Source organism: Paenibacillus nitricinens, from assembly GCF_052056485.1.
Classification (GTDB): Bacteria; Bacillota; Bacilli; order Paenibacillales; family Paenibacillaceae; genus Paenibacillus_AQ; species Paenibacillus_AQ nitricinens.
Window position 1 is genome coordinate 57,672 of sequence record NZ_CP183948.1, and the last position, 115,343, is coordinate 173,014.

Consider the following 115,343-nt stretch of genomic DNA (forward strand, 5'->3'; position numbering starts at 1 on the left):
GCGCAATATTTAGAGATTGAGGCGTTTAAGGAGTCTATTTTGAAGCAGGAAGTGGGCTTTGAATATTTGGCTTCTAAAGCAACGGATGAAGCGAAGAAGCAGGCGAAGAAAGAGGCAGATAGCCAAATTGCTGACTTGAAGAAAGCCCTGGGCGACAATTATAAGAAAACACTTAAAGACGCTGACGTTACAGAAGGCGATATCCATAGTTATATGGAGCGTGTGCTGACGGTTTATCAGGATATGCTGCTTAAAGTGACAGACGATCAGGTTATCAAGGAATTTGAAGCTACAAAAGGTGACTTTACCGTAGCGACTTTGCGTCATGTGCTAATCGGTCTGACAGATGCTAACAGCAAGGAGCGCACTAGCGAAGAAGCACTGAAAATCGCGAAGGAAGTTAAGGCAAAGCTGGACGGCGGAGCTGATTTTGCAGCCATCGCTAAGGAATACTCTGATGATACAGCCTCTAAGGAAACGGGCGGAGAATATAAAGATAAAGCTGTAGGAACATATGTAGATGAGTTTAAGAAGGCTGCTCAAACCCTGCCTTTGAATACCATTAGTGATCCTATAGAGACTTCTTATGGTTACCACATTATCAAGGTGGAGTCCCGCACGGACAAAACCTTTGACCAGTTAACGGATGAACAAAAAGAAGACATTAAGAGCTCCATTGTGTCCAAGAACCTGGAAGCGTTCATGGAGAAAGATCTGGAAGGCATTATTGAGAACATCAATCTGCCGAAGAGCTCTGCTGCTGCAGATGAATCCGGAACAAAAAATAGCGGAACAGAAGCCACTACAGCGCCAAGCGCATCCCCAAGTGCTACAAAAGCTGCTGAATAAACATCGGTAAAAATGGACAAGCTTACCTTAGAAAAGCCATCCTCACTTAATGTGAAGATGGCTTTTTATAAATATAAGGAGTATAAGTTTCACGCTATACTTTTTCCTTATATTTCTCGCTTAAGCGCATACCGCCCTTATTGAGGACGCCGAAGGCGCTTATGCTTGTTCGAAGAAACATCTTCAGAACGGCCTTTATCTTGATGCAGATATTAATACATGTCAGCTTATGTATAAGGATCTGGGAAGAGATGAATACTATGGTCAGATATTACGATAAATCACTGGGATTATCCTTTCCCATAATGGACAGTAGTAAGACCATACTTCTTAAGAAAGCGGGGCACATGTGAAATGAAAGCTACTGGAATTGTTCGGCGTATTGATGATCTCGGACGAGTGGTTATTCCCAAAGAAATTAGACGTACTCTACGGATTAGAGAAGGCGACCCACTGGAAATTTTCGTCGATCGGGACGGTGAAGTCATACTCAAGAAATATTCCCCGATTGGCGAGCTTGGTGACTTTGCAAAAGAGTACGCGGAGTCCTTGTTCGAAGGTACTGGACATATTACGATGATTGCTGATCGTGATACCTTTATTGCACTGGCTGGAGGCTCCAAGAAGGACTATTTGGAAAAACAAGTAGGAATTCTTTTGGAGAAGGTCATGGATAGTCGTAAGACTGTACTGGAAACCAACGAAGGCAGTTATGAAATCGCTAAAGATCATCCGGATTTGGTGTCCTCATATGTAGCCTCACCGATCATTTCCGGTGGAGATCCTATTGGTTGTGTAGTGATGGTAAGTAAGGATGATTCAGTGAAAATGTCGTCAATGGAAGTGAAAATGTCCGAAACCGCCGCCGCATTCCTTGGCAAGCAAATGGAGCAATAACCGTAATGTAGACCCCGCTTTCCTTTTGGTAAGATATACAAAGGGTAAACGGGGTTTTGTCGTTCTTACAAAACCGTTTCTACTTGTGGGTATACATACGTTATAATATAGAAATTCATCCCATTAAAGTTGTAGAAGCAGGTATTTTATGAAATCTAACACACAAACATCACGGCTCTTGCAAGGGGCATTTATTCTAAGTGCCGCGGCAATTATTTCAAAGCTTATAGGTACACTCCAAAAAATCCCGCTGCAAAATCTAGGCGGAGATGCAGTATTTGGTATATACAACACAGTTTATCCTTTATACACGATGTTGTTGACGGTAGCAATGCTAGGTCTGCCAGCGGCCATATCCAAATTTGTCGCTGAAGCCTCTGCAGGAAAGCAGGATGACGAGGGTCGAAGGATTCTGCGGTTAACTGCAATTATAACAGCCATAAGCGGTTTGGTTATCGGAGTAATCACCTATGCAGGTGCGCCCATTATAGCTGGGTGGGTCGGTAACTCGCATGTGATGCCCGCTTTGCGGACAAGTGCTTGGGGACTTGCGGTTGTTCCAATCATGTCAGCTCTTCGCGGTTATTTTCAGGGTCTTCACAATATGGTTCCGACGGCTGTGTCACAAATTGTAGAGCAGTCCGTACGTGTTACGGTAATGATTGTACTGCTCTTATACCTGACCTCACTGGGTGCAGGCGCTGAGAGCATCGCTGCTGGCGCATTGCTCGGATCAGCCGGGGGAGGGGCAGCAGGTCTTGTGGTTATGCTGCTGTTCCTGCGACGTCATCGGCGGAGGTTAAGACAGGGTGCCTCTGTAGATGCTGCCGCTTCTGTCGAAAGCCAGGATTTAAAGCCGCCTAACACGGAAATTAAGGGGCGAGCCAATCAACGGTTTATGGGCGTTAAAGCAGGTGCCTTGCTGGCTTATGGCATTCCTGTGATGCTTGGCGCGTTGGCAATGCCCCTTATCGGGATTGTAGATGTATTCACAGTACCTCGTTTGCTATCCTCTGTAGGAAGCGAAGTGGAGGCGATGATACAGTTTGGAGTGTACAATCGTGGTTTACCGCTAGTGCAAATTGTAACGATGATTGCCACTTCATTGTCCGTCGTGTTCATTCCAGCCTTGGCAGAGGCGAAGTACAAGGGAGATACGAAGCTGATTGAGAACCATTGCAGCTTATCGCTGCGTTGGTTCTGGCTGCTAGGGCTAGCGGCCTCGGCGGGCCTAGCAGTGCTTGCTGAGCCGATTAATATGGCTCTTTACGGCGATACGGCCGGCAGCAGCACTATGACTTGGCTGGCCTTAACCGCTGTTGGCGGTACGGTCAGCATCATCTCGGCTGCGCTTTTGCAGGGCCTCGGCTACGTGCGCGCCCCGGCCCTGCACCTTTTGGCCGCCGCGCTGCTCAAGGCGGCCCTGAACCTGCTGCTGGTTCCGCAGCAGGGCATTACCGGCGCAGCCATCGCTGGCGTGGCCGCGCATTCGTTCGCAGCAGCGCTTAACGTGCTGCTGCTGTACCGCCAGGGCCATCTGCGGCTTCGCCTCGCAGATGCCCTGGCACGGCCCGCGCTGCTCACAGCGGGCCTGGCTCTTGCCGCCGCAGCCGCCAGCTGGGGCGTGGGCGCTGTGGCTACGGCCGCTGGCATCGGCGGCGGGCGCACTGCCAGCTTGGCGCAGAGCCTGCTCGGAGTGCTCGCAGGCTGCGCTGTTTTTGCCGTAGGGGCTATAGTCCTGCGGCTCCTTAGCGAGAGCGAGCTGCGCCAGCTTCCGGGCTTCGGCCCGTCCCTGGCGGACAAGCTGAAGAAGCTGCGCTTATTCCCTTAATCAACTTCTACATCACAATATAAAAATGCGGTCTGCTGAGACAGCCGCTTAAGAGGAGGAACAGACATGAGTGCAACATTAACGGTCGTCGGTCTGGGTTCAGGTAACCCTGATCGATTGACGCTAGGAATTATAAAGAAGCTGAAGGCAGCATCCGTTGTCTATGTCCGCACAAAAGAGCATCCAGTCATGGCTGCCCTCTCCGAGCTTGAAATAACTTCACAGTCCTTTGATGGATTGTATGAATCATTATCCTCGTTTCCAGAGGTGTATGCAGCGATTACTTCAAAACTGATTGAAGAGGCTCAGGCAGCAGCAGACGGTACAGATATTGTTTACGCGGTTCCGGGTCATCCTATGGTTGCGGAATCAGCGGTTTCCCAGCTGCGCGAGCGGTGTCCTGAGGAAGGCATTGAACTGCAAATATTGGGTGGAGAGAGCTTTCTGGACGAGGCGTTTGTTCGACTGGGGTTTGACCCCATTGAAGGGTTTCAGTTACTAGATGCTTCAGGCATTCGCAGTGCTCAGCTTCAGCCTGAACTTCACACCCTGATTGGTCAGGTGTACGATAGCTTTACAGCCTCGGAAACAAAATTATGTCTGATGGAGCTGTACCCGCCTGAATATGAAGTTGTTGTGGGGCATGCACTCGGTGTCGAGAACGAAGAAAGTATTGTAAGAGTGCCACTGTACGAACTGGATCGACTCGACGGTTATGGTAACCTGTCATTAGTTTATGTACCTGCGAATCGTGATGAGAAGCTAAGAAATCGTACCTTTGCCCGTCTGCATGAAATTGTTGATATTCTTCGAAGCCCGGAAGGTTGTCCATGGGACCGGGAGCAGACACATGAATCCCTGCGCAAAAATTTAATCGAAGAAACCTATGAAGTCCTTGAAACGATAGATGAGGATGACCCCGATCATATGAAAGAGGAGCTGGGCGACCTTTTGCTGCAAATTATGCTTCACTCTCAAATGGAGGAGGAGCTAGGCACATTTAACGTGTATGACGTCATTGAAGGGCTGAATGATAAGCTTATCTTCCGTCACCCCCACGTATTTGGGGACACCAATGCGAATGATGCCGAAGAAGCGCTGAAGAACTGGGAAGGCATGAAGGCAGAAGAGAAGCGGCGTAAAGGTGTGAAGCCAGAGGAATTATCCGTTCTTAGTGGTGTTCCGCGTGACCTGCCTGCCCTTATGAAGGCATATAAGCTTCAGAAAAAAGCATCCAAGGTGGGCTTTGACTGGGACAATGCTACGGATTGCATAGCCAAGATTCGTGAGGAGATCGATGAGCTGCAGGAGGCGATTGACACAGATGCGGCGACAGATGAGCAAATTCTGGAACTTGGGGATTTGTTGTTTGCAGTTACGAATGTCGCTCGTTTTATCGGTGCAGATCCGGAAGAGGCATTAACCCGGACTAACCGCAAATTTGTGCGCCGGTTTCAATATATTGAGCAAAGCTTGCAGCGCAAGGGAACGAGCGTAAAGGATAGTAGTTTGGAAGAGATGGAAGAACTGTGGCAAGAGGCTAAGGCTGAGGAGCGTAAAGTCTAGTATTTCACAACCCCTTTGCGGTATATGGACTCCACAATGAGGCAATGCTGTGGATGTAGCTTTTATTTTCTGATTTAGAATGTGGCCAGTAGTTTAATAGTGCTATAGAATAGATTCTGCGACGATTTCTGAGAAATAACTGCTTCTTTTTTAAAAAAACGACGAATCGTGGCAGGATTTTAAGGTGACATCAAGAATAACATAAAGACGAAATGCGATTCGCCCCATATTATGGCGGTGATTCTCGTTTCATTTATTTTTTCGTATCCTAGGAGGAACTTTAAATTATGAACAAGACAGATTTGGTAAACAACATTTCCGAGAAAAACGGATTGGCAAAAAAAGATGTAGAAGCAGTATTGAACGGATTCTTGGGTGAGATTACAGAAGCTTTGGCAAAAGGTGATAAAGTCCAACTGATCGGTTTCGGAACTTTTGAAACTCGCAAACGTGCAGGACGTACTGGTCGCAACCCGCAAACGGGCACAACGATTGAAATTCCAGAATCGACTGTACCGGCTTTCAAAGCTGGTAACAAGCTTAAAGAAGCCGTTAACTAATGCGTCTTGACAAATTCCTGAAAGTGTCCCGTTTAATTAAGCGCCGTACAGTGGCCAAGGATGTGTCCGAACAAGGCCGGGTACTGATTAACGGGCGGGAATCTAAACCTAGTAGTGCAGTTAAGATCGGTGACGAGATTACTGTACAATTTGGACAAAAGCTTGTAACGGTCAAAGTAGAAAAGCTGGTCGAAACGACTCGCAAGGACGAGGCCGCTGGTATGTATACTCTAGTTCGGGAAGAGCCTGTTGCCAAAAGCAGCGGACTGGACTGGTAAGAGTAATAGAAGAAGGCATAACTTTACATTTTGTAGAGTTCTGCCTTCTTTTTTTCTCTCTTATTTTAGAGGGACGGGATGTTCTATAACTTCTACTTCTGCCATAGATTAGAGGTAAGAAGGAGGGGTACATGCTATGATCGAGCCAGGAAAGGTAAACAAACAGCATGATCTGCACATGCGCAGTCGGAAGCAGTTAGAGTTGACGGGCGTGCAAAATGTGGAGAGCTTCGACAGCGAGGAATTTTTGCTTCGTACAGAACTCGGCCATCTCACCATTCGCGGGAATCATTTACATATCAAAAATTTAAGTCTGGAGAACGGAATGTTGTCCTTAGAGGGCAATGTACATTCCCTGATTTATCTCGATCCCGGATCGCAGGGCAAAAACAAAGGTCTGCTCGGTAAGCTATTTAAATGAATCCTGCAGTCCAGTGGGTGACGCTGTTCTACATGATCATGGCCGGGTTGGCAATGGGACTGGCCTATGACAGCTACCGGGTGCTGTCGCTGAAGTTCAATTTTCCCAAATGGCTGAATGCCATGCTAGATCTACTGTATTGGCTTTGGGCTGCCTTGCTCGTTTTTCGTATGCTTTATGCCGGAAATCAAGGACAATTGCGGTTTTATGTCTTTCTAGGTTTGTTTCTAGGAGTATGGATCTATTTTTTAATCTTCAGTGTTACGGTGCGGCGTTTTGTGTTAAGGTTAATTCAATCGGTTCAGTATATGTGCAGGCTGCTTTGGAGACTTGTGGAGATCCTGATAGGCACACCTCTTCGCTGGCTTTGGCGATTTGTTTTAGGACTGCTAAAGCTACTAGGTCGTATTCTACGGTTCATCTTTAAGCTTCTGCTGCGTCTGACCAAACCAATTTGGGTATTACCTGTTAGGTGGATCTCTCCACAGTTATCTCGGCTGACACATAGCGCCTGGATTGTGAAGCTCACTGGATGGATTACCAAATGGCGGAAACGCTGACCTTGAATTAGGGGGTACGTTACATGAACAGATTTACTGCGGAAGAGAAGAGTAATCATAGCAAAAATTCGGCCGCAGGCGCGAAGAGAAGAAGATTTATGTGGATTGTCTTTGTGGCAATATTTTTTGGTTGGGCGGGTTATACTTACTTCGATCAAAGCGCGGTCATTGCGGACAAGGGCAAGGAGCTTGCAAAGAAACAGGAGACTAGTGAGGATGTCATGGCATCTTTATCTCAATTAAAATATGAATTATCCAGACTTAATGATGACGAGTATATTGGCCAATTAGCACGTAAATGGTACAATATCTATCCTCAAGGGGAAACTCCTATTCGAACAGAGCAATCAGAGCAATAATAGCGGCTAAAAGAGGCTTTTACTCTGTTGCCTTGCTTTGCTCTTTACTGTATAATCAAATCACCGCAGACAGGATGACCTTAATATTCGTCTGTATATTTTTAAGGGAGGATCATTTTATTCTATGGCAATTGAAGTGGGCACCAAGTTAGAAGGCAAAGTGACAGGCATCACGCATTTCGGAGCATTTGTGGATCTGTCAGGAGGTGTCACAGGTCTCGTTCACATCTCGGAAATCGCCGATAATTATGTCAAGGATGTTAACGATCATCTGAAGATTAGTGATGTAGTAACAGTCAAGGTGATCAACGTCGATAAGGACGGCAAGATCGGACTTTCCATTAAGCAGGCTGTTGACAAGCCAGCATCGGAAGTACGTCCGCCTAGAGCTCCAAGACCAGAACGTCCTAGCGGCGGAGACCGTTTCGGCGGTGGAGGCGGCAGTGGCAGTGGTGGAGGCGGCGGTGGATTCAATCGTGAACGGGGTGGGCGTCCATTTAAGCCTGCAGCCGGTAAACCTTCATTCGAGGATAAAATGTCGCGATTCCTGAAAGACAGCGAAGAACGGATATCTTCGATTAAGAAGAACACAGAAGGAAAGCGCGGAGGCCGTGGAGCTAAACGCGTATAATCCAATACCTGTACATCATAAATAACCGCAGGGGCATTTCGCCCTTGCGGTTTTTTTGTCATGTCATATAAAATTGCCGACAGCATCCATGTCATTCTCACATAACTCTAGGGCAATCGCTGACGAATGACCGCCGCGTTAGCGCGTGAAATTACGTTGCAAACAATCTTGAAACCAATCAACCTACCGTCCCGCAAGGGATAGAACCACTTTTTTACAGATCATGAATGAAGGCTTTTTTGTCGGAAATTTCTTATGTGTGTCCCTCCATTTTTGACAAACTTTCTCAAATCTCCGGTTATATAATGAGTAGCATAAATTCTTAAACGGGTGGTGTAGGGGAATGAGTAAAAGCAATGTGGTAAATTTGCCAGAGTGGACAAGAGTGGGAAGTGAAGATAAGAAACAAAGACAAGCCTTACGTACGCGCATTACAGCTTGGGTTCAGAAACAGCGGTATATGCAGCTTATAGCCGCGAAGAAATGGATGGTTTTGCTCAGTTTCATGGGATTTTTGCTGGGTAGAGCCATGATCTTGGACGAGCTATCCCCTTTTGCTGTCGCATATTTCGCCGTCATTGTGTTTATGCGTCGTGACTCCATTTTACCTGTGGCTGCAGCGATTATAGCTGGAAGTCTCTTCACTCCATTCCCCGGAGCTTTAGTTACTACTGCTGAACTGATTATTTTCTATCTAGTCTACAAAGGGCTGGAAAGTTATGAACGAATAGATTTGTCCTATGCACCACTGATGGTGTTCGTGTCTTCGTTTATGGTTGGTCTGTTCCAGATCGTTATTGGACCGTCTCTTTCCTGGTATCCGCTTATGATGATAACACTAGATGCTTTATTAGGCTTTGTACTTACACTGGTCTTCATTCAAGCGCTTCCTCTACTAACCTATAAGCAAAAGAGTAGAGCGCTCAGGAACGAAGAGGTTCTATGCCTTATTATCTTGCTTGCCTCTGTAATGACTGGTCTTGTGGGTTGGACCCTTAATGGTTTGTCTTTAGAACATATATTGTCACGATATTTGATTCTACTGTTCGCTATGGCAGGGGGGGCTCCACTTGGTGCGGCTGTCGGGGTTGTGACTGGGTTGATTCTCAGTTTGGCGGATATCAGTGCTATTTATCAGATGAGCCTGCTTGCTTTTTCTGGAATGCTAGCGGGAATGATGCAGGGGGGTAGAAAAGGTGCAGTATCCATCGGGATGTTGCTAGGATCCACGATCCTTTCCGTCTATTTTACGGGTCCGGGTGATATGATGGCCTCGACATGGGAAACCTGCGTAGCTGTAGTGCTATTTCTTATAACGCCTAAGGCGATGATATCTGCCATTGCTAAATATGTTCCGGGCACGTCAGATCATAGCCGAACTCAACACGAATATGCGCGAAGGGTCAGAGATTTAACAGCAGAACGGGTGACGCAATTCTCACAGGTATTCCAGCAGCTGTCGAGCAGCTTTGGGCAGATTCCACGTGCCGGAGAAGTAGGGAAGTCAGACCGTGAGATGGAGGATTTCATGAGTACGGTGACAGAGGGCGCCTGTGCAGGATGCATTCGGCGTTCCCACTGCTGGGATGCAAAATTCTATCAGACGTATAGATACATGACAGATATGATGACTACTGTTGAGGAATGCCCTGATATTACGGCAGCTCAGCTGCCTCCGGAATGGAGCCGGATTTGCGGTAAAACTGGCGAAGTGCTTGAAGTCATGAAAGGACAATATGATCTTTACCAACATGATATGCGATGGAAAAGACAAATATACGATAGTCGTCAATTTGTTGCCGAGCAGTTATCGGGCGTGTCACAGGTTATGGAGGACCTAGCGCGTGAAATAAAACGCGAGGGACAGGCTATGTATCGTCAGGAAGCTCAAATCCGTGAGACATTGGAGAAGTTAGGGTTGTCTATTCATAGCATCGAAATCCTAAGTTTAGATCCTGGGCGTGTAGAAATAGAGGTGGTACATGCCTATACTCGTGGTTTTGATGAATGCCGTAAAATGATCGCTCCGCTCCTTTCTGACATACTAGATGAGAATATTGCTGTCATGAGCGAGACGGCAGTCCATCCCCGGGAAGGATTGTCGATGGTTACCTTCGGTTCAGCCAAAGCCTTTGAGATAAACACAGGGGTGGCCGTTGTTTCTAAAGGCGGAGATATGCTATCTGGCGATAGCTTCAGTACCGTAGAGCTTGGAAACGGCACCTTTGCAGTATCCATTAGTGATGGAATGGGAAATGGTGAGCGGGCGAGAATGGAGAGTAGTGCCGCCCTCGGCATGTTAGAAAAGCTACTGCAATCCGGTATGGATGAGAAGCTGGCTGTAAAGTCGGTAAACTCTATTCTCTTATTACGTTCTCCTGACGAGTTCTATGCTACCGTTGACATGGCTTTAATCGATCAGTATTCCGCGCAGACAACTTTTATGAAGATTGCTTCCGCACCGAGCTTTATCCGCAGGGGTAGTGAGGTTATTCCAATAACCTCTAGCAATCTGCCTATAGGAATCATTAAAGATATCGATGTGGATCTGATCAGCATGCAGCTTCGGGCGGGTGATATTTTGATTATGATGACGGATGGTATTTATGATGCGCCTGGATATGCCGTTAATAAGGAGATATGGATGAAACGGTTGATCCAAGAGCTTGAGGGGGATGATCCTCAAGATTTGGCGGATAATCTGTTAGATAAGGTAATCCGTTATCAGGGCAATGAGATCCATGATGACATGACCATTGTCGTAAGTCGTGTAGATCATTTCCACCCAGAGTGGTCCAGCCTGCATATGCCTGGTGTCGGGCGAATGGAGCGTCCGCGTACGGTGAGCTAGTTATTTTAGGTTTAGGTTTAGTAGGTTTTAATGTTGGGTACGCGCGAAGCGCCGTATTGCTTGTATGTTTAAGCACGCACGAAGTGTCGTGTTGCCTATATATTTGCAGTGAGCGCAATGCGCCGTGCTGCTATAGGAGGTTTAAGTACGCGCGAAGCGTCGTGCGTGCTTGGAAGTCGAGGCGAGTCTGTGATGTGTAAATCGCCGGCCTCTACTATTTACGTTTCAAAGGTTCGCTGACTTTGGAGCGTAATTTTTTAGATCTAAACTGTTTACTAGTGAAGGTACGGAACGGAGAGAAAGTTTGGAGCTGTAGAAGCGGAGCGTTCGCCTTTATTATTTGATTTCAACCGCAGAGGGCGGTTTTAATAGAGAAATCAAATAATAACAGCGATCGAAAGCCCAAACATTTCTCGCAGTTCCCCTATTCACTAACCCCTCTATTTTGATCTAAATTTCCCCACTTAATATCGACCGTTTGAAATCTCTCATTTCTGGATATGCTAGAAACAGAGGTTTAAACAAAGGGGGAGTTGAGGGTTATGAAGCAAATTATGCTCATTACTGACGGTTGTTCGAATGTAGGAGAAAGTCCGGTGTTGGCAGCGGCGCATGCCCTGCAGGAGGGAATCACCGTAAATGTGGTTGGTGTAGTTGATTATGGTACGATCGGCGAACTCGGAAGCCGGGAGATTGCCGACATTGCCAAGGCCGGGGGAGGCCTTAGCCGGATAGTCGGAACGCCACAACTGGCGCAGACGATTCAAATGATGACACGCAAGACCGTGGTTCAGACGATCCAGCAGGCGGTTAATAAAGAGGTAAAAAAGATACTAGGCGATGGCTCACTGGATCAGTTACCTCCTGTTCAACGTTCACAGGTTGTTACAGTTGTAGATGAACTGACAGAAACAACACCGCTGCGCATTGCACTTCTTATCGATGCCAGTGCTAGTATGAAACCTAAATTGGGTGCCGTGGAAGATGCTATCCGCGATTTGGCGCTAAGTTTGGAAGCACGGGAAGGTAAAAGTGAGATCGCTGTGTTCCATTATCCTGGAAATAACAGCAGTGAAGATGCCAAGCTTGATCTAGATTGGACCCATGACATGTCAGGTATTCGTACGTTATTCTCTAAATTACACATGAGAGGCGCGACACCGACGGGTCCAGCTATTTTCAAGGTGCTTGAACATTATCGTTATGATACACTGGATGAACATCGTGGACGCCGACTAAGTGATGACCACGACGAAAGAGAAGGGATGATTGGTGGGTATGTCGTCTAATCCGTCCTATCCTACTGGTACCTTAATTAACGGCAAATGGCGGGGTAACCGTTATGTCGTTGAACGGATGCTGGGAAGGGGCGCGAACGGAACCGTATATCTTGTGCAAAGAGAAGGCAGACGGGAAAGGTACGCGCTAAAAATCGGATACGATACACTTGAACTTCAATCGGAGATCAATGTATTAACCTCGCTGCAATCACGGCGAAAGCGGAATGAACATCGTGCTCGTCGTGAGAATCCATTGTCTTCTTATTTTTTGGAAGCGGATGATTTTGCGAACGGGGATAATGTCCCCTTCTATGTAATGAGGTATGTTGAAGGCAAACCTCTGCATCATTTTTTATCGAAAAACGGTCCCGACTGGTTAGGCCTGGTTGGGCTTGGTCTGCTTGATAAGCTGCGCACACTGCATGAATGCGGTTTTGTGTTCGGGGATTTGAAGCCGGAGAACGTCATGGTATCAAAGTATGGCGAAGTGGAGCTGATCGACTTTGGGGGTACAAGTCCTATGGGTCGCAGTGTGAAGCAGTTTACTGAATGGCATGACCGTGGCTTTTGGAACGCAGGCAGCCGTACGAGTGATGAGGGTTATGATCTATTCGCTTTTGCAGTACTGTGCCTCCGTCTTTTGAATGAAGAGGGGCTCAAGAAAGCTGCGCTACAGCTGCCGCAGACAAGAAGTGTAGATGAGCTGTTTAAGCTGGCTAGAAATCTACCCGACAAGAAACTATCCTCTTGGATTTGTTTGGCGTTAAAAGGAGGTTTCTCCGGTTCCGCAGATGCTACAGAGCTCTGGCGAAACCATATTTACAATTCGCGTAGAAAGCGTCCTGATAGTATGGACACACCTCGCTGGCTCAAAAATGCTTTTGGGTTATCCTTGTTCGTACTTGCCTTTACAATTTATTGGGTATTTCGGTTTTGAACTTATACATATAGTAGAGAGAAGGGGGGCCGCATATGGAGCAAATGAATGGACTGGTGGAGTCAGTATTGGAGTCAGCAGCCGAGCACGAGCTGTGGGCGCCCCATGACACCATTGTAGTCGCAGTTTCCGGCGGCCCGGATTCTGTGGCTCTTTTGCATGTTTTGCATGAAATAGCTTTAAACGTTATGCCGCTTACCCTAATATGCGCTCATGTGAATCACGGATTTAGACCGGAGTCTAAGGAAGAGGCAGAGCTAGTACGTGGTATGGCTCAACAATTGGGACTGCCCTTTGAGTTGGCCGAATTTGATATTCCTTCTTTGGTCAAAGAGAGTGGACTCGGTCCTGAGGGGACAGCACGCGAGAAGCGATACGAATTTCTGATTGATACCGCACACCGTTATGGGGCACGCTCCGTTGCTCTGGCTCATCATGCGGATGATCAGGCAGAAACAGTGATTATGCGTCTATTGCGAGGAAGCGGTTTATCGGGGCTGTCGGGTATCAAGTGGAAAAGAACAGAAAAAAAGGTGGAACTCATTCGTCCATTCCTACGTATTAACAAAACGGCTCTTCTTGGGTTATGTCAGAATGAAGGTTTCACCTATGCCGAGGATGCGACTAATCTGCTGACCAAATACAAGCGGAATGCTGTTCGATTGGAGGTTCTTCCTTTTCTGGAAAGGTATAGCAGCAGAGTGAGGCAGTCACTTGTGCAGCTTGCGGAAATTGCAGGAGCTGAGGATGAATATATGGAGGCATCTGCGGTAAAATGCTTTGAGGAGCTGGTTTCGGAAGGGGAAGGGAAATATACCTTTAACAGAGCTTCATTTGCGGCCACACCCTCCGCTTTACAACGGCGTTTGATTAAACTAATATTAAATTATCTGTCGGCGGATCTATCTGCCCTTGATTTCTCCAAGATTGAATCTGTACGTCGGGGAACGCTGCAGAGCTATCCCACCACCTGGAGTTTGGATTTAGGTGGAGGCCTGACTTGTGTGCGGCAATACGATATCATCTTGTTCTCGTCCAAGCCTGCGCAGCAACAGGCAAGCTATACATATCGTCTGTTTTTACCGGACTCCGAGCTTAAGCTGGAGGAAATAGGTAAGGTGATGTCGATGGCGGTGCTGGAGAGAGAAAACTTTTTTGTACAGGGGGAGGATTATGGGAAGATGTCGGCTTGGTTTGACCGTGATGAACTGGTCTTTCCACTAACGATTCGTTCCCGATTGCCTGGAGATACCATAAGAGTCATGGGATTAAACGGAAGCAAAAAGGTAAAAGATATTTATATTGATGATAAAATACCTGCTGCTGAACGCTCAATGATCCCACTCGTTTGTGATGGTTTGGGCAATATCGTCTGGATTCCGGGCGTAAGACGCTCGATGCATGCCGCAGTAGGGCGGCAAACGACCTCGGTACTTCTATTGTCTCTAGCAGAGCTGGATGACCGTGAAGAAACGTAATGGTCGATGTAAGTCTTTCATAGTATAACTTAGGAGGTTTCGCAAGTTGCAAAATGATATTCAAGAAGTCTTGATCACCGAAGAGGAACTTCAGCAGAAAATTAAGGAGCTCGGCCAAAAACTGAGCGAAGAATACGCAGGACGTACCCCTTTAGTCATTTGTGTACTAAAAGGCGCGTTTATATTTATGGCAGATCTGGTTAAAGCCATTACAGTACCTGTTGAGATGGATTTCATGGCAGTTTCTAGCTATGGAGCTTCCACCAAGTCCTCTGGTGTTGTCAAAATTATTAAGGATTTAGATGTATCGGTAGAAGGCCGTGATATCTTGATCGTTGAAGATATTATTGACAGTGGCCTTACGCTCAGCTATTTGATTGAGCTGCTCCGCAACCGCAATGCTGCTTCTATCAATGTGGTTACCTTGTTTGATAAGCCCTCAGGTCGTACGGTTAATCTGGAAGCCAGCTATACAGGCTTCGTGTTGCCGGACGAATTTGTAGTAGGCTACGGATTGGATTATGCCGAGCGGTATCGGAACCTCCCATATGTTGGAGTACTGAAGCCTGAGATTTATTCCAATTGAACTATTGATTGCCTTGATCTACGGATCGGGCACCCTTGGCTTCCTTTATTTGAGGTGTCCCAAGAGGCTATGGTACAATAACTTGAGTGTTGCGAGAGGAGGTAGGGGATGAATCGGTTCATCCGGAATTCTGGTTTTTATTTGATTTTATTTTTAGTCGTGGTGGGTATTGTCCAGTTTGTGAGCAATGGAAATGAAGCCGCCGATTTCCCTAGATACGACGAGTTACGGCAGGAGATCAAGAACAACAATGTGAAGGATTTGACGGTTCAGTTTGAGGGTAATGCCTTTTTAGTTACAGGCGAATATAGAGAGTTGCCTGCCGATACTAAATCGAAGAGCTTCTCCACATATATTCCTCCTACAGATGCTGCTATTGATGAACTGATTCAAGCCAGTGATGTTAATGGGATTGAATTAACTCAGAAGAAAATGGAAGGTACCAGCATTTGGCTGACATTCCTTTCTTCTATTATCCCGCTAGTCATTATGTTCATCTTGTTCTTCTTCCTGTTTAACCAGGCGCAAGGTGGCGGCGGTAAAGTCATGAATTTCGGCAAGAGCAAGGCTCGGTTATATAATGAAGAGAAGAAGAAAATTAGCTTTGAGGATGTTGCAGGGGCGGACGAAGAGAAGCAAGAGCTTGTCGAAGTTGTTGAGTTCCTGAAAGATCCACGCAAATTTGCAGCTGTCGGTGCACGTATTCCTAAGGGTGTATTGCTTGTGGGTCCTCCGGGAACCGGTAAAACATTGCTTGCACGTGCAGTAGCAGGTGAAGCTGGCGTTCCTTTCTTCAGTATTTCCGGTTCTGACTTCGTGGAAATGTTCGTGGGTGTCGGTGCTTCTCGGGTACGTGATTTGTTCGAGAATGCCAAGAAGAATGCTCCATGTATTATCTTCATTGATGAAATTGATGCTGTGGGTCGTCAACGTGGCGCCGGACTTGGTGGCGGACATGACGAACGCGAACAGACACTTAACCAATTGCTGGTTGAGATGGATGGATTCGGTGGTAACGAAGGCATTATTATTGTTGCGGCAACTAACCGCGCTGATATACTTGATCCTGCATTGCTACGTCCAGGACGTTTTGACCGTCAAATTACGGTTGACCGCCCTGACGTAAAAGGCCGTGAAGCTGTACTTAAGGTTCACGCTCGTAACAAGCCTCTTACGAAAGATGTAAGACTGGATGTTGTTGCAAAACGTACAACTGGATTCACTGGTGCGGATCTGGAGAACCTGCTAAATGAGGCGGCGTTGCTAGCTGCGCGTCGTAACCGTAAGGATATTTCCATGATTGAAGTCGATGAAGCCATCGACCGTGTTATCGTAGGTACTGAGAAACGCAGTCGTGTTATCAGTGACCGCGAGAAACGTATTGTGGCTTATCATGAAGCAGGTCATACTATAGCTGGTTACTTCCTAGAGCATGCCGATATGGTGCATAAAGTTACTATTATCCCACGCGGACGTGCAGGCGGATATGTTATCATGCTTCCGAAGGAAGATCGGATGATCGTTACGAAGCAGGAGCTTTTGGATAAGGTTACTGGATTACTTGGTGGACGTGTTGCCGAAGAATTGTTTATTGGCGAGATCGGTACGGGTGCATACAGTGACTTCCAACAGGCTACGCGCATCGTGCGTGCTATGATTATGGAGTACGGTATGAGCGATAAGCTTGGACCTATGCAGTTCGGATCTTCTCAAGGTCAAGTATTCTTGGGTCGTGATATTGGGCATGAGCAGAATTATAGTGATTCCATTGCTTATGAGATTGATCAAGAAATGCAGAACTTTATTACTTCGAGCTACGAGCGTTGTAAAGAGCTGTTGCTCAAACACTCTAAAGAAATGCACTTGATTGCCAATACCTTACTTGAGAAGGAAACACTTGAGCTTGATCAGATCAAAGAACTGATTGAACAAGGCTTCCTTTCCGAAGATGGTAAAGCTAAGGATGGTGAAGGTGTTGCACTTGAAGTTGGTGAACCAGTCATTGATAATATCGGTGATGTGAAAGTTCGCATTCAAGGCAAACCTGAGGATGCACAGTCCACAATCCCTGATCTATCGAAGGATATCCCGAATAACCCTGATTCTGAGGGTAATGATGATTCCGACGATAACAACAAAGGTGGCGGCACTAGCCTTACCTAAATGGTCTCACGATTCATATGATGTAAATTTATCCGGAGAACGTAACTGTTCTCCGGATTTTTTATTTTAATTTTTAAGGGATTTTGAGCCTTAAAGCCTGTCCAGTTACATTGACAGAGACTGGAACGTTGTGTACATTAGTGATTAATATTACTTACTATTCATATCAGTATGTTCATTTTTTCACCATGATGGCTCATGCCATTTGATAACATCGCGCCGGCTTAAAGCCGCGAAGATTTAAGGGGGAGAACAATCGGTGGAAGCTCTGGCACTTGAGCGCAAGCAGGAACAGAATCGAGAACTTCGGATACGTCTTGAACAGCTTAAAAAGGAAAGAAACGCAATTATTTTAGCTCATTATTATCAACGTGATGAAATTCAGGAGGTTGCCGATTTCCGGGGCGACTCTTTCTTACTCGCTCAGAAGGCTGCGGAGACAGATGCAGAGGTTATTGTATTCTGCGGTGTTCATTTCATGGGGGAGAGTGCTAAAATTCTGGCCCCAAATAAAACCGTCCTTATTCCTGATGAACGTGCAGGTTGCCCAATGGCTGATATGGTCAATGTAGACGGTTTGCGTAAGCTGAAAGCACAGCATCCAAATGCTAAAGTGGTTACTTATATCAACTCGTCTGCAGAGATTAAAGCGGAGACTGATATCTGTTGTACCTCTGCAAATGCCGTGAAAGTAATCGAATCCCTCGATGCTGAAGAAATTATCTGGGTACCTGATAAGAATCTTGGCCAATATGTACAAGATCAGACCGGTAAAAAATTGATTATCTGGGAAGGCTACTGCAACACTCACGACATGTTGACCGTTAAAGATGTAGTGGAAATGAGAGCGAAATACCCAGAAGCAGAATTTGTAGTTCATCCAGAATGTCGTCCGGAAGTAGTAGCCATGGGTGATTATGTGGGTAGTACTACATCCATTCTCGAATATTGCCGGAAATCAGACCGCAAGCAGTTTATTGTTGGGACTGAAGACGGTACAGGATATCAGCTTCGTAAAGATAGTCCGGATAAAGAATTCCATTTTGCTACAAAATTTCTTGTTTGTCCTAATATGAAAGTTAACAATCTAAAAAAACTGGTGAAATGCCTGGAGACGATGAAGCCACAAATCTATGTACCGCCTGCTGTCGCCGACAAAGCCAGAACTTCCCTAGAGCGCATGCTACAAGTCCGGTAGTATGCGCTACTCTTTCGTTGAAACAGGTGAAACGCGGTCATGATTCCACAATATTTGGTTGATTTTGATCTTCGGGATATTCCTAAAGTAAAAACAGATTGTATTGTTATCGGTTCAGGGATTGCCGGATTGTTCACGGCTATTAAAGCTAGTGAAGATCGGCGTGTCATTATGATCACAAAGAAATCAGTAATGGAGAGTAATACTCGCTATGCACAGGGGGGGATCGCAGCTGTAATAGCTGAGGACGATTCCCCTGCTTATCACCGGCAGGATACATTAATGGCTGGAGCAGGTCTTTGCTCATCCACAGCTGTCGATGCACTTGTTAATGAAGGACCAGATAGAGTTCATGAGCTAATTCGTTTAGGTACTCTTTTTGATAAGGAAGATGGGGTACTGGCTTTGACGCAGGAAGGAGCGCATAGCCACCGTCGTATTTTGCATGCTAATGGAGATGCTACAGGTTACGAGATTGTTCGTGCTTTGGCTGAACAGGTAGCTGAACATGAGAACATTGAGGTGTGGGATGATCACTATGTCATTGATCTCATCACTGAAGGTGGAGAATGTGTAGGCGCATTGTTGCAGCGTCCCGGCGGCGGACGGTTATTCCTGCAAGGGGATGCGACTATTTTGTGCTCTGGTGGTGCAGGACAATTATTTAGATACACTACTAACCCTGAAGTAGCTACAGGCGACGGGGTAGCCATTGCTTACCGTGCCGGCGCTCATATACGAGATATGGAATTTATTCAATTTCATCCTACAGCATTAAGTTATCCTGGAGCTCCTAGATTCTTAATCTCCGAAGCAGTTCGAGGGGAAGGAGCAGTGTTGCGCAATATTAATGGAGAGCGGTTCATGGAGCGTTATCATGAGCTGCTTGAGCTAGCTCCACGAGATATTGTAGCTCGGGCTATTGTAAGTGAAATGGAGCTTACAAAATCAACGTTTGTCTATTTGGATATTACGCATGAATCCCCGGAAATGGTGAAGCATCGTTTCCCTACAATACATGAGACATGTATGGGCTATGGACTGGATATTACAAGTGATTGGATTCCAGTAGCTCCAGCTGCGCATTATATGATGGGGGGCATTAAGACCGATCTGAATGGGGAAAGTACGATACCTCGCTTGTTTGCTTGCGGGGAGGTTTCTTCCACAGGCGTACATGGTGCTAATCGGTTAGCAAGCAATTCATTATCGGAAGCAGTTGTTTTTGGGCATCGTATTATTGAGCGGATTCGCAAATTATCCCCGCTTGGACGTGATGTTTTATCAGTTAGTAGTAACGAAGGGCGTGTTGATTTGCCAACGCAAGCTATTGTGGAACGCCGTTTGAAGCTACAAAAGGTAATGGTTCGATATGCTGGATTACGACGTAATGAAGAGACCTTGTCTAAGGGAATAGAAGAATTGAAACGGCAGCTACCCATCTTTGGATCGGTATTGACTAAACGCGAGGAATACGAGTTCGCTAATATGCTGACCTGCTGTTTGCTCGTGACAGAGTCTGCTCTAGCACGGGAAGAGAGTCGCGGGGCACATTACCGTGAGGATTACCCGCAGCGAAGTGATGATCAGTGGCGCAAGCACCTGCTTCAAATTCGCGATCTGGGAATAGTGGAGGAATTAAGCGATGATGTTTAATGGTTACAATGAAGAACTAGTACAATCCATCAAGGCTTGGCTGCGGGAAGATGTTGGCTCCGGGGATGTAACAACACAGATGACGATACCTGTTGGCCATGAATCTAAAGGGATTATTCATGCTAAAGAAGATGGCGTCATTTGTGGTATCCCGATTGCAGAGCTGGTTTTTGAAATTGTTGATCCTACGCTTAGCTTTACAGCCCTTGTAGAAGAAGGTCAAGCAGTGACAAAAGGGACTGTAATTATCGAGGTGGAGGGTAGCACACACGCAATTCTTACAGGTGAACGGCTTGCACTGAACTTGATGCAGCGCCTTTCGGGTGTTGCATCACGTACCGCATCTTTCGTACAGGTGCTCGCTGGATTACCGACTCGTCTAGTCGATACACGTAAGACTACACCAGGACATCGTATGCTGGAAAAATATGCAGTTCGTGTTGGTGGAGGCTTTAACCATCGCTTTGGTCTATATGATGCGGTTATGATCAAGGACAATCATATCAAAGGTGCAGGTGGGATTAGGCAGGCGGTAGGCCGTGCTCGGAAGAACATTCCACATACGATGAGTATTGAAGTGGAGACTGAGAATTTAGAGCAAGTAGAAGAGGCACTGGCAGCAGGTGCTGATATTATTATGCTTGATAATATGTCTAACGAGATGATGAAGCAAGCGGTGGCCAGGATTAAAGCTAAAGCTCCACATGTCAAGACAGAGGCCTCCGGCAATGTATCGTTAGAAACGGTTCGCGGGATCGCAGAAACAGGTGTGGATGTGATTTCTGTAGGACGCCTTACGTACTCCTTCTCCAGTCTGGATATTAGTCTAGACCTTAATGCCAAGAAGGAAGGGTCCTCATCATGATGCTTGCTGTAGATATCGGTAATACCAATATTGTTCTCGGTGTATACAGAAAGCGCGAATTGTTGCATCATTTTCGGCTAAGTACTGCGCGCCAATCCACCGTGGATGAATATGGAGTGCTGATACACAATCTTTTTCAGATGTCAGGGATCTCTGTCAAAGATGTGGAAGGCGTAATTATATCCTCGGTAGTTCCACCTCTGGTTAAGACTATCGTAGATATGTGTATAAAATATATAGGTAAAGAACCGTTACTCGTGGGGCCAGGGATAAAAACGGGACTTAATCTTCGTTATGAGAATCCGCGTGAGATTGGCGCAGACCGGATTGTTAATGCAGTTGCTGCGATTGAGCAATATAAATGTCCGCTTGTTGTTGTTGATTTTGGTACGGCTACGACCTTCGACTGTATCGATGCAGGAGCTAATTATCTCGGAGGAGCGATTGTTCCGGGTCTTGTTATTTCTACAGAGGCCTTATATCAGCGAGCATCGAAGCTGCCGCGAATTGAGTTAGAGAAGCCTAAAAAGGTTATCGGACGTAATACAGTTCACGCTATGCAGGCTGGTATTATTTTTGGGTATGCAGGCCAAGTGGAGGGGATTGTAAAGCGTATCAAAATCGAGATGAATGCTCCGGAACTGAAGGTTATTTCTACTGGAGGGCTTGCTTCGCTAATTGCGGGGGAGACGGATTGTATCGACGAAGTAAACCCTATGTTAACACTAGAAGGATTACGAATTATTTATGACCGTAACCAATAAAGATAAAGAAGCCTAAAGGGCGATGAGATAGGAGGGCTATGCACCCAATGGAAAAAAAGAAGGATCGACTTATCCGTGGAACGGCTATGAATGGTAAAGTGAGAGCGTTTGCTGTCCGCACAACAGAATTGGTCGAGGAATTGCGGCGCAGACATGATACGTATCCAACGGCTACAGCCGCACTTGGACGTACAGTTACCGCTGCAGCCATGATGGGCGCTATGCTCAAAGGAAGAGAGAAGCTATGCATTATGGTTAAAGGGGATGGACCGATCGGGCAAATCGTTGCGGAGTCCAATGCGTTGGGAGAAGTGTGCGGTTATGTACATCATCCTCACATTCACTTACCTAGCAATAGTATGGGGAAATTGGATGTTGCTGGAGCCGTAGGCACTGAAGGGTTCATTGATATTATAAAGGATTTAGGCTTGAAAGAACCTTATCGAGGTAGTATTCCTATCATCTCCGGAGAACTTGCGGAAGATTTTACTTATTATTTCGCTGTTTCTGAACAAACCCCAGCTGCAGTTGGCTTAGGTGTATTAGTGGATACCGATGAGTCAGTGATTGTAGCCGGAGGGTTTATCGTGCAGCTTCTTCCAGGACTGACGGATGCGGAGATTACGGAGATCGAAAAAGCTCTAGGGGCTATGCCTTCCGTGACAACACTTCTTGATCAGGGTCTAGAGCCAGAAGAAATGCTGCGTATTCTTTTGCCGGATGCGATAGTTATGGATGAACTGGATATTAACTTTGCTTGTCAATGTTCGCGTGAGCGGGTAGAGCAGACATTGGTTAGCTTAGGGCAAGATGAACTGGAGAGATTAATTGCAGAAGATGAGCAGGCTGAAGTTGTATGTCATTTTTGCAACGAGGCTTATGTTTTTAATAAGGACGAATTACAGGTCATTTTAGAACAAGCGAAATCGTAGGGCATGGGATGATGACGAGACAGGAACGTGCACTTCGCAATACGGTTGTTATTCTGGCTGTTGCAACTTTAATGCTCGGGGGTCTATTGTTCTGGAGCTTACGTGCAATGGCTCTTCTAAAAGGAGATACAACAGAAAACGAAACACCGGATGCAGCGACTGCAGGCGGACAACCGATAACAGATAAGCAGTGGATGGATGAGCTCAAAAAAAAGCATGGGCACGAAGTGCTGGTTGGAATGATTAATCATATTGTTGTGGAGATGGAAGCAAAGGCTCTGGGGATTACCGTGACCGACGATGAGGTTGAACAAGAACTTGCACGAACTATGATTGGATACGGATCGGAAGAACAGTATTATGCTCAAATGCAGTCTCAGCTGGGGTTATCTCGTCAGGAAGTGTTCGCGGAAACGGCTTATCGTCTAACCTTACAAGCAATAGCTACTGATGGTATTACGATTAAGGAAGCTGATATCGATACTTATTTAGACCAAAATACGGAGCGTTTCACGCCCAAAAGGGAATTGGAACTCTCCATGATTAAGGTTGCATCTTATGATGAAGGCGAGCAAGTAATGGATCGCTTGGAGCAGGGCGAGAATTTTGCTGATTTAGCCAGGGAAGTTTCCATTGATGCAGAGAGTCGGCAGCAAGGAGGACGTTTGGGCAAAGTAGAGGAAGATGACCCTTTTTGGCCGGAGGGACTGCTTAAGACCGCTGCTAGTTTGGATGAAGGTGATATAGCGGGGCCGATTCAGGCAGAGGACGACTTCGCTATCATTCGACTAGAGAGTATTCATACACAAAATGTACCGGACCAAAAGGAAATTCGGGCGCTGGTACGTCAAGAACTGGCTTTGGAGCAAGCCCCCTCTTTACAACAAGTGGAGAGTGATTTGCGCACGAAATATGATGTGGCAATAAATATTGACAACAGCCTGCAAGATTGATAATATGATATTAATGTAAAACCTACCGTTTTAGTCGGAAATAACTAACGGTAGTCTAATATCTACACCCCTTTATAGCAGTTATTATTGCATAATAGGGACACACATACAGAAGAGTAAAGTCACAATTTACGTTCTTATATCGCATTTATCATTCTAAGGAGGTTTTTGCTCATGGCTAAAGTCGTTAACAACGTAACAGAATTGATCGGAGGTACTCCGCTCGTTCGTTTGAATCGTCTGGCACAGGAAGGCTCCGCAGATATTTATTTGAAATTAGAATATCAGAATCCAGGATCAAGCGTAAAAGACCGTATCGCAATCAGCATCGTTGAAGAAGCTGAACGTGAAGGTCTGCTGAAACCTGGAGGTACAATTGTAGAAGCAACTAGTGGTAACACTGGTATTGGCTTGGCACTTGTGGCTGCGGCTAAAGGTTATAAGGCAGTTATCGTAATGCCGGAAACCATGAGCTTGGAACGCCGTAATCTACTTCGTGCATACGGAGCAGAATTGGTTCTGACTCCAGGATCGGAAGGCATGAATGGTGCGGTTAAGAAAGCGGAAGAAATTCTGAAAGAAAACCCAAGCTATTTCCCATCGGAGCAGTTCAAGAATAAAGCGAATGTGAAGATCCACCGTGAGACTACTGGACCTGAGATCGTTGAAGCTATTGAGTCCATCGGTGGCCCACTGGATGCTTTTATTGCAGGTATCGGAACAGGTGGAACGATCACGGGTGCAGGTGAAGTGCTGAAGAGTAAATATCCTGACGTGAAGATCTATGCTGTGGAACCTGCTGCTTCTCCAATCTTGGCAGGAGGCAAACCAGGCCCTCACAAAATTCAGGGTATCGGAGCAAACTTCATTCCTGAAATCCTGAACCAGGACATTTATGATGAGATCATTCATGTTGAGAACGATGAAGCATTTGAAACTGCACGCCGTGTAGCTAAAGAAGAAGGCGTCTTGTCTGGGATTTCTTCCGGTGCAGCAGTATTTGCGGCACTCAAGGTTGCTAAAGACCTCGGTCCTGGCAAGAAGGTAGTTGTCATCATCCCAAGTAATGGTGAACGTTACCTGAGCACACCACTTTATAATTTCGAAGCGTAATTGTTTGCAATAACGTAATTTATAAGAGTCTTCATACCACTTTTCTGGTGGTGATGGAGACTCTTTTCGTTGATTAAATGGGCAAAAGGTTCTGTGGATATATGACGATCTAGACGTGGTATTACTGAAGAGTTAAAGCCATAATAATTTCCTATAGCTGGGGGCTTTTCAATAATGCCTTAAGTACAGTATACTGACAGGCAATATACTACTGATGATTAATAATAAGTAGTTGCTAGACAAAACTAAGCGAATGCTTACGAAGTGAGTTTTAATGCGTAGTGATGTCTATGATGTAATTGCTCCATAAAACTTTTAGGAGGATGGCTTTGGAAATCATAACGACATGGCATGAGTGGGAACAATGGGCAGCTGAAGACTGGAGCATGTTCCCCTTGATTATAAAATCACCCAAGTGCTCGGGGGAATTGCCCGCATCCTGGAAGAAGGCCTGGGAACTAGCTTCTGAATACTCCGTAGTGTTGGAGAGTGGCAAGGGTGGCCGCTATACGTACTTAGGGTTAAATCCTGTATCAATATTAGAGGGCAAGGGAGAAGGTGCTGAGGTGTTTAGCCTTTTTCCCGAATCATTGGGTCATACAGCCGATGAGGGTTCACATGAGACTACAACGCTGCTAGGTCAGCCGCTAGAACTGCTACAGCAATGGATGTCAGGCTTCACCTCGCCAAGTCTAAACGTTCAGGGTATTCCCCCTTTTACCGGTGGATGTATTGGATTTCTAGGGTACGATGTGGTTCGTTCATTGGAGCGGTTACCGTCTCTTGCACAAGATGATCCCGGTTTTCCTGATTATCTCTTTATGAGGATGGATGAGGTATGGATTTATGATCACGAAGAGCATGTGCTTTATTGTGCTGTTCACGTCCCGGTTCCAGCAGAATGTGGGATGGAGGATTTGCAGAACCTTTATCTCGGTGCTATAGAACAGGCTGGGCGAATGGTAGAGCAGTGGCAGTTGATATCCACTGCTTCGGGATTGAACGAAGAGATCAAAAGTAGCATGGAGGCCCTCACAGATTCCTCAGGAGAGTGGCCCGGTATGACCTCGGCCTTCTCGCCTGAGAAGTTCCAGCAGGCCGTGCTGGACGTTCAGGAATACATCCGTCAAGGCGATGTATTTCAGGTGAATCTCTCGCTGCGCCAGGAGGCGCAGCTGAAGTCCTCGCCGGAGGATGTTTACGAATGGCTGCGAGGGCTCAATCCGTCCCCGTACATGGGGCTCTTACGGTCGCCCGGCTTCGCGCTGTCCAGCGCTTCACCGGAGCTGCTCGTCAAGCTGCACGGGGACAAAGTGAGCGCCCGGCCAATCGCCGGCACCCGGCGCCGGGGCCTGACTCCCGCGGAGGATGCCGCCATGGAGGCGGAGCTTCGCGGGAGCGAAAAGGAGATCGCCGAGCATATCATGCTTGTCGATCTGGAGCGCAACGACATCGGGCGTGTCGCTGCATATGGATCCGTCAGCGTGCCTGAGTTGATGACGGTGGAACGCTACTCTCATGTGATGCATCTCGTTTCACAGGTAGAGGGCCAGGTCGCACCGGATAAGGATGCTTATGCTGTAATCTCAGCATTGTTCCCAGGGGGAACGATTACAGGTGCGCCGAAAGTAAGAACAATGGAAATCATTGAAGAGCTGGAGCCGGTTCGGCGTGGGCCGTATACAGGATCTATGGGCTTTATTGACTATAACGGAAATATGGAATTAAATATTATTATTAGAACACTGGCTGTAAAGGATGGAGTCGGATATATTCAGACAGGTGCGGGCATCGTGATCGACTCTGATCCATACCGTGAATACCGTGAATGCCATAATAAAGCCAAAGCGGTAGTGAAGGCAGTACGCTGTAGTGAACTACAGCAGGAATCGCTAACTGCCATTGGCGCCGAAGGGGGAGAAACACTGTGATCTTGGTCATCGATAATTATGATTCCTTTACGTATAACCTCGTACAGTATTTAGGTGAACTTGGGGAAGAGGTTAAAGTACACCGCAACGATGAAATTACCATTGAAGAAATTGAAAAAATGGCTCCCGATCATATTTTAATTTCACCAGGACCATGTACACCTAATGAAGCGGGGATCAGTTTGGAATTGTTACATCATTTCAAAGGTATTATTCCGATCTTCGGTGTATGCCTAGGGCATCAGGCGATAGGGCAAGCATTTGGTGGGAATGTTATTCGTGCAGAGCGTTTGATGCATGGAAAGACATCCCCGATTCATCATAAGGGCACGTCGGTATTTGAAGGTCTGGAGTCTCCTTTTACAGCAACAAGATATCATTCTTTGATTGTAGAGCGCGAGAGTCTGCCGGATTGTCTGGAGATTACAGCGGAGACCGAAGAAGGGGAGATTATGGCACTGCGCCATAAAGAATACCCTATCGAAGGTGTGCAATTCCATCCGGAATCGATTATTACGGATCATGGTCATACGATGCTGCGTAATTTCTTGAAACGGAGAGCCGGAGAAACGGCATGAAATATATAGGATTTAACAATGGTGTCATTGATGCAAGACAAGCCGTGGTTTCCGCACTGGATCACGGTTTTTTATACGGCATAGGATTGTTCGAGACCTTTCGTACGTATAGGGGAGTGTCTTTTCTGCTGGAGCGTCATTTGAAGCGTATGGCAGAGGGGTGCAAAGAGCTTGGCATTCCATTTGCGCAGGATGTCGATCAGCTGCAGGAGTGGATTCAGCGTGTAATGGATAAAAATGAATTAAAAGAAGCTTATATACGCTATACAGTGACCGCTGGTGAAGATATTCTCGGATTACCCGCAGGCGATTATTGCGAACCTAATCATTTGCTGTACATCAAAGCGCTGCCGAATGTATCCGAAAAGATATATATCGAAGGCAAAGATCTGCAACTGTTGTCTTTACGGCGTAACACTCCGGAGGGAGCGGTTCGATTCAAGTCTCTGCATTATATGAATAATATTTTGGCCAAGCGTGAGCTTAGAGGTTATGTCTCTGCGGCCAATGGTGCTGAAGGACTGATGTTGACTGCACAAGAGGTCATAGCAGAGGGCATTGTCAGCAACATCTTTTTTATAAAAAATAATATTCTCCACACTCCAGATATCTCAACTGGGATTCTTCCGGGAATTACCCGGGAAATGGTAATGGAGCTCGCTCGTAGTGCTGGAATCAGGGTAGAAGAAGGCGCATATCATTGGGAACAGTTGAAAACAGCCGATGAAGTATTTCTTACCAATTCCGTACAAGAAATTGTCCCGGTCGCAACGCTTTGGGAAAAAGATAAAAAATTCACCGTAGGCAATGGCCTTTGCGGCAGAATGACTTCGGATTTGATTTTATTCTATAGAGAAAGGACGGGAATTTCGAAATGAGACCAGCCATATTCAAGCGGACATACCGCTGTGGAAATACTGATTTGGAATTGGGAAATCGAACGCTGATTATGGGTATCCTGAATGTAACCCCGGATTCTTTTTCAGATGGAGGACTTTGGGATGATCCGGACAAAGCAGTAGAACATGCGCTACAAATGGCCGCAGACGGTGCTGATATTATAGATATTGGTGGAGAATCTACCCGTCCTGGTCATAAACCAGTGGGGCTTGAAGAGGAATTAGCTCGTGTATTGCCTGTCATCGAGAGTATTCATCGAGCGGCACCGCATATTCCGTTATCTATAGATACCTACAAAGCTGAAGTGGCACGCCAAGCTATTGCTGCTGGTGCGCATATCATTAATGATATATGGGGCTGTAAGGCTGATCCGGAAATGGCGGCAGTGGCAGCTGCTGCAGACTGTCCCATTATTTTGATGCATAACCGGCAGGACCGTGATTATACGAATCTAAGTGCGGATATGTCGGCAGACCTTAAGGAAAGTATTGATCTTGCTTTAGCCGCAGGAGTGAAGCCAGCCAATATCATCTTGGATCCAGGGATCGGCTTTGCGAAGGATTGTAATGAAAATTTGCAGGCGATGATGCTTTTGGATGGATTGACTGAGTTTGGCTATCCACTGTTACTGGCGACTTCACGCAAAAAATTCATCCGTACCGTACTTGATTTACCCGCTGATGATGTTGTGGAAGGTACCGCAGCTACAGTAGCCTTTGGTATTGCTCAGGGCTGCCAAATTGTACGAGTGCATGATGTGTCTCTGATAAAACGAACAGTCAAGATGTGTGATGCGATGTTGTATGCTGCACCTCCATTGGTGCGTGAATAAAGATATTTTATAAAAAGGGCGGGTTTAAAGATGGATAAAATGACACTGCATCGAATGGAATATTACGGATATCATGGTGTGTTTGAAGAAGAGCGTAAGCTGGGCCAACGTTTTTACATTGATTTGGAGCTGGAACTCGATCTACAGGGAGCGGGCCAGAACGATGATTTGAACCAAACCGTAAACTATGCTGAAGTGCATGAACTGGTCAAAAACATTGTCGAAATAAAGTCCTTTAAGTTAATTGAAGCTCTGGCAGAATATATTGCATCCTCCGTACTGGACACTTATACTGTTATCAATGCAGTAACGGTAAAGGTAACTAAACCGCATCCGCCATTCGACATTCATTTTCAGGGAGTGACTGTGGAGCTGCGCAGAACTAGAAAGTGAGAACAAAGTCCATGAATATACATTCCACCTCTGAAGAATCAGAGGCTTATATTGCTTTAGGGGCTAATTTGGGCGACCGTGAAGGCACGCTGTCAGAGGCTTTGAACAGACTGAATAATCATGATGAAATATCGGTAGTTCGCTGCTCCAAAGTTTACGAGACAGAGCCGGTAGGTTATTTAGATCAGCCGCAGTTTCTTAATATGGCAGCAGCTTTGCGCACGACGCTTGCGCCAGAGACCTTGCTGGAAGTAATGCTGGGGATCGAAACGAAGCTGGGTCGTATCCGGGATATTCGCTATGGACCGAGAACGGTAGATCTAGATTTATTGTGGGTAGAGGGCCAGACACTTGATACTCCGCATTTAACGTTACCGCATCCGCGTATGTTTGAGCGTGCATTTGTAATGCTTCCGCTCAGTGATATCGTTCCACAGAATGAACAGACTTCCGGACTCCGCAAGTTGATTACAGCAGCGCTTCAAGACATAGACGGGAAGGAAGGAATTCGATTGTGGACAACAAGCGTATGGGACGGAGGGTCAGGGCATTCCGCAAGCTAAAAGGTTATACTCAACAAGAACTTGCGGATCTCACTGGAATTTCCTTGGCTGTGCTTGGCGCAGTCGAGAGGGGAAATAGGCGTTTAGAAGATCAAATTTTAGATAAAATTGCGAATGTACTAGGGGTTACAACCGAAGAATTGGTTAACCCTGACTCATAATTTTTAAGCAATTCAAATAGGGATAGTGGAAGTGATACGAATGCTGAAGATTGGCGACATTGAGATGAAAAATCAAGTTGTTCTGGCACCTATGGCTGGGGTGTGCAATCCGGCCTTTCGTCTAATCGCTAAAGAGTTTGGTACAGGTTTAGTCTGTGCGGAAATGGTGAGCGACAAGGCTATTATTCACGGGAATACGCGTACTCGCGAAATGTTGTTTGTAGATGAACGGGAGAAACCGCTTAGTTTGCAGATTTTTGGCGGGGATAGAGAATCACTGGTGCAAGCAGCTAAAGTGGTTGATAAAGAAACCAATGCTGATATTATCGATATCAATATGGGATGCCCAGTGCCTAAAGTAACTAAATGTGATGCGGGAGCCCGCTGGCTTTTGAATCCCGACAAAATCTATGAAATGGTCTCTGCGGTTGTCGATGTTGTCGATAAACCCGTAACCGTGAAAATGCGGATTGGCTGGGATAGCGAGCATATTTTTGTCGAGGATAATGCGCGTGCAGTAGAGCGTGCCGGTGGCAAAGCTGTCAGTGTACATGGACGAACACGGGAGCAGCTTTACACGGGGCGTGCGGATTGGAATTATATCAAGATGGCAAAAGAAGCGGTCTCTATTCCGGTTATCGGCAATGGTGATGTCAACACACCTGAAGATGCCCGGGCAATGCTGGATCAGACCGGTTGTGATGGCGTAATGATCGGGCGTGGTGCGTTAGGTAATCCATGGATGCTGTTCCGTACGATTCAGTATTTAAGCACCGGGGAACTGATGCCTGAACCTGGATTGGATGAGAAGATTAAGGTTGCCATTCTTCATATGGATCGGCTGGTTGCACTTAAGGGAGAAGCAGTAGCCGTTCGGGAGATGCGTAAGCATATGGCTTGGTATTTAAAAGGCCTGAAATCTGCTGCACGAGTGAAGGATGTGCTCATGTTAGAGACAGAACGTGATGGAATGGTGAAGATTTTAAATGATTTTGTCGTTCAACTACAGCATGAAGAAGAGAATAAGGGTAATGTAATGTCTGCTTCCGCAATATAAACGTTATTTTCCTAACGCTTTTTGAACACATCCCACTTTATATGTGGTGTCATTGACATTTTGTAGCGGTTCCAATATAATTTCACAGTATAAAATCGCCGTTACAGTAAGTGCAATGCAGCAGGGAGGGTTCTTATCCTCCTAGATTAGCATATAGTATGGTGTTTTCAATAAATGTATACGACAGGAGAATCGGTTGAGATGAGCGATAAAGAAGTCATCCTTACGCCGGACGGGCTAAAGCGTCTGGAAGATGAGCTGGAATTCCTCAAATCTGTGAAACGCCGCGAGGTTGCTGAACGGATTAAGGTAGCGATTGGCTACGGAGATATCAGTGAGAACTCGGAGTATGAAGACGCGAAGAATGAGCAGGCTTTTATCGAAGGACGCGTTATCACCTTGGAGAAGATGCTTCGTAACGCGCGCATCATTAATAGCGACGAGATCGTTACTGATGTGGTAAGTATCGGTGTTACTGTAAGTGTTGAAGATTTGGAGTATGGTGACACTATGGAATACACGATCGTAGGTACAGCGGAGTCCGATCCACTGAATAATAAGATCTCCAACGAAAGTCCAGTAGGCAAAGCCATCATCGGCAAGAAAATAGGCACGATTGTTGACGTTAATACACCTGCAGGCGTTATTCAATATAAAATTCTCGATATCAGAATGAAGTAGTGTACAGATCTTATAGTCTGTAAATAGATGTGCTGCCGAATGTATAAGTAGTTTTGTTGTATACAGGCAGATAAGGGAACATTGTTTGGGAAAGCTTCCTTAGGGAAGCTTTTTTTCAAAATATAAGGGATTTATATCTGCAAGGGGATGAATAGCATGACCGAGGAAATGAATAATGTGGAGAATGCAGAGAACGAACTAAGTGAGCTTTTGCAAATCCGCCGTGCCAAATTGGACGAGCTAAGAGGACTTGGCATCGATCCTTTCGGCAAAAAGTATGAGCGTACAGCTAACGCTGGCGACCTAGTATCGAAGTATGATGGACTTTCAAAAGAAGAATTGGACGAGCTGTCTGTTGAAGTCAGCATAGCGGGTCGCATTATGGCAAAACGTGTTATGGGTAAAGCCAGTTTTGCGCATATCCAAGACCTCAGTGGAAGAATTCAGCTTTATGTTCGTCAAGACAGCATTCCTGAAACGCAATACGCAGCGTTCAATGTTCTCGATCTAGGAGATATCATTGGCGTTCGCGGAACAGTATTCAAAACCAAAACAGGCGAGACCTCCATTAAAGTGCATAATCTCGAAGTCTTGTCCAAGTCCTTGTTGCCACTTCCTGAGAAATATCATGGCCTTAAAGATGTAGAGCTGCGCTACCGTCAGCGCTATGTTGATTTGATTATTAATCCAGAAGTTCAACAGACCTTTATTGCTCGTTCAAGAATCATTCAATCGATGCGACGTTATTTGGATTCACTTGGCTATCTTGAAGTTGAAACACCTACACTTCATGCGATTGCCGGTGGAGCTGCTGCGCGTCCGTTCATCACTTACCACAACACGCTTGAAATGCAGCTTTATATGCGTATTGCTATTGAGCTTCATTTGAAACGTCTTATTGTTGGTGGACTGGAAAAAGTATACGAAATCGGTCGTGTATACCGTAATGAAGGCATTTCGACTCGTCACAATCCTGAGTTTACTATGATTGAGCTGTATGAAGCTTATGCTGATTACAAGGACATCATGAACCTTACGGAGAATATGATCGCTCATATTGCCCAAGAGGTATTAGGAACTCAACAGGTCGACTATCAAGGTAAGCCAGTAGATCTGTCACCAGGATGGCGTCGTGTAACTATGGTTGATGCCGTTAAAGAAGTAACCGGTGTTGATTTCAGTGTTCATATGACAGATGAGGAGGCACAGGCTCTGGCAAAAGAGCATCGTGTACCTGTCGAGAAGCACATGTCTTTCGGTCATATCCTTAATGCCTTCTTCGAGCAATTTGTAGAGGAAACTCTGATTCAGCCTACCTTTGTAATGGGACATCCGGTTGAAATCTCACCACTCGCTAAGAAAAACGATGAGGATCCACGCTTCACCGACCGTTTTGAATTGTTTATTGTGGGTCGTGAGCATGCGAATGCCTTTAGTGAATTGAATGATCCGATCGACCAGCGTCAACGCTTTGAAGCGCAAATCCAGGAGAAAGAGCAAGGTAATGACGAAGCTCATGAAATGGACGATGACTTCATCCGTGCTTTGGAATATGGTATGCCTCCTACAGGTGGACTGGGAATCGGTGTAGACCGTTTGATCATGTTGCTTACCAATTCTGCATCTATTCGTGATGTACTGCTGTTCCCGCATATGCGTAACCGTACAAACGAATAGTATTTATACAACAATGAGCACAGGGGAGCTGTCTAGCGGCGGTTCTCCTTGGCTACTGTTGATCAGAAGGTAAAGGTTCTGGTATCGTTTTGAGGATATATAGCTTAATACTTATTTATTTGAAAAAAAGTGTTGCAATGAATCTCTATACATGATATATTCTAAGTCCGGCCAAGAAATACACATGCCGAGCTCGAAAAAGAAGTTAAAAAAAGAGCTTGACATTAAATAGCCGAACATGATATAGTATAAGAGTTGCTGGTGACGAGATGATCGCTGCTAACAACGAGAACTTGATCTTTGAAAACTGAACAACGAGTGAGTAGGAAATCACGAAAGTGAAATCCAAAATTAGAGAATTAATTTTCTCGTCAGATGTTTCAAAATGAGCATATCGCTCTTTTCAATACTAATTGGAGAGTTTGATCCTGGCTCAGGACGAACGCTGGCGGCGTGCCTAATACATGCAAGTCGAGCGGAGTTATTTTGAAAGCTTGCTTTCAAAATAACTTAGCGGCGGACGGGTGAGTAACACGTAGGCAACCTGCCCCTTAGACTGGGATAACTACCGGAAACGGTAGCTAATACCGGATAATTTCTTTTTTCTCCTGAAGAAAGAATGAAAGACGGAGCAATCTGTCACTGAGGGATGGGCCTGCGGCGCATTAGCTAGTTGGTGGGGTAACGGCCCACCAAGGCGACGATGCGTAGCCGACCTGAGAGGGTGAACGGCCACACTGGGACTGAGACACGGCCCAGACTCCTACGGGAGGCAGCAGTAGGGAATCTTCCGCAATGGACGAAAGTCTGACGGAGCAACGCCGCGTGAGTGATGAAGGTTTTCGGATCGTAAAGCTCTGTTGCCAGGGAAGAACGTCCGGTAGAGTAACTGCTACCGGAGTGACGGTACCTGAGAAGAAAGCCCCGGCTAACTACGTGCCAGCAGCCGCGGTAATACGTAGGGGGCAAGCGTTGTCCGGAATTATTGGGCGTAAAGCGCGCGCAGGCGGTCATTTAAGTCTGGTGTTTAAACCTTGGGCTCAACCTGAGGTCGCACTGGAAACTGGGTGACTTGAGTACAGAAGAGGAAAGTGGAATTCCACGTGTAGCGGTGAAATGCGTAGATATGTGGAGGAACACCAGTGGCGAAGGCGACTTTCTGGGCTGTAACTGACGCTGAGGCGCGAAAGCGTGGGGAGCAAACAGGATTAGATACCCTGGTAGTCCACGCCGTAAACGATGAGTGCTAGGTGTTAGGGGTTTCGATACCCTTGGTGCCGAAGTTAACACAGTAAGCACTCCGCCTGGGGAGTACGGTCGCAAGACTGAAACTCAAAGGAATTGACGGGGACCCGCACAAGCAGTGGAGTATGTGGTTTAATTCGAAGCAACGCGAAGAACCTTACCAGGTCTTGACATCCCTCTGAATCCACTAGAGATAGTGGCGGCCTTCGGGACAGAGGAGACAGGTGGTGCATGGTTGTCGTCAGCTCGTGTCGTGAGATGTTGGGTTAAGTCCCGCAACGAGCGCAACCCTTAACTTTAGTTGCCAGCAAGTAATGTTGGGCACTCTAGAGTGACTGCCGGTGACAAACCGGAGGAAGGTGGGGATGACGTCAAATCATCATGCCCCTTATGACCTGGGCTACACACGTACTACAATGGCCGGTACAACGGGAAGCGAAGCCGCGAGGTGAAGCCAATCCCATCAAAGCCGGTCTCAGTTCGGATTGCAGGCTGCAACTCGCCTGCATGAAGTCGGAATTGCTAGTAATCGCGGATCAGCATGCCGCGGTGAATACGTTCCCGGGTCTTGTACACACCGCCCGTCACACCACGAGAGTTTACAACACCCGAAGTCGGTGGGGTAACCCGCAAGGGAGCCAGCCGCCGAAGGTGGGGTAGATGATTGGGGTGAAGTCGTAACAAGGTAGCCGTATCGGAAGGTGCGGCTGGATCACCTCCTTTCTATGGAGAATCGTTTCCTGCAATGGAAACATTCAAATCGGAAGTTAAACTTCCACAATCTCAGGTTTAGGCCTGTTACTCACTCGTTGCTCAGTTTTGAGAGTTTAAGCTCTCAAGTAAGACTTGATCCTTGAAAACTGGATACCGAAACGAATTTGCGTTTTAGAACATCTTTTAGCAACTTGTGCAAACAAGTAAATGTTATTAGTGAGATTTTTCTTAGGAAAAATCAAGGTTAAGCTAATAAGAGCACACGGAGGATGCCTAGGCGCCAGGAGCCGACGAAGGACGTGGCGAACAACGAAACTGCCTCGGGGAGCTGTAAGCAAGCTTTGATCCGGGGGTGTCCGAATGGGGAAACCCAGCTGTGGTAATTCGCAGTTACTCATCTCTGAACACATAGGAGATGTAGAGGCAGACCAGGGGAACTGAAACATCTAAGTACCCTGAGGAAGAGAAAACAATAGTGATTCCGTCAGTAGCGGCGAGCGAACGCGGAACAGCCTAAACCTAAGAGCTTGCTCTTAGGGGTTGTGGGACGTCTCACATGGAGTTACAAAGGAATATGGTAGGTGAAGAGGTCTGGAAAGGCCCGCGATAGAGGTAAAAGCCCTGTAACCTAAACTGTGTTCTCTCCGAGACGGATCCCGAGTAGTGCGGGGCACGTGAAACCCCGTATGAATCCAGCAGGACCATCTGCTAAGGCTAAATACTACCTGGCGACCGATAGTGAAACAGTACCGTGAGGGAAAGGTGAAAAGCACCCCGGAAGGGGAGTGAAATAGAACCTGAAACCGTGTGCTTACAAAAAGTCAGAGCCCTATTAATGGGTGATGGCGTGCCTTTTGTAGAATGAACCGGCGAGTTACGTTTAACATGCAAGGTTAAGTCGAGAAGACGGAGCCGCAGCGAAAGCGAGTCTGAATAGGGCGATTTAGTATGTGGACGTAGACCCGAAACCGTGTGATCTACCCCTGTCCAGGGTGAAGGTGCGGTAACACGCACTGGAGGCCCGAACCCACGCATGTTGAAAAATGCGGGGATGAGGTGGGGGTAGCGGAGAAATTCCAATCGAACTCGGAGATAGCTGGTTCTCCCCGAAATAGCTTTAGGGCTAGCCTCGGTATAAGAGTAGTGGAGGTAGAGCACTGATTGGGTGCGGGGTCCGCAAGGATTACCAAGCTCAGTCAAACTCCGAATGCCATATACTTATTGCCGGGAGTCAGACAGTGAGTGCTAAGATCCATTGTCAAAAGGGAAACAGCCCAGACCATCAGCTAAGGTCCCCAAGTGTGTGTTAAGTGGGAAAGGATGTGGAGTTGCACAGACAACCAGGATGTTGGCTTAGAAGCAGCCACCATTGAAAGAGTGCGTAATAGCTCACTGGTCGAGTGACTCTGCGCCGAAAATGTAACGGGGCTAAACACACCACCGAAGCTATGGCTAGATACTATGTATCTGGGGTAGGGGAGCGTTGTATGTGGGTTGAAGGTGTACCGTAAGGAGCGCTGGACAGCATACAAGTGAGAATGCCGGTATGAGTAACGAAAAGATCAGTGAGAATCTGATCCGCCGAAAGCCCAAGGTTTCCTGAGGAAGGCTCGTCCGCTCAGGGTAAGTCGGGACCTAAGGCGAGGCCGAAAGGCGTAGTCGAAGGACAACAGTTTGAAATTACTGTACCACCGTAATCCGCTATGAGCGATGGGGTGACGCAGGAGGGTAGTGACGCGGACTGATGGATATGTCCGTCTAAGCAGTGAGGCTGATGTGTAGGCAAATCCGCACATCGTTAAGGCTGGGCTGTGATGGGGAGCGAAAATTACAGTAGCGAAGGTCATGATCTCACACTGCCAAGAAAAGCCTCTAGCCAGGAGAAGGTGCCCGTACCGCAAACCGACACAGGTAGGCGAGAAGAGAATTCTAAGGCGCGCGGAAGAACTCTCGTTAAGGAACTCGGCAAAATGACCCCGTAACTTCGGGAGAAGGGGTGCCCCGGTAGTGTGAATAGCACGAGGGGGCCGCAGTGAAAAGGCCCAAGCGACTGTTTAGCAAAAACACAGGTCTGTGCGAAGCCGCAAGGCGAAGTATACGGGCTGACGCCTGCCCGGTGCTGGAAGGTTAAGGGGAGTGGTTAGGAGCAATCCGAAGCTATGAACCGAAGCCCCAGTAAACGGCGGCCGTAACTATAACGGTCCTAAGGTAGCGAAATTCCTTGTCAGGTAAATTCTGACCCGCACGAATGGCGTAACGACTTGGGCGCTGTCTCAACGAGAGATCCGGTGAAATTTTAATACCTGTGAAGATGCAGGTTACCCGCGACAAGACGGAAAGACCCCATGGAGCTTTACTGCAGCTTGATATTGAATTTGGGTACGATCTGTACAGGATAGGTGGGAGCCGTAGAAATCGGAGCGCAAGCTTCGGTGGAGGCGACGTTGGGATACCACCCTGATCGTATCTAGGTTCTAACCTGGTACCGTAATCCGGTACGGGGACCGTGTCAGGCGGGCAGTTTGACTGGGGCGGTCGCCTCCTAAAGAGTAACGGAGGCGTTCCAAGGTTCCCTCAGAATGGTTGGAAATCATTCGAAGAGTGCAAAGGCATAAGGGAGCTTGACTGCGAGACCTACAAGTCGAGCAGGGACGAAAGTCGGACTTAGTGATCCGGTGGTACCGCATGGAAGGGCCATCGCTCAACGGATAAAAGCTACCCTGGGGATAACAGGCTTATCTCCCCCAAGAGTCCACATCGACGGGGAGGTTTGGCACCTCGATGTCGGCTCATCGCATCCTGGGGCTGAAGTAGGTCCCAAGGGTTGGGCTGTTCGCCCATTAAAGCGGTACGCGAGCTGGGTTCAGAACGTCGTGAGACAGTTCGGTCCCTATCTGTCGTGGGCGCAGGAAATTTGAGAGGAGCTGTCCTTAGTACGAGAGGACCGGGATGGACGTACCGCTGGTGCACCAGTTGTTTCGCCAGAAGCATGGCTGGGTAGCTACGTACGGACGGGATAAGCGCTGAAAGCATCTAAGCGTGAAGCCCCCCTCAAGATGAGATTTCCCAATTAGTAAGACCCCTTGAAGACGACGAGGTAGATAGGTTGGAGGTGGAAGTGCAGTAATGCATGGAGCTGACCAATACTAATCGGTCGAGGGCTTATCCTATACTTAAGACGCAAATTCAATTCGGATTCAGTTTTCAGGCGATTAAGCCTGTAACCAATAAGCTGCATGTCCTTTCTGAGGACTGATATTTTCTAGCAGCGATTTCGAGAAGCGGAAGCTTCGAAAAATCATGTTTGGTGGCGATAGCGGAGGGGTTCCACGCGTACCCATCCCGAACACGACCGTTAAGCCCTCCAGCGCCGATGGTACTTGGACCGAAGGGTCCTGGGAGAGTAGGACGTTGCCAAGCACGCAAGACCACTGTTGAGTCATCGACAGTGGTCTTTTTGTTGTATTATTGAAGAATTCATTAGGGTTTATTTTGAGATACTACATTAGAGATAGGTGTAAGCATTGGTGATGGGTATGGTGGATTGTATAATTTCACCACTAAATGTCCACTCTGTGTGGACAATAGTCCAATAATTCGCTTACGCGGGAGTCGTTTTTTGAATACCTACTCTGATGATGTAATGTTCTTGACAGTCCAAATGCCCTTTGCTAAGATGGCAATAATATATTTTTGGATAAGCATCTCAAACCTAAATTGAAGATATGAACTTGTTCAACTTCCAGATGTACAGAGTTGTCTGTCGTGAATGGACTTAAAGTCGAAGGTTCTTCTTTTATAAAGTTTGTAGGCGGGTATAATTTAAAAACAACCGAGGAGGAATGACCCAGGTGTGGAAAGATAAGTTTGGTAAAGAAGGTCTGACTTTTGATGATGTGCTGTTGGTTCCGCGTAAATCTGAGGTACTGCCGAAGGAAGTAGATTTGACTACAGTTCTAAGTAAGAATGTGAAGTTGAACATCCCGCTTATGAGTGCAGGTATGGACACAGTCACAGAAGCGGCTATGGCCATTGCTATTGCTCGTGAGGGTGGTATCGGGATTATTCACAAGAATATGCCTGTAGAGCAGCAAGCGGAAGAAGTGGATCGTGTAAAACGTTCCGAGAGCGGAGTTATTACTAACCCATTCTCTCTTTCAGCAGAACATCTGGTATCCGATGCTGAACTGCTGATGGGTAAATATCGTATTTCCGGAGTACCGATTGTAGACAGTGACAACAAACTGGTCGGTATTCTAACTAATAGAGATTTACGTTTTATTCATGACTTTAATATTCCAATCAAAGAAGTTATGACACATGAGAATCTCGTGACTGCTGCTGTAGGTACGACACTTCAAGAAGCAGAAGGCATCTTACAACGTCATAAAATTGAGAAATTGCCGCTGGTGGACGAGAATAACGTTCTTAAGGGCCTAATCACAATTAAAGATATCGAGAAGGCGATTCAGTTCCCTAACGGAGCGAAAGATGCACAGGGTCGCTTACTAGTTGGAGCAGCTGTTGGTATCTCTAAAGATACATTCGAGCGTACTGCAGCGTTAGTGAAATCAGGTGTCGATTTGATCGTCGTCGATTCTGCACATGGTCACCACATTAATATTATTGAAGCGGTTCGCCAAATTCGTGAGTTGTATCCTGATCTTACGATTGTTGCTGGTAATGTGGCTACAGGTGAAGCAACCCGTGAACTTATTGAAGCTGGAGCTTCTGTAGTTAAAGTAGGTATTGGACCTGGATCTATCTGTACAACACGAGTTATCGCTGGTATCGGTGTGCCGCAGGTTACAGCCATTTATGATTGTGCAACGGTTGCTCGTGAGTACGGAGTTCCTGTCATCGCTGACGGTGGAATCAAGTACTCCGGTGAAATCACTAAGGCTATTGCCGCTGGTGCTCATGCAGTAATGATGGGAAGTATGTTTGCGGGCACAGAAGAGAGCCCAGGAGAATCGGAGCTTTATCAAGGCCGTAAATTTAAAGTATATCGTGGTATGGGCAGTATGAGCGCCATGAAACAAGGCAGTAAAGACCGTTATTTTCAAGATGACGATAAAAAGCTTGTTCCTGAAGGAATTGAGGGACGTATTGCATTTAAAGGACCTCTTTCGGATACAGTTCATCAATTGATCGGGGGATTGCGCTCGGGTATGGGTTATTGTGGTACGAAGTCTTTGGAAGAACTTCGCAATGATACTTCTTTCATTCGCATCACAAGTGCTGGACTTCGTGAAAGCCACCCACATGATGTGCAAATTACGAAAGAAGCGCCAAACTATTCCGTATAATGGACTAACCGTACTATTTTTTGGACAGACAGGACTATTTCGACCTGTCTGTCTTTTTTTGCGTGTACCCCTGTGTTAGAATAGAACAAGCTATTGATATGAGGTTTAAAAGGAGAGTAGTAATCATTGAAGCACAAGCAGAAATTTAACGGTAAGCAATTTATGATTAAGACAGCGACAGTAGGTCTGCTTTTAAATATGTTAGTTTCCACTCCACTTCCGGCATTCGCAGAGGAAGGTACGACTACGACCATACAAGCCGGAACTGCAACTCAGACGACTCAGAAAGCAGTAAAGATCCCTTCTGTGGAATCACTGGGGCTAAATTTGAAATCAGCGGTTCTAATCGAACCAACAACAGGTGAAATTCTTCTATCTATGAATGCAGATGAGGCTTTGCCTCCAGCAAGTATGACTAAGATGATGACAGAGTATCTTGTAGCAGAAGCGGTGAAGACTGGACAGATTTCATGGGATCAAAAAGTCATAGTAGGGGAAAATGCGTCTAAACAGGTTGGCTCACGTATTTTTCTAGCGGAAAAAGACGAGCATACGGTTGAAGAGCTGTACATAGCAATGGCTGTCGGATCTGCAAATGATGCTACAGTCGCTTTGGCAGAACTAGTATCCGGGTCAGAATTGGAATTCGTAGAGCTAATGAATCAGACTGCCCAGAAGATGGGTATGAAAACTGCCTATTTTGTTAATTCTACTGGACTAGACAAAGCTGACATGCCTAAGAAGTACCGCTCAACTGATAAGAAAGAAAACGTAATGTCAGCGATGGATGCTGCTATTCTAGCCAAATATATTGTTACTGATCATCCTGATTTTAATAGATTTACAACGGTTCAGTCTTATAAGTTCCGTGAACGCGATACTGCTCCAATGATTAACTTTAACTGGATGTTGGAATCGAATAAGAATATACAGAATTTTAAGGCTTATGCTTATGAGGGACTGGATGGTTTGAAAACAGGCCATACCGCTAGAGCTAAATATTGTTTTGCAGGTACAGCTGAACGTGATGGTATGCGTCTGATCAGTGTAGTAATGGGGGCTAATACAGAGCCACACCGTTTTACAGAGACGAAGAAAGTACTTGATTTCGGATTTAATAATTTTGAAATTAAACAGGTTGTAGCGCCTAAAGCAGTGTTAGCCGGCAACGAAACCGTGCCAGTTCTTAAAGGGAAAAATAAAAAGGTGTCTGTAGTTACGGATGAAGCTGTTTCGTTTATCGTCCCTAAGGGAACAACCTCCCCTCAAATTAAAACAACCGTTGAAATCAATGATCCAGCAACCTTAGTTGCTCCTATAGAACAATCTGCTAAAGTGGGTAAGGTTACTTATTCCTACCAAGTTGAAGGCATGTCTGATGTTCAGCAGAAGACAGTTAATCTGATTACTGCCGAAGAAGCGGAAAAAGCCGGTTGGTTCAGTTTATTCCTTAGAGCCATTGGAGATTTCTTCGGCGATTTATTTACAGGGATCAAGAACTTGTTCTAATGAATATAGCATTGAAAATTGCGTTAATCCGAGTAAGTGGATTGTATATTTCCCTTCATTGGGGTAAAATTACAAGTTAGATTAAGATAGATCATTCGGGGGGCTAGGACATGGAAACTGGAACATCGCGCGTTAAAAGAGGCATGGCAGAAATGCAAAAAGGCGGCGTCATTATGGACGTCATGAATGCAGAACAAGCAAAAATTGCTGAGGCTGCGGGTGCAGTAGCTGTTATGGCATTGGAACGCGTGCCTTCTGATATTCGCGCAGCTGGCGGTGTAGCACGGATGGCCGATCCTACAATTGTAGAAGAAGTTATCAAAGTGGTAAGTATCCCTGTTATGGCTAAGGCTCGTATTGGCCATTACGTAGAAGCAAAGGTTTTGGAATCCTTGGGTGTTGACTATTTGGATGAAAGTGAAGTTCTTACTCCTGCTGATGAAGTCTTCCATATTAATAAACGTGAGTTCACTGTTCCGTTCGTATGTGGAGCTAAAGACTTGGGTGAAGCCTTGAGACGTATTAATGAAGGTGCATCCATGATCCGTACGAAAGGTGAACCAGGAACAGGCAACATTGTTGAAGCAGTCCGTCATATGCGCTTTATCAATAGTCAAATCCGCAAAGTAACTAATTTGTCCAAGGATGAGCTATATAATGAAGCTAAGAACCTGGGAGTTCCTTACGAGCTACTGCTTGAAGTGCATGAGCTTGGTAAGCTGCCGGTTGTTAACTTTGCTGCTGGCGGTGTAGCAACTCCTGCCGATGCTGCCCTGATGATGCATCTAGGTGCGGATGGTGTGTTTGTAGGCTCAGGTATTTTTAAATCGGACAATCCTGAGAAATTTGCCCGTGCGATCGTTGAAGCCACTACACACTATACGGATTACAAACTGATTGCAGAAGTATCTAAGAACCTTGGCGCACCCATGAAGGGGATTGATATTGCAACTCTGACCCCGGCTGAACGTATGTCGGAGCGTGGCCGTTAATAGAGAGAAGGTTGCCGGATGAAAATAGGAGTGCTGGCGCTTCAAGGCGCAGTTACGGAGCATATTGTTAGTATAGAGAAGACCGGAGCAGTGGGCGTACCTATCAAGCGGGTAGAGCAGCTTGAGGAGGTTGATGGCCTAATTATTCCTGGTGGTGAGAGTACAACGATCGGTAAACTGATGCGAAAATATGGCTTCATCGAAGCCATACGTAATTTCTCCAATCAGGGCAAGCCGATTTTTGGAACATGCGCGGGTATGATTGTTCTGGCCAAACAAATTGCCGGAGGCGAACCAGGGCATTTAGAGCTAATGGATATTACGGTGGCTCGGAATGCATTCGGTCGTCAACGGGAAAGCTTTGAATGTGATCTGGAGGTTAAAGGAATTGATGAGCCGGTTCGTGCTGTGTTTATACGTGCACCGCTTATCAACGAGGTAGGCCCGGGTGTAGATGTGCTTACAGTCTATAAAGATGAGATTGTAACTGCACGGGAGGGTAACCTGCTGGTGTCTTCTTTTCATCCAGAATTGACCGATGATTTCAGACTGCATCAATATTTTGCTGATATGGTAGAGGCTACTAGGCAAATGCAACAACAGAATCGCATATAAGAACATCCTGACTCTTTCAAAGCTGTAAGCAGCAATTTGAAAGAGTTTAGGCTGTTTTCAGGAGGGAAACTTTGTGTTAGACGTAAAAGTATTACGCAGTGATTACGCTCGAGTTGAACAAGCTTTAGAGAAACGGGGTAAATCACTGGATTTAATTGCTGATTTTCCACAACTTGATCTACGCAGACGTGAATTACTGCAAGAAACAGAAGGTCTTAAGAACCGTCGTAATACGGTTTCTGGCGAAGTAGCGAAGAAGAAAAAGAATGGTGAGCCTGCAGATGACCTAATTGCAGAAATGCGTACGGTATCTGACCGCATTAAAGAGCTTGATGACGAAGTGCGTGAATTGGAAGTTCAGATTGCTGAACTTACTATGAGTATTCCGAATATTCCGCATGATTCAGTTCCAGTTGGTAAATCTGAGGATGATAACGTAGAATTGCGTCGCTGGTCGGAGCCAAAAGAATTCGGATTTACTCCGAAATCACATTGGGAGCTTGCGCAGCAGCTCGATATTATTGATTTTGAAGCTGCAGCGAAGGTTACGGGATCACGGTTTGTTTTTTATAAAGGACTGGGAGCACGTTTAGAGCGGGCGCTTATTAACTTTATGATGGATCTGCACAGCGGGGAGCATAACTATGAAGAAATGCTGCCGCCTTACATTGTGAATAAAGACAGCTTGTACGGAACGGGACAACTTCCTAAGTTTGAGGAAGATCTGTTTAAGTTACGTGACACTGAATACTATTTGATTCCGACAGCGGAAGTACCTGTAACCAACTACTATCGCGAAGAGATTTTGACTGCAGCAGATCTACCTAAGTATCATGTAGCATACAGCTCTTGTTTCCGTTCTGAGGCGGGTTCGGCTGGCCGTGATACTCGCGGTCTGATCCGTCAGCATCAATTCAACAAAGTAGAGCTGGTAAAGCTTACTACACCTGAATCCTCTTATGAGGAGTTAGAGAAAATGACAGCAGATGCTGAGCGCGTCCTGCAGCTTCTTGGATTGCCTTATCGCGTACTTGGGCTATGTACAGCTGATATGGGCTTTACATCGGCTAAGACGTATGATTTGGAAGTATGGCTGCCTGAGAGTGGAATGTACCGTGAAATCTCTTCTTGCTCGAATACAGAGGACTTCCAAGCGCGTCGGGCAAATATTCGTTTCCGTAAAGATCCGAAATCTAAACCTGAATTTGTTCATACACTGAACGGATCTGCTTTGGCTGTTGGGCGTACTGTTGCAGCGATTCTTGAGAATTATCAGCAAGAGGATGGCAGTGTTCTGATTCCAGAATGTCTACAACCGTATATGCGCAATGTGAAATCGATCCAACCTAAAAATATTTAAGAAAACAGTTGCTTTTAATCGCACTCTAGGTTACAATTACTAATGCATGTGAAATTTATATGCATTTGGAGAGGTACCGAAGCGGTCATAACGGGGCGGTCTTGAAAACCGTTAGAGTGCAAGCTCACGTGGGTTCGAATCCCACCCTCTCCGCCATTCCTTTATGAAACTATAAGAAATAAGCAGATAGAAGCCGTCTCCTTTGGAGGCGGTTTTTTTGTTGTGCTTGAAATGGTGCAGTTTCAGGCATTGTTTGATGAACCTAGTTCCATTGAGAATAAAAAGATTGATTTCTCCGCAATGTATTAGGGAAGGAGGATGATCATAATTATGGACAGACAATTGGAAGTAGATCAGCATAATCTTGTCTCGGCCTGGCAAGAACGCCTGCCTGCGTTAATGGAGGATGGGGACAGTTTCAATGTACTAGCGGATGAAGGTGATCCGAATAGTCTGCTTATTCATTTTAATGCTGCGGGACGTCAAGGGTACTCACTTGATTTTCGCTGCAGATATGTAGATAGCAGGGAGGTCGCTGTTGATCTGCTTGATGTGGAGCAGAGTGGAATTCATATTGATGAGCACAATGATGCAGTACAGCTATTAGCACAACAGTATTCACGACAAATTCACGAGTGTGCTCAGGCGCTACAGAGTATAACTAATCCTTAGGAGGAATGAACAATGTCAAAGCCGAAAAGTATTCCAGTTCCCGGGGCACAGCCTAACGATGGCGAGCGCAGAAAGGAGCATAATTCTTCTGCACCAGAGCCACTTTCTGGCTCTAAAAAGGTGAAGCAGGCTAATCATGTTGACCATCATAATCCGCAAGGATAATAAATAAAAACAATAACAATTATAAAGAAGTGTTTCTTGATTTTTACAAATAGTTTATCATAAGGGGGGGAGATTTTTTTTACATGGGAGAGGAGAAAAATAATGAACAAAAAATGGGGTTTATCCGCCGCGGCACTGTTGCTTACAGCAGCGGTAATTCTGCCGGGATGTGGAAGTAAACAGGAGGCGCCAAAAGAGGCCTTAAAATCAGCCGCTACAAAAGCGACTGCGATGTCTTCATATGAAATGAAGAGTAAATTCTCGATCAACGATCTAACCATCGAGACCGCTGACGCTGAATCTGCTGCAATGACCACACAGGTACTCAGCATGCTTAAGAACGCTGATATAACTATTGACGGTGTTTACCAGGCTGATCCAATGCAGACAGAGCTAACTATGGTTCTGAATCTTAAGGGAGATATGAGCATGAGCTTCAATGTCCCTATGGTGATGACCACTGAGAAGCTGTATGTTAAGATTCCATCGATTCCGTTCTTTCCGATTCCGGAGACCATCGTCAATAAATTTGTAGAAGTGGATCTAAAGGCGTTGGCAGAGCAAGAGGGTGCTGAGTTAAATCCCAGCTCTCTTGATACACAGAAAATGCAAAAGTTCTCTAATGAAGTAATGGACACTGTATTAGCGGAATATGATGAAGGAAAATATTTTAATGAGCTTAGTCCAAAGGATGCAAATTTACCAGAGGGTGTAGAAGCTAAACAGGTCGTTCAGTTCCAAGTGACGAACGATAATGTTAAAGAAGCAATCACTATCTTCGTGAATAATGCCCTGCCTAAAATCATTGATATTGTGAGCAAGGAAGAGTACAAGGATATGCTGCAAATTAATGATGCGGATCTGGCTAAGGCTAAAGAAGAGATCACATCGAGTGAGACTAGAACTGAATTCGATAAGAGCTTGGCTGATCTTGATAAGTATCTTACGATCAATCAGTTCCATTACAATACGGCGATCAATAAAGACGGATTTGCTGTGTATCAGGATTTATTGATGGACATTAAAGTAAATGATCCGGAAGATGGTACGAACGTAGCCTTCTCTATAAACGGAACAGGTCAATATGACAAGATTAACGAGAAGCCAGTGTTTAAGATTGGCATTCCTCAAGGTGATGATGTAATTACAATGGATCAACTAGAGGAACAATTCGGTAGCTTGGGGACTTATTAATTAAGAAGTTACGAGAGAAAGACCCGCATGCCAGCGTATGATTTACGCCCATGCGGGTCTTTTTTTATTAGAACAATAAGATTATTAATCTTGAACGGGTCAGTAGAAAGTTATTTGTGTTCATCCGGCAGCATATCTTCGGCTAATATTGCGTAGGTTTGATGATCCTGCCAATGGCCGTTTATTTTGAGATACTGGCGGGCGATACCTTCAGGTTTAAATCCGCTCTTCTCCAGCACCCTCCGAGAAGCCTCATTATGCAATAAGACGGCTGCCTGAACCCTATGAAGACCTAAGGCTCGAAAAGCGTAGCCTAGAACTAATCCGACTGCAGCGGTCATGTAACCTTTTGCCTGCATCCGATGATCCATTAGATAGCCTAAATCAGCATACTGTGCTACACCTCTTGAGACATTAGACAGCGTGATTTGACCTATTAATTGTCCATCAAGCAGATAGACACCGAACATATAGGCTCTGTCCTCCAGAGCATCCTCCAGACGCTGATTAATGATCCGTTGTTGACTCTCCAAAGTGTAGAATTGCTCATCGCGTTGTGGTTCAAATGGTTCATGTGTTACCCGATTATTCAAACGCAGCTCCAGTAAGTCCTCTGTATCCTTTAGCTCTAGTGGAGAAATATAGATGCCATGTGAGGTATGATATAAAGTAAGGGTCATTTCAGGTCTCTCCTTTGTCTTCCTTCGATGGTTTTTGACGTAAACGGCGAAAGAATGAGGTTAGTAGGTCTGCACAATCTTCTTGTAAAATCCCCTGAATCACTTCGGTGCGATGGTTAAAACGCGGTTCTTCTAACAGATTCATGAGGGTCCCAGCACATCCAGCCTTAGGATCAGGCGTGCCATACACAGTGAGTGGTACTCTTGATTGTACAATCGCTCCTGCACACATCGGACAAGGCTCTAAAGTAACATACAGCTGGCAATCCAATAGACGCCACGAGTTCATGACATTGCTGGCCTCACGAATGGCAACCATTTCTGCATGAGCTGTAGAATCCATTGTAGTTTCTCTTAAATTGTATCCGCGTCCGATAATTTCACCATGCCGTACAATCACTGCCCCAATGGGAACCTCCCCTAATGCTTCAGCTTTGCGGGCTTCTGCTATCGCCTGCCTCATCCAATGTTCATGAACCGCTCGCATATCATCTAGCGATTCACCTGCTTTAATATTCAAGATCATCTTCCCTTCCTTTATATCCATTGTACAACGAACAAATATTCGTTCTTAACAAAATGTGCATAACTCTGTGGATAACCGCCTACTTATGCACATTTTTGTACACATCGTTTTATAATAAAATGTTTATATGTGCATAAGTTGTGGATGGTTTCTTAGACGCTTCCCATTCTTATTAGGACGCCGAAGGCATTTATATTTGTATATTGTAGAGAAAGACCTTTTAAATTTCAATATTTCTTGAATTGTAACGCTTCATTGAAATGTCTTTTCAAATGTGAGGGCAAAAGGTATGATGTTTATTGTAGGCCCCGCAAGGATTTACCAGTGGATAAGAGGTGAACAAACAGTTTGTCCATAAAGACAAAACTATCTGCTATTATTTTTGGGGCGGTGTTGCTAATTTTAGCACTGAACCTGACATTTAACCTTTATGCCGCCCAAAACAATCTACGGAATGAAAGCATTAATAATATGCAACTAACCGCTATGCAAATGGCCGTTTCTGTAGAACAAAGTAACTATAGCTCTAACTATGTAGAATATCAAATTGCGCATAATTTAAGGATGGCGGCTATCTTTGCCTCCGAGGAGCTGGATCCCGATTATAAGAATATCACGAATGAAGAACTTAAGGTCCTAACTTCCAAGGTGGGCGTGTCTAATATTTCAATTCTGGTAAAGACTGATAACGATATTGTAATAGCAAGGTCTTCGGTGCCTGGTGATATTGGGGTGTCCACAAAGGACTGGGGGTACTGGCACCTGGCCTTTTTGGAGTTGTTCGATAATCAGGAGGTATCCGTGGGTCAGGGGCAGGCCTTGGACCATTTTTGGTCAGGCCCATTTGATTATTCAACCTATAATCTCGATTTCATTGAGAAGTGGGGATATTATCATGATGAAGCAAGTAACTACATCATAAACCCTGTTATCCTCAATAATGCAGCCAGCGACTATGTCAAAATTACCAATCCTGATCAAATTGCAGCGCTGACCAAAGAAGCTAATCCAGGGATCTTAGAACTCACAGGATTTAACCCAGTGACATTTGGTTCGGCGAGTATGAAGGCTGACGGAAGTGACGCATTGAATAAGAATCTTGGTAACCGCCCCATTAAGTATGGTACTTATACTTATGGTAATCTGGAGCGGGATAGAGCGGCGATTCTATTAGCTCAAGAGAAGCAGAAGCCGGTTACACTTGAGATGAAGGTACATGGGGAAAGAGTGCTCAAAAGCTATATTCCTATCGAATCTCCTGGACTGAAGGCTTATGTGATTGGAGTCGTATTGGATTACTCCGTAATTTCATCAGTGGTTCATGAACAATTAATTAATAATCTGACAACATCTCTGTTATTACTTACATTATTCTTGTTATGCAGTTACATACTGTCTGGATTTGTTACTCGTCCGATTCAGGCGATACTTGCCAAAGTGAACGATGTGGCCAAAGGGAAATTCGAGCCTCCACTCAAGGTAACTAGCCGGGATGAGTTAGGGCAATTGGCACTACGAATCAACGCTATGACAGCTCATCTCATGCAGCGCACCAATCGGCTCAAACAGACACTGGAAGAGAACCGAGCAGTTAAGGAACATTTGGAATCCGTCATTAATGGGACCTCTGATGCGATACATACAATCGATATGGACGGCCGAATTACTAGTACGAACAGAGCCTTCGAAGAACTGTATGGATGGAGTGCCAAAGAGGTGCTAGGGAATAAGCCTTACCTTGTGCCTGCGACAGCGCTTAAGCAGGAGGAAGAGCGGCTTGATGCGTTAAAGAGTGGTGCGGCTCTACCACCAATTGAAACCGTAAGACTTAAACGGGATGGAACAATTGTTGAAGTTAGTGTTAGTACCTCAGTGATTCGTGATGAAGACGGGTATCCACATTCCTTTATTCACGTCTCACGTGATATGACGGAACGTAACCGTATGGAAGAACTGCTTAGACGCTCTGAGAAACTGACTACAGTAGGCCAATTAGCCGCTGGAGTTGCACACGAGATCAGAAATCCACTTACAACGCTAAAAGGATTTCTGCAGCTTCAACAAGAAAAGCAGATTTTGGTCCCCCTCCATATTGAACTGATGTTGTCTGAGCTCGAGCGGATTAATCTGATCGTAAGTGAATTTTTGATTTTGGCCAAGCCTCAAGCTGTTCATTTTCAGGAAAAAGATGTACGGGATATCCTTGGGGATGTGGTTTCTCTTTTAGACAGTCAAGCTCATTTGTTTGGGATTCAGTTTAGTACTACGTTCTCTGAATACCCATCTACCGTACATTGTGAAGTGAACCAGCTCAAGCAGGTGTTTATTAACATCGTCAAAAATGCTATTGAAGCCATGCCTGATGGTGGTGTGATTTCAATGGAGTTAAGAAATACCCTGGATTCTGTTTTCATTCTTATTTCAGATCAAGGCGAAGGAATTCCTAAGGATATGCTGCCTAAACTGGGTGAGCCCTTCTTCACCAATAAGGAATCGGGAACAGGCTTAGGGCTAATGATTAGTCAACGTATTATTCAGGCTCATAAGGGTCATTTGGAAATACAAAGTGAAGTGGGTCAAGGGACAACTGTTATGATCAAGCTGCCTGCAGCTGGTACGGATACCTCTTGGCTTAATATTAAGGATGAACGGAGTGAAGGACAACGTGAGAATTAATAAATTCATCAGTGAGACAGGATACTGTTCACGCCGTGAAGCAGATAAGCTGGTGGAAGGTGGTAGAGTTACGATCAACGGACAACCTGCTGTGCTTGGCAGTCAGGCTGTTCCAGGCGATGATGTAAGAATAGATGGTGTTGCACTTGAAACATCAAGCCAGACGGTTTACATTGCGTTAAACAAGCCAGTGGGCATCACTTCAACTACAGAACAGCATATTAAGGGTAATATTGTTGATTTTGTAGGTCATCATGAGCGAATCTTCCCGATTGGGCGGCTCGATAAGGATTCAGAAGGCTTAATTCTGCTTACCAACGATGGGGATATCGTTAATAAGATTTTACGGGCTGAAGGTCGGCATGAAAAAGAGTATGTTGTTACTGTAGACAGACCGATCACGCCATCATTTATTACCGGTATGTCCAGTGGCGTAAAGATATTGGGTGAAAAGACGCTACCTTGTGAGGTTACTCGTATTACAGAGCGTGTATTCCGTATTATTTTGACGGAGGGTAAGAATCGGCAGATCCGCCGTATGTGTAGCGCTTTTGGCTACGAGGTTAGAAAGCTGCAACGCATTCGGATTATGAATATTCGTCTAGGGGCATTACAAACAGGAGAATGGCGTGAGTTGTCTGCTGAAGAGAAGCAAGAACTTGGGGCTACATTGAACTACCAACTTCTATAGCTTAAAAGATCCTAGATTTGAATAAGATTTTGTCAAAAAAGAGCTGCTCCATCGGTCTAAGACCTTGGGGCAGCTCTTTATGCTTTGTGTTAAGGCAACCATTATTCATCAGTAGGAGCTATACCTGAGAACTCTTTGGTTTCTTGATATTTACGAATAATGGATACTTCAACCCGGCGGTTCTTACTTCTTCCAACAGCTGTAGTATTTTCAGAAATCGGGTGGTATTCTCCGTATCCAATCGCACTGAATTTCCGTGGATTCAGGTTCGTATTTGTTAGCAAGATCTTCATGAACTGAAGGGCGCGATCGGCGCTCAGGTCCCAGTTGGAAGAATAGTCGCTATTAGAGATAGGGATATTATCAGTATGCCCTTGCACGACAACATCATAATCCGGGAATTGCTGCAGCATAGTTGAGATGGACTTTGCTAATTGCCGAGAATCATCTTTAACTACAGCCTGTCCGGAAGCGAACAACGCGTTATCGCTTATCGTAATCATAAGCTGAGACTGATTGAGCTTAGTACTGAGAAGATCGGTTAGACCGTTCTTGCTGATATATTGATCAAACTGCTTTTTAAGCTTCTCTAAATCCTCTTGTTCCTTTTGCCGCAGCTTAGCCATTTCTGTTTGTTCGGTTTTCTTGGCTACTGATTTATCCATTTGATCATTTTTTCCTAAATCCTCTTGAGTCTTAGATGGCATTGCCGCCCGCTCTTCAAGAATACCTGTACCGCCATTAAGAGCGGAACTGAAGGCTTGACTCATCTCTTCGAATTTTTTGGCATCCGTTGCACTCATAGAATACATTACGATGAACAAGGCTACCAGAAGGGTCATAAGATCAGAATAAGGCAGTAGCCACGATTCATCGGCGTGTTCTTCATGCTCTTCGTGTCGTCTAGTCTTTTTGCTCACCCGATCCACTCTCCTTCTCAGCATTTAACTTAGCTCGTTCCGAAGGTGTTAGGAAGACAGCAAGCTTCTGATTGATGGCAATAGTGGATACACCGGATTGTATGGACAAAAGACCTTCGACCATCATCATTCGAACTTCAATTTCACGTTTGGAAAGTCGTTTTAGCTTATTGGCAATAGGATGCCATAATACGTAACCTGTAAAGATACCGAGTAGTGTTGCGATGAAGGCAGCCCCGATTGCTGCAGCCAATTTGTTCATATCACTCATATCAGCCAGAGCGGCGATAAGTCCGATAACGGCCCCGAGTACGCCAAGTGTAGGAGCATACATACCTGCTTGTGAGAAAATGAGTGCGCCTGCTTTATGTCTATCCTCTGTGGCGTGGATGTCCTCCATAAGAACATCGCGGACAAAATCCTGATCATTTCCATCAATAATCATCCGCATGCCATTTCTGAGGAAGTTATCTTCTATTTCATCGACTTTCGACTCAAGAGCCAGCAGACCTTCACGCCGTGTAATAGAAGCCCACTCCATGAACATAGTAATTAATTCGGGTTTACTGATTAATTTCTTTTTGACAAAAATCATTTTAAACAGACTTGGAATCTTCTTGACCTCTGAGAACGGAAAGGCCATAAAGATGGAAGCTGCCGTACCCACTAAGATAATAACGTAAGCAGCAGGTGTGGCTAAAGCGTGAAGAGGAGCGTGCTTGAGGATCATACCCCAAATAACTGCAACTAGACCAAAAATTAAACCAAGTATTGTTGAAATTTCCATTATGCACCTCGTCCATGAGATTATAAGATGTGTTCCGACAAAGCCGCGTATATCATCCTTGAAACAGCGGCAAGGCACTCTGTGCGAAACCGAATAACGTATATTCTTATTTATCGACATCATTCCGTTTTTTGTGAAGTCATTTTTTCGGCTATAATGGATAAGGTAAGTAATTATTCATCTGTGGAGAAAACGGAGTGATACATGTGGGTGTAAAGCATGGTAGAGATTACGGTGAAATCCTAACGGATTTGACTGAGGCTGTCGGCAGAATTTCCGATGGGTACTTATTTTTTGAAATGGATCCGGAAGAGTGGCAAGAATTGCCGCAGGAATCCAAGATGGAGGTATGGGAGGCACTGGCTGAGGATCTTTTCTTCGCGCTGGGTAATGAACCTATGATTGAGGTGGGGAGCGGCGTTATCATTTATGATAAGGACACGCACCGCATTAATATTTTAGTCGGAGAAGAGGATTTAGCCTCTGTTGTTTTGATTTAAGAAGAGGGGGCGACGGGGCGTAATTTGCCCGTAGTTAGTAGCCCGTGTTAAAATTGGTGTAGCCGAGTTATAATCGCTGGGATTCTTGAATACATTTAATCGAAAATATTGCCTTTATCCTGGCACATCCCTTGGACCTCAGAAGCTAAGGGATGTTTTGTTTAACGAATAAGACGAGTAATGGGACCTGCGGATTTTACTGCAATTTTTAGTAAGGGAGGAAATGAATTGTTATTTACGGAAGAAGAACTGCGTGAGCAGATCAGCAAGCTGGAAGGTTGGAAGCTGGAAGAGAATACCATGGTGCGAAAATATATGTTCAGCCAATATATGAAGGGTATTGCTTTCGTTGATGAAGTAGCCACCATTTCAGAAGCCTTTGATCACCATCCACATATTACAATTGATTATAAGACAGTGACTTTACGGCTGAAATCAAATGAGGAAGACGGTATTACAGCTCTAGATATTCGAGAGGCACATGAATTTAATGAAGCCTTTGAGAAAAATCGTTAGTGTCACCCAAACTCATAAATAAACGCCCGTGCGCAGATAGTGAACTATCTTCAGGCACGGGCGTTTTTAGTTGCTTTGGTAGTTACTTTTTCTCTGCGAGCCAGAGGGCGACGTTTGCAATCTCCTCAGGGGCTAGCTTTTCTTTAAAGGAAGGCATTTGACCGCGTCCTTTAGTTACAATACTGTAGATTGCTTCAGCATCATGTTGACCGCCTTCATTTTGAAGACTGGGTCCAACTCCACCTTGAAGCTGATCGCCGTGACAGGTAATACAGCTGGCTTTCACGGTTGCTTCCGCCTTTGCCGCATCCAATTGGACTTCCGGCATCGTCGGCTTATTCTGTTCAGCTACCTCTTCTTTACCTGGAAGTGTAAACATAAGTACTACCGCAAAGGCACAGGCGGCAAAAAACAAACCGCTCATGATCCATTTCTGCATCCCAGTTCGTCCCTTCTATGTAAGCTGCTCCCTACATTATAGCTCAAGGTGAAGCGTTATCATAGGGTTTGTGACAAAAAAATGAACGACAATGCCATCAAATCATTGAAAAATATGGAATTTAATATTATTTGTCGTAGACCATGCAATAAAAAGGTTTGTTTCCTGTGGGGGTTAGGCGCTCATACGTATCGGTAATCGTAAATCCACACTTTTGGTAAGTTCGGATCGCTCGCTGGTTCCAGGTCAATACCTCTAGATCAATCTCACGCTCAGGATAACGAATTAAGGCTGCTTGCACGATTGCATCCATGAATGTTTTGCCTAGACCTTGACCGCATAGATCAGGGCGCATGCCAATCCCCAAGCGAACAACACCTTCCATTGGAAACAACTGCGCGAATCCACACAAAATCTCTTGCCCATTTAATATGGAGACATATTGCTCATTACGTAGCTGAGGGTCACCGAACTCGATTCCAAGAGCCTGCATTTGCTCCCATGGCATCCAGCCGTAAATATTATAAGGGGCAGTGTAATCCCAGTTGCAAATCTCTTCCGCGTGACTGGTCTCCATAGGCGCTACATGAAACGTAACAGAGGAATTTATCATAAGGTTAAGGACCTCCTTTCACGGGGGTTACTTTAAAATATAAGAAAGTATACTAATTATATACAAAAATAGGCTTGGTCGACTCAGAAATTTATGAGATTATTGTTTTACAAATTCTGAGAGGGGTAAATACTAAATAAGACAAAAAACAAGCTCTTCCCCAAGAATCAACATCTTGGAAAAGAGCCTATGTACGATTTACTTATTGAACATCATCATTATCTTCTGTCTCAGAAGCAACAGAATGATAAGCATCCGTGCTCATAATGCGTTTAGCGCCGATGTAGCGTTTCACGTAGTAGCTATCACTCAGGGAGCTAATCGTTACACCGCGTGAGGAAGATGCGTGTGCAAACTTGCCTTCACCGACATAAATACCGACATGGGAGACACCCTTGCCACTTGTATTGAAGAATACAAGATCTCCAGATCTTAAATCATCTTGGGAGATAGCAGTACCCATTTGAAACTGGGAACCTGATTGGTGTGGTAGGTTAATACCAATTTTATCAAATACATACATTGTAAATCCGGAGCAATCAAATCCATTTGTGGAGATGCCGCCGGATACGTACTTAGTTCCGATGGTCTTGTCGATCACTTTATCCATTTTGGAATCCGCGAAAGCGCTTCCTGCTCCAATGGTGAAAATAATGGAAAAGCTAAGTACTGCTGCTGCTAGCTTCTTCTTCAAAAGTTTATACCCCTTCCGGATGCCTACGAGGTTAGCTTAAGGGTTCGGTTGAAGGTCCCCTATGACCCCTCTAAAAATGGAGGTCAATTCACCCAAAGTTGGTTCCCCCGTTTTCCTAATAGTCAGGAAACTCGGCTGATACTGTTGATTAGGAATAGCTTGTAATCAATACATGACAAAACCTTTGTAAATAACAACTTAATGATTACAAAAATGTTACTAAAATCTTACTGCAGTTATTGTAACAAACAGAGTGCCGCTTGGCAATCGTTTTTAACATAATCATGCAGAAAAATTCGGTTTTTTAAAGACAAAATGTATATGTAAGCGATAATATTAAACTAATTTTTATATTTATTGAAATTTTTATCAAATAAAAGTGTTTAAAGTCTGTTCTAGAGGTGTAAAGAATATAATGAGGCAAAAGAAAACCTGGATTCGATTAAGTCAATAATCAAACCCAGGTCCTATATAATGTAATTGTGTGGTTTAGTTGTGGCGAAGTATTAATCGTAGGCTACAGCTTGATATGAGGAAGTACTCATTACTCTTTTAGCACCAACGTAGCGATTGGCCCAGTAGGACTGGCTAAGTGAAGTGATGGTTACGCCATATGAAGATGATGATTGTGCGAATTTTCCGTTTCCAACATAAATGCCGACATGGGATACGCCGTTGCCCAATGTGTTAAAGAAAACTAGGTCACCTGAACGCAACTTGCTTTTGGCTACAGGAGTTCCAACATTATATTGAGCTTTTGAAGTACGGGGCAAAGAAAGACCCACCTTCTTGAATACATACGTAGTAAATCCAGAACAGTCAAACCCGGCAGTACTAGTGCCTCCGGTTTTATAGGCAACTCCAATTGTCTTTGAAATAACACTGTCCATCTTAGAATCTGCAAAGGCACTTCCTCCACCAATAGAGAACGCCATCACAAGTCCTAGCGCCGCAGCGACGCATGCTTTTCTTAAATTCTTCAAAAAAATTGTACCCCTTCCAATGCCTGTGAGGTTAGCTTAAGGATTCGGTAGAAGTTTCCCTATGATCCCTGCAAAGCGAGATCAATTCACCCAAAATATGGTTCCCCCACTTCCTGGTGCCAGGAATTCGGCGTTTTATGCACCAGATAGTGACTTATCGACAAAACTACGATAAATACATGAAGTTATGTAGAAATCGTTTCAAATGATTACAAACTTGTTACCAATGGAACAGGACTTATTGTAACAAAGTCTTTATGATTTTGCAAATCGACATAATTTTCTATAACGAGAAAGAGTCCCGGCTCCTGATTGAGGAACCGGGACTCTTATATTATGTGCTGTAAGACCTTGAATTATTGTGGGAATGCTTTACTGTGCCATAGATGATATTGTGCTGAGATTCCCCACATTTTGAAGAGTGTAGAAGGCAGGGGTGAGATTTGACGGATAATCAGCGCCGGTAGGCCAGGGCAGAAGAGACCCGTTAGTCCGCATATTAGCAAAAGGACCAGACCTGCTGCACCAAGTAGGATTGAAATGCCTATTGCTGGAATCAGCGACTTCAAGCAAATGAATAGGGAGGAGAACATCCCCGTGCCGCTGGTATAACCAAACTGCATATATAGAAGGAACAGGCGTACGATAAAGATGTATATAAGCCATGCCAATACGTATGGAATTAGATGAAGTAACAAAGAGTAGTTCAGAAAGGAGGACAAGAATAGCCCGTACATTTTTGGAGCGAGCCAGTATAACGGAAGTAGTGCGAGCACCCATTCGATTAGACTGAAGATAAACACAGGAAATCCATAAAGCTTCATACCGGGAAAAAAGAACAGGCCACGCTCTCCTTTTCGCTCCTGATGGAGTTCATGCAGTAATCCTGACCTTATGAAGGGGGAGAGCAGAAGTCGAAAGACAACAAGTCCTAGGAACATCCATAACCAAGTACGTATCGCAGGATCTGTGTTCAAGCTGAACTGTCCTTCGACATAATAGAGTAGTCTGCCCATTCCGCTGCCTCCAGCGTCTTTATCTGGATAGCGCAGCAGAATAGGAACGATAGCAGACCGGATGAAGCCGTACATAAAGTAGCCCCAGAGCAGTCGGTAGATGAAGAGCAGAATCAGAATATAAAATTGCTCCTTCATGCTTTGCCAGCCGCGGGTTATCGATGTTCTCACAATCATTCACCTCACCAGACAAGAGTTCCGAGCACGGTTTCAACTAGTTTAGTTACACTTAATGTCCAGCGGGAGAGTGTTTTGGGCTCTATTTCCGCCAGTCTGAAGTTGTTCAGATGTTTGCTTTCTAAAAGAACGGTATGCTCAGGATCAACCTCAGCAGAGAGGAGAAGCTTATCGCTTAACAATTGGAATGTAGTCTCTGCCCCTTCACCGCTCCAGACCCGCTCTGTCGCAGAGCCATCGTCGAATGTGAATTTAATGGGAACGTCAACATAATGGCTCCCTTTGTTTGTAATCTTTACTATGGATTCATAGCTCTGAGCATCGCTGTTGCCATTCTTTTTAATCGTAATCGTATCTACTGAGAAATCAGGAGCACCACCACCATAAATATAATCTTCGAAATAAGGCTGCCATGATTTTTTGGTTATCTTCTCAACGACTTTTTGAAAATCAGATGTAGTGGGGTGCTGGAAACGGAATTTACGTGCGTAAGTGGACATGATGCTGTTCATTGCTTTAGTGCCTACTTGGCGTTCAATATCCTTGAGTACTAGCTTTCCGCGAATATACACATTCCGGCTATAGGATTCTGCCCCGGCGTATTTCCATGTCTCTAAATTTAGCGGCTCTGATTTGGTCACCAGGCTGGACTGAAGAGGGAGATTCGTTTTGATGCCATATTCTTGCTCCATGAGTCTGTCTTCAGCATAAGAAGTAAAGCTTTCGTCTAACCAAGCCTCCTCGAATTCATTGCTGGCAACCATACCGTAGAAGTATTGATGGCCAATCTCATGAACGACGGTTCTTTCAAGTGAGGTGTCAGGAGAAGAGTCTGTCGCTCCAAACGCTGTAACGAGTGTTGGATACTCCATTCCTCCAGCTCCATTGCCCTCCTTAGGCGGAACGACAATAGACAGCGTCGAGTAGGGATAAGGACCATACCATTTGCTGAAGTAGGTCAGAGCAGCCTTAGCGGCCTGAAGGTATCGTTCCTTTAAGTCTTTGTGTAATGGATCGAGATACACCTTAATCCGTACACCAGGCACTTCTGGCGTAGAGAAGGCTTCTTCGGCTACTGTAAAATCAGGAGATGCCGCCCAAGCAAAGTCATGGACATCGTCAGCGTAGAACTGATATATTTTTTGATCTTGCTTTAGCTTGGCACTCTTCACAGGAAATCCGGTCGCAGCTACCGTGTAGTCGGAAGGAACCGCGATCGTTACATTAAAGATGCCAAAATCGCTGTAAAACTCAGAGGTGCCGTGATACTGATGCAAATCCCAGCCTTCCTCCTTAACCCCACGTGTGCCTATAGGCTCGTATACACTAAGTTTAGGGAACCATTGCCCAGCCATCACGAAATTGCCTGATGCGCCCATACGGGCAAATATTTTGGGGAGCTGGACCTCGTACCGGAGTTTAAGCGTGACACTTTCTCCACCATTAACCGGCTGTGGGAGATGTACCTTTAGGAGTGTCTTATCGTTGACGTTACCATCATCGGGCTGTACAAATTGCACTCTTTGCATTAGAGAAGTTCCTTCTGTTGTGCGCAAATCGGTTAAAGTCATATTTCCGAAGCCGTTCTCTGGCATGGTGTCACTTCGGAGCGTTCCTCCGGACTCCTTCATAAAGGTAGTATCTGGTGAAGAAAAAGCATTAGGATACATATGAAAATATAGATCACTTACCGGTTTTACACCGGGGTGTGTCCAGGTTACCGTCTCAGAAGCAATTAAGGTTTCTGTATCAGGAACAAGCTGAACATCGATGTGATACTCGACAACTCGTTGACTTAATGCCTCTTCTGCTGGAACGGGGGCGCTATCAGGCAGTGTCTGCTGTGGTGCAGCTGCAGGAGCTGTGCCGCTTGAGGACTTGGCCTCTTTTGAAACAAAGCTAGTAACAGAAGATGTAGAGTTATCCCCCGAATTGACCCATATGCCTCCTAAAAGCACGAGGGTGGCCAGGGTCGCAAAGATGATGATGTACCTTAATGACAGTGACTTCATAGTGTGATTCCTCCCGTGACAAGCATCTACGGGATGTATATGTTTGCAATCGCCGCATTATTAGCTAAAATTAAATTATTCGTAAGAGGAAGGGTGTGCACTCGTGGACAACATACAACCGGAGGGCAAGAAACAGATTGCCTTAAATATTGTGAATGCCAAAAGTAAACATAAAGGCTTTGGAGCAGGCTCTATAGAGCTCAATAACGTATCACCTGTCATTATTGATGGCGGTGAAGCAGTCATTGATATTGGTGCCATGCATGCCAAGAGTAAGGTTGAAAAGGGAATTAAATTCTCCATGAACCGTGAAGATGTACCTAATGGTAGACAGGTTTGGGTGGTATGGGTAGCCGTGGATCGTACACAGGATAGTCAATTTTATGGTGGAATAACGGCCTGCGAAATGTGGATCGATACGGAAGCGCGTCGCGGTTGGAAAATTCTCGCCGAGCATGTCAATAAGTTGGATGCTGCTCTAAAACGCAAAATCGATGTGGGAGGACTTGGCGCAGTTGAAAAAAACGCCCTAAAATCCCTCTTGATCTCTCATAATGAGACATGGTGGACTGCGTCCTCTGATGAGCTTAAGGCTGCACTGACTGAGTAGGAACGAATTACCCGGTCAAGGTTACCTGATACAGAAAAAAGGCTTCGACATCCTGAAATAGGAGAGTCGAAGCTTTTTTGAATTGAACACAATGAATTAGTTTACGATTTGCCTGCCGTACTAAGTTTGCGTTTGAGTTGACTTACTCTGGCTTGACTGATCCCAAGAATTTCAGCAAGCTCTTTCTGATTGGCATATGGATGTTCTTCTATGGCCCGCTCCAGGCGTTGGCACATATCCTCTGTCTTCGTCTTCCGGATCGTGCTGCTGTGCTCTGACACTTCGCTTGCAAAATCTTGGCGTGTCTCAGGCACTTGAGACATGCGTTCAGGGTCGGCAATTTCTTTTAGACAGCTACTGCAAATAAATTGCTCTTTATAGTAGGTGACATGGTCGTGGCTTCTGCAAAACGTACATTCTGTCGAGGTGTACTTCCTGAGTATGATGGTGTTATCGTTTAGTATAAAAAATTCGATAGGATCACCAATGTCGATATTACGAGTCATACGGATTTCTGCGGGAACCACAATTCTCCCAAGACTGTCTAAACTCCGGATCATGCCTGTATCCTTCATCCCATGTCCCTCATTTACATCTTTATATTTTGGTTGCTACTAACTATTATAGCAGTAATTGTGAGTTAAGAGAATGGGGTGAATATAATTAATGAAGCGGTTACATCCTTTGCGGGAGAAGTGAAAATCGAGTTTGGCCATCCTATGGATTCTACAATAAATAAGTAATAAAAAAGAAAAACCTCTTCAATGAATGAAGAGGTTAATTCAACCACCAGCGTTTAATATTGTTCCACAGGGAACGACTTTCTTCAGCAGGATCTACTTTGCTTTGTACATCATCTTCAGCGGGCCCTTTGCCGTGTTGATCACAGTATTCGGTGGGCTCAGTTCCGCTAATGAAAGTCTCCAGTTCTTTTTCGGGACAGGCTGCTGTAGCGAGCTTACCGGACTGCGGATTGATGTATACACTGATTACGCCATCTGGAATGGGAAAAATCTTAGGCGGGATATTTTCCAACGCTTTTTCAGTAAACTCCGCGAAAATTGGAGCTGCCCGTCGACCGTCGGTAGTTGTGATATCGCGCCCCTTATCATATCCAACCCAAACTGCAGTGGATAGCTCGGGGGTGAAGCCTACCATCCAGCCGTCTGTATCCGTAGTTCCAGTCTTGCCGGCTACCGGACGTTTGATTATAGAAGCTACGCGATTTCCTGTCCCCCCTGTCTCAAATACCCCCTCCATTAAACGGGTCAATACATAGGCGGCAGAAGGCTCTACAATGGCTTCACCCTTTGGCTGTGGTGCTTCATACAGCACCATTCCATTAGAATCCGTTATTTTTAGAATGGCTGTGGTTGGCATTTTTTGACCACTGTTTCCAATAACAGCGAATGCCGCAGCCATTTCTAGCGGACTGATCGGTGAGGTACCGAGTGCCAGTGACGGCACGCTTTGAAGCGGACTGTCAATGCCCATCTTGGCTGCCATCTCGCTCACCTTATCCGCGCCGATCTTCATGATCGTATTCACAGCATAGATATTGTCGGATGCTGCAATGGCTTGTCGCATATTGATTTCACCCAGATACTTATCCCCGAAGTTCCGAGGCTGGTAGGTTTTGCGATTGTTATCATAATGGAACATCGTTGGTTGGCTTTTGAAAACGGAAAGACCAGTCATCTCTTTAGAAGAGAGTGCTGCTAAATACATGATCGGCTTAAAGGATGAGCCAGGCTGACGTGTGGTGGCTAGAGCATGATTGTATTGGTTGGTACGATAATTTTTCCCGCCGACCATAGCTTTAATGTAACCAGTGCGAGGATCAATGGAAACAAGAGCAGTCTCCAGATCACTCTTTTGATCCATCTCTTTGTCGACTGCTTGTTCTGCGGCATGCTGCATGTCAGGGTCAAGGGTAGTGTACACATTTAGCCCCCCTTGTTCCAGCTCATCACTGCTGATGTGAAGAGATTCTGTGGCCAGATTGCGGATATAATCTCTGAAATAAGGTGCAACCACAGTGGTATCCTTCTGGCCTTGTGGTTTTAAGTTCAAGTTCTCCTGAACAGCCTTTCCTGCTTCTTCTTGTGTGATTTCTCCTAAATTGGTCATGACAGTCAAAATAATTTTTTGGCGTTTTTTAGCGTTGTCTAAATGATTGTAAGGTGAATAATTGGTTGGTCCTTTTGGGATTCCAGCTAGCATGGTACTCTCAGCCAAGTCTAAATCCGCTGCAGATTTACCAAAATACATTTGAGAGGCTGCTTCAATGCCATAGGCACCATGACCATAGTAGATGTTATTTAAATACATGTTCAAGATTTCATCTTTGCTGTATTTCATCTCGAGCTGCATCGTATACAAGGCTTCTTTAGCTTTGCGCGTCCATGTCTTTTCGTGGGATAGATAAAGATTTCTCGCGAGCTGCTGAGTTAGCGTGCTAGCCCCTTGCGTTCGGTTTCCCTCTTCCAGATTGACGAGCACGGCCCGAGCCATTCCCTTCATATCAAATCCGGAATGCTCGTAAAACTTACGGTCCTCGACGGCTAATGTGGCTTCAATGAGCAGGGGAGAAATTTGACTTAATTTGACCGGTTCACGGCTACGTCCGTCTGAGGTAAAGGTGGCAAGAATATTGCCCCTGGAGTCGAGTAGCTTGGAGCGCACATCGTCACCAATGGGGGGGAGATCTTTTTGATATAGGTAACCGAGCAGAGCTCCCGTAGTCAGTAGAAACAATATAATCATGGCTACCAGCAGCCGGAATAAACGGCGGAAGCGGCTTTTTCGTTTGGGTGGACTCGTTGATTCACGTGACATGGTACCAGACTCCCTTCTCTTTGTATTATGGGAAAGGAACTGGAAGGATATTCATTGTATAACTAGGTGATCTGTTAAAGGGACTATCGCCGGAGGAGATTTAAATAGGAGATGACAAACTGTTTCCATTTTGTGACTATTCAATGGTGGATCATGCGTGCTTAAGGAGGTATAAAAGAGTAGAGATTGAGAGCAAGGGTATATATACATTAGGAGGTGTCACTATGAACTGGACGAGAAAGATTCACAGAACGACAATAACCGCCCTTTCGGCGACGCTAATAATGGTTTCAGGGTGGGGTGTATCAGCTTCTTCTGTACATGCTGCGGCATCGGTCACGCCTGCGGCCTGCGGCACTGGAGATCATGGGCTACTACAGTCTCTGCAAAACAAGCACTCAGGAGACGTATCCACACCGCTTACCTTTTCTGATGTTCAGTTTTTGAATGGAGATATCGGACGGGCAGCAGGCAATGGATTTATGATTGGCACTTCTAATGGAGGCTGCAATTTTCAAGAAATTTATGAAGGCCAATGGAGCTTTAAACAGATTGATTTTCCCGATAACGTGCATGGTTTTGCCCTTGCTTCTGTAGAAGACGGTCAAGCCCGATATTTAATCAGCACCTCTAATGGCGGCTCAGAATGGAAAAGACTTTCGAATAAACCAGTTAGCTTTGAAAGAATCGATTTTATCGACAGTAGGATTGGTTTCGGGTATAACAGGGCATCAACGTATTACACCAAGGACGGGGGACTTAGCTGGAGTAAGATTTCAACCCCATCCAATACACGCGGTGCTTATTTCAGTGATCGTAATACCGGCTGGGCCGTTGTAACAATGCCGGCAACCGGCTACCGGGTAATGAAGACCACAGATGGTGGGAAAACTTGGAGTCAATCTTTAAAGGTAGCCTTTACCGATCCAGAGTATGGGCAAATCACTGCAAAGGGAGATCAAGTTGATGTGGTTCTTTTTGGCGGCTCAGGAATGAGTCAAACCTCATATTCCCTATATACAAGTACGAATAAGGGGAAAAGCTGGAATAGAGTGATCGCACAGGAAACTGCTGGCGGGGGGCCTGCTCCGGGTAGTGGAAAAGCTGTAGTGAATAAAGGGCCTGCGGCTGGCAGACCGGGAAATATGGAGCTGATAGGGAACAATACAACCTTCTTGGTGGGTTATTCCGACGCAGCAGAGAAAGTAGCGGTAGGACGCACATATAACGGTGGCAAGCAGTGGGCTAATCTTCCGGCGATTGCTGGGTATGAAGGGGTAATCTCGTTCACTAGTAATAAAGAAGGCTGGCTAGCCGTTCGCGAACGCGATTATTCATCGTTATATGTAACTAAAGATGGCGGCGCTTCTTGGCAACTTAGATTTTCGTTGAAAATTTTGTCCTTGTAATCCGTGTTTAGTAAAAGTAGTGAGCATAGCTTTTAGTTTTCTAAACGGTTCCTAAGGGAACCGTTTTTTTGTGATTATGAAGTTGGTTGCACTTGTGTACAGTTTTACTACATGTTCCAAGTGTGCTTTTATCCATTGATATGGTAAAATTTTATGAGCTAAGCTAGAACTAATGGATTCTGAGATTGAAATGCTTCTTTGGACTGGATATAGTGTACAATGGGAAAGCGAATAGGCCTTTGAATGAATATAAAAATGTTTAAGTTTTACGACAGGCGTTTTTCTTATGCAGAATGCAGAGGCTTGCAGAATGGAGGAACGTGTGATGCCCGAACTACAGTCTAACAAATATGATGTCTCTATTACGCTCGTGAGCCTTCAAGATGGTCAGCGGAATGTTATGAAAGCGAATGGAGAGGTAGTATCCAAAGGACCGCATCTATATATTCAATATGAAGAGTTAGAGCAAGGCCCTCGAGGAGAGGAAATTTCTGTTCGTACAACCATAAAGATTGCAGGCAATCAGCTAAAACTAATCCGCCACGGTGGGATACAGTCGGAACAGAGCTTTCAATCCGGACGGCGTTTGCCGGGATTCTATCGTTCGCCATATACACAGTTTAATCTTTCAACAGAAACGAACAAGCTGGACGTGGTGCGCGAAGGGCGCTCCCTAAAGGTTTCATGGGAATATGATTTGTACGTATACGAGGAATTGTCAGGAAAGTTTGCTATTAGTTTGCATATACAGGAGGAACCGAAATTATGACACAGAGAAAGAATCCGTTGGAGCTAGTGAATGAACGGGTAAAAGAAGCCATTGCCGATGCAATTGTGAATGCAGGAATTGTTGCACCGGAAGAGGTTCCGGATATCGTACTGGAAGTACCAAGAGATAAGGCACACGGTGATTTGGCTACGAACGCTGCTATGCAGCTGACCAAAATCGCAAAACGTAACCCGCGCCAGATTGCCGAGGCAATTATAGAACATTTGGATACTAGCAGCGCTTCTATTGAAAAAGCTGAGATTGCCGGACCAGGCTTTATTAACTTTACGTTGTCCAAGAATTATTTGTACCCAATTATCAGCCTTGTTGCCGAGCAGGGCGATGATTATGGCCGTATTAACATCGGTCAAGGTCAGAAGGTTGAAATGGAATTCGTCAGCGCCAATCCAACGGGCAGCCTTCATTTAGGACATGCACGTGGTGCTGCTGTCGGCGATGCGCTTTGCAACGTACTCGATTATGCAGGCTATCAGGTGACACGGGAATATTATATTAATGATGCCGGTAACCAAGTGGTCAACCTGTGCAAATCCATTGAAACTCGTTACCTGCAGGAGCTGGGTCAAGAAGCAGAAATGCCTGAAGACGGTTACCATGGCGAGGACATTAAGGGATTTGCTAAAGAGCTTGTGGCTGAAAAGGGTGATACACTACTCGAAATGAGCCCAAGTGACCGCGCAGCTTTTTTCCGGACTTATGGACTGAATAAAGAGCTCGATAAAATTAAACGTGATCTGGGACTATTCCGCGTAAACTTCGATATCTGGTTCAGTGAGACTTCGCTGTACGAGAACGGAGAAGTGTTGCGCTCACTGGACGAGCTTCGTGATCGTGGAGAAGTTTATGAGCAGGATGGGGCAACCTGGCTGCAAACGACTAAGTATGGCGATGATAAAGACCGCGTTCTGATTAAGAACGATGGCACATACACCTACCTTACACCGGACATTGCTTATCACAGCGATAAGTATGGCCGCGGTTACGATAAAATGATTAACATTTGGGGTGCGGATCATCATGGCTATATTCCGCGGATGAAAGCGGCGATGTCAGCACTTGGCAATGATCCTGAGAAGCTAGTGGTTCTGATTGCTCAGATGGTCAGCCTGTTCCAGAATGGTGAAAAGGTTAAAATGTCGAAACGTACCGGCAAAGCGGTCACGATGGAAGATTTGATGGAGGAAGTAGGAATCGATGCGATTCGTTATTTCTTCACCATGCGTAGCATGGATTCCCATCTCGATTTCGATATGGACTTGGCGATCTCTACTTCTAATGAGAACCCTGTATTCTACGTTCAATATGCGCATGCGCGTATCTGCAGCATCTTCCGTCAGGCAGAGGAGCAAGGGATCTCCATTCCTGATTACGCTGAGATTGACTTCTCCAAGCTGACAGCAGTGCATGAATATGATCTGCTGCGCAAAATTGGTGAGCTACCAGCAGAAATTGCTGTTGCCGCTGAAGGTTATGCTCCACATCGCCTCATCCGTTATGTATATGAGCTGGCTGCGATGTTCCACAGTTATTACAAAGCTGAACGTGTAATCACTGAGGATGCCGCTCAAACCGTGGCACGTCTTGCGCTGCTTGGTGCTGCGCGTACCACGATTGCTAATGTCCTGCGTCTTGTCGGTGTTTCTGCACCGGACCGCATGTAATTCAACATCAAACGACAAAAAATCCGCCTTCCGGTTCCCCGGGGGGCGGATTTTACTTTGTGCCGTTCTTCGCACCGGCACAAGCTGCGCTCACGTCAGAGTGACCCACCCGGTGCCCGGGCAGGTTCTATACGTTCGCGGAGACCGACCGCTTGGCCCTCACTCCTGCTTTCAGCAGGCGTAGGGCATCGGCAGCGCCGCCGCCAAGAGATGCGCGTCGCTGCCCCTTGCGCAGCCGCACCGGGGACGCGGTGCGGCGCAAGAGCAGCTTCAGCTCCCTTGGGGAGAGCCCCGGTCGCACCGCGAGCAGCAGTGCAGCGGCTCCCGTGACATGCGAGGTCGCCATGGAGGTGCCGCTCATCTCTTTATAGCCCTCCTTCAGCCAGCAGGAGGACACACCTTCGCCGGGGCCGTATACATCGATATAAGAACCGCGGTTGCTGAAGCTGGCAACACGATGTCTTTTATCGATGGCGCCCACGGCAATCGTCTCAGGATAACGTGCCGGATAGTCCCCGCCACGTTTGCCGTCATTCCCGGAGGAGGCAATGATAGCGATTCCGGCTCGGTACGCTTTAATCACCACATTGTGAAGCGCTTTGCTTCGAGTTTTCATTCCGAAACTCATATTGATGATATCAATTTTGTTCTGTACGCACCAATCGATACCCAGTACAATGTCCGACACATAGGCGGATCCGCTATGATCAAAGGCCTTTACTGGATATAGCAGCGCTCGCGGAGCCACTCCCATCATACCTCGTGTTCCTCCTGCCGCAGCTAGGGTGCCGGCGATGTGAGTCCCGTGTCCATTATCATCCAGCGGTAACATTCCGCGGTGTAGTAGATTTACCCCAGCGGCTAAGGAATGCTTCAGATCAGGATGGCGGTAATCAGCGCCTGTGTCGATTACGCCGATTTTGACGTGGACTCCGGTTGACTTGGACCATGCCTGAGGAGCATGAATGGCTTTCACCCCCCAAGGGAGTGTTGCGGTTCCGCTCTTTTCGTTAGCTATAGAATGGATTTGTATTTGTAGATCCTCTTCGACATTTAGGAGATCTGCAAAGCGGTTCATTAGTTTTCTGGCTCCGGCAGCAGGCACAAAAAAGGCCCGAATCAACGGAGATACCTGCACTTGCCGCAGCTCAGGCTGCTTCGCTTTCAGCGCCTTCCATTGTGTAAATGCTCCGGCATACTGGCGGGGATCATTGAAGGTAAGAATACGCCGCTCACCATTGTTGGGGGCAACCGATATTTCTTCAAGAAGCATGTTCCAAAAATTGTAATAGTCCATAGGTTTCGCTGTCCCCTCCTCGGTGCCCTGCTGCCATATTGTATGAGTGGAAGAGGGGGTCCGAATGGGAACTTGCCCTTTTTTAACGAAATGGGCTGCCCATCGTGTCAAAAGACGGCGCTTTACATAAAATAGACAGAAGAGATTAACACTCTCTTTGTAACATCACGTAAGGAGCCGATCCTTGGCGTGGATACAGTCATGAGCGGAGGGTTTCCTCCGCCTTTTTTTAATTAAAAGGAATTATAAGTTTCACACGGGTACATATGTTTTGGGTTTAATCTTCTTCAAGATGGAGACAGGTTTCTGCTAAGGATAACAGCCTGAGGGCTCTTTCTGTTCGCTGTTACCGCTTTTGACTTGCAATTTGTTGTCAAATAGGTTTTACTTAGTTTTGTTAATGGATATTATTGAAATAAACCGTAATGTGAACAATGCGTGAGAGGAAGTGTCCTTTAGTGAGTACGCCACTCAATTTAAAGCTAGACCCTGAGAAAGTTAAAGAAATGCCGATGGTGGATTTGGCCTTTCTAGTGCTTAAGGCAGCCAATACACCGTATTATTACCGTGATCTGATGGTCGAGGTAGCCAAGTTGCGCGGTATGACCGATCAACAAAGCCAAGATACTATTGCCCAGTTATATACCGAGATTAACATTGATGGGCGTTTTGCCTGTGTCGGAACCAACCTTTGGGGATTGAAACGCTGGTATCCTCTAGAGCGCTCTGATGATCCGGTTGGTAACACCAAACGCGTGCGTATCATCAACGATGAAGACGATGATTTGGAAGATGACGACTTTGCTGAAGAAGAAGAAAACTACGCTGCTGAAGAAGAGGATTTCGACGCTATCGATGAAGATCGCGACGACCTCTATTCCGACGACGACAGCGAAGAAGAAGTCGACGAAGATGTCGTGATCGATGAAGATGACATAGACGAAGATGACTCAGATGAAGACGATGCAGAAGATGACTCAGATGAAGATGCCGAAGCTGACAAGTAAGATAAATAATTTCAAAGCGTCTTGCTGATGGTATAATTCCTCCCTTGACAGTGGGGGAACGTCAGAGTAAACTATTGCATGGGCTTATCATGTAAGTTAATAAACGCGTTTTTTAAAATAAAAAGTGCCCCGGTTCTACGGGTGTCACTTTTTTGTTTTTTTAGATGCAAAGTAGCTGTAGTTTTATGTAATTTGCGGGACGACGCTTTATGTTTTCCCCGGTGAATCAAACTTTTGATTTCCCCTGTTTTGATGATAGTAAAACGGGTTACGATAAACACCATGCGCCGCTTTTATGTCTGGACTTTATTTAGGAGGGTTTTACAGTGACAAAGTATATTTTTGTAACGGGTGGCGTTGTGTCTTCCCTGGGCAAGGGCATTACCGCCGCTTCGCTGGGCAGGCTGCTCAAAAACAGAGGTCTAAAGGTAACGATTCAGAAATTTGATCCGTATCTTAACGTAGATCCTGGAACGATGAGTCCTTATCAGCACGGTGAAGTATTCGTAACCGATGACGGTGCGGAGACTGACCTTGACCTTGGACACTATGAACGGTTTATTGATATTAATCTGTCAAAGAACAACAATGTGACGACAGGTAAGATCTATTCATCCGTAATTAGCAAGGAACGTCGTGGAGAGTACTTGGGCGGAACTGTACAAGTTATCCCACATATTACGAATGAGATCAAAGAACGCGTGTTCCGCGCAGGCCGCGAGACCAACTCGGATGTTGTAATCACAGAGATTGGTGGAACCGTAGGTGATATTGAGAGTCTTCCGTTCCTGGAAGCTATTCGCCAAATCAAGAGTGATATTGGTCGGGAAAATGTAATGTATATCCATGTAACCTTGATTCCTTATATCAAGGCTGCTGGAGAAGTGAAGACAAAACCGACACAACACAGTGTTAAAGAGCTGCGCAGCATCGGTATTCAACCGAATGTCATCGTATGCCGTACGGAATATGAGCTTTCCGAAGACATGAAAGCGAAGATCGCACTCTTTTGCGATATTGATGCTAATGCTGTTGTGGAATGCCGTGATGCTTCAACGTTGTATGAAGTTCCATTGAATCTTCGTGATGAAGGATTGGACGAGATTGTTGTTAATCATTTGAAGCTTACAACTCCTGCGCCAGATATGCGTGAATGGGAAAGTATGCTTGAGCGGATTCAGAAGCTAGAGAAAACAGTGGAAATTGCGATTGTAGGGAAGTATGTAGCTCTGCATGATGCTTATTTGAGTGTTGTGGAATCTTTATCACACGCAGGTTTTGCCTCCAATGCAGAAGTTAAAGTACGCTGGGTAAATGCAGAGGAAATCACAGATGAGAACGTGGACGAAATGCTGCGCGGTGTTGGTGGTATTCTAGTTCCAGGTGGTTTCGGTGATCGGGGAATTGAAGGTAAAATCTCTGCAATTCGTTATGCCCGTGAGAAATTGATACCTTTCTTCGGAATTTGCTTAGGTATGCAAGTTTCCGTAATCGAATATGGCCGTTCTATTCTAGGTTTACAAGGTGCGAATAGCTCCGAAATCGATCCAAACACACCATATCCACTGATCGATCTGCTTCCTGAGCAGAAGGATATTGAAGATATGGGCGGTACTATGCGTCTTGGCTTGTATCCTTGTAAGATTGCTGAGGGTTCCCTGGCAATGTCTTGCTACGATGATGAACTGGTTTATGAGCGTCACCGTCATCGTTATGAGTTCAATAATACGTACCGTGATGAGATTGAAAAAGCAGGTCTGGTCATTTCCGGAACCTCCCCAGATGGCCGTTTAGTTGAGATCGTAGAGCTTCCGGGACATCCTTGGTTCTTGTCGGTTCAATTTCATCCGGAATTCACTTCACGTCCGAACCGTCCACAACCGTTGTTCCGTGATTTCGTCAAAGCTTCTTTGACTCATTCCGAACAGCAGTAATTTTATGAATATAATCGGAACCTACGGGTTCTATATCAAACTTGAAGAGCCTCCTATTGGAGGCTCTTTTTTTGTAACTATTCGAAAGTATAAGTTGTTCACCTGTCCTTCATGTCCCAAATTTCTCGCTTAAACGCTTAACAACCTTATAAGGACGCCGAAGGTGTTTATACCTGTTTGTCCATTTTGAAGAGCTCCGTAAATGACATCACTGTAATTCAGACTCTTTATTTACCCATTTTATCCAATTAGCAGGATTTGAGCAGTGAAGCACGAATAATAGGTTTCGTATGGGTTAGTTTCTGAAGGGGCCGTTAGCTGTGGAGAGCGCGGTATAGTCAATCTGGCTTAATCTCTGGGAGGGTATTATATGGAAAAAAAGAAAGTGTTAATTGTCGATGATCAGAACGGGATTCGGATTCTTCTTATGGAAGTGTTCAATAGCGAAGGATATACGACATTTCAAGCAGCTAACGGAAAATTAGCCTTAGACATTGTTCGCAGTGAGTCTCCTGACTTGGTTTTGCTCGATATGAAAATACCAGGAATGGATGGACTTGAGATTTTGAAGCATCTGAAGGAACTAAATCCGTCCATTAAGGTCATAATGATGACCGCTTATGGGGAGCTGGATATGATTAAGGAAGCAACCAAGCTAGGCGCATTGATGCATTTCACAAAGCCATTTGACATCGATGAAATGCGGGTAGCGGTCAATATGCATCTTCATAATAAGTCTGTAGATCAATGCAGTTAAAATGATATTTTCTGTATCGATTCTATTTGGGTATGGTGATTATAAACAGGTTGAGTGTAATTGCTATACGGGCTGGATAAAAATCGTCCCACCGGGACATTTTTTTGTTTATCCTATTTAGTATTTGACTCAGGTTGTGTTATAATAAGCCTGTATGTGATGTCGGTTTAAAAACATAGCCAACCAACATTCTTAGGAGGATGAAACCATGCCATTAGTATCTATGACAGACATGTTGAACAAAGCACTTGAAGGAAAATACGCAGTAGGTCAGTACAACATTAACAACTTGGAGTGGACACAAGCTATTCTTGGTGCCGCTGAACAAGAGAAATCACCAGTAATCCTTGGTGTATCCGAAGGCGCAGCACGTCACATGGGCGGCTTCACTACTGTTGTTAAGATGGTAGAAGGTCTAATTATCGATATGAATATCACAGTTCCTGTAGCGATCCACCTTGACCATGGATCTAGCTTTGATAAATGTAAAGCAGCAATTGATGCTGGATTTACATCCGTAATGATCGACGGTTCCCACCACCCAATCGATGAGAACATTGATATGACTAAAAAAGTCGTTGAATATGCTCACGCTAAAGGTGTTTCTGTAGAAGCAGAAGTAGGTACTGTTGGTGGACAAGAAGACGACGTTATCGGCGGCATCATGTATGCTAAGCTTGATGAGTGCGTACGTATTGTTAAAGAAACAGGTATCGACACTTTGGCTCCTGCACTAGGTTCCGTTCATGGACCTTACCATGGCGAGCCTAACCTCGGGTTTAAAGAAATGGAAGAAATCCGCGACGCTACTAACATCCCAATGGTTCTTCATGGTGGTACAGGTATTCCTGAACATGACATCAAGAAAGCTATCTCCTTGGGTACTTCCAAAATCAACGTAAACACTGAGAACCAAATCGTGTTCGCAAAAGTTGTTCGCGAAGTTCTAGCTGCTAAACCTGATGCTTACGATCCACGTACATTTATCGCACCAGGTCGCGATGCGATCAAAGAAACCGTTATTGGTAAAATCCGCGAATTTGGATCCAACAACAAAGCCTAATCATTGTTAGCTTCCGCCACTGGTGGACAAGCAATTTGTAAAGGGCAGGGTGTAGCTCTGCCCAGTTGAATAGTTTGATGAGGAAAGCACACCGCTTAGCCGGTGTCTTTCCATTTTCATCACTAAAAGTCCACAGCACGTATTGCCCACACAGCTGCAATACACGTAGGGGGAAATTGATAAATCTATGGAAAAATTAATGATTGGCGGTGGACGTCCGCTAGAGGGCGTTGTAACCATCAGTGGAGCAAAGAATAGTGCTATTGCACTTATTCCTGCGGCGATTTTGGCCGAATCTGAAGTTGTTCTTGATAATTTACCGTCCCTTAGTGATGTAGCCGTTTACTCCGAAATCTTGCAAGAGCTTGGCGCAAGTGTATCTTGGTCAGGCAACCAGATGAAAATTGATCCTTCGCGTATTGTATCTATACCTATGCCTAATGGTCCGGTTAAGAAACTTCGAGCTTCGTACTATATGATGGGAGCTCTACTTGGAAGATTCAAAGAAGCGACAATAGGTCTTCCTGGTGGTTGTAACTTCGAACCTCGTCCAATTGATCAGCATATCAAAGGATTCGAGGCACTGGGAGCGACAGTTACCAACGAACATGGTTCTATCCACTTATATGCTAAAGAACTACGCGGTGCGAAAATTTATTTAGACGTATCAAGCGTAGGTGCCACTATTAACATCATGCTGGCGGCTTCACGTGCCAAAGGCTCCACAATTATTGAAAATGCGGCTAAAGAGCCTGAGATTATAGATGTAGCAACCCTATTGAATTCTATGGGCGCTGTTATTAAAGGCGCTGGTACAGAAACCATCAGAATCGAAGGGGTATCAGAGATGCACGGTTGCCGTCACTCCATTATTCCCGATCGGATTCAAGCTGGAACTTATATGATTGCCGCTGCGGCTACGCGTGGTAATGTGTTGATAGATAACGTAATTCCTAAGCATTTGGAAGCTTTAACGGCCAAGCTTTTAGAGATGGGCGTTGATATTGAAGAGCTTGATGAAAGTATTCGCGTTATAGGTAGAGCTAAATATGAGCACGCAGATGTCAAAGCGTTGACCTATCCTGGCTTTCCTACAGATTTACAATCTCCTATGACAAGTATGTTGACACAGGCGGAAGGCGTTAGTGTGCTTAGCGATTTCGTCTACAGCAACCGTTTTAAACATGTGCCAGAATTGGTACGAATGGGCGCGAAAATTCGCGTTGAAGGCCGTTCTGCAATCATTGAGGGTGGTAAGCTTAACGCTGCAAAGGTGAAAGCGACCGATTTACGGGCAGGCGCTGCTCTTGTCATTGCTGGATTGACGGTAGGGGATGGGATCACCGAGGTGACCGGCGTAGAATATATTGACCGTGGTTATGATAATTTAGTGAGCAACCTTCGACAACTTGGTGCTCATGTTTGGCGTGAGAACGAATAAAATTAGGATATCCCGTTTGGAAGGAGGGTTATTTGCTTACTTACCGCATATATCCTTCCAAATTGGGTATTAATATCCTAATGGGCATTTTAATAGACTCATCATTTTGCCTAGTAGATAGACTAGGGCGAACTCATTTAAAAATTGAATAGGTGGTTATTACATGGATCTTCAAATTTCCGATTTGGAAGAAATGAAGCTGACCGAGTTGTATAAGCTGGCCAAGAAATACCAGATCCCTTATTACGGACAGCTGAAGAAACGGGAACTGATCTTTGCGATCCTTCGGGCACAGGCAGAGCAAAGCGGTCTTATGTTTATGGAAGGCGTACTGGAAATTCTACCCGAGGGCTATGGATTTCTAAGGCCGATTAACTATTTGCCTAGTGCTGAAGATATTTATATCTCAGCCTCACAAATTCGGAAGTTTGATCTCAGAAGCGGAGATCTTGTATCTGGGAAATGCCGGACGCCGAAAGAAAATGAACGATATTTTGGCCTGCTTCAAGTCAATGCCGTTAATGGTGAGAACCCTGCTAGCGCAGCGGAGCGACTACATTTTCCAGCATTAACACCACTTTATCCGCAAGACAAGCTACCGCTTGAAACATCCCCTACTCATTTGTCTACCCGAATAATGGATTTGCTCGCTCCTGTAGGTTTGGGGCAGCGGGGTTTGATTGTAGCACCTCCTAAAGCAGGAAAAACGCTCCTCTTGAAAGAAATTGCCAATAGTATTTCCACTAATAATCCTGAGATTGAACTCTTTGTATTGCTAATAGATGAGCGTCCCGAAGAAGTAACCGATATGCAGCGTTCAGTAAAAGGCGAAGTGGTTGCATCGACGTTTGATGAGCTTCCAGAGAATCATATTAAAGTGGCCGAACTTGTGTTGCAAAGAGCTCTTCGTTTAGTTGAGCACAAGAAGGATGTAGTTATTCTTTTAGATAGCATTACCCGTCTTGCACGTGCGTATAATCTTGTGGTTCCACCATCTGGACGCACACTTAGCGGGGGGATTGACCCGGCAGCCTTTCATCGGCCGAAACGGTTTTTTGGTTCTGCACGGAATGTAGAAGAGGGCGGTTCACTGACTATTTTAGCAACTGCTTTAATTGATACCGGATCACGTATGGATGATATTATTTATGAAGAGTTTAAGGGTACTGGTAATATGGAGCTTCATTTGGATCGCAAATTGGCGGAACGCCGTATATTCCCTGCTATTGATATTCGTCGTTCAGGTACACGTCGTGAAGAAGTGCTCTTGAGCAAAGAAGAGCTTGATACGATCTGGGCGATTCGCAAAAATATGAATGAATCCTATGATTTTGTGGAGGGATTCATCAAAAAGCTGCGTGATACAAAGACTAATGCTGAATTCTTAGCATCATTTGACGTTGCGGGAGCTAAACAATCGCCAAATGGAACTGCAAGTAGCGGAGGAACTTCCAACAGTGGTACGGCTGCTCGTCGCACAACACGGGCAAAGACTTCTTCAGTACCTACAACTTGAGAATTGATAATAAGAGGAGACTAACATGTATTTGGTATATGCCGACGGGCAAGGAAACGTATATGATCATCCAGAACTGTACGGGCTAGCCCGTAGTGGGGATATGATCGTTGAAATGTTGGAGGAAGAGTTGATTCCGCTGCCTGAAGGCGCCACTCTTGTGGGCTTGCCTAGTACGCGGGCGGTGGGTATGGATCCAGAGACAGGTGAAATGATGGCGTTGCCGGATGGCTCACAGGCTGTAGGCGCGCTGCTGCCTCAGGGCTATACTCGCTTGTGTCTTCCTGGGTATGTAAAGACAGATAAGTCTTATAAGCTTCCTCTGTTTGGGTATTCGGCTGTGGTGTGGAAGGATGGCGGGTTCTATGTTGCGGCGGATCCAACCGATAATCCGGAGAAATGGAACCCGCTGAACTGTGATAAACAGGATCTCGAGGTAAGCGTTGGCGAGTTGACTGCCAAATATCCTGATAACCGCCTCTATGAACATCTTTCTAACTGTGCGCTTGGTTATGAATGCTTGACTTCCTCCAACACCTTCTTAGGGCGCTGGGAGGGCGGTGTGCCTGTCTCTTATTCATGTAATGCTGGTTGTTTTGGCTGTATTTCTGAGCAACCTGATGATAGTGGTTTTGTGTCTCCGCAGACTCGGATGAATTTCCGACCAACGGTCAATGAAATTTCACAAGTTATGTTGGAGCACTTGAAGACGCCTGAGTCGATTATCAGTTTTGGACAAGGTTGCGAAGGTGAACCTTCTACGCAGGCAAAACTTATTATAGAAGCAATCCGTGAAGTGCGCTCGATTACTGACATGGGCTATATTAATATCAACACCAATGCTGGCTTAAGCGATCATATTCGTGGAATCGTCGATGCTGGGCTGGATTTGATGCGTGTCAGCACGATCAGTGCTCTAGATGATCATTATAATGCTTATTACAAACCACGTGGCTACACATTGGCTAATGTAGAGAAGTCTTTGAAATATGCTGCCTCGCAGGGCGTTTACACATCGATCAACTATCTGATTTTCCCTGGAGTAACTGACCGTGAAGAAGAGATTGAGGCGATGGTGGAGTTTGTAAGACGTACGGATCTGAAGCTTATTCAGATGCGTAACCTGAACATTGATCCAGAGAGTTATCTGGAGTTAATTCCTCCTGCTAAGGGTGAAATTCTCGGTATGAAGACAATGCTGGAAATTTTCCGTGACGAATTGCCGGATGTTGTTATTGGTTCTTACACCCATGTACCGCCAGTAAATATGGCTCGGCTAAAGCAACGGCAACTTAACATTTAATAGAGCAAAAATACCAATGAATTACCAATGAAACATATTGATCAATTGAATTTTTCGTGCTAAAATACCACAGTGTAATCATATAACTCTGGGTCCGCATGAGGCTTAGGGCATGAGAGGTGAAATTCAAAATGCAAGCAGCAATTCAACCAAAGTATAACTTAACTAAGGTAACCTGCGCATGTGGCAACTCTTTCGAAGCTGGCTCTGTTAAACAAGAGCTTCGTGTTGAAATTTGCTCCAGCTGCCATCCTTTCTTCACTGGCAAGCAGAAGTTCCTGGATGCCGGCGGTCGCGTTGATAAATTTAAGAAGAAATACGGTATCTAATTGGAATAGCCGCTTAGCGGCTTAATGGTTAGATCGAGCCCCCAGCGAGAAAGCTGGGGGCTCATTTTATGTCTTGGAGTTGATTTTTATCCGAGCGTGAGCTATACTTATCTTCGCCGTGCTAGACGGGGAGGTAGCGGTGCCCTGTAACTCGCAATCCGCTGTAGCGAGGTTGAATTCCTGTTAGAGGTGCTATCGATGTGAGGCCTTGGTTCCTACGGGCTGTGTTGACGGTTGGGTCCTCCGCAATGAGTGCTTATGAACCTGGTCAGGTCCGGAAGGAAGCAGCCATAAGTAAGTTTACTCTTGTGCCGGAGGGTGGCCTAGCCCGAGCAGTCATGTAGGGTTGCCGCTTGGATCGTAGTCATCAATAACAGGTGCACGGTTTATAATTCTGTTTATAACAGCATCTTTGCCACAAGCAAAGATGCTTTTTGTTTTTGGTCAATAGCCGATGAATATAGTATAATAAATTTGCGACAAATGCCGGGAAAGAGGCAGCCTAAGAGAGGGTAATGCATAGTGGAACATATCGCGCTGTACCGTGCTTGGCGGCCGCAGTCGTTTCAAGACATGGTTGGACAACAGCACATTATCCAAACGCTGCAGAACGCAATTCGTGAACAGCGGGTTTCGCATGCCTATCTGTTCAGTGGTCCGCGGGGAACTGGTAAGACAAGTGCTGCTAAAGTCTTAGCGAAAGCGGTCAATTGTGAACGTGGGCCAGGCCCGGAGCCTTGCAACGAGTGTCCTTCCTGCTTGCGAATCACTGCGGGTAATGTGATGGATGTGCAGGAAATAGACGCGGCATCCAACCGGGGCGTAGAAGAGATTCGCGACCTCCGGGACAAGGTGAAATATGCACCTACCGAGGTGCGCCGTAAAGTGTATATTATTGATGAAGTGCATATGCTGACAACAGAAGCATTTAATGCGCTATTAAAGACATTGGAAGAACCACCGTCACATGCAATGTTCATCCTTGCAACTACGGAACCTCATAAATTGCCAGCGACGATCATCTCTCGTTGTCAGCGGTTTGACTTCCGTAGAGTAGCTTTGGAAGAACAGACGGCACATCTAAGTGCTATCTGCGAGAAGGAAGGGATTACAGCCGATGTTAACGCATTGCAGTATATTGCCCGCCTTTCTGATGGGGGTATGCGCGATGCAGTAAGCTTGCTGGATCAGATTTCATCTTTTACAGATGGCAAAGTTACGTACGAACAAGTGCTAGGGATGACCGGAGGGATACCCTCTGAGCAATTTGCACGTCTTGCCACTGCCATATTGGAAGGTGATATGGGTCTTCTGCTGGAGCTTGTTGAACAGCTTATGCATGAAGGTAAAAGTGCTGATAAATGTCTAGAGAATCTTATGTATTATTTTCGTGATTTATTGATGATTAAGATGGTACCCGGGGCCGATCAACTGACGGAGCGAGTACTTAATCCTGCCGAATTTAAGGATATGGCCACCGCATTTTCCCGGGAGCGTCTGTTTCAGATCGTAGATACACTTAATAAGTACCTAGGTGAAATGAAGTATGCTACTCATCCGCAGACGTTGTTTGAAGTCGCGCTGATGAAGCTTTGTAGCTTGCAGCAAGAGGGAAGTGAGACCGCATCAGCTGCTCCGTTAGGCGCATTACAGGCTGGATCAGGGGTGAATGCTCCTGCGGTTCACTCTGGTGAACTGGATCTGCTCAAGAGACAGATTACTGCGCTGGAGAAAAAGCTGGAACAAGCATTGCAGTCTGGTGGTATTTCCGGAGGTGGGCGAGATGGTGCTTCTTCTGCGAAATCGAATCCGACTCCAAGTTCTGCGCCTAGAATCTCTGCTGCCTCCAAAATGCCTCCAAATGTTGATAAGTTTATTGCTGGTAAGGATAGTCCTGATTTTGCAGCTATCTACAAACAGTGGAGTCTTGTCTTGCAAGGGGTAAAAGAGGAGAAGGTAACGGTTCATGCGTGGTTTGTAGACGGAGAACCTGTATCCGTAATGGACGATGCTGTGCTTGTTGCATTCAAGAACACGATTCATCGTGATACAACGGAGAAACCGGCAAATAGACAGGTCATTGAGAATGTGCTTGCAGCGCGTCTTGGTAAACCTTATAGACTGGTAACTATTATGCAGCGCGATTGGAACGAAGCCGCTCAGAAGCAGGTGGGACAGCCTAGCAAAGAGGAGTTACGGTTAGAACATGAACATGATACTGCAGATGCCAAATCTGAACCTTGGATTGATGAGGCTATCCAGCTTTTTGGAGAAGACCTTGTTGTCATAAAAGAGTAATGTAAGCATACTAGCGCAAATAGCGCATTCCAAAGGAGAGATGATGTATGAATAATATGAACCAAATGATGAAGCAAGTGAAGAAAATGCAGGAGCAAATGCTTAAAGCTCAAGAAGAATTGGGTGGCAAGGTTATTGAAGGCACATCAGGTGGCGGTGTAGTTACAGTTCAAGTTAATGGTCACAAAAAATTGCTTTCTATTCAAATCAAGCCAGAAGCTGTTGATCCGGAAGATGTTGAAATGCTACAGGATTTAGTAATCACTGCAGTTAATGATGCTTTGACTCAAGCTGAAGAGCTTGCGAACAATGATATGGGTAAATTTACTGGTGGAATGAAGATCCCAGGCTTGTTCTAATTCACTCACTCCACTTTCGTCTAAAGGAGAATTATTAATTTGTATTATCCCGAACCGCTAGCCAAGCTGATCGATGCTTTTACGCGCTTACCCGGGATTGGGCCGAAGACAGCCGCCCGGTTAGCTTTTCATGTGCTTAACATGAAAGAGGACGATGTCATTGATTTTGCTAAAGCGCTAGTAAGTGTCAAACGTAATCTTCATTATTGCTCCGTCTGCTGTAATATTACGGATACGGATCCGTGTAAGATATGTCAGGACAAAACTAGAGACCCTTCAGTAATCTGTGTGATCCAAGACTCCAAGGATTTGGTGGCAATAGAACGAACCAAAGAGTTTAATGGGTATTATCACGTTCTTCAGGGTGCGATTTCACCTATGGAAGGTATAGGCCCTGATGATATTCGCTTGAAGGAATTATTGACTCGTTTGAGTGATGAAAGAGTGAGTGAGCTTATCATGGCGACCAACCCCAACATTGAGGGTGAGGCAACGGCGATGTATATTTCTCGTCTAGTTCGTCCTTTTGAGATTAAAATCACCAGAATAGCCCATGGCTTGCCTGTTGGTGGCGATCTTGAGTATGCCGACGAGGTTACCTTGTCCAAAGCGTTGGAAGGTCGTCGTGAGCTATTCTAGTAGCTCTAAAGTCGTGTTTTTTAAAAGGAGGCCCCCTGGGCCTCCTTTTTTTGTTCTAAGTTTGTCCCTATCCCGATATGAATGAGAATAAAGAGATGTGATTTTGCATCGAAATTATTCTGAGGAGGAATGGGAAATGGGATGGTGGAGCTCATTGTGGCGGGGAGCAGATGAAGAACAGGGTAGAAAAGATACGGAGGGCTGGGAAACGTTGCTGGAAGTTCGTAAGGCACAATCCGAGTGGGAGAGAGCGTACCTAATGTTTGATGAAGCGCTGGGTCAAGATCAAATTGATTATGCTATTTATATTTTAGAGGCAGCAGAGCGCAAGTATCAGATACATCTCAAACATGCAAAGAGCATTGGATTAAATAGCAGTCAGATGTAGCCGCTAGCCAAATGAAAATATAGGAGGGATCAACATGCTAAGAATGTTAGCTATAGGAGTACTGGTCATATCAGTTGTGTTGTTAAGTGTAATTGTATTCCGGAAAAAGCTTGGCTTTGGATGGCTTAGTCTGTTCGGAGCTCATTTGGTACTGGCTGCGCTCGCGATATATGTAGTGAATTTCTCGGGTTTAATCACACAAGTTCATATTCCCCTGAATCCTGCAACCATAGGCGCAGTAACGGTTCTTGGCCTTCCAGGCGTTGTAATGTTAATAGGATTAAGAATTATTTTGTTTTAATGCTTGACGTGAGTTTGAAAAATATGATACATTAAGTCTCGCCCCTTTGGACAAGATGTTGATTAACAACTTGCTGAAACGGTAAGCGAAAAAAAGAAATTAAAAAAACGCTTGACGAAAACAAAGGTGCTGTGATATATTATAAAGGTCGCTGCTGACAAGCAACGACGACGAAAGATGAGACATTGATCTTTGAAAACTGAACAACGAGTGAGTAGGAAATCACGAAAGTGAAATCCAAAATTAGAGAATTAATTTTCTCGTCAGATGTTTCAAAATGAGCATATCGCTCTTTTCAATACTAATTGGAGAGTTTGATCCTGGCTCAGGACGAACGCTGGCGGCGTGCCTAATACATGCAAGTCGAGCGGAGTCATTTTGAAAGCTTGCTTTCAAAATGACTTAGCGGCGGACGGGTGAGTAACACGTAGGCAACCTGCCCCTTAGACTGGGATAACTACCGGAAACGGTAGCTAATACCGGATAATTTCTTTTTTCTCCTGAAGAAAGAATGAAAGACGGAGCAATCTGTCACTGAGGGATGGGCCTGCGGCGCATTAGCTAGTTGGTGGGGTAACGGCCCACCAAGGCGACGATGCGTAGCCGACCTGAGAGGGTGAACGGCCACACTGGGACTGAGACACGGCCCAGACTCCTACGGGAGGCAGCAGTAGGGAATCTTCCGCAATGGACGAAAGTCTGACGGAGCAACGCCGCGTGAGTGATGGAGGTTTTCGGATCGTAAAGCTCTGTTGCCAGGGAAGAACGTCCGGTAGAGTAACTGCTATCGGAGTGACGGTACCTGAGAAGAAAGCCCCGGCTAACTACGTGCCAGCAGCCGCGGTAATACGTAGGGGGCAAGCGTTGTCCGGAATTATTGGGCGTAAAGCGCGCGCAGGCGGTCATTTAAGTCTGGTGTTTAAACCTTGGGCTCAACCTGAGGTCGCACTGGAAACTGGGTGACTTGAGTACAGAAGAGGAAAGTGGAATTCCACGTGTAGCGGTGAAATGCGTAGATATGTGGAGGAACACCAGTGGCGAAGGCGACTTTCTGGGCTGTAACTGACGCTGAGGCGCGAAAGCGTGGGGAGCAAACAGGATTAGATACCCTGGTAGTCCACGCCGTAAACGATGAGTGCTAGGTGTTAGGGGTTTCGATACCCTTGGTGCCGAAGTTAACACAGTAAGCACTCCGCCTGGGGAGTACGGTCGCAAGACTGAAACTCAAAGGAATTGACGGGGACCCGCACAAGCAGTGGAGTATGTGGTTTAATTCGAAGCAACGCGAAGAACCTTACCAGGTCTTGACATCCCTCTGAATCCACTAGAGATAGTGGCGGCCTTCGGGACAGAGGAGACAGGTGGTGCATGGTTGTCGTCAGCTCGTGTCGTGAGATGTTGGGTTAAGTCCCGCAACGAGCGCAACCCTTAACTTTAGTTGCCAGCAAGTAATGTTGGGCACTCTAGAGTGACTGCCGGTGACAAACCGGAGGAAGGTGGGGATGACGTCAAATCATCATGCCCCTTATGACCTGGGCTACACACGTACTACAATGGCCGGTACAACGGGAAGCGAAGCCGCGAGGTGAAGCCAATCCCATCAAAGCCGGTCTCAGTTCGGATTGCAGGCTGCAACTCGCCTGCATGAAGTCGGAATTGCTAGTAATCGCGGATCAGCATGCCGCGGTGAATACGTTCCCGGGTCTTGTACACACCGCCCGTCACACCACGAGAGTTTACAACACCCGAAGTCGGTGGGGTAACCCGCAAGGGAGCCAGCCGCCGAAGGTGGGGTAGATGATTGGGGTGAAGTCGTAACAAGGTAGCCGTATCGGAAGGTGCGGCTGGATCACCTCCTTTCTATGGAGAATCGTTTCCTGCAATGGAGACATTCAAATCGGAAGTTAAACTTCCACAATAGGACCTTCGGGTTCGAACACTCACTCGTGTTCAGTTTTGAAAGAGCAAGTCTCTTTCGTATGCGTTTGGTGGCGATAGCGGAGGGGTTCCACACGTACCCATCCCGAACACGACCGTTAAGCCCTCCAGCGCCGATGGTACTTGGACCGAAGGGTCCTGGGAGAGTAGGACGCCGCCAAGCGGACAACCATTATTTGGTTGATTCACAATGTTATATATGTTATATGGGCTTTTAGCTCAGTTGGTTAGAGCGCACCTCTGATAAGGGTGAGGTCGGTGGTTCGAGTCCACCAAGGCCCACCATATGACATTATAGAGTAACGAGGCCTCCGAAAAGTAATCGGAATTAGCTTCGAAGCTACACTTCCCTTTTTGGAGTGAATTTCATGGGGCCATAGCTCAGCTGGGAGAGCGCCTGCCTTGCAAGCAGGAGGTCAGCGGTTCGATCCCGCTTGGCTCCACCATAATTTTAATTCAATACCTTCTTTAAACTTGATCCTTGAAAACTGGATACCGAAACGAATTTGCGTTTTAGAACATCTTTTAGCAACTTGTGTAAACAAGTAAATGTTATTAGTGAGATTTTTCTTAGGAAAAATCGAGGTTAAGCTAATAAGAGCACACGGAGGATGCCTAGGCGCCAGGAGCCGACGAAGGACGTGGCGAACAACGAAACTGCCTCGGGGAGCTGTAAGCAAGCTTTGATCCGGGGGTGTCCGAATGGGGAAACCCAGCTGTGGTAATTCGCAGTTACTCATCTCTGAACACATAGGAGATGTAGAGGCAGACCAGGGGAACTGAAACATCTAAGTACCCTGAGGAAGAGAAAACAATAGTGATTCCGTCAGTAGCGGCGAGCGAACGCGGAACAGCCTAAACCTAAGAGCTTGCTCTTAGGGGTTGTGGGACGTCTCACATGGAGTTACAAAGGAATATGGTAGGTGAAGAGGTCTGGAAAGGCCCGCGATAGAGGTAAAAGCCCTGTAGCCTAAACTGTGTTCTCTCCGAGACGGATCCCGAGTAGTGCGGGGCACGTGAAACCCCGTATGAATCCAGCAGGACCATCTGCTAAGGCTAAATACTACCTGGCGACCGATAGTGAAACAGTACCGTGAGGGAAAGGTGAAAAGCACCCCGGAAGGGGAGTGAAATAGAACCTGAAACCGTGTGCTTACAAAAAGTCAGAGCCCTATTAATGGGTGATGGCGTGCCTTTTGTAGAATGAACCGGCGAGTTACGTTTAACATGCAAGGTTAAGTCGAGAAGACGGAGCCGCAGCGAAAGCGAGTCTGAATAGGGCGAATGAGTATGTGGACGTAGACCCGAAACCGTGTGATCTACCCCTGTCCAGGGTGAAGGTGCGGTAACACGCACTGGAGGCCCGAACCCACGCATGTTGAAAAATGCGGGGATGAGGTGGGGGTAGCGGAGAAATTCCAATCGAACTCGGAGATAGCTGGTTCTCCCCGAAATAGCTTTAGGGCTAGCCTCGGTATTAGAGTAGTGGAGGTAGAGCACTGATTGGGTGCGGGGTCCGCAAGGATTACCAAGCTCAGTCAAACTCCGAATGCCATATACTTATTGCCGGGAGTCAGACAGTGAGTGCTAAGATCCATTGTCAAAAGGGAAACAGCCCAGACCATCAGCTAAGGTCCCCAAGTGTGTGTTAAGTGGGAAAGGATGTGGAGTTGCACAGACAACCAGGATGTTGGCTTAGAAGCAGCCACCATTGAAAGAGTGCGTAATAGCTCACTGGTCGAGTGACTCTGCGCCGAAAATGTAACGGGGCTAAACACACCACCGAAGCTATGGCTAGATACGTATGTATCTGGGGTAGGGGAGCGTTGTATGTGGGTTGAAGGTGTACCGTAAGGAGCGCTGGACAGCATACAAGTGAGAATGCCGGTATGAGTAACGAAAAGATCAGTGAGAATCTGATCCGCCGAAAGCCCAAGGTTTCCTGAGGAAGGCTCGTCCGCTCAGGGTAAGTCGGGACCTAAGGCGAGGCCGAAAGGCGTAGTCGAAGGACAACAGTTTGAAATTACTGTACCACCGTAATCCGCTATGAGCGATGGGGTGACGCAGGAGGGTAGTGACGCGGACTGATGGATATGTCCGTCTAAGCAGTGAGGCTGATGTGTAGGCAAATCCGCACATCGTTAAGGCTGGGCTGTGATGGGGAGCGAAAATTACAGTAGCGAAGGTCATGATCTCACACTGCCAAGAAAAGCCTCTAGCCAGGAGAAGGTGCCCGTACCGCAAACCGACACAGGTAGGCGAGAAGAGAATTCTAAGGCGCGCGGAAGAACTCTCGTTAAGGAACTCGGCAAAATGACCCCGTAACTTCGGGAGAAGGGGTGCCCCGGTAGTGTGAATAGCACGAGGGGGCCGCAGTGAAAAGGCCCAAGCGACTGTTTAGCAAAAACACAGGTCTGTGCGAAGCCGCAAGGCGAAGTATACGGGCTGACGCCTGCCCGGTGCTGGAAGGTTAAGGGGAGTGGTTAGGAGCAATCCGAAGCTATGAACCGAAGCCCCAGTAAACGGCGGCCGTAACTATAACGGTCCTAAGGTAGCGAAATTCCTTGTCAGGTAAATTCTGACCCGCACGAATGGCGTAACGACTTGGGCGCTGTCTCAACGAGAGATCCGGTGAAATTTTAATACCTGTGAAGATGCAGGTTACCCGCGACAAGACGGAAAGACCCCATGGAGCTTTACTGCAGCTTGATATTGAATTTGGGTACGATCTGTACAGGATAGGTGGGAGCCGTAGAAATCGGAGCGCAAGCTTCGGTGGAGGCGCCGTTGGGATACCACCCTGATCGTATCTAGGTTCTAACCTAGTACCGTAATCCGGTACGGGGACCGTGTCAGGCGGGCAGTTTGACTGGGGCGGTCGCCTCCTAAAGAGTAACGGAGGCGTTCCAAGGTTCCCTCAGAATGGTTGGAAATCATTCGAAGAGTGCAAAGGCATAAGGGAGCTTGACTGCGAGACCTACAAGTCGAGCAGGGACGAAAGTCGGACTTAGTGATCCGGTGGTACCGCATGGAAGGGCCATCGCTCAACGGATAAAAGCTACCCTGGGGATAACAGGCTTATCTCCCCCAAGAGTCCACATCGACGGGGAGGTTTGGCACCTCGATGTCGGCTCATCGCATCCTGGGGCTGAAGTAGGTCCCAAGGGTTGGGCTGTTCGCCCATTAAAGCGGTACGCGAGCTGGGTTCAGAACGTCGTGAGACAGTTCGGTCCCTATCTGTCGTGGGCGCAGGAAATTTGAGAGGAGCTGTCCTTAGTACGAGAGGACCGGGATGGACGTACCGCTGGTGCATCAGTTGTTCCGCCAGGAGCATGGCTGAGTAGCTACGTACGGACGGGATAAGCGCTGAAAGCATCTAAGCGTGAAGCCCCCCTCAAGATGAGATTTCCCAATTAGTAAGACCCCTTGAAGACGACGAGGTAGATAGGTTGGAGGTGGAAGTGCAGTAATGCATGGAGCTGACCAATACTAATCGGTCGAGGGCTTATCCTATACTTAAAACGCAAATTCAATTCGGATTCAGTTTTCAGGGAGTCAAATTCCTGTTTGGATTGCTGTGGTACTGATATCGTTTGGAGAGATACCCAAGTGGCTATAAGGGGACCCTCTGCTAAGGGGTTAGACTGCGTAAGCGGTGCGTGGGTTCGAATCCCACTCTCTCCGCCATTTTCAATCCATAGCATTTCTAAATTATTGTGGCGGTGTAGCTCAGCTGGCTAGAGCGTACGGTTCATACCCGTGAGGTCGGGGGTTCGATCCCCTTCGCCGCTACCATTTTTATCTCTTTAGGATCTATTTCACACCGTGCCGGTGTAGCTCAACTGGTAGAGCAACTGACTTGTAATCAGTAGGTTGGGGGTTCAAGTCCTCTCGCCGGCACCATTATTATCAATGCGGAACCGTGGTGTAGTTGGCCTAACATGCCTGCCTGTCACGCAGGAGATCGCGAGTTCGAATCTCGTCGGTTCCGCCATTTTTTTCCACAAAACTAGGGTGGGAAGTTTAATGCTACCACTTTATTTTTATGTCAATTTAATATGGCTCGATAGCTCAGTCGGTAGAGCAGAGGACTGAAAATCCTCGTGTCGGCGGTTCGAATCCGTCTCGAGCCACTTTTCCCTGGGGGATTAGCGAAGTGGCCAAACGCATCAGACTGTAAATCTGCTCACGTACGTGTTCGGTGGTTCGAATCCATCATCCCCCACCATTTATGAGCCATTAGCTCAGTTGGTAGAGCACCTGACTTTTAATCAGGGTGTCGAAGGTTCGAGTCCTTCATGGCTCATCCCAAACAGAAAGTCATCACCTTATGGTGGTGGCTTTTTTTGTGTTTTATGGTTGTATTATAGCAGCGCGTACTGAAGCGATTAACATAATATAAGAGAATATGCTAAAATAGGCGAAAAGAGCAAAAGTGGTGGAGCATGGTGACTATGGATAGTGAGACATTGCGGAAAAAATTAGAGCAGCTCACCGGAAAGAGAACCGGAATCAAGCAGTTAGGGAGGCAACATTCAGCTTCTCTTTTTAGCATGGGATTAGAAGGACAGGATCAGCTGGTAATCCATGAGGGTCATCTCTGGGCACCTTTGTATGAGAGTGACGGACGTATAACCGCTGTTTGGGTAGAAATGGAGGGGCTTACCTCTCTGGAAGTACAACTGGTCAACTATGCAGTTCGAAATTTTGCTATTGCACTTAAAGCTACAGGGCTTAGAGAAGAAGGTGAAGTGGAGGCGCGGCAGCTTGGCGCTTGGTTGAACACGGAGCTAGAGCAAGAGAAGAATGACACTGAAATTCCCGATGAGATCACCCTAAAGGGACGTCTGTTCGGAGATATGATTCCATTCCTCCTTAGTAGTGAGATTGCGCATAGTCCACAGATCTCTTACCGTTCACTGATGAAATTACTGCGCAGCTATTTTGAGAACGAAATTCTGCTCATTCCCCTTCAAGAGAAGGAATGGTTAATATTAGCTCGTAAAGAATTACTTACGGGCGGGGATGATAAGGATGATGAAGAAGAGAGTGTAGATGATCTTCTAGCACAGACTAGTATGGGGTTACATGAGCTGATAGCTAGTGAATGGGTAGGGGTATTCCATTTGGCAGTAGCTCCAGCTATGGTCCCTGTTAAGGGATTGACTGGATCTGTAGCTCTGCTCAGGGAGACCATTGTACTCGGTCGTATTTTTCAAGTAGGAGAGTATATTCATTTACCTTGGGAGCTGCATTTGGAACGTCTGGTTAACAGCATTCCTGATGTACGCCGCAAACAGTTGCTTGGACAAATTGGTGACTATTCCTCTGTACTATCAGATAAAGAAATGCTGCTGACTTTGGAGACTTTTTTTGAGATGGACTGTAATGTAAGTGAAACCGCCAAGAAGTTGTATATCCATCGGAATACGCTGCTCTACCGTCTGGATAAGATAAAACAAGAGACCGGAGCAGATGTACGAAGCTTTGGGGACGCTGCTATTGTGAAGCTTACTATGCTTTTGTATAAAGTGACGAAAAGGAAATAGGTTTTTTGTGAACCTTACAAATAGCCATAGTGTCCCGACTGGGGTAATATAAATGTACAAGGAAGCAGAATTTTTATATTAACTAATTAATAATTAACTCGAGGGGGAAATACAATGGCAGGCGTACGTTTAGAGCATATTTTCAAAAAATACCCGGGTTCAGATAAAGCAACAGTAATCGATATCAATCTTGATATTAAAGATAAGGAATTTCTAGTATTGGTTGGACCTTCCGGTTGCGGTAAATCCACAACTTTGCGTATGATCGCTGGTTTGGAAGAAATCTCCGAAGGTAAAATGTACATTGGCGATCGTGTAGTTAATGACGTTGCACCTAAAGACCGCGATATCGCGATGGTATTCCAATCCTACGCCCTGTATCCGCATATGAGCGTATACCAAAACATGGCTTTCGGTTTGAAACTTCGTAAAGTGAAGAAGGATGAAATCGACAAGAAAGTTCGCGAAGCTGCTAAAATTCTTGATATCGAGCATTTGCTAGATCGTAAACCAAAAGCGCTTTCCGGTGGTCAACGCCAACGTGTCGCTTTGGGACGCGCTATCGTACGTGATCCACAAGTCTTCTTGATGGATGAGCCTCTTTCCAACTTGGATGCTAAACTTCGTGGTCAAATGCGTGCTGAAATCACTAAACTGGTTAAGCGCCTTGAAACTACTTGTATCTACGTAACGCATGACCAAACAGAAGCAATGACAATGGGTGATCGCATCGTAGTTATGTATGATGGTATCATTCAACAAGCAGCTTCCCCTGAAGAGTTGTACAATGAACCTACAAACTTGTTCGTAGCTGGATTTATCGGATCCCCTACAATGAACTTTATCAATGGTACTTTGTCCGAAGTGAGCGGTTCTATCCGTTTCCGTGCTGAGAACCTTGATGTTGAAGTACCAGGCGGAAAAGCTCAAATCATCCGCAACAAAGGCTACATCGGTAAAGAAGTAATCATGGGCGTTCGTCCAGAAGATATCCATGAAGAGCCAGTATTCTTGGAAGCTTCCCCGAACACAATCTTCACTTCATTGGTTGATGTTACTGAGAACCTTGGTCACGAAATGCTCCTTTACTTGAGCGGCCTTGGTAAATCTACTGTAATCGCTCGTGTAGATGGACGTTCCACTACTCGCGAAGGCAGCAAGCCTAAATTGGCTATTGATATGAACAAAGTTCACTTCTTTGATAAAGAATCCGAAGCTAACATTTTGTTGGGATAAGATTGTAAAGATCTTTTCTCTCTTGATAAAGCCACCCGAAAGGGTGGCTTTATTGTTTAGATGGACCCTGTTTGGTTAGGTGCTAAGATTGCATTCATAAGCGTTATCAATTAAGATAGCAGGAGAATTACCTCCGGAATGTAAAGAGATCACTGCCAACCGGACGCAGTAAGCGGACAAATACCGCAGGTGACGAAAGGACGAACTTACATGGCTAAGAAAGTAAAAGTATCTGAATTGGTACAGCATTTTCAATTAGAGGTTATTTCCGGCCAGGAAGGTCTAAAGAGACCCATTACGGTCGATGACCTGAATCGCCCTGGACTAGAGATTGCTGGTTATTTTGAATATTATCCAGAAGAACGTGTTCAATTGCTAGGCAAGACAGAACTCGCTTTTTTCTCCATGCTGCCCGAAGCTGAGCGGAAAAGTCGACTTCGTGGAATTTGCAATGATAACACACCTTGTATTGTCATTACACGTGGTTTGGATGTGCCTCAGGAGTTAATTGACATCAGTAATGAAAAGGCCCTTCCTGTGCTTCGCAGCTCGATGGCCACGACTATTTTTTCCAGCCGTTTGACTAGCTTCTTAGAAGGGAAATTGGCCCCAACGGCGACGATCCATGGCGTACTTTGTGATGTATATGGTGTAGGTATGCTAATTACGGGTAGTAGCGGGATTGGTAAAAGTGAAACAGCCCTTGAACTTGTAAAGCGCGGTCATCGATTGATTGCTGATGATGCAGTGGAAATCCGTCAGACTTCAGATAACCAGCTGCATGGTACAGCCCCTGAGTTAATCCGTCATTTACTGGAGATCCGTGGAGTAGGTATCATTAATGTAATGACACTTTTTGGTGCGGGTGCTATTCGTAATCATAAACGGATTACACTTGTTGTTAGATTGGAAGCTTGGCAGCAAGACAAGCAGTATGATCGACTTGGACTTGATGAGGAAACGACACGGATTATTGACACAGATGTTCCGCTTGTAACGATTCCCGTACGCCCGGGACGTAACCTTGCAGTTATTATAGAGGTTGCAGCGATGAACTATCGCCTGAAACAAATGGGCTTTAATGCAGCCTTGCAGTTCACGAATAAGCTAACTGCGACCATATCCGAAGATATGGATGATCTCGATTAGGAGTGTGAGAGAATGTTCCCATTAGCACTAAATCCTATTGTCTTCTCAATTGGATCACTGCAAGTACACTGGTACGGATTAATACTGGGTTTCGGTGCACTCGCGGGGTTATTTCTTGCGATCCGCGAGGGCAAACGGTTTGGTATACCACAAGAATTCTTTATGGATATGCTGCTGCTAGGTGTGCCCTCGGCCATTATTGGAGCACGGATTTACTTTGTAGCGTTTAAATGGGAGGATTATAAGGATAATTTAATAGATGTCTTTAAGATCTGGAACGGTGGCATCGCTATCTACGGTGCTTTAATTGGAGCCATTATTTGTGGGATTATTTATTTCCGCTATAAAGGGTACCCCTTCTGGCGTATCGTTGATATTTGTGCTCCTGGACTACTTGCGGGTCAAATGATTGGACGCTGGGGGAACTTTGTCAACCAAGAGGCATACGGCAGCGTGGTTGAAGAGTCATTCTTGCGGGATAAACTGCATTTACCTGACTTCATTGTGAATCAAATGTACATAGGGGATGCTTTTCATCATCCGACCTTCTTGTATGAATCTCTTTGGAGCTTACTGGGTATCGCGCTACTCATGGTCCTTCGTCGCCAGAAGTTTGTGCGTGCCGGTGAGATCTTCATGTCTTACTTTATATGGTATTCTATCGGTCGTTTCTTCATTGAAGCTATACGTACAGACAGCTTGGCGTTTAATGGAAGCGCAGGCTTGGCATCCTTTATGAATGGATTGTGGAAACCGATGGAATGGCTAGGTTTTGAGCAAGGATACTTGGACCCAAGCTATGGAAATATCCGCATTTCTCAGCTGCTTGCGCTGCTGATCATCGTCGCAGCTGTACTGCTTATCATTATTCGTAGGGTCACCGGAGAGTCAAAAGCACATTATTCTGATCCTATTGTATGTACTAAACCGATCAAAGCAGATACTATAGTGCCTGAAAGCGCAGTAAATACACCGCAGAAAGCTCGTCACGGGGCTCAACCTGAGCAAGGACAGCCTGCGGATGGAGATAAGAAGGAGCAGTAAAGCTTATGATAGAATGCGTTCTTTTTGATCTAGATGGAACGATTGTCGATACAAATGAGCTAATTATTAGTTCGTTTATGTACGCGCTGAAGGACAATGGTCTAGCTCCACTCACTAGGGAAGAGATTATTCCGCATATGGGCACAACCCTTCAGCAACAGATGAGAGTCTTCTCTGGACTTGAGGATGTAAGTGGTGCGCTTGAGAAATCCTACCGTTCTTATAATTATGAACATCACGATGCGTTAGTACGTCCCTTTCCTCAAGTGAATGAGACAATGGAAGAGCTCTTACGTCGTGGAATTAAAATGGGGATTGTGACCACAAAAATTCGTCCAACAACGATTAAATCGCTTGAGATGTTTGATTTGCTAAAGTACATGGATACGATTGTGACAGTGAACGATGTTACTGAACCAAAGCCACATCCTGAGCCTGTTCTGACAGCAGTCAATAACCTTGGCGTTGATCCTCGTAAAACTCTTATGGTGGGTGACAGTACGGTTGATATTCAGTCAGCAAAAGCTGCCGGTGTATATGCGGCTGGAGTATCGTGGTCATTGAAAGGCGAAGAGACTCTCCGCAAGTATGATCCCGACTATATTATCCATAACATGAAGGATATTATAGAAATAGTGGAGCGAGGAACGAGTGAATCGTGAGAAACGTAACCCGATATCCTGTAGAAGGTCATAACTCACTTTGGTACATTTACCGTACGGTCAGCCCGTGGAAGGGTGTCCGGAACTTTATTTTTATTCAGATTGCCCGTTATTGCCCGATTCTACCGTTAAAAAACTGGATCTATCGTCGGATTCTCGGGATGAAGGTAGGCAAGCATACCTCCTTCGGTCTGATGGCGATGGTGGATGTATTTTTTCCGGAAAAAATCACGGTGGGTGAGAACTCTATTATCGGTTATAACACGACGATTCTGGCGCATGAGTATTTAATCAAGGAATATCGCCTGGGTGAAGTAGTGATTGGTGAAAATGTATTGATTGGCGCGAATACAACGATTCTTCCCGGTGTAACCATTGGTGATTGGGCAGTTGTTGCCGCTGGATCAGTAGTACACAAGAACGTGGCGGCTGGCTCTTTTGTAGGAGGCAATCCACTGCGAGAGCTACGCCCAGCTTCATCGGAAGATTCTTCGGAACAAGTATAAAAGATGCTTCGTAAACCCTGCAGTTTCATATTGCGTTTTTTTAGCGCAGGATCTGCAGGGTTTCTTGCGTCTTGGAGAAGCTTATTAAGAAAACTTTAAGATCTTCTTAAGTTTTTTATTCGGATGTAGACGGTATAATTAGCCTTAGTAATCACGTAAATCCCACGCTAGGCATTCAGCTTCAAATATCAGAATGTAAATTCAGCAAGTGCAGACTTCCTGGTATGTTCAGTTTCCACATTCCGCTTAGCGTCTCTATGAACAACCATCATAGTAGAGAAGAGGAATTTAATATGAATACTGTGAGACAGGAAAGGCTGCCCCAGCTGGATATTTTCAGAGCCCTAGCTATATTAGGAGTACTGCATGTGCATGCCTCATCTTTTGCTGCTGGAGAGCAGGCACTGCATTCTCCTTATTATTACTGGCTGAACTGGATTAACATTTTCTTTAAATTCGGCACGCCCTCATTTATTTTCCTTAGCAGCTTCGTATTGTTTTATAATTATTATGGTCGTCCTGTGACATGCAGCTTGATCATTAATTTCTACCGTCGGCGATTAAAGTACATCTTGCTGCCTTATTTGCTAGCTTCTATGGGCTATTATGCACTAAGTCTATATGTTAACGGACGATTGATGCAGAACTTTGGAGACAACTTGTTAAGCTTTTCTAGAGCATTATTCTCGGGTTCCGCATATGCGCATTTGTATTTTGTCTTTATTAGCATTCAATTTTATTTACTTTTTCCAGTGCTGCTTAAGCTAATGCAGAGTTCCCGCTTCTTAATTAAATGGGCGATACCGGTGGGTTTGGGGCTTCAGTGGGGTTTTATTTTTTGGAATAAGTACGAGCTGCATATTGTTGAAAAAGGGAGCTTGGCGATCTCCTACCTGGCTTATTATATGATGGGTGCTTTTATCGCGATTCACTTTGATAAGGTAAAGATATGGCTGATGAAGCCATGGAGGGAACAATCTGCCGCTCAGAAGGGATGGACTACCTTGCTGGTATCCTCATGGTTGATTGCAGCCTTTATCCATGTGCAGCTATGGTATGTAGCCCGCCATTTTGGGGTGTGGACAGATTCGCTGTGGTACGAGCTATTATGGAATGTCCATACGATGTTATCAGCATTGGTTCTGTTGTACGCTACATTTTTGCTTTATCGTAAGGCTCCTCATGTAATCGTTGCTTCCTTGACTCGTTTAGGTGAGCTGTCATTTGCAATTTATTTGATTCATCCGTTATTGCTGGCGATCTATCGCAGGTTCCGATACCATATTCCCCTAGAGTCGCTAACTTATGTTTTCTTCATCTATGGAGGACTTGTAGTTGCACTGGGAGGAAGCTGGTTCATGGTGCAGTTTGCTTTTCGCCGAATTCCTCAGTCATGGATCTTCTTGGGAAGTGTTCCTCGGTCTCTAGAGTCTAAATCCAAGGTAACGTCAGGACATGCCTCGGAGGAGATGAGGAAGGTTAATACTTGAATAAGGCATCATTTCGATGCAGAGCTTAACAGGAGGAAAGATAATGAGACAAAAAGAAAGAATTCCGCAGCTGGATATTTTTCGGGCGATTGCTATTTTTGCAGTGCTAGCGATTCATGCTACCTCGAGAACGTTGGCGGAGACACTAGGTACCAACATGTTTCATCCGTTCTTATTTATTAATAAATTCAGCCAGTTCGCTGTACCTTCATTCATATTTTTGAGCGGGTTCGTGCTGTTCTATAACTATATTGATCGTCCACTGGGCGGAAAGACGCTGGGGAAATTCTACAGTAGAAGGCTGCTTTATATTATTGTGCCTTATGTACTATTCTCGCTGCTGTATTTCGCATTAAAAATGACAGCGGGGCATACATGGAGCTTACCTCCAGGGGAGATGGCTTCTAAGCTTTGGAAGTATTTATGGACAGGAACGGCATACACGCATTTGTATTATATTATTATCATTATACAGTTTTACGTATTATTTCCGCTCATTTTGTGGTGTCTGCAAAAGGTTCGTCGCCTGGCGGCTTGGGCACCGCTAATCGGATTGGTTCTACAATGGGGTTTTGTGCTGCTGAATAAATACATGACTAATAACGGGTATTGGCAGTTGTCCAAGGGCAGTCTGGCAATCACTTATTTCTCGTATTTCTTGCTGGGTGCTGGGATTGCAGTATACTATCCTTCTTTGAAAAAATGGCTGGTACCTTCACGTGAAGGTTGGCGCGCTGGTAAAGGTCCGGTATGGATTACATTGTGGTTGTTGTGGATCGTAGCAGGGGTTGTTCATGTTGAGCTATGGTTTAACAACTATACGAAGAAAACAGTCATCAATAGTTTATGGTATGAGGGATTCTCTAACCTTCATGCGCTACTCTCTTGTGTGGTGTTGCTACAAGTCTCCTTCTTATTGTACGGAGCGGGCCGAAGCTTGCTCACAAGACTGTTGTTATCTGCCGGAGCCTGCTCTTTCGGAATCTATTTGCTGCATCCGTTACTGCTATTTTTCTATAGAAAAATACCGTTCCACGGAGGTTCTCTTGCATATACCGCAGCGATTGCTGGCGGCTGGCTCTTTGCGCTATTAGGCTCATGGCTCGTTGTAGCTTTGGCCTTCCGATATATTAAACCCGCTTGGATTATCTTCGGATCAGGTCCGCAGAAAGCGAAAACCATATCCAAAGGCGTGTAACTTCCTTATGCGCAAATGGCAATAAAAAAGCGTCGGTCTTCCACCATAGGGTGGCTTGATCGACGCTTTTTTGATTCTTATGCTTGCCGCTGAAATTCTGCAATGGCTTGATACTGGCTTTCGAGACTACGGTAGACAGAAATATAAATGGGTAGTAGCTGTTTGTATATTTTGGTATGTTCCTCCATTGGATCATGTTTATAGGTTGAACCAATCATGTCAAACACCACATCAAAGGAATCTACGCGACCCGTAGCGTAAAGGCCAAGCACGACGGCTCCAAGGCAGGAGCTTTCAATGCTCTCCGGAATGACAACCTCCTGATCAAAGATATCAGCCATCATCTGCCGCCACACCGAAGAGCGGGCGAAGCCGCCTGTGGCTAGGATTCTGCTTGGGCGCCCGATTTGCTCCTCCATAGCAAGAAGAACCATGTACATATTGAAGATTACGCCCTCAAGTACTGACCGAATCATATGTTCTTTATGGTGATTCATTGTAAGGCCAAAAAAGGAGCCGCGGGCATCCGGATTCCACAATGGCGCCCGTTCACCAGTTAAGTAGGGATGAAATAATAGTCCGCCGCTGCCTGGAGGAACTTGCTCCGCAATGCGGGTCAGTACCTCATAGGGGTCAATGCCAAGACGTTTGGCAGTTTCGACTTCAGAAGCGGCGAATTCGTCTCGTACCCACCGGAACAGCATACCGCCATTATTGACCGGTCCTCCGACTACCCAATGATTTGGGGTAAGGTTATAACAGAAGGTCCGTCCTTTGGGGTCCGTAAGCGGGTGATCTACTACGGTACGAATGGCTCCGCTGGTTCCAATCGTAGCGGCTACTACACCAGGTTCAATGGCACCTACGCCGAGATTGGACAGGACGCCGTCACTGGCGCCAATAACAAATGGGGTTGTTGGGAGCAGCAGAAGTTCCTCAGCTAGACCAGGGAGCAGCCCTTGCATGATCTGCGTGGTGGGAACAAGCCGCGAGAGTTGATCCGTTGTAATATGAGCAATCTCCAAAGCTTCTTTATCCCACTCCAGATTCTCCAGATTGAGCATGCCTGTGGAAGAGGCAATGGAATGATCGATGACGTATTCGCCAAACAATCTTGCGAATATGTATTCTTTTATGGAAATAAACTTATAAGTTTGCTTGAACACGTCAGGCTGCTCTTCGCGAAGCCACATTAGCTTGGTGATCGGAGACATTGGGTGTATAGGTGTGCCTGTGCGCAGATATAATTCATGGCCGTTTAGCTCATCCTTCAAGCGAACCGCGCATCCGGCACTGCGATTATCAGCCCATGTGATGCAGGCAGTTAGGGCTTTACCCAGTTTATCGACGGCGATGACACTGTGCATGGCGGAACTGAAGGAGACAAATAGAATCTTATCCGCAGGTACACCGCTTTGCCGCATAACTTCAGAAATAGTATGGAAGACAGCACTTAGGATTTGCTCTGGGTCTTGCTCTGCTATTGAGGGTGAGGGCTGATGTAAAGGATATCCTACATTAGCTTGTGCAGCTATGGCTCCTTTTTCCTCGAACAGAACTGCTTTGGTACTTGTAGTTCCAATATCAACGCCAATCATATAGGATTTAGTCATGCATTAGCCCTTCTTTCTAGTTGTAAGTAGATTTTTAGAACACTAATTACAGAATTATGAAGTACAATCATATTAGCTCATTATAGTATTGGATAAACGTGGAGGCAAAATAAAGGAATTCCCAAGTATTCGTTCGAAGTACATAAGTATTAATTCAGATTCAGATTCTCCTTGCGAGAAATTCAACCTAGATGGACAAGCTTAATCATACAAGCATTTGAAATGAAGTTGTAGCTTTATCCCGTTGGATTGACGAAAAAGTGGTGAACATGATACGATGTTAAAAACACTTTAATTTGCTACCACTTTACCATAGTAAAGTAAATATAGATATTATTTAATGATAACTGACGAGGTGAACAATGAAGATGTCCAAACCAAAGGGATTTGAGAAGCCGTCTGGCGTTCGGGACTATCTGCCCCGGGCTGTAACGAAATTGCGCAAAATTGAGAATGATGTCCTGCATTGCATGAGTCGCTGGGGTTATCAGCAAATGATGACTCCGACGCTAGAATATTACGATACAGTTGGCGTGGCTAGCTCCACGTCCGACCAGAAGCTCTATAAATTGCTTAATAACCGTGGTCAGGCTTTGGTGCTTCGGTCAGAAATGACGGCTCCGGTCGCCCGTGTGGTTGCATCTCTTTTGAAGGATGAGCCATTACCGTTGCGGTTATCCTATCACGCTAATGTTTTCCGTGCCATTGAGGAAGAAGCAGGGCGGGAAGCGGAGTTCTTCCAGACAGGAGTCGAGCTGGTAGGTGATGATTCACCTGAGGCCGATGCTGAAGTAGTGGCGCTCGCGATTTCATCGCTACAGGCTGCGGGTGTGAAATCTTTTAAAATCGCTATGGGGCATGTAGGCTTTCTGAATGGTTTATTTCAAGAGGTGCTTCCGGAATTGCCGGAGGCTCAGGAGGAGCTGAAGAGTCATTTATTGGGCCGTGACTACGTCTCTTTTCGGGAGACCTTACGCCGGCTGGATCTGACAGAAGCTCAGAAGAATGAACTGGATGGACTGTTACGTCTGCGTGGAGGCAAGGAGATTTGTGGACAGGCGCTGGAGCTTAGCGATCATCCGCTTGCCCGTCATTCGATAGATCATTTATGCAAGGTATGGGAGGTGCTGGTCTCTTACGGCGTATCACAGCATGTGCTGATCGATCTGACGATGATCGGAGACTTTTCCTATTATACAGGGATGACTTTTGAAGGCTATGCAGCGGAATTAGGGTTTCCGGTATGTAGTGGAGGCAGATATGATAATCTCCTTCAGCAATTTGGGCGTCCGATCCCTTCCACAGGTTTTTCTTTAAAAACAAATCGTATTCTCGATGGTGTGACTGGATCGAGCGAAGAGGAAGAGCTGCCTATCTTAATCCAATATGATGCCACTCGTCGAAAAGAAGGTCTGGAAGAGGCAACACGCTTGCGGTCGGAAGGGCACGCAGTAGTGACTAGACTGGCAGCAGGTCCAGAAGAGCTTGAAACGGTGAAGCGTCTAGATACGGATACGATCGAAGCAGATGGTGTGCGGTACGGTGAAATCTATACCTTTGTATCTTTTGTAAGTGAACATGGCTGAGATATCGCTAACGAGAATGAGCGGTTAAGATAAATTTTGTAGGTAAATGGAAAAGGAGGAAACTTAACAATGGCACAGATTTTGAAGGTCGCTATGCCAAAAGGCCGGATTTACGAAAAGGCTGCTGAGCTGTTCCGCCAGGTAGGTCTCCCGATTCCACCGGATGGTGAGGCATCCCGCAAGCTTGTTATTCCGCTGCCTGAGGCAGGCATGGAGTTTATATTAGCGAAACCAGTAGATGTACCTACATATGTAGAATATGGTGTAGCCGACATTGGAATCGTGGGTAAGGACGTATTGCTTGAGGAAGATCGTGATGTATATGAGCTGCTTGATCTTGGCATCGCTCGATGCCGGATGTCGATCATTGGATTGCCAAACTGGCAGCCGGGGATTCAGCAACGTGTAGCGACGAAATATCCGAATGTGGCTTCAAAATATTTCCGGGAGCAGGGACAGCAGGTTGAGGTCGTGAAGCTGAATGGTTCCATTGAGCTTGCGCCGCTGATTGGTCTCGCCGATCGTATCGTGGATATGGTAGAGACGGGCCAAACGCTGCGGGATAACGGATTAATTGAAATGAAGAGCATATTCGAAATTACGAGCCGCCTTGTGGCCAATCGTGTGAGCTATCGGATGAAAAATGAAGAGATACAGCAGCTGTGTGATCGACTGCAGGCGGTTATAGGGGAACCAAGTTTGCGGTAGGTGACAAGATTTAGGGGCAAAGGGAGGAACCAGCGATGAAGGTTGTATCGAGCAAGGACTTTAAGCTAGAGCGAGAAGTCGAGTATGGAACGCCAGAGCAAAATCAGGTGGTAAAGGAAATTGTGACCGCGATTAAAAAAGAAGGAGACACGGCACTTCTTCGCTACACGGAGCAATTTGACCGGGTCACGCTTACGTCGAATCAGCTGCGGGTAACTCCAGAAGAGCTTCAGGCAGCATATGGCCGAGTAGAAGAATCTTTCGTATCCGCTATTCAAGCAGCCGCAACCAATATCCGGGCCTTTCATGCTAGACAGAAACGGAATTCGTGGATGGATCTTCAGCCCGATGGCACGATTCTGGGACAGATTATTCGTCCGCTGAAGCGGGTAGGGGTTTATGTTCCTGGCGGTAAGGCAGCTTATCCTTCCTCCGTGCTGATGAACGTGATCCCTGCGCAGATCGCAGGCGTGCCAGAGATCGTTATGGTAACCCCGCCATCCACCGGCGGCAAAGAAGGGATTGATCCATACATCCTGGTTGCTGCCGCAGAAGCAGGTGTGAATGAGATCTACCGTGTGGGCGGAGCGCAGGCGGTAGCTGCTTTGGCTTTTGGGACGGAGAGCATAGCGCCGGTAGATAAGATATGTGGGCCCGGCAATATATACGTTGCGCTAGCGAAACGCGAGGTATATGGTGCCGTGGACATCGACAGTATCGCGGGACCAAGCGAAATTGTCGTGCTCGCAGATGAGACCGCTGAGCCGGCCTATGTCGCAGCGGATCTGCTCTCGCAGGCCGAGCATGACGAGATGGCCTCGGCGATTCTAGTCACGCCATCGCAGAGCTTGGCGGATAGTGTGGCTGCTGAAGTGGAGCGTCAGCTACAGGAGCTGCCGCGACAGGCGATCGCCCGTTCATCCGTAGAGAATTACGGTGCGATCATTGTTGTGGAATCTATGGAGGAAGGAATCTCCGTAGTGAATCGATTGGCACCAGAGCATTTAGAGATTGTTGTCGAGGACCCTATGGGTCTTGTGGGCAGCATTGAGAATGCTGGAGCCATTTTCCTAGGAGCTTATAGCTCAGAGCCTGTGGGCGACTATTTTGCCGGACCGAATCATATTATCCCAACCAATGGTACGGCACGGTTCTCGTCGCCAGTGGATGTGGATGATTTTATAAAGAAATCAAGTCTGATCTATTACAGCAAGGAAGCCCTCCTGCGTGATGGAAAGACCATTATAGAGCTGGCACGTCGCGAAGGGTTAGAAGGCCACGCACGGGCCATTGAGATTCGACTCAAGAACGAAGGAAAAGGTGGAGACGGATATGGAGAACAATAATGAACAAGCCTTGCGCCAAGCAGGACTAAGCCGCAAAACAAACGAGACGGATATCAAGCTGTCTCTTAACGTAGATGGAAGTGGAGTTTCTGAGCTGGAGACGGATGTTCCTTTTTTGAATCATATGCTAGATCTGTTCACAAAGCACGGCCAGTTTGACCTGTCAGTACAGGCGCGAGGAGATATCGAAATTGATGATCACCACACGGTTGAAGACATTGGGATCTGCCTAGGTCAAGCACTGTACGAAGCACTAGGTGATAAAAAAGGAATCAAACGTTATGCGAGTGTTTTTGTACCGATGGATGAGGCGTTGGCGCAGGTTGTGATCGATATCAGCAATCGCCCACACTTTGAATATCGCGCAACGTATCCTTCACAGCAGGTGGGCAGCTTTTCGACGGAGCTTGTTCAGGAATTCTTATGGAAGTTCGCGCTGGAAGCTCGGATAACGCTGCATGTGATTGTACACTACGGTTCTAACACACATCACATGATTGAGGCTGTATTCAAGGCGCTTGGACGGGCACTCGATGAAGCGACACTAATTGATCCACGTGTAAAGGGTGTGCCTTCTACGAAGGGAGTGCTGTAGCATGACTGTTGCAATCGTCGATTATGGCATGGGCAACCTGCACAGTGTGAGCAAGGCGGTAGAACGCCTCGGTTGTGAGTGTGTAGTGACGGGGGAAGCCGAGCAAATTCTCGCTGCTGATAGTGTCATTCTGCCGGGTGTCGGTGCATTTGGCGATGCGATGGAGCAGCTGCGGGAAAGTGGCTTGGATCTTGTGGTTAAACAGGTAGCTGCCGGAACACAGCCGCTGCTTGGTATTTGTCTCGGCATGCAGCTGCTGTTTAGCAGCAGTGAAGAGCATGGCAGCCATGAGGGTCTTGATATTCTCTCAGGCTCGGTGGTGCGATTTGCTCCTAGAGTTGGCTATAAAGTGCCACATATGGGTTGGAATAAGCTGAGCTTCACACAACCTCAAAGTCCGCTGTTTGCAGGTCTCGATGAGGGGCATGTGTATTTCGTCCACTCCTATCACGCACTTGTAGCGAATAAGAGTGATCTGTTGGCAGTCACCGATTATGGTTACCCAGTTACGGCTATCGTGGGCCAGGATAATGTATTCGGCATGCAGTTTCATCCGGAAAAAAGCGGAGAGCTGGGAATGAAGCTGTTGGGTAATTTCTTGAAATTAAAGGGAGAGCGGACGTAAGCCGCGCTATAAATATAATGTAACGAAAGTGGGGAGCGCCAAATGTCTTCTTTTATTGTATATCCGGCGATTGATATCCGGGATGGAAAATGTGTCAGGCTGCAACAAGGGGATTACAGTCAGGAAACGATATACAATGATAGTCCACTGAAGGTGGCCAAATCTTGGGAAGAGCAAGGCGGAAAATTCATTCATTTGGTGGATTTAGACGGGGCAAAAGCAGGTCATCCTGTGAATGATGCGATGATCGGCGCTATTGCTGCTAATGCTAACGTGCCTGTTCAGGTGGGCGGTGGCCTTCGTACTCTTGCGGACGTGGAAAAATTGCTCGGACTTGGTGTTAGCCGCGTTATTATCGGCACTGCTGCGATTAATGATCATGTTTTTACCGAAGCGGTATTGGCTAAATACGGTGATAAAGTAGCTATCGGCATTGATGCACGCAACGGTTATGTTGCCACACATGGCTGGTTGAATACCTCTGAGGTACGTGCTGAGGATCTGGCTAAGGAATTGGCTGCAAAAGGAGCAGAGACGTTCATTTACACCGATATCTCTCGCGACGGAATGATGCAGGGGCCGAACGTGGAGGGCATTGTGTCCATGGCGAAGGTCAGTGGTAAAACGGTGATCGCCTCCGGCGGAGTCACCAGTCTTGATGATCTGTTACGTCTGAGCATGCATAACGGCAGCGGTGTGGGCGGAGCTATTGTTGGCAAGGCGTTGTATACGGGCAATATTGATCTCTCCAAAGCTTTGCAGGCACTCGCACAGAAGTAGTGTTGCGTATGAGCTGCGTTAGTTGACGAACCTGACAAATAACTGACTAATAACTGACTAATAACTGACTAATAACTGACTAATTAATTCGTTCTTACTGTGCTAAAAATCTTATTAGAAGGTTTGGTTGTATTTTGTGCAATAGAACCCTTCTTAAAGGGCTTGAATGTTTATTTGATTGCACTTTATACAGTTGAAATAGTGATAAACCTTCGTTTTCGTGGATTTCTGGGAAATCTAATGCACGAAATACAATAGACGGCACAATTTGATTGTTTGAGGTTTACTCTATTGTACAGAGTGCAATAGAACGTCGAACTAGGTTGATAAACCCTAAGCTATTGAGCGAATAAGGTGGTTTCAGCTAAAGTCTGATGTGGAATCTGTTGTAATAAGCTAATTAGGCGGCGGGATGGGCATTACGCCTTAGCTGGATGATATAAGAGTACTTCATACAACTATTGTTCCAATTAAGAGCATGTTTGCTAATTTAATTGTATTTCGTGCAGCTATAAATGAGAGTTGATCTTATTTCTAAGCTCATTTCCAGATTTAATTGTACGAAATGCAGTTAAACGCATGGTTTGCTGGATGGACGGTGAAATAACTGTACATGATGCAACTAAATGAGCCGATTATTTCATGAGCGCGAGCCCACAGGTGGCCTAATGAATTTGGTCTTGCGGGTGTCGCGAGTCCGTCGTCCTGCCAGGAGCATGAATCGTGGAGACACAGGGATTATGAGTGTATGTCTAGCTTGGGCTTGCAGGCTGTGTAAGCCCGCCTACTCACAGAGGCAAGAACGTCAACGCGAAGGTGTTATGGGCTTAAGTTTGTGTTTAGGGGGATCGAAAAACCTTTGCAATAAAGGAGGGATTTATTATGTTAGCAAAACGAATCATCCCCTGTCTTGACGTTAAGGACGGACGGGTAGTCAAAGGCGTTAACTTTGTGAATCTGCGTGATGCCGGAGATCCGGTTGAGCTCGCGGCGCTGTATGACCGTGAGGGTGCAGATGAGCTTGTGTTTCTCGATATATCAGCTTCCGTAGAAGGCCGAGCGACCATGATTGAGGTTGTGCGGCAGACCGCAGGTGAAATCGCCATTCCTTTTACAGTGGGCGGCGGGATCTCTACACCTGATGATATGAAGCGGATTCTTCGTGCAGGTGCAGACAAAATTGGCATTAATACGGCTGCTATCACAAATCCACAGTTAATTCTGGAAGGTGCACGCCGTTTTGGCTCTCAATGTATTGTGGTAGCCATAGATGCTAAATATAACGAGGCATTTGGTGAATGGGAAGTGTATACACATGGTGGTCGCAAGCCCACTGGCATCCGTGCTCTGACCTGGGCCAAGGAAGCTGAAAAGCTCGGAGCAGGTGAGATTTTACTCACAAGTATGGATGCAGATGGCACGAAAGATGGCTTCGACCTGAAGCTGACCTCAGCAGTAAGCGACTTACTTAGTATTCCTGTGATTGCTTCTGGCGGTGCTGGGAAGAAGGAGCATTTTTACGATGTATTTACGGAAGGGAAAGCCGATGCTGGACTGGCGGCGACCATTTTTCACTATAAAGAGATTGCCATTAACGACTTAAAGGCTGATTTGAAGCAAAAAGGGGTAGAGATCCGATGAGTCAAACAGAAAAGAATACATCCATTAGCCAACAAGAAGCGCTGGCCGGCATTCGCTGGAATGAAGCGGGGTTGGTGCCTACGGTTGTACAGGATGCCAACACACTCGAAGTTTTGATGGTTGCTTATATGAATTCGGAATCGTTGCAGCTCTCGCTGGAACGTGGTCAGACCTGGTTCTGGAGCCGCTCACGCAGCGAGCTTTGGCACAAAGGTGGAACCTCCGGCAACACACAAGCGATTACCTCCATAGCCTATGATTGCGATAGTGATACATTGCTCGTGAAGGTTGTTCCTGAAGGACCTGCTTGCCATACTGGAGCTACTTCGTGCTTTTTCCGTGAAATCCCTTTGGATAACCAAACCAAGGAAGCGCAAAAATCGGCTGCAAGTCTTACGGATGGCGAGCGGTTTACCGTTCTTGGCGAGCTAGAGCGCGTGATTGCTGAGCGGGAAGTAGAACGCCCGGAAGGCGCATATACCACTTATTTGTTCGATAAAGGGGTCGATAAGATCCTTAAGAAGGTAGGCGAAGAAGCCTCTGAAACGATTATTGCCGCTAAAAATAAAGACAATGCCGAGCTGCGTCTTGAGGTTAGTGATCTGATCTACCACTTACTAGTTCTGCTACAGGAGCGTAAGCTTCCGCTGGATGAGATCATGGAAGAGCTCAGTACCCGCCACGAGCGCCCACGCCGGGATCAGTACTAGGGGGGACTGAAGGATGCATATCGATTACCACACGCATCATGAGCGCTGCGGTCATGCCGTGGGCAAGCTTGAGGAGTATGTGCAGCGCGGGATTGCGCTTGGACTTGAGCAACTAGGGTTATCGGACCACTTGCCGCTCATTCATGTCGATCCTGCTAGCTATTACCCTGAGATGGCGATGCCAATGGCTGAACTGCCTCGTTATGTAGAGGAATGTCTGAGTCTGAAGGAACGTTATCGTGGAGCCATAGATCTGCGGGTGGGGCTGGAAGCGGATTATATTGAAGGCTACGAAGATCAAATTCGTGAGATTTTATCTCCTTACCCATGGGATTATCTGATTGGCTCTGTGCATTTTCTTGGGGAATGGGATATTACGGATTATCGACAGGTTCATGGCTGGGAAGGTAAGGATGAACTAGAGGTATATCGTCTTTATTATGATGCTGTAAAGAAGTCGGCGTTATCGGGATTATATGATATTATAGGACATATGGATGTTATTAAACGGTTCGGCTATGGTCCACAGACACCAGATGGTAAAGCAGAAGTGAGAGCATTGGAACTGGAAACCTTAAAGGTTATAGCAGATAGCGGAGTCGCCATGGAGCTAAATGCTTCAGGACTTTCCAAGCCGTGTGCTGAAATGTTCCCAGCGGAACATCTGCTACAGGAGGCTTTTAAGCTCGGTATACCTCTTACGCTCGGCTCGGATGCACATGACCCTGCTAAGCTTGGTGACGGCTTACAAGAGGCTCGTAGCCTGCTTTGGCACACAGGATTTCGTGAACTGGCTGTATTTGAGGGTCGTCGTCGTACCGCTGTTCCGTTCAAACTATAATTTATAATCCGCAGGAGGGTATTATGCATCATCAACAATTACGTATTTTTTCCGGTTCGTCGAATCCAAAGCTGGCGGCAGATATTGCAGAGCGACTTGGTGTTGAATTGGGGCAGATTAAGCTGACCCGTTTCATGAGCGGCGAGATTTACGTGCATTACGAAGAGAGCATCCGGAACTGCGACGTATTTTTGGTGCAATCCCTATCCCATCCCATTAATGAGATGTTCGTGGAGCTGCTCGTGATGATAGATGCTGCTAAACGGGCATCGGCACGTACAGTTAACATTATTGTGCCGTATTATGGATATGCTCGACAGGAACGTAAGTCTGCACCTCGCGAACCGATTTCGGCTAAGATGGTAGCTGATGTACTTACGACCGCCGGCGCAACCCGTGTAATCACTATCGATTTGCATGCAGCGGCAATTCAAGGATTTTTCAACATTCCGGTCGATCATCTGACTGCTCTCGATTTGATCAGCAGCCATTTGAAGGCCAAGGCTATGTCTGATTTGGTCATTGTCTCTCCAGATGCCGGACGTGCCTCTATGGCTGAGAAGCTGGCGAATAAGCTGGATTCACCTTTTGCCATTATGATCAAGAAGCGTCCAGCCCATAATGAATCGGTAATCACTCATGTCATTGGTGATGTCGAGGGACGTACACCGATTATTATCGAGGACCTGATTGATACAGGGACTACCATTGTGAATGTGGTAGAGGGTCTGAAAGAGAGAGGTGCGAAGGACAGTATCGTCTGTGCAACGCATGGATTGTTCTCAGGGCCTGCGCTGCAGCGGCTTGACCATCCCTCAATTGAGGAAGTGGTCATTACCGACTCTATCGCGCTGCCAGATGATCATTCAAGTCGGTTTAAGGTCTTATCGGTTGCACCGATGCTTGCTCAAGCTACACGTATTATTCTTGAGGGCGGTTCGATCGATAAGCTTTTCAGAGACGCGGGAATTTAATTCCCCGTCTTTTTTATTTTTATTTGAAAAAGTTGTTGTATGTGGAGTGGTAGAGTCTTTCTCAACTTGAGAATCTCACGGTCACATGTGGTATACTGTGTGAAGATAGCCGCACCCATATAGGGAACGGAATAGCGATTAAGTTTGGAGCTCCGGTATACCCCATTGGGCGCCGTCCTCCTATTTTTTCGTTAGTATAAAAGGAAGCTTCTTATAAGGGGGTGCCTTGCTTCCATGATGGAGAGAACTTCAGAGTATGAGGAGAATGGTAATGTTATTCCCGTCACTCTGAATGCCAATTTTTTCTTTGAAAGAGCCGTTCGGTCCTTGGATCGCTTTCAATATGATAAGGCATTAAAGAATTTTCGCAAAGCTGTAGAGTACGAACCGGAGAACCCGGTAAATCATTGCAACGTAGCAGGTGTATTATCAGAAATGGGTAATTATGAGGCGTCAAACGATATTTTGACCCATGTGCTGGAGAATATTGATCCTGGAATGACGGAATGTTATTTCTATATGGCTAACAACTTCGCCAATATGGAAAGCTATGAGGAGGCAGAACGCTCACTCGTTACTTATCTCGAAGAAGATGTGAACGGTGAGTTTCTGGCCGAATCGGAAGAGTTGATGGAACTTCTGCAATATGAACTGGATCGTCCTGCACCGCTTATCCGGATTAGAAGCCGGGAAGGGGTAATAGAGCATGAGCGGGCCCGGGCGCTGTTGGAAGAAGGCAAGTTTACTCAAGCCGTTACTTTGCTTGAAGAGATTGTAAGCAATACGCCAGACTTCTTGGCGGCGCATAACAACCTAGCCCTTGCGTATTTCTATATGGGTCGTTTTACCAAAGCCAAAGAATGTATTATGCGGGTGCTTGAACAGGACTCTGGCAATTTGCACGCACTTTGTAACTTGGCGATCTTTCTGCAGTATGAAGGTGACCGCGGGCAACTGGCAGGATTATTACGTCAGCTAGAGACGACTATTCCTTTTCACCAGGAGCATTTGTTCAAAATGGCCACTACGATGGGAATTCTTGGACGGCATAGAACCGCCTATGGTCATTTTCGGCGCCTGCTGAAGGATGAGGAAGTCGGCGGTGACGCCAGCTTGTATCATTACTGTGCGGCAGCAGCAAGTAATAGTGGACTGCACACGGAAGCTCAACGCTGCTGGCAAAAAGCTACTAAGCTGGACCCTGAATCGGCTGTGCCGAGATTTTTTCTGGCCCAGCTGCAGCAAGCACAGGGAGAAGGCAAAGCGTTATCTCCAATCAGCTACAACTATCAGCTTCCATTTCAAGAGCAGCTGAAGCTGTGGAAAGATAATAAAGGCAGCTTTGCCGAAGAGGTGCGGAACAATCCGCTGCTTCGGTCCTCCTTCTTCTGGGCGCTTCGCTACGGAGATGCCAATACGAAGCTTCAGGTGACGGAAGCTCTGCGCTGGATCGAAGATGAAGAAATGTCCGAGATTCTGCAAGGACTTCTGAAGCAACAGCCATTGCAGGAAGAAAAGCTGCAAGAAGCTGCGCTTCTCAGCCTGCAACGACTGATTGGTAGTGTTCCGGAGGAAAATGTGCTTCAGGAAGCTAAAGAAACTTCTACTGCGCGTCTGAAGGGATTGCCAGAATGGAGAGATGATTGGCAAAAAGTCATCGACCAGACGGTAAGTATGATGGACCGGAGATTTGATGCCGTCCAGAAAAAAGACGCTGAATTACTCTGGAAGCAATTCGTGAGCAGCATCTATCCAGATGTTCCTTTTATCCGTCACGCGGGGGGCTGGAGTGCAGCCTTAGAATATCTGATCGCAAAAATGCATAACCTTCCAGTTACCTATCGTGAAGTAGCTCTGCGTTACGACGTTTCTGTGTCGATGGTCAGTCGTTATGCTCGGCGTATCGATGATGAATGTAGCTTTCAGGGAAGTGTGAGCGACAGTCTTCCCCCGTTTACTGAAAATATCTAAATTCTTGACGCTTAAACCCTATTGTGAGGAGGCCACTGTTATGTACAAAACGATTGTAATCGGAACAGGCCCGGCCGGGCTTACTGCTGCTATTTATCTGGCACGTGCCAACCTTAACCCACTTGTAATTGAAGGCTTGCAGCCAGGTGGACAACTGACAACGACAACGGAAGTAGAGAACTTTCCAGGTTTTCCTGAAGGGATTCTCGGTCCGGATTTAATGGACAACATGCGGAAGCAGGCTGAACGTTTTGGTGCTGAATTTAAGAATGGTTGGGTGGATTCAGTGGATTTTTCACAGCGTCCATTCAAAGTGACAGTAGATGGTTTGGGTGTATTAGAGGCAGAGTCGGTAATTATTTCTACCGGTGCTTCTGCCAGATATTTAGGAATACCAGGGGAGCAGGAGAATGTGGGCCGTGGGGTCAGCACTTGTGCTACTTGTGACGGCTTCTTTTTCCGGAACAAAAAGATTATCGTGGTCGGTGGAGGAGACTCCGCGATGGAGGAAGCCAGCTTCTTAACAAGATTTGCTTCCAGCGTAACTCTGGTTCATCGTCGTGATGAGCTCAGAGCTTCGAAGATCATGCAGGATCGCGCACGCGATAACAGTAAGGTTGCGTGGGCACTTAACCGTACACCGCTTGAAGTAACAACCGGCGAGTCTGGCGTTAAAGGGCTGACGGTTCGCAACAATGAGACAGGGCAGGAAGAACTCATCGAAGCGGATGGGGTGTTTGTCGCGATCGGACATACGCCGAATACCGGGTTCTTAGGCGGCCAGATTACTACGGATACCAATGGCTACATTGTGGTCACCCCTGGAACGACAGAAACGAACATTCCGGGTGTATTCGCTTGTGGTGACGTGCAGGATACCCGTTACCGTCAAGCGATTTCTGCAGCAGGCACCGGCTGCATGGCAGCAATGGATGCTGAGAAATACTTAGAGGGTTCGATGGTGCATGATTGGAGCGAAAATCTAGGCAGTTAATTTCCCGCTAACTTAAATTGGAATGACTTCTAGCAGGCGATCCTTATCTTACAGGATTGCCTGTTTTTTTATGATAGGAAATAGCGGTATTAAAATAACTGTAACAATGTCCTTCGAAAAAGACTTGCGCATTTTATAAATAAGTTTACAATGTAGATAAATGTTAACGTGAACAATTTTCAACACAACGCTAGGCAAAACATTTATTTTAGATTTAATTAATATTCAATGAATAGTTCAAACATCAAAATGTTTACGTTAAACCGATTGTAACTCCCATTATGATTATAAAGGAGAGCAGCAAAACTCATGAGCAGAAAATTTATGGATGAGAACTTCTTATTGTCCAGTGAGACTGCGATTCAGCTGTTTCATAACTATGCGAAAGACATGCCGATTATCGACTATCACTGCCATCTCAGTCCGAAAGAGATTTATGAGAACAAGACGTTTAACAATATTACCGAGGCTTGGCTGTATGGTGACCATTACAAATGGAGAGTGATGCGGGCAAATGGTGTAGAAGAGAAGTACATTACCGGTGATGGTAGTGACTACGATAAATTTCTGGCCTGGGCAAGAACTGTTCCAAGGATAATCGGTAATCCGCTCTATCATTGGACACATCTGGAGTTACAGCGTTTCTTTGGAGTATATGATTTGCTAAATGAGGTTAATGCTCCGAAGATTTGGGACGAAGTGAACAAGCAACTGCAAGGCGAGGGCTTTGGAGCAAGAGACTTGATCATTAAATCGAAGGTGACCGTTGTATGCACCACCGATGACCCTGTAGATGATCTAGAATATCACGAGAAAATCAGTACTCTAAGTGGATTCGAAGCTAGCATAGTTCCGGGATTCAGACCAGATAAATCACTCGAAATCAACCGTCCTACCTTCAAGGCTTGGGTGGATCAGCTTAGTGAAGTTTCGGGAATAGCGGTTGAGCATTATGGACAGTTTCTTGAAGCGCTGGAGAGCAGGGTGAGATACTTCCATGCTAGAGCGGGCCGTGTATCCGATCATGCTTTGGATGCAGTAATGTTTGAGCCAGCTACCTTGGAGGAAGCTACAGAAATATTCGCCAAAGCAATTCGTGATGGCACTGTAAGCGAGAGTGAAGAGAAAAAGTACAAAGGGTTCACACTTATATTCCTCGGGAAATTATATAGCGAACTGGATTGGGCGATGCAATTCCATATCCATGCGCTTCGTAATAATAACAGCGTAATGTTCGGGCGTCTCGGTCCGGATACAGGCTATGATGCCATCAATGATGGCATGATTGCTAAACCACTGGCAGGACTGCTTGATGCGCTGGATCGTGAGAACGCACTGCCTAAGACGATTTTGTATTCATTGAATCCGAATGATAATCATGTCATTGCGGGTTTAATGGGCTGCTTCCAAGGGGGAGGTATACCTGGGAAAATTCAATTCGGAACGGCATGGTGGTTCAATGACAATAAGGATGGCATGCTGGAACAGATGAAGACGCTCGCTAATCTAGGGGTACTCAGCCAATTTGTCGGAATGTTAACAGACTCCAGAAGCTTTTTATCGTATACCAGACATGAGTACTTTAGAAGAATTCTATGTGATCTTGTAGGTTCTTGGGTAGAGGCTGGAGAAGTCCCGGATGATATGGAACTGCTGGGCGGTATGATTGAGAACATCTGTTACAATAATGCGGATCAATATTTCAATTTCTCGAAACAGGCATTGGTGACAAGGTAATCGTTATGATATCCTTACATGGAAGAGCCAAACCCGTTTGATAAGGAAGGTTGACCCATGGCACCTACAATCAAGGATATCGCCAAATTGGCGAATGTTTCACATACAACTGTATCAAGAGCACTTAACAACAGTCCACTCATTAAAGAGGTCACACGTAAAAAAATTGCTGAGATTGCCGCGCAAGTGGGTTACGTCCCCAATTACAATGCTAAAAGCCTTGTAATGCAGCGATCATATACCATTGGCTTGTTCTTCACGAGTATTGCCAAGGGCACAACATCCGGTTTCTTCTCTGACACGATCCGTGGTGTGAACAGCGTTATAGATGTTGAATATAATTTGTTCATACGTGGGATCGACGATTATGCAGAGTACTCCTCCATTCATCACAAACGTTTTGACGGAATTATTCTAATGAGCCAAAGTGAAGCAGACAATAAATTTATTTACCATGTGATCCAGCAAGGCATTCCAATCGTTGTGTTGAATCGACAGATCGATGATCGCTCCATTATTAACATCATCTCGAATGACCGGGAAGGCGCTTATCATGCAGGTAAATACCTGATAGAATCCGGCCATCAAGACATTGCGATTATTGAAGGCGTCGAAGGCTTTAAATCCACACAGGAGCGCAGAGATGGTTTTATAAAAGCATTGATAGATTATAACATTCCTGTGCGTAATGACTACATGATCAGTGGTAAGTATGATTTGCAAAGTGGATATGAGGCGATGGGCCAGCTGCTGGATCTGGAAAAAGCGCCGACGGCAGTATTTTGCTCTAATGACGATATGGCGATCGGAGCTATGAAATCTGTGTTTGAACATGGGCTGCAGGTGCCGAATGATGTCTCTATTGTTGGTTTTGATGATATTGGCTTTTCGCTCTTTGCCAATCCTTCGTTGACCACAGTTAAGCGTCCGATTGAGAAAATCAGCGAGCAAGGTGCCCGTAAGCTACTAAGCTTAATCAAAGAGCCATTGGAGAATGAAGGGCTAATCTCGATCGACACGGAGTTTATTGCGAGAGAATCGGTTAAGAACCTGCAAAGATAGTAATGATGCACATACCAGCGACGTAATCCTTTACAATTTGTGAGGGGTTTTCAATTAAAATTTTCACGTGTGCATATTATTTAACATAACATAATATAAATATTGTTTTATATAGTAATTTAACTTTGTTTATCGTGTGCATTATAAATTAGGAGGCATTTGTATGAACAGATTAAATAGTGATAGCTGGAAAGCTTATAAGCAATATCCCGAGAAGGTTCTGCAATTTGGTGAAGGGAATTTCATGCGCGCTTTTGTAGATTGGCAGATTCATACCATGAATCAAAAAACGGATTTTAATGGCGGAGTAGTTGTGGTACAACCGCTGGGCAACGGACTTGCAGAAATGCTAAATGCTCAGGATGGGTTGTATACGCTTTATCTCCAAGGGCTCAAAGATGGGGCAGCGGTAAAAGAACATGAGGTTATCAACTGTATTACGCGAACGCTTAATCCTTTTGCCCAGCATGAGGAGTATATGAAGCTTGCCGAGAATCCAGAGCTGCGCTTTATCGTGTCTAATACCACGGAGGCGGGAATTGCTTTTGAAGGGGACGACAAATTAACGGATGCTCCGCAAAGCAGTTTTCCAGGCAAACTGACGGCCTTATTGTATAAACGTTTCGAATTTTTTAATGGGGATGCTTCCAAAGGTTTTATTATCATTCCGTGTGAGCTGATTGACCGAAATGGGGATGAGCTTAAGAAGGTTATTTTGAAATATGCTGAACTGTGGAATCTTGGAGACGGCTTTATTGAATGGCTGAATGAAGCCAATACCTTCTGCTGCAGTCTGGTAGACCGCATTGTTCCCGGATATCCAAGAGACAGCATCGCTGAGATTACTGAAGAACTGGGGTATGAGGATAAGATGGTTGTTGTCGGCGAGCAGTTCCATCTTTGGGTAATTGAAGGGCCGCAGTGGATGAAAGAGGAGTTCCC

General features: G+C 45.9%; 99 protein-coding genes, 10 tRNA genes, 6 rRNA genes, 1 other RNA gene and 2 riboswitches (2 of these 118 cut by a window edge). Of the genes, 102 read left to right on the forward strand and 14 right to left on the reverse strand.

What is annotated here, in order from left to right; translation table 11 throughout:
• The 45 genes from ACN6KS_RS00265 to ACN6KS_RS00485 form a co-directional block, all read left to right on the forward strand.
• Positions 1–849, forward strand: the 3' portion of a protein-coding gene (locus tag ACN6KS_RS00265; protein WP_440961098.1) for a foldase protein PrsA. It extends 195 nt beyond the left edge of the window; only the last 849 of its 1,044 coding nucleotides appear in the window; its start codon lies beyond the left edge, outside the window; its stop codon occupies positions 847–849.
• 354 nt (positions 850–1,203) lie between these two features.
• A complete protein-coding gene (gene spoVT, locus ACN6KS_RS00270) occupies positions 1,204–1,746 on the forward strand; it encodes a stage V sporulation protein T (protein WP_094872006.1) in 543 nt (180 codons plus the stop codon).
• A gap of 148 nt (positions 1,747–1,894) precedes the next feature.
• On the forward strand, positions 1,895–3,577 hold the full coding sequence (locus ACN6KS_RS00275) for a putative polysaccharide biosynthesis protein (RefSeq protein WP_440961099.1): 1,683 nt from the start codon (positions 1,895–1,897) through the stop codon (positions 3,575–3,577).
• 66 nt (positions 3,578–3,643) lie between these two features.
• Complete coding sequence (gene mazG, locus ACN6KS_RS00280) at positions 3,644–5,143, forward strand: nucleoside triphosphate pyrophosphohydrolase (protein ID WP_440961100.1); 1,500 nt, start codon at positions 3,644–3,646, stop codon at positions 5,141–5,143.
• Positions 5,144–5,430: 287 nt separating this feature from the next.
• Entirely contained in the window at positions 5,431–5,703 is a 273-nt protein-coding gene (locus ACN6KS_RS00285; RefSeq protein ID WP_036678778.1) for an HU family DNA-binding protein, read from the forward strand.
• The gene (locus tag ACN6KS_RS00290) at positions 5,703–5,981 is read left to right on the forward strand and encodes an RNA-binding S4 domain-containing protein (RefSeq protein WP_042183857.1); all 279 of its coding nucleotides are present in this window, start codon (positions 5,703–5,705) and stop codon (positions 5,979–5,981) included. The genes ACN6KS_RS00285 and ACN6KS_RS00290 overlap by 1 nt, the downstream gene beginning before the upstream one ends.
• A gap of 136 nt (positions 5,982–6,117) precedes the next feature.
• Positions 6,118–6,402: a sporulation protein YabP gene (gene yabP / locus ACN6KS_RS00295; protein ID WP_042123140.1), complete on the forward strand. Its 285-nt coding sequence runs from the start codon at positions 6,118–6,120 to the stop codon at positions 6,400–6,402.
• Complete coding sequence (gene yabQ, locus ACN6KS_RS00300; RefSeq protein ID WP_440961101.1) at positions 6,399–6,962, forward strand: spore cortex biosynthesis protein YabQ; 564 nt, start codon at positions 6,399–6,401, stop codon at positions 6,960–6,962. Before yabP ends, yabQ begins: the two co-directional genes overlap by 4 nt.
• A 23-nt stretch (positions 6,963–6,985) precedes the next feature.
• Positions 6,986–7,321 (forward strand): FtsB family cell division protein, encoded by a 336-nt coding sequence (locus tag ACN6KS_RS00305; protein ID WP_440961102.1) that lies wholly within the window; start codon positions 6,986–6,988, stop codon positions 7,319–7,321.
• A 124-nt stretch (positions 7,322–7,445) separates the two neighbouring features.
• Complete coding sequence (locus ACN6KS_RS00310) at positions 7,446–7,952, forward strand: S1 domain-containing RNA-binding protein (protein WP_440961103.1); 507 nt, start codon at positions 7,446–7,448, stop codon at positions 7,950–7,952.
• Between the two features lie 343 nt (positions 7,953–8,295).
• Positions 8,296–10,803 carry a stage II sporulation protein E gene (gene spoIIE / locus ACN6KS_RS00315; RefSeq protein WP_094871997.1) on the forward strand — a complete coding sequence of 836 codons (2,508 nt, stop codon included), beginning with the start codon at positions 8,296–8,298 and terminating at the stop codon, positions 10,801–10,803.
• Positions 10,804–11,345: 542 nt separating this feature from the next.
• Positions 11,346–12,092 (forward strand): VWA domain-containing protein, encoded by a 747-nt coding sequence (locus tag ACN6KS_RS00320; RefSeq protein ID WP_042183866.1) that lies wholly within the window; start codon positions 11,346–11,348, stop codon positions 12,090–12,092.
• Entirely contained in the window at positions 12,082–13,020 is a 939-nt protein-coding gene (locus ACN6KS_RS00325; protein WP_179283689.1) for a serine/threonine protein kinase, read from the forward strand. The genes ACN6KS_RS00320 and ACN6KS_RS00325 overlap by 11 nt, the downstream gene beginning before the upstream one ends.
• A gap of 35 nt (positions 13,021–13,055) precedes the next feature.
• Complete coding sequence (gene tilS, locus ACN6KS_RS00330; RefSeq protein ID WP_341133473.1) at positions 13,056–14,498, forward strand: tRNA lysidine(34) synthetase TilS; 1,443 nt, start codon at positions 13,056–13,058, stop codon at positions 14,496–14,498.
• Positions 14,499–14,544: 46 nt separating this feature from the next.
• Positions 14,545–15,084, forward strand: a complete 540-nt coding sequence (gene hpt, locus ACN6KS_RS00335; protein ID WP_094871993.1) for a hypoxanthine phosphoribosyltransferase — start codon at positions 14,545–14,547, stop codon at positions 15,082–15,084.
• A gap of 108 nt (positions 15,085–15,192) precedes the next feature.
• Positions 15,193–17,247: an ATP-dependent zinc metalloprotease FtsH gene (gene ftsH, locus ACN6KS_RS00340; protein ID WP_280789015.1), complete on the forward strand. Its 2,055-nt coding sequence runs from the start codon at positions 15,193–15,195 to the stop codon at positions 17,245–17,247.
• A gap of 259 nt (positions 17,248–17,506) precedes the next feature.
• Positions 17,507–18,445, forward strand: a complete 939-nt coding sequence (nadA, locus tag ACN6KS_RS00345; protein ID WP_042183878.1) for a quinolinate synthase NadA — start codon at positions 17,507–17,509, stop codon at positions 18,443–18,445.
• Between the two features lie 39 nt (positions 18,446–18,484).
• The gene (nadB, locus tag ACN6KS_RS00350; RefSeq protein ID WP_094871989.1) at positions 18,485–20,101 is read left to right on the forward strand and encodes an L-aspartate oxidase; all 1,617 of its coding nucleotides are present in this window, start codon (positions 18,485–18,487) and stop codon (positions 20,099–20,101) included.
• Positions 20,091–20,966, forward strand: coding sequence for a carboxylating nicotinate-nucleotide diphosphorylase (gene nadC / locus ACN6KS_RS00355; RefSeq protein ID WP_341133474.1), 876 nt, complete (start codon positions 20,091–20,093; stop codon positions 20,964–20,966). The genes nadB and nadC overlap by 11 nt, the downstream gene beginning before the upstream one ends.
• Complete coding sequence (locus tag ACN6KS_RS00360; RefSeq protein WP_094871986.1) at positions 20,963–21,730, forward strand: type III pantothenate kinase; 768 nt, start codon at positions 20,963–20,965, stop codon at positions 21,728–21,730. The genes nadC and ACN6KS_RS00360 overlap by 4 nt, the downstream gene beginning before the upstream one ends.
• 47 nt (positions 21,731–21,777) lie before the next feature.
• Positions 21,778–22,662, forward strand: a complete 885-nt coding sequence (gene hslO / locus ACN6KS_RS00365) for an Hsp33 family molecular chaperone HslO (protein WP_094871984.1) — start codon at positions 21,778–21,780, stop codon at positions 22,660–22,662.
• An 8-nt stretch (positions 22,663–22,670) separates the two neighbouring features.
• The gene (locus ACN6KS_RS00370; protein WP_440961104.1) at positions 22,671–23,615 is read left to right on the forward strand and encodes a peptidylprolyl isomerase; all 945 of its coding nucleotides are present in this window, start codon (positions 22,671–22,673) and stop codon (positions 23,613–23,615) included.
• Positions 23,616–23,789: 174 nt separating this feature from the next.
• Complete coding sequence (cysK, locus tag ACN6KS_RS00375; RefSeq protein ID WP_042123166.1) at positions 23,790–24,728, forward strand: cysteine synthase A; 939 nt, start codon at positions 23,790–23,792, stop codon at positions 24,726–24,728.
• Positions 24,729–25,114: 386 nt separating this feature from the next.
• The gene (locus ACN6KS_RS00380) at positions 25,115–26,659 is read left to right on the forward strand and encodes an anthranilate synthase component I family protein (protein WP_440962353.1); all 1,545 of its coding nucleotides are present in this window, start codon (positions 25,115–25,117) and stop codon (positions 26,657–26,659) included.
• The gene (gene pabA / locus ACN6KS_RS00385) at positions 26,656–27,237 is read left to right on the forward strand and encodes an aminodeoxychorismate/anthranilate synthase component II (RefSeq protein WP_042123170.1); all 582 of its coding nucleotides are present in this window, start codon (positions 26,656–26,658) and stop codon (positions 27,235–27,237) included. Before ACN6KS_RS00380 ends, pabA begins: the two co-directional genes overlap by 4 nt.
• Entirely contained in the window at positions 27,234–28,115 is an 882-nt protein-coding gene (locus tag ACN6KS_RS00390; RefSeq protein ID WP_440961105.1) for an aminotransferase class IV, read from the forward strand. The genes pabA and ACN6KS_RS00390 overlap by 4 nt, the downstream gene beginning before the upstream one ends.
• Positions 28,112–28,969: a dihydropteroate synthase gene (gene folP, locus ACN6KS_RS00395; RefSeq protein WP_094871976.1), complete on the forward strand. Its 858-nt coding sequence runs from the start codon at positions 28,112–28,114 to the stop codon at positions 28,967–28,969. Before ACN6KS_RS00390 ends, folP begins: the two co-directional genes overlap by 4 nt.
• Before the next feature lie 30 nt (positions 28,970–28,999).
• Positions 29,000–29,362 carry a dihydroneopterin aldolase gene (folB, locus tag ACN6KS_RS00400; protein ID WP_042183904.1) on the forward strand — a complete coding sequence of 121 codons (363 nt, stop codon included), beginning with the start codon at positions 29,000–29,002 and terminating at the stop codon, positions 29,360–29,362.
• A gap of 11 nt (positions 29,363–29,373) precedes the next feature.
• Positions 29,374–29,925, forward strand: a complete 552-nt coding sequence (gene folK / locus ACN6KS_RS00405) for a 2-amino-4-hydroxy-6-hydroxymethyldihydropteridine diphosphokinase (protein ID WP_094871974.1) — start codon at positions 29,374–29,376, stop codon at positions 29,923–29,925.
• Positions 29,892–30,086, forward strand: a complete 195-nt coding sequence (locus tag ACN6KS_RS00410) for a helix-turn-helix domain-containing protein (protein WP_234540301.1) — start codon at positions 29,892–29,894, stop codon at positions 30,084–30,086. The genes folK and ACN6KS_RS00410 overlap by 34 nt, the downstream gene beginning before the upstream one ends.
• Positions 30,087–30,126: 40 nt before the next feature.
• A complete protein-coding gene (gene dusB / locus ACN6KS_RS00415) occupies positions 30,127–31,143 on the forward strand; it encodes a tRNA dihydrouridine synthase DusB (RefSeq protein WP_094871973.1) in 1,017 nt (338 codons plus the stop codon).
• A 201-nt stretch (positions 31,144–31,344) separates the two neighbouring features.
• Positions 31,345–31,824, forward strand: a complete 480-nt coding sequence (gene greA / locus ACN6KS_RS00420) for a transcription elongation factor GreA (protein ID WP_042183910.1) — start codon at positions 31,345–31,347, stop codon at positions 31,822–31,824.
• Between the two features lie 156 nt (positions 31,825–31,980).
• Positions 31,981–33,501, forward strand: coding sequence for a lysine--tRNA ligase (gene lysS, locus ACN6KS_RS00425; RefSeq protein WP_179085871.1), 1,521 nt, complete (start codon positions 31,981–31,983; stop codon positions 33,499–33,501).
• A gap of 410 nt (positions 33,502–33,911) precedes the next feature.
• Positions 33,912–35,469, forward strand: a 16S ribosomal RNA gene (locus ACN6KS_RS00430).
• A gap of 233 nt (positions 35,470–35,702) precedes the next feature.
• Positions 35,703–38,630 (forward strand): 23S ribosomal RNA (locus ACN6KS_RS00435).
• 133 nt (positions 38,631–38,763) lie between these two features.
• Positions 38,764–38,880, forward strand: a 5S ribosomal RNA gene (gene rrf, locus ACN6KS_RS00440).
• Together the 16S, 23S and 5S rRNA genes form the textbook arrangement of a ribosomal RNA operon.
• 431 nt (positions 38,881–39,311) lie before the next feature.
• Positions 39,312–40,769 carry an IMP dehydrogenase gene (gene guaB, locus ACN6KS_RS00445; RefSeq protein ID WP_094873282.1) on the forward strand — a complete coding sequence of 486 codons (1,458 nt, stop codon included), beginning with the start codon at positions 39,312–39,314 and terminating at the stop codon, positions 40,767–40,769.
• Positions 40,770–40,931: 162 nt separating this feature from the next.
• Positions 40,932–42,278: a D-alanyl-D-alanine carboxypeptidase family protein gene (locus ACN6KS_RS00450; protein ID WP_094873287.1), complete on the forward strand. Its 1,347-nt coding sequence runs from the start codon at positions 40,932–40,934 to the stop codon at positions 42,276–42,278.
• A 110-nt stretch (positions 42,279–42,388) separates the two neighbouring features.
• Complete coding sequence (gene pdxS, locus ACN6KS_RS00455; protein WP_042123186.1) at positions 42,389–43,270, forward strand: pyridoxal 5'-phosphate synthase lyase subunit PdxS; 882 nt, start codon at positions 42,389–42,391, stop codon at positions 43,268–43,270.
• Between the two features lie 18 nt (positions 43,271–43,288).
• Positions 43,289–43,885 (forward strand): pyridoxal 5'-phosphate synthase glutaminase subunit PdxT, encoded by a 597-nt coding sequence (gene pdxT / locus ACN6KS_RS00460; protein WP_440961106.1) that lies wholly within the window; start codon positions 43,289–43,291, stop codon positions 43,883–43,885.
• Between the two features lie 73 nt (positions 43,886–43,958).
• Positions 43,959–45,245, forward strand: coding sequence for a serine--tRNA ligase (gene serS / locus ACN6KS_RS00465; RefSeq protein ID WP_094877834.1), 1,287 nt, complete (start codon positions 43,959–43,961; stop codon positions 45,243–45,245).
• A 67-nt stretch (positions 45,246–45,312) separates the two neighbouring features.
• Positions 45,313–45,401, forward strand: a tRNA-Ser gene (locus ACN6KS_RS00470).
• Between the two features lie 174 nt (positions 45,402–45,575).
• On the forward strand, positions 45,576–45,917 hold the full coding sequence (locus ACN6KS_RS00475) for a hypothetical protein (RefSeq protein ID WP_094873278.1): 342 nt from the start codon (positions 45,576–45,578) through the stop codon (positions 45,915–45,917).
• A 12-nt stretch (positions 45,918–45,929) separates the two neighbouring features.
• On the forward strand, positions 45,930–46,082 hold the full coding sequence (locus ACN6KS_RS00480; protein WP_060623882.1) for a small acid-soluble spore protein P: 153 nt from the start codon (positions 45,930–45,932) through the stop codon (positions 46,080–46,082).
• Between the two features lie 102 nt (positions 46,083–46,184).
• A complete protein-coding gene (locus ACN6KS_RS00485; RefSeq protein WP_440961107.1) occupies positions 46,185–47,276 on the forward strand; it encodes a hypothetical protein in 1,092 nt (363 codons plus the stop codon).
• A 110-nt stretch (positions 47,277–47,386) separates the two neighbouring features.
• Here the strand turns inward: ACN6KS_RS00485 and ACN6KS_RS00490 are convergent, their stop codons facing one another.
• A complete protein-coding gene (locus ACN6KS_RS00490) occupies positions 47,387–47,956 on the reverse strand; it encodes a GNAT family N-acetyltransferase (protein ID WP_094873274.1) in 570 nt (189 codons plus the stop codon).
• A 1-nt stretch (position 47,957) separates the two neighbouring features.
• Complete coding sequence (gene tadA / locus ACN6KS_RS00495; RefSeq protein WP_256989982.1) at positions 47,958–48,443, reverse strand: tRNA adenosine(34) deaminase TadA; 486 nt, start codon at positions 48,441–48,443, stop codon at positions 47,958–47,960.
• Between the two features lie 387 nt (positions 48,444–48,830).
• On the opposite strand from tadA, the gene ACN6KS_RS00500 reads away from it, so the two are divergent.
• Together ACN6KS_RS00500 and rluF are read left to right on the forward strand one after the other, a co-directional pair.
• Positions 48,831–51,158, forward strand: coding sequence for a sensor histidine kinase (locus ACN6KS_RS00500; RefSeq protein ID WP_094873271.1), 2,328 nt, complete (start codon positions 48,831–48,833; stop codon positions 51,156–51,158).
• The gene (gene rluF / locus ACN6KS_RS00505) at positions 51,148–51,849 is read left to right on the forward strand and encodes a 23S rRNA pseudouridine(2604) synthase RluF (RefSeq protein WP_094873285.1); all 702 of its coding nucleotides are present in this window, start codon (positions 51,148–51,150) and stop codon (positions 51,847–51,849) included. Before ACN6KS_RS00500 ends, rluF begins: the two co-directional genes overlap by 11 nt.
• Before the next feature lie 101 nt (positions 51,850–51,950).
• Here the strand turns inward: rluF and motB are convergent, their stop codons facing one another.
• The gene (gene motB, locus ACN6KS_RS00510; protein ID WP_094873270.1) at positions 51,951–52,769 is read right to left on the reverse strand and encodes a flagellar motor protein MotB; all 819 of its coding nucleotides are present in this window, start codon (positions 52,767–52,769) and stop codon (positions 51,951–51,953) included.
• The gene (gene motA / locus ACN6KS_RS00515) at positions 52,753–53,556 is read right to left on the reverse strand and encodes a flagellar motor stator protein MotA (RefSeq protein WP_094873268.1); all 804 of its coding nucleotides are present in this window, start codon (positions 53,554–53,556) and stop codon (positions 52,753–52,755) included. Before motA ends, motB begins: the two co-directional genes overlap by 17 nt.
• Positions 53,557–53,762: 206 nt before the next feature.
• Between motA and ACN6KS_RS00520 the strand changes: the two genes are divergently transcribed.
• Together ACN6KS_RS00520 and ACN6KS_RS00525 are read left to right on the forward strand one after the other, a co-directional pair.
• On the forward strand, positions 53,763–54,056 hold the full coding sequence (locus ACN6KS_RS00520) for a hypothetical protein (protein ID WP_042131745.1): 294 nt from the start codon (positions 53,763–53,765) through the stop codon (positions 54,054–54,056).
• Positions 54,057–54,284: 228 nt separating this feature from the next.
• Positions 54,285–54,572, forward strand: coding sequence for a 4a-hydroxytetrahydrobiopterin dehydratase (locus ACN6KS_RS00525; RefSeq protein ID WP_042123209.1), 288 nt, complete (start codon positions 54,285–54,287; stop codon positions 54,570–54,572).
• 82 nt (positions 54,573–54,654) lie between these two features.
• On the opposite strand, the gene ACN6KS_RS00530 is transcribed toward ACN6KS_RS00525, so the two are convergent.
• From ACN6KS_RS00530 to ACN6KS_RS00555, 6 genes are all read right to left on the reverse strand, one after another.
• A complete protein-coding gene (locus tag ACN6KS_RS00530; RefSeq protein WP_094873267.1) occupies positions 54,655–55,011 on the reverse strand; it encodes a c-type cytochrome in 357 nt (118 codons plus the stop codon).
• A 127-nt stretch (positions 55,012–55,138) separates the two neighbouring features.
• The gene (locus ACN6KS_RS00535) at positions 55,139–55,624 is read right to left on the reverse strand and encodes a GNAT family N-acetyltransferase (RefSeq protein ID WP_440961108.1); all 486 of its coding nucleotides are present in this window, start codon (positions 55,622–55,624) and stop codon (positions 55,139–55,141) included.
• A gap of 202 nt (positions 55,625–55,826) precedes the next feature.
• Positions 55,827–56,318, reverse strand: coding sequence for a C40 family peptidase (locus ACN6KS_RS00540; protein WP_094873263.1), 492 nt, complete (start codon positions 56,316–56,318; stop codon positions 55,827–55,829).
• Positions 56,319–56,323: 5 nt separating this feature from the next.
• Positions 56,324–56,465, reverse strand: a riboswitch (cyclic di-AMP (ydaO/yuaA leader).
• Positions 56,466–56,824: 359 nt separating this feature from the next.
• A complete protein-coding gene (locus ACN6KS_RS00545; RefSeq protein WP_042131746.1) occupies positions 56,825–57,253 on the reverse strand; it encodes a C40 family peptidase in 429 nt (142 codons plus the stop codon).
• A gap of 53 nt (positions 57,254–57,306) precedes the next feature.
• Positions 57,307–57,444: riboswitch (cyclic di-AMP (ydaO/yuaA leader) on the reverse strand.
• Positions 57,445–57,657: 213 nt separating this feature from the next.
• On the reverse strand, positions 57,658–58,488 hold the full coding sequence (locus tag ACN6KS_RS00550; RefSeq protein WP_143812435.1) for a hypothetical protein: 831 nt from the start codon (positions 58,486–58,488) through the stop codon (positions 57,658–57,660).
• A gap of 11 nt (positions 58,489–58,499) precedes the next feature.
• A complete protein-coding gene (locus ACN6KS_RS00555) occupies positions 58,500–60,506 on the reverse strand; it encodes a M1 family metallopeptidase (RefSeq protein ID WP_440961109.1) in 2,007 nt (668 codons plus the stop codon).
• A 103-nt stretch (positions 60,507–60,609) separates the two neighbouring features.
• On the opposite strand from ACN6KS_RS00555, the gene ACN6KS_RS00560 reads away from it, so the two are divergent.
• On the forward strand, positions 60,610–61,116 hold the full coding sequence (locus ACN6KS_RS00560) for a YwhD family protein (protein ID WP_094873258.1): 507 nt from the start codon (positions 60,610–60,612) through the stop codon (positions 61,114–61,116).
• A gap of 101 nt (positions 61,117–61,217) precedes the next feature.
• Here ACN6KS_RS00560 and ACN6KS_RS00565 read toward each other — a convergent pair whose 3' ends face one another.
• Both ACN6KS_RS00565 and ACN6KS_RS00570 read right to left on the reverse strand, forming a co-directional pair.
• On the reverse strand, positions 61,218–61,691 hold the full coding sequence (locus ACN6KS_RS00565) for an AbrB/MazE/SpoVT family DNA-binding domain-containing protein (protein WP_094873257.1): 474 nt from the start codon (positions 61,689–61,691) through the stop codon (positions 61,218–61,220).
• 202 nt (positions 61,692–61,893) lie between these two features.
• Entirely contained in the window at positions 61,894–63,954 is a 2,061-nt protein-coding gene (locus ACN6KS_RS00570) for a transglycosylase domain-containing protein (protein ID WP_440961110.1), read from the reverse strand.
• Positions 63,955–64,178: 224 nt separating this feature from the next.
• Here ACN6KS_RS00570 and ACN6KS_RS00575 point away from each other — a divergent pair, with 224 nt between their 5' ends.
• From ACN6KS_RS00575 to argS, 3 genes are all read left to right on the forward strand, one after another.
• Complete coding sequence (locus tag ACN6KS_RS00575) at positions 64,179–65,363, forward strand: WD40/YVTN/BNR-like repeat-containing protein (RefSeq protein ID WP_440961111.1); 1,185 nt, start codon at positions 64,179–64,181, stop codon at positions 65,361–65,363.
• 325 nt (positions 65,364–65,688) lie between these two features.
• Entirely contained in the window at positions 65,689–66,132 is a 444-nt protein-coding gene (locus tag ACN6KS_RS00580; protein WP_094873252.1) for a DUF1934 domain-containing protein, read from the forward strand.
• Positions 66,129–67,814, forward strand: coding sequence for an arginine--tRNA ligase (gene argS, locus ACN6KS_RS00585; RefSeq protein ID WP_076121339.1), 1,686 nt, complete (start codon positions 66,129–66,131; stop codon positions 67,812–67,814). Before ACN6KS_RS00580 ends, argS begins: the two co-directional genes overlap by 4 nt.
• A 127-nt stretch (positions 67,815–67,941) precedes the next feature.
• Here the strand turns inward: argS and ACN6KS_RS00590 are convergent, their stop codons facing one another.
• Complete coding sequence (locus tag ACN6KS_RS00590) at positions 67,942–69,111, reverse strand: S8 family peptidase (protein WP_341136035.1); 1,170 nt, start codon at positions 69,109–69,111, stop codon at positions 67,942–67,944.
• Between the two features lie 458 nt (positions 69,112–69,569).
• Between ACN6KS_RS00590 and rpoE the strand changes: the two genes are divergently transcribed.
• From rpoE to ACN6KS_RS00760, 34 genes are all read left to right on the forward strand, one after another.
• Positions 69,570–70,118, forward strand: a complete 549-nt coding sequence (gene rpoE, locus ACN6KS_RS00595; RefSeq protein WP_094873249.1) for a DNA-directed RNA polymerase subunit delta — start codon at positions 69,570–69,572, stop codon at positions 70,116–70,118.
• Between the two features lie 326 nt (positions 70,119–70,444).
• Complete coding sequence (locus tag ACN6KS_RS00600; RefSeq protein ID WP_094877825.1) at positions 70,445–72,052, forward strand: CTP synthase; 1,608 nt, start codon at positions 70,445–70,447, stop codon at positions 72,050–72,052.
• Positions 72,053–72,422: 370 nt separating this feature from the next.
• Positions 72,423–72,809: a response regulator gene (locus ACN6KS_RS00605; RefSeq protein ID WP_042123230.1), complete on the forward strand. Its 387-nt coding sequence runs from the start codon at positions 72,423–72,425 to the stop codon at positions 72,807–72,809.
• Positions 72,810–73,017: 208 nt separating this feature from the next.
• Positions 73,018–73,872 (forward strand): class II fructose-1,6-bisphosphate aldolase, encoded by an 855-nt coding sequence (fba, locus tag ACN6KS_RS00610; protein WP_036679934.1) that lies wholly within the window; start codon positions 73,018–73,020, stop codon positions 73,870–73,872.
• Between the two features lie 187 nt (positions 73,873–74,059).
• Positions 74,060–75,313 carry a UDP-N-acetylglucosamine 1-carboxyvinyltransferase gene (locus tag ACN6KS_RS00615; RefSeq protein WP_060623903.1) on the forward strand — a complete coding sequence of 418 codons (1,254 nt, stop codon included), beginning with the start codon at positions 74,060–74,062 and terminating at the stop codon, positions 75,311–75,313.
• A 163-nt stretch (positions 75,314–75,476) separates the two neighbouring features.
• Positions 75,477–76,829 carry a transcription termination factor Rho gene (gene rho, locus ACN6KS_RS00620; RefSeq protein ID WP_042123234.1) on the forward strand — a complete coding sequence of 451 codons (1,353 nt, stop codon included), beginning with the start codon at positions 75,477–75,479 and terminating at the stop codon, positions 76,827–76,829.
• Between the two features lie 25 nt (positions 76,830–76,854).
• Entirely contained in the window at positions 76,855–78,132 is a 1,278-nt protein-coding gene (locus ACN6KS_RS00625; RefSeq protein WP_280789051.1) for a radical SAM protein, read from the forward strand.
• Positions 78,133–78,263: 131 nt separating this feature from the next.
• Complete coding sequence (rpmE, locus tag ACN6KS_RS00630) at positions 78,264–78,461, forward strand: 50S ribosomal protein L31 (protein WP_042123239.1); 198 nt, start codon at positions 78,264–78,266, stop codon at positions 78,459–78,461.
• Between the two features lie 116 nt (positions 78,462–78,577).
• An RNA gene (ffs, locus tag ACN6KS_RS00635) (signal recognition particle sRNA large type) lies at positions 78,578–78,846 on the forward strand.
• Positions 78,847–78,983: 137 nt separating this feature from the next.
• Entirely contained in the window at positions 78,984–80,759 is a 1,776-nt protein-coding gene (gene dnaX, locus ACN6KS_RS00640) for a DNA polymerase III subunit gamma/tau (protein ID WP_440961112.1), read from the forward strand.
• A gap of 47 nt (positions 80,760–80,806) precedes the next feature.
• Complete coding sequence (locus tag ACN6KS_RS00645; protein WP_094873243.1) at positions 80,807–81,118, forward strand: YbaB/EbfC family nucleoid-associated protein; 312 nt, start codon at positions 80,807–80,809, stop codon at positions 81,116–81,118.
• A 39-nt stretch (positions 81,119–81,157) separates the two neighbouring features.
• Positions 81,158–81,757 (forward strand): recombination mediator RecR, encoded by a 600-nt coding sequence (recR, locus tag ACN6KS_RS00650; RefSeq protein WP_042123249.1) that lies wholly within the window; start codon positions 81,158–81,160, stop codon positions 81,755–81,757.
• A 136-nt stretch (positions 81,758–81,893) separates the two neighbouring features.
• Positions 81,894–82,145: a DUF2508 family protein gene (locus ACN6KS_RS00655; RefSeq protein WP_094873241.1), complete on the forward strand. Its 252-nt coding sequence runs from the start codon at positions 81,894–81,896 to the stop codon at positions 82,143–82,145.
• Positions 82,146–82,188: 43 nt separating this feature from the next.
• Positions 82,189–82,446 carry a pro-sigmaK processing inhibitor BofA family protein gene (locus ACN6KS_RS00660; protein WP_371915754.1) on the forward strand — a complete coding sequence of 86 codons (258 nt, stop codon included), beginning with the start codon at positions 82,189–82,191 and terminating at the stop codon, positions 82,444–82,446.
• 302 nt (positions 82,447–82,748) lie between these two features.
• Positions 82,749–84,306: ribosomal RNA gene (locus tag ACN6KS_RS00665) — 16S ribosomal RNA — on the forward strand.
• Between the two features lie 124 nt (positions 84,307–84,430).
• Positions 84,431–84,547, forward strand: a 5S ribosomal RNA gene (rrf, locus tag ACN6KS_RS00670).
• A 45-nt stretch (positions 84,548–84,592) separates the two neighbouring features.
• A tRNA-Ile gene (locus ACN6KS_RS00675) sits at positions 84,593–84,669 on the forward strand.
• Between the two features lie 85 nt (positions 84,670–84,754).
• Positions 84,755–84,830: transfer RNA gene (locus tag ACN6KS_RS00680), tRNA-Ala, on the forward strand.
• 138 nt (positions 84,831–84,968) lie between these two features.
• A 23S ribosomal RNA gene (locus tag ACN6KS_RS00685) occupies positions 84,969–87,897 on the forward strand.
• Between the two features lie 82 nt (positions 87,898–87,979).
• Positions 87,980–88,071: transfer RNA gene (locus tag ACN6KS_RS00690), tRNA-Ser, on the forward strand.
• A gap of 31 nt (positions 88,072–88,102) precedes the next feature.
• Positions 88,103–88,179: transfer RNA gene (locus ACN6KS_RS00695), tRNA-Met, on the forward strand.
• Positions 88,180–88,211: 32 nt separating this feature from the next.
• Positions 88,212–88,287, forward strand: a tRNA-Thr gene (locus ACN6KS_RS00700).
• A 13-nt stretch (positions 88,288–88,300) separates the two neighbouring features.
• A tRNA-Asp gene (locus tag ACN6KS_RS00705) sits at positions 88,301–88,378 on the forward strand.
• A 66-nt stretch (positions 88,379–88,444) separates the two neighbouring features.
• Positions 88,445–88,517 (forward strand) — tRNA-Phe (locus ACN6KS_RS00710).
• A gap of 9 nt (positions 88,518–88,526) precedes the next feature.
• Positions 88,527–88,612: transfer RNA gene (locus ACN6KS_RS00715), tRNA-Tyr, on the forward strand.
• Positions 88,613–88,617: 5 nt separating this feature from the next.
• A tRNA-Lys gene (locus ACN6KS_RS00720) sits at positions 88,618–88,690 on the forward strand.
• A gap of 139 nt (positions 88,691–88,829) precedes the next feature.
• Complete coding sequence (locus ACN6KS_RS00725) at positions 88,830–89,933, forward strand: PucR family transcriptional regulator (protein ID WP_256989977.1); 1,104 nt, start codon at positions 88,830–88,832, stop codon at positions 89,931–89,933.
• 114 nt (positions 89,934–90,047) lie between these two features.
• Complete coding sequence (locus ACN6KS_RS00730) at positions 90,048–91,169, forward strand: ABC transporter ATP-binding protein (protein WP_094873152.1); 1,122 nt, start codon at positions 90,048–90,050, stop codon at positions 91,167–91,169.
• Positions 91,170–91,379: 210 nt separating this feature from the next.
• Complete coding sequence (hprK, locus tag ACN6KS_RS00735; protein ID WP_042123257.1) at positions 91,380–92,318, forward strand: HPr(Ser) kinase/phosphatase; 939 nt, start codon at positions 91,380–91,382, stop codon at positions 92,316–92,318.
• Between the two features lie 12 nt (positions 92,319–92,330).
• The gene (lgt, locus tag ACN6KS_RS00740; RefSeq protein WP_094873154.1) at positions 92,331–93,362 is read left to right on the forward strand and encodes a prolipoprotein diacylglyceryl transferase; all 1,032 of its coding nucleotides are present in this window, start codon (positions 92,331–92,333) and stop codon (positions 93,360–93,362) included.
• A 5-nt stretch (positions 93,363–93,367) separates the two neighbouring features.
• Positions 93,368–94,024 (forward strand): pyrophosphatase PpaX, encoded by a 657-nt coding sequence (gene ppaX, locus ACN6KS_RS00745; protein WP_094873155.1) that lies wholly within the window; start codon positions 93,368–93,370, stop codon positions 94,022–94,024.
• Positions 94,021–94,530: an acyltransferase gene (locus tag ACN6KS_RS00750; RefSeq protein ID WP_179281711.1), complete on the forward strand. Its 510-nt coding sequence runs from the start codon at positions 94,021–94,023 to the stop codon at positions 94,528–94,530. Before ppaX ends, ACN6KS_RS00750 begins: the two co-directional genes overlap by 4 nt.
• 293 nt (positions 94,531–94,823) lie before the next feature.
• Entirely contained in the window at positions 94,824–96,020 is a 1,197-nt protein-coding gene (locus ACN6KS_RS00755) for an acyltransferase (protein WP_440961113.1), read from the forward strand.
• 43 nt (positions 96,021–96,063) lie between these two features.
• Positions 96,064–97,218 carry an acyltransferase gene (locus ACN6KS_RS00760; protein WP_094873160.1) on the forward strand — a complete coding sequence of 385 codons (1,155 nt, stop codon included), beginning with the start codon at positions 96,064–96,066 and terminating at the stop codon, positions 97,216–97,218.
• A gap of 77 nt (positions 97,219–97,295) precedes the next feature.
• Here the strand turns inward: ACN6KS_RS00760 and gntK are convergent, their stop codons facing one another.
• A complete protein-coding gene (gene gntK / locus ACN6KS_RS00765; protein WP_440961114.1) occupies positions 97,296–98,831 on the reverse strand; it encodes a gluconokinase in 1,536 nt (511 codons plus the stop codon).
• Between the two features lie 368 nt (positions 98,832–99,199).
• On the opposite strand from gntK, the gene ACN6KS_RS00770 reads away from it, so the two are divergent.
• The 15 genes from ACN6KS_RS00770 to ACN6KS_RS00840 form a co-directional block, all read left to right on the forward strand.
• Positions 99,200–100,417 (forward strand): ATP phosphoribosyltransferase regulatory subunit, encoded by a 1,218-nt coding sequence (locus ACN6KS_RS00770; protein WP_094873192.1) that lies wholly within the window; start codon positions 99,200–99,202, stop codon positions 100,415–100,417.
• Between the two features lie 69 nt (positions 100,418–100,486).
• Complete coding sequence (gene hisG, locus ACN6KS_RS00775) at positions 100,487–101,125, forward strand: ATP phosphoribosyltransferase (protein ID WP_440961115.1); 639 nt, start codon at positions 100,487–100,489, stop codon at positions 101,123–101,125.
• A 35-nt stretch (positions 101,126–101,160) separates the two neighbouring features.
• Entirely contained in the window at positions 101,161–102,471 is a 1,311-nt protein-coding gene (gene hisD / locus ACN6KS_RS00780) for a histidinol dehydrogenase (RefSeq protein WP_440961116.1), read from the forward strand.
• The gene (hisB, locus tag ACN6KS_RS00785) at positions 102,458–103,066 is read left to right on the forward strand and encodes an imidazoleglycerol-phosphate dehydratase HisB (RefSeq protein ID WP_094873166.1); all 609 of its coding nucleotides are present in this window, start codon (positions 102,458–102,460) and stop codon (positions 103,064–103,066) included. Before hisD ends, hisB begins: the two co-directional genes overlap by 14 nt.
• A 1-nt stretch (position 103,067) precedes the next feature.
• Positions 103,068–103,691, forward strand: a complete 624-nt coding sequence (gene hisH / locus ACN6KS_RS00790; protein ID WP_440961117.1) for an imidazole glycerol phosphate synthase subunit HisH — start codon at positions 103,068–103,070, stop codon at positions 103,689–103,691.
• A 42-nt stretch (positions 103,692–103,733) separates the two neighbouring features.
• Positions 103,734–104,471 carry a 1-(5-phosphoribosyl)-5-[(5-phosphoribosylamino)methylideneamino]imidazole-4-carboxamide isomerase gene (hisA, locus tag ACN6KS_RS00795; protein WP_094873169.1) on the forward strand — a complete coding sequence of 246 codons (738 nt, stop codon included), beginning with the start codon at positions 103,734–103,736 and terminating at the stop codon, positions 104,469–104,471.
• Between the two features lie 882 nt (positions 104,472–105,353).
• Positions 105,354–106,112, forward strand: coding sequence for an imidazole glycerol phosphate synthase subunit HisF (gene hisF / locus ACN6KS_RS00800; protein WP_042123282.1), 759 nt, complete (start codon positions 105,354–105,356; stop codon positions 106,110–106,112).
• Positions 106,109–106,822, forward strand: coding sequence for a bifunctional phosphoribosyl-AMP cyclohydrolase/phosphoribosyl-ATP diphosphatase HisIE (gene hisIE / locus ACN6KS_RS00805; protein WP_094873170.1), 714 nt, complete (start codon positions 106,109–106,111; stop codon positions 106,820–106,822). The genes hisF and hisIE overlap by 4 nt, the downstream gene beginning before the upstream one ends.
• A 13-nt stretch (positions 106,823–106,835) precedes the next feature.
• Entirely contained in the window at positions 106,836–107,663 is an 828-nt protein-coding gene (hisJ, locus tag ACN6KS_RS00810; protein WP_440961118.1) for a histidinol-phosphatase HisJ, read from the forward strand.
• Between the two features lie 23 nt (positions 107,664–107,686).
• Positions 107,687–108,637: a ribose-phosphate diphosphokinase gene (locus tag ACN6KS_RS00815; protein ID WP_094873173.1), complete on the forward strand. Its 951-nt coding sequence runs from the start codon at positions 107,687–107,689 to the stop codon at positions 108,635–108,637.
• Positions 108,638–108,871: 234 nt separating this feature from the next.
• Entirely contained in the window at positions 108,872–110,608 is a 1,737-nt protein-coding gene (locus ACN6KS_RS00820; protein WP_440961119.1) for a tetratricopeptide repeat protein, read from the forward strand.
• A 40-nt stretch (positions 110,609–110,648) separates the two neighbouring features.
• Positions 110,649–111,602 (forward strand): thioredoxin-disulfide reductase, encoded by a 954-nt coding sequence (trxB, locus tag ACN6KS_RS00825; protein ID WP_094873176.1) that lies wholly within the window; start codon positions 110,649–110,651, stop codon positions 111,600–111,602.
• A gap of 309 nt (positions 111,603–111,911) precedes the next feature.
• Positions 111,912–113,339: a glucuronate isomerase gene (gene uxaC / locus ACN6KS_RS00830; RefSeq protein WP_440961120.1), complete on the forward strand. Its 1,428-nt coding sequence runs from the start codon at positions 111,912–111,914 to the stop codon at positions 113,337–113,339.
• Between the two features lie 57 nt (positions 113,340–113,396).
• The gene (locus ACN6KS_RS00835; protein ID WP_094873178.1) at positions 113,397–114,401 is read left to right on the forward strand and encodes a LacI family DNA-binding transcriptional regulator; all 1,005 of its coding nucleotides are present in this window, start codon (positions 113,397–113,399) and stop codon (positions 114,399–114,401) included.
• Positions 114,402–114,564: 163 nt separating this feature from the next.
• Positions 114,565–115,343 carry the 5' portion of a tagaturonate reductase gene (locus ACN6KS_RS00840; protein ID WP_341133491.1) on the forward strand. 691 nt of this gene lie beyond the right edge of the window, so the window shows 779 of its 1,470 coding nt (coding positions 1–779); its start codon is at positions 114,565–114,567; the stop codon falls past the right edge of the window.

What these genes read in the sequence shown, in the direction of transcription:
- ACN6KS_RS00325 (WP_179283689.1), top strand. Translation starts at nt 12,082, where the DNA reads ATGTCGTCTAATCCGTCCTATCCTACTGGTACCTTAATTAACGGCAAA.
- ACN6KS_RS00770 (WP_094873192.1), top strand. Translation starts at nt 99,200, where the DNA reads ATGTCCAAACCAAAGGGATTTGAGAAGCCGTCTGGCGTTCGGGACTAT.
- ACN6KS_RS00480 (WP_060623882.1), top strand. Translation starts at nt 45,930, where the DNA reads ATGTCAAAGCCGAAAAGTATTCCAGTTCCCGGGGCACAGCCTAACGAT.
- hprK (WP_042123257.1), top strand. Translation starts at nt 91,380, where the DNA reads ATGGCTAAGAAAGTAAAAGTATCTGAATTGGTACAGCATTTTCAATTA.
- ACN6KS_RS00275 (WP_440961099.1), top strand. Translation starts at nt 1,895, where the DNA reads ATGAAATCTAACACACAAACATCACGGCTCTTGCAAGGGGCATTTATT.
- ACN6KS_RS00450 (WP_094873287.1), top strand. Translation starts at nt 40,932, where the DNA reads ATGATTAAGACAGCGACAGTAGGTCTGCTTTTAAATATGTTAGTTTCC.
- ACN6KS_RS00760 (WP_094873160.1), top strand. Translation starts at nt 96,064, where the DNA reads ATGAGACAAAAAGAAAGAATTCCGCAGCTGGATATTTTTCGGGCGATT.
- gntK (WP_440961114.1), bottom strand. Translation starts at nt 98,831, where the DNA reads ATGACTAAATCCTATATGATTGGCGTTGATATTGGAACTACAAGTACC.
- ppaX (WP_094873155.1), top strand. Translation starts at nt 93,368, where the DNA reads ATGATAGAATGCGTTCTTTTTGATCTAGATGGAACGATTGTCGATACA.
- yabQ (WP_440961101.1), top strand. Translation starts at nt 6,399, where the DNA reads ATGAATCCTGCAGTCCAGTGGGTGACGCTGTTCTACATGATCATGGCC.
- hisD (WP_440961116.1), top strand. Translation starts at nt 101,161, where the DNA reads ATGAAGGTTGTATCGAGCAAGGACTTTAAGCTAGAGCGAGAAGTCGAG.
- ACN6KS_RS00755 (WP_440961113.1), top strand. Translation starts at nt 94,824, where the DNA reads ATGAATACTGTGAGACAGGAAAGGCTGCCCCAGCTGGATATTTTCAGA.
- lysS (WP_179085871.1), top strand. Translation starts at nt 31,981, where the DNA reads ATGACCGAGGAAATGAATAATGTGGAGAATGCAGAGAACGAACTAAGT.
- tadA (WP_256989982.1), bottom strand. Translation starts at nt 48,443, where the DNA reads ATGCGAGCGGTTCATGAACATTGGATGAGGCAGGCGATAGCAGAAGCC.
- folB (WP_042183904.1), top strand. Translation starts at nt 29,000, where the DNA reads ATGGATAAAATGACACTGCATCGAATGGAATATTACGGATATCATGGT.
- ftsH (WP_280789015.1), top strand. Translation starts at nt 15,193, where the DNA reads ATGAATCGGTTCATCCGGAATTCTGGTTTTTATTTGATTTTATTTTTA.
- ACN6KS_RS00615 (WP_060623903.1), top strand. Translation starts at nt 74,060, where the DNA reads ATGGAAAAATTAATGATTGGCGGTGGACGTCCGCTAGAGGGCGTTGTA.
- ACN6KS_RS00360 (WP_094871986.1), top strand. Translation starts at nt 20,963, where the DNA reads ATGATGCTTGCTGTAGATATCGGTAATACCAATATTGTTCTCGGTGTA.
- ACN6KS_RS00575 (WP_440961111.1), top strand. Translation starts at nt 64,179, where the DNA reads ATGAACTGGACGAGAAAGATTCACAGAACGACAATAACCGCCCTTTCG.
- folK (WP_094871974.1), top strand. Translation starts at nt 29,374, where the DNA reads ATGAATATACATTCCACCTCTGAAGAATCAGAGGCTTATATTGCTTTA.
- folP (WP_094871976.1), top strand. Translation starts at nt 28,112, where the DNA reads ATGAGACCAGCCATATTCAAGCGGACATACCGCTGTGGAAATACTGAT.
- mazG (WP_440961100.1), top strand. Translation starts at nt 3,644, where the DNA reads ATGAGTGCAACATTAACGGTCGTCGGTCTGGGTTCAGGTAACCCTGAT.
- ACN6KS_RS00590 (WP_341136035.1), bottom strand. Translation starts at nt 69,111, where the DNA reads ATGGACTATTACAATTTTTGGAACATGCTTCTTGAAGAAATATCGGTT.
- motA (WP_094873268.1), bottom strand. Translation starts at nt 53,556, where the DNA reads ATGGAAATTTCAACAATACTTGGTTTAATTTTTGGTCTAGTTGCAGTT.
- lgt (WP_094873154.1), top strand. Translation starts at nt 92,331, where the DNA reads ATGTTCCCATTAGCACTAAATCCTATTGTCTTCTCAATTGGATCACTG.
- ACN6KS_RS00815 (WP_094873173.1), top strand. Translation starts at nt 107,687, where the DNA reads ATGCATCATCAACAATTACGTATTTTTTCCGGTTCGTCGAATCCAAAG.
- tilS (WP_341133473.1), top strand. Translation starts at nt 13,056, where the DNA reads ATGGAGCAAATGAATGGACTGGTGGAGTCAGTATTGGAGTCAGCAGCC.
- hisA (WP_094873169.1), top strand. Translation starts at nt 103,734, where the DNA reads ATGTCTTCTTTTATTGTATATCCGGCGATTGATATCCGGGATGGAAAA.
- ACN6KS_RS00570 (WP_440961110.1), bottom strand. Translation starts at nt 63,954, where the DNA reads ATGTCACGTGAATCAACGAGTCCACCCAAACGAAAAAGCCGCTTCCGC.
- spoVT (WP_094872006.1), top strand. Translation starts at nt 1,204, where the DNA reads ATGAAAGCTACTGGAATTGTTCGGCGTATTGATGATCTCGGACGAGTG.
- ACN6KS_RS00390 (WP_440961105.1), top strand. Translation starts at nt 27,234, where the DNA reads ATGAAATATATAGGATTTAACAATGGTGTCATTGATGCAAGACAAGCC.
- ACN6KS_RS00555 (WP_440961109.1), bottom strand. Translation starts at nt 60,506, where the DNA reads ATGAAGTCACTGTCATTAAGGTACATCATCATCTTTGCGACCCTGGCC.
- ACN6KS_RS00410 (WP_234540301.1), top strand. Translation starts at nt 29,892, where the DNA reads ATGGGACGGAGGGTCAGGGCATTCCGCAAGCTAAAAGGTTATACTCAA.
- ACN6KS_RS00370 (WP_440961104.1), top strand. Translation starts at nt 22,671, where the DNA reads ATGATGACGAGACAGGAACGTGCACTTCGCAATACGGTTGTTATTCTG.
- ACN6KS_RS00725 (WP_256989977.1), top strand. Translation starts at nt 88,830, where the DNA reads ATGGTGACTATGGATAGTGAGACATTGCGGAAAAAATTAGAGCAGCTC.
- ACN6KS_RS00835 (WP_094873178.1), top strand. Translation starts at nt 113,397, where the DNA reads ATGGCACCTACAATCAAGGATATCGCCAAATTGGCGAATGTTTCACAT.
- ACN6KS_RS00490 (WP_094873274.1), bottom strand. Translation starts at nt 47,956, where the DNA reads ATGACCCTTACTTTATATCATACCTCACATGGCATCTATATTTCTCCA.
- ACN6KS_RS00290 (WP_042183857.1), top strand. Translation starts at nt 5,703, where the DNA reads ATGCGTCTTGACAAATTCCTGAAAGTGTCCCGTTTAATTAAGCGCCGT.
- dusB (WP_094871973.1), top strand. Translation starts at nt 30,127, where the DNA reads ATGCTGAAGATTGGCGACATTGAGATGAAAAATCAAGTTGTTCTGGCA.
- hisB (WP_094873166.1), top strand. Translation starts at nt 102,458, where the DNA reads ATGGAGAACAATAATGAACAAGCCTTGCGCCAAGCAGGACTAAGCCGC.
- ACN6KS_RS00820 (WP_440961119.1), top strand. Translation starts at nt 108,872, where the DNA reads ATGATGGAGAGAACTTCAGAGTATGAGGAGAATGGTAATGTTATTCCC.
- ACN6KS_RS00580 (WP_094873252.1), top strand. Translation starts at nt 65,689, where the DNA reads ATGCCCGAACTACAGTCTAACAAATATGATGTCTCTATTACGCTCGTG.
- hisJ (WP_440961118.1), top strand. Translation starts at nt 106,836, where the DNA reads ATGCATATCGATTACCACACGCATCATGAGCGCTGCGGTCATGCCGTG.
- ACN6KS_RS00305 (WP_440961102.1), top strand. Translation starts at nt 6,986, where the DNA reads ATGAACAGATTTACTGCGGAAGAGAAGAGTAATCATAGCAAAAATTCG.
- rpmE (WP_042123239.1), top strand. Translation starts at nt 78,264, where the DNA reads ATGCAAGCAGCAATTCAACCAAAGTATAACTTAACTAAGGTAACCTGC.
- spoIIE (WP_094871997.1), top strand. Translation starts at nt 8,296, where the DNA reads ATGAGTAAAAGCAATGTGGTAAATTTGCCAGAGTGGACAAGAGTGGGA.
- greA (WP_042183910.1), top strand. Translation starts at nt 31,345, where the DNA reads ATGAGCGATAAAGAAGTCATCCTTACGCCGGACGGGCTAAAGCGTCTG.
- ACN6KS_RS00625 (WP_280789051.1), top strand. Translation starts at nt 76,855, where the DNA reads ATGTATTTGGTATATGCCGACGGGCAAGGAAACGTATATGATCATCCA.
- ACN6KS_RS00310 (WP_440961103.1), top strand. Translation starts at nt 7,446, where the DNA reads ATGGCAATTGAAGTGGGCACCAAGTTAGAAGGCAAAGTGACAGGCATC.
- ACN6KS_RS00605 (WP_042123230.1), top strand. Translation starts at nt 72,423, where the DNA reads ATGGAAAAAAAGAAAGTGTTAATTGTCGATGATCAGAACGGGATTCGG.
- cysK (WP_042123166.1), top strand. Translation starts at nt 23,790, where the DNA reads ATGGCTAAAGTCGTTAACAACGTAACAGAATTGATCGGAGGTACTCCG.
- hisG (WP_440961115.1), top strand. Translation starts at nt 100,487, where the DNA reads ATGGCACAGATTTTGAAGGTCGCTATGCCAAAAGGCCGGATTTACGAA.
- hisIE (WP_094873170.1), top strand. Translation starts at nt 106,109, where the DNA reads ATGAGTCAAACAGAAAAGAATACATCCATTAGCCAACAAGAAGCGCTG.
- ACN6KS_RS00645 (WP_094873243.1), top strand. Translation starts at nt 80,807, where the DNA reads ATGAATAATATGAACCAAATGATGAAGCAAGTGAAGAAAATGCAGGAG.
- ACN6KS_RS00660 (WP_371915754.1), top strand. Translation starts at nt 82,189, where the DNA reads ATGTTAGCTATAGGAGTACTGGTCATATCAGTTGTGTTGTTAAGTGTA.
- pdxS (WP_042123186.1), top strand. Translation starts at nt 42,389, where the DNA reads ATGGAAACTGGAACATCGCGCGTTAAAAGAGGCATGGCAGAAATGCAA.
- argS (WP_076121339.1), top strand. Translation starts at nt 66,129, where the DNA reads ATGACACAGAGAAAGAATCCGTTGGAGCTAGTGAATGAACGGGTAAAA.
- ACN6KS_RS00380 (WP_440962353.1), top strand. Translation starts at nt 25,115, where the DNA reads ATGTTCCCCTTGATTATAAAATCACCCAAGTGCTCGGGGGAATTGCCC.
- ACN6KS_RS00320 (WP_042183866.1), top strand. Translation starts at nt 11,346, where the DNA reads ATGAAGCAAATTATGCTCATTACTGACGGTTGTTCGAATGTAGGAGAA.
- yabP (WP_042123140.1), top strand. Translation starts at nt 6,118, where the DNA reads ATGATCGAGCCAGGAAAGGTAAACAAACAGCATGATCTGCACATGCGC.
- nadC (WP_341133474.1), top strand. Translation starts at nt 20,091, where the DNA reads ATGATGTTTAATGGTTACAATGAAGAACTAGTACAATCCATCAAGGCT.
- ACN6KS_RS00565 (WP_094873257.1), bottom strand. Translation starts at nt 61,691, where the DNA reads ATGAAGGATACAGGCATGATCCGGAGTTTAGACAGTCTTGGGAGAATT.
- pdxT (WP_440961106.1), top strand. Translation starts at nt 43,289, where the DNA reads ATGAAAATAGGAGTGCTGGCGCTTCAAGGCGCAGTTACGGAGCATATT.
- trxB (WP_094873176.1), top strand. Translation starts at nt 110,649, where the DNA reads ATGTACAAAACGATTGTAATCGGAACAGGCCCGGCCGGGCTTACTGCT.
- ACN6KS_RS00655 (WP_094873241.1), top strand. Translation starts at nt 81,894, where the DNA reads ATGGGATGGTGGAGCTCATTGTGGCGGGGAGCAGATGAAGAACAGGGT.
- hisH (WP_440961117.1), top strand. Translation starts at nt 103,068, where the DNA reads ATGACTGTTGCAATCGTCGATTATGGCATGGGCAACCTGCACAGTGTG.
- nadB (WP_094871989.1), top strand. Translation starts at nt 18,485, where the DNA reads ATGATTCCACAATATTTGGTTGATTTTGATCTTCGGGATATTCCTAAA.
- uxaC (WP_440961120.1), top strand. Translation starts at nt 111,912, where the DNA reads ATGAGCAGAAAATTTATGGATGAGAACTTCTTATTGTCCAGTGAGACT.
- ACN6KS_RS00485 (WP_440961107.1), top strand. Translation starts at nt 46,185, where the DNA reads ATGAACAAAAAATGGGGTTTATCCGCCGCGGCACTGTTGCTTACAGCA.
- hslO (WP_094871984.1), top strand. Translation starts at nt 21,778, where the DNA reads ATGGAAAAAAAGAAGGATCGACTTATCCGTGGAACGGCTATGAATGGT.
- ACN6KS_RS00545 (WP_042131746.1), bottom strand. Translation starts at nt 57,253, where the DNA reads ATGGCGTTCTCTATTGGTGGAGGAAGTGCCTTTGCAGATTCTAAGATG.
- ACN6KS_RS00535 (WP_440961108.1), bottom strand. Translation starts at nt 55,624, where the DNA reads ATGATAAATTCCTCTGTTACGTTTCATGTAGCGCCTATGGAGACCAGT.
- rho (WP_042123234.1), top strand. Translation starts at nt 75,477, where the DNA reads ATGGATCTTCAAATTTCCGATTTGGAAGAAATGAAGCTGACCGAGTTG.
- ACN6KS_RS00730 (WP_094873152.1), top strand. Translation starts at nt 90,048, where the DNA reads ATGGCAGGCGTACGTTTAGAGCATATTTTCAAAAAATACCCGGGTTCA.
- ACN6KS_RS00285 (WP_036678778.1), top strand. Translation starts at nt 5,431, where the DNA reads ATGAACAAGACAGATTTGGTAAACAACATTTCCGAGAAAAACGGATTG.
- ACN6KS_RS00475 (WP_094873278.1), top strand. Translation starts at nt 45,576, where the DNA reads ATGGACAGACAATTGGAAGTAGATCAGCATAATCTTGTCTCGGCCTGG.
- fba (WP_036679934.1), top strand. Translation starts at nt 73,018, where the DNA reads ATGCCATTAGTATCTATGACAGACATGTTGAACAAAGCACTTGAAGGA.
- ACN6KS_RS00530 (WP_094873267.1), bottom strand. Translation starts at nt 55,011, where the DNA reads ATGCAGAAATGGATCATGAGCGGTTTGTTTTTTGCCGCCTGTGCCTTT.
- hisF (WP_042123282.1), top strand. Translation starts at nt 105,354, where the DNA reads ATGTTAGCAAAACGAATCATCCCCTGTCTTGACGTTAAGGACGGACGG.